Annotated in this window: 82 protein-coding genes, 2 tRNA genes and 3 pseudogenes (1 of these 87 running past the window's edge); 46 read left to right on the top strand and 41 right to left on the bottom strand. The window is 69.9% G+C overall.

The features are described 5' to 3' along the window. The 14 genes from ACZ3IC_RS17005 to ACZ3IC_RS16940 all read right to left on the bottom strand — a co-directional run. Window positions 1-351, bottom strand: a 351-nt coding sequence (locus ACZ3IC_RS17005) for a hypothetical protein (protein WP_467416958.1), incomplete at its 3' end; no start/stop codon positions are given. A gap of 232 nt (window positions 352-583) precedes the next feature. Further along, a complete protein-coding gene (locus ACZ3IC_RS17000; protein ID WP_467416957.1) occupies window positions 584-1,366 on the bottom strand; it encodes a TIGR03936 family radical SAM-associated protein in 783 nt (260 codons plus the stop codon). A 122-nt stretch (window positions 1,367-1,488) separates the two neighbouring features. Then, complete coding sequence (locus ACZ3IC_RS16995) at window positions 1,489-2,688, bottom strand: hypothetical protein (RefSeq protein ID WP_467417197.1); 1,200 nt, start codon at window positions 2,686-2,688, stop codon at window positions 1,489-1,491. 265 nt (window positions 2,689-2,953) lie between these two features. Then, a complete protein-coding gene (locus ACZ3IC_RS16990; protein WP_467416955.1) occupies window positions 2,954-4,885 on the bottom strand; it encodes a TIGR03960 family B12-binding radical SAM protein in 1,932 nt (643 codons plus the stop codon). A 50-nt stretch (window positions 4,886-4,935) separates the two neighbouring features. After that, window positions 4,936-6,468: a CYTH and CHAD domain-containing protein gene (locus ACZ3IC_RS16985; RefSeq protein ID WP_467416952.1), complete on the bottom strand. Its 1,533-nt coding sequence runs from the start codon at window positions 6,466-6,468 to the stop codon at window positions 4,936-4,938. Between the two features lie 51 nt (window positions 6,469-6,519). Further along, window positions 6,520-7,710 carry a rod shape-determining protein RodA gene (gene rodA, locus ACZ3IC_RS16980; protein ID WP_467416951.1) on the bottom strand — a complete coding sequence of 397 codons (1,191 nt, stop codon included), beginning with the start codon at window positions 7,708-7,710 and terminating at the stop codon, window positions 6,520-6,522. Further along, window positions 7,710-9,875, bottom strand: coding sequence for a penicillin-binding protein 2 (mrdA, locus tag ACZ3IC_RS16975; protein ID WP_467416949.1), 2,166 nt, complete (start codon window positions 9,873-9,875; stop codon window positions 7,710-7,712). Before mrdA ends, rodA begins: the two co-directional genes overlap by 1 nt. A 61-nt stretch (window positions 9,876-9,936) precedes the next feature. Next, window positions 9,937-10,599 carry a rod shape-determining protein MreD gene (gene mreD, locus ACZ3IC_RS16970; RefSeq protein WP_467416946.1) on the bottom strand — a complete coding sequence of 221 codons (663 nt, stop codon included), beginning with the start codon at window positions 10,597-10,599 and terminating at the stop codon, window positions 9,937-9,939. A 17-nt stretch (window positions 10,600-10,616) separates the two neighbouring features. Next, the gene (mreC, locus tag ACZ3IC_RS16965; protein WP_467416945.1) at window positions 10,617-11,681 is read right to left on the bottom strand and encodes a rod shape-determining protein MreC; all 1,065 of its coding nucleotides are present in this window, start codon (window positions 11,679-11,681) and stop codon (window positions 10,617-10,619) included. A gap of 124 nt (window positions 11,682-11,805) precedes the next feature. Further along, a complete protein-coding gene (locus tag ACZ3IC_RS16960) occupies window positions 11,806-12,825 on the bottom strand; it encodes a rod shape-determining protein (protein WP_467416943.1) in 1,020 nt (339 codons plus the stop codon). Window positions 12,826-13,115: 290 nt separating this feature from the next. Continuing rightward, complete coding sequence (gene ndk / locus ACZ3IC_RS16955; protein ID WP_467416941.1) at window positions 13,116-13,529, bottom strand: nucleoside-diphosphate kinase; 414 nt, start codon at window positions 13,527-13,529, stop codon at window positions 13,116-13,118. Window positions 13,530-13,625: 96 nt separating this feature from the next. Then, window positions 13,626-13,985 (bottom strand): DUF4233 domain-containing protein, encoded by a 360-nt coding sequence (locus tag ACZ3IC_RS16950; protein ID WP_467416940.1) that lies wholly within the window; start codon window positions 13,983-13,985, stop codon window positions 13,626-13,628. A gap of 5 nt (window positions 13,986-13,990) precedes the next feature. Next, window positions 13,991-15,514 (bottom strand): bifunctional tetrahydrofolate synthase/dihydrofolate synthase, encoded by a 1,524-nt coding sequence (gene folC, locus ACZ3IC_RS16945; RefSeq protein WP_467416938.1) that lies wholly within the window; start codon window positions 15,512-15,514, stop codon window positions 13,991-13,993. Between the two features lie 136 nt (window positions 15,515-15,650). Next, the gene (locus tag ACZ3IC_RS16940) at window positions 15,651-18,272 is read right to left on the bottom strand and encodes a valine--tRNA ligase (RefSeq protein WP_467416935.1); all 2,622 of its coding nucleotides are present in this window, start codon (window positions 18,270-18,272) and stop codon (window positions 15,651-15,653) included. A 140-nt stretch (window positions 18,273-18,412) separates the two neighbouring features. Here ACZ3IC_RS16940 and ACZ3IC_RS16935 point away from each other — a divergent pair, with 140 nt between their 5' ends. Further along, window positions 18,413-19,381, top strand: coding sequence for a hypothetical protein (locus tag ACZ3IC_RS16935; RefSeq protein ID WP_467416933.1), 969 nt, complete (start codon window positions 18,413-18,415; stop codon window positions 19,379-19,381). A 77-nt stretch (window positions 19,382-19,458) separates the two neighbouring features. On the opposite strand, the gene clpX is transcribed toward ACZ3IC_RS16935, so the two are convergent. The 5 genes and pseudogenes from clpX to ACZ3IC_RS16910 all read right to left on the bottom strand — a co-directional run bounded on the left by clpX (window position 19,459) and on the right by ACZ3IC_RS16910 (window position 24,205). Then, window positions 19,459-20,757 carry an ATP-dependent Clp protease ATP-binding subunit ClpX gene (gene clpX / locus ACZ3IC_RS16930; RefSeq protein WP_114244485.1) on the bottom strand — a complete coding sequence of 433 codons (1,299 nt, stop codon included), beginning with the start codon at window positions 20,755-20,757 and terminating at the stop codon, window positions 19,459-19,461. A 157-nt stretch (window positions 20,758-20,914) separates the two neighbouring features. After that, window positions 20,915-21,595, bottom strand: a complete 681-nt coding sequence (locus ACZ3IC_RS16925; RefSeq protein ID WP_467416930.1) for an ATP-dependent Clp protease proteolytic subunit — start codon at window positions 21,593-21,595, stop codon at window positions 20,915-20,917. Between the two features lie 52 nt (window positions 21,596-21,647). After that, a pseudogene (locus tag ACZ3IC_RS16920) lies at window positions 21,648-22,238 on the bottom strand (ATP-dependent Clp protease proteolytic subunit); the annotation flags it as partial. A 264-nt stretch (window positions 22,239-22,502) separates the two neighbouring features. Further along, complete coding sequence (tig, locus tag ACZ3IC_RS16915) at window positions 22,503-23,921, bottom strand: trigger factor (protein ID WP_467416928.1); 1,419 nt, start codon at window positions 23,919-23,921, stop codon at window positions 22,503-22,505. Window positions 23,922-24,128: 207 nt separating this feature from the next. Continuing rightward, window positions 24,129-24,205 (bottom strand) — tRNA-Pro (locus ACZ3IC_RS16910). A 166-nt stretch (window positions 24,206-24,371) separates the two neighbouring features. On the opposite strand from ACZ3IC_RS16910, the gene ACZ3IC_RS16905 reads away from it, so the two are divergent. Beyond that, window positions 24,372-24,445 (top strand) — tRNA-Gly (locus tag ACZ3IC_RS16905). 194 nt (window positions 24,446-24,639) lie between these two features. Here the strand turns inward: ACZ3IC_RS16905 and ACZ3IC_RS16900 are convergent. Beyond that, complete coding sequence (locus ACZ3IC_RS16900; protein ID WP_467416925.1) at window positions 24,640-24,834, bottom strand: hypothetical protein; 195 nt, start codon at window positions 24,832-24,834, stop codon at window positions 24,640-24,642. A gap of 488 nt (window positions 24,835-25,322) precedes the next feature. Between ACZ3IC_RS16900 and ACZ3IC_RS16895 the strand changes: the two genes are divergently transcribed. Next, window positions 25,323-26,477: an acyltransferase family protein gene (locus ACZ3IC_RS16895; RefSeq protein ID WP_467416923.1), complete on the top strand. Its 1,155-nt coding sequence runs from the start codon at window positions 25,323-25,325 to the stop codon at window positions 26,475-26,477. A gap of 19 nt (window positions 26,478-26,496) precedes the next feature. Here ACZ3IC_RS16895 and ACZ3IC_RS16890 read toward each other — a convergent pair. Both ACZ3IC_RS16890 and ACZ3IC_RS16885 read right to left on the bottom strand, forming a co-directional pair. Next, a pseudogene (locus ACZ3IC_RS16890) lies at window positions 26,497-27,003 on the bottom strand (HD domain-containing protein). A gap of 227 nt (window positions 27,004-27,230) precedes the next feature. Then, entirely contained in the window at window positions 27,231-28,376 is a 1,146-nt protein-coding gene (locus tag ACZ3IC_RS16885) for a SpoIIE family protein phosphatase (RefSeq protein WP_467416921.1), read from the bottom strand. Window positions 28,377-28,480: 104 nt separating this feature from the next. On the opposite strand from ACZ3IC_RS16885, the gene ACZ3IC_RS16880 reads away from it, so the two are divergent. Then, window positions 28,481-29,713, top strand: coding sequence for a GNAT family N-acetyltransferase (locus ACZ3IC_RS16880; protein ID WP_467416919.1), 1,233 nt, complete (start codon window positions 28,481-28,483; stop codon window positions 29,711-29,713). 346 nt (window positions 29,714-30,059) lie between these two features. On the opposite strand, the gene ACZ3IC_RS16875 is transcribed toward ACZ3IC_RS16880, so the two are convergent. Together ACZ3IC_RS16875 and ACZ3IC_RS16870 are read right to left on the bottom strand one after the other, a co-directional pair. After that, window positions 30,060-30,869, bottom strand: a complete 810-nt coding sequence (locus ACZ3IC_RS16875) for an Fpg/Nei family DNA glycosylase (RefSeq protein WP_467416918.1) — start codon at window positions 30,867-30,869, stop codon at window positions 30,060-30,062. Between the two features lie 107 nt (window positions 30,870-30,976). Next, complete coding sequence (locus ACZ3IC_RS16870) at window positions 30,977-31,465, bottom strand: ribose-5-phosphate isomerase (protein WP_467416916.1); 489 nt, start codon at window positions 31,463-31,465, stop codon at window positions 30,977-30,979. Between the two features lie 283 nt (window positions 31,466-31,748). Between ACZ3IC_RS16870 and ACZ3IC_RS16865 the strand changes: the two genes are divergently transcribed. Further along, window positions 31,749-33,221, top strand: coding sequence for an amino acid permease (locus ACZ3IC_RS16865; RefSeq protein WP_467416914.1), 1,473 nt, complete (start codon window positions 31,749-31,751; stop codon window positions 33,219-33,221). A gap of 15 nt (window positions 33,222-33,236) precedes the next feature. On the opposite strand, the gene ACZ3IC_RS16860 is transcribed toward ACZ3IC_RS16865, so the two are convergent. Continuing rightward, complete coding sequence (locus ACZ3IC_RS16860; protein ID WP_467416912.1) at window positions 33,237-33,611, bottom strand: hypothetical protein; 375 nt, start codon at window positions 33,609-33,611, stop codon at window positions 33,237-33,239. Between the two features lie 56 nt (window positions 33,612-33,667). On the opposite strand from ACZ3IC_RS16860, the gene ACZ3IC_RS16855 reads away from it, so the two are divergent. After that, window positions 33,668-33,841 (top strand): hypothetical protein, encoded by a 174-nt coding sequence (locus ACZ3IC_RS16855; RefSeq protein WP_467416910.1) that lies wholly within the window; start codon window positions 33,668-33,670, stop codon window positions 33,839-33,841. On the opposite strand, the gene ACZ3IC_RS16850 is transcribed toward ACZ3IC_RS16855, so the two are convergent. Then, window positions 33,822-34,418: a biotin transporter BioY gene (locus tag ACZ3IC_RS16850; RefSeq protein WP_467416909.1), complete on the bottom strand. Its 597-nt coding sequence runs from the start codon at window positions 34,416-34,418 to the stop codon at window positions 33,822-33,824. The two genes, ACZ3IC_RS16855 and ACZ3IC_RS16850, sit on opposite strands and share 20 nt — an antisense overlap. Window positions 34,419-34,943: 525 nt before the next feature. On the opposite strand from ACZ3IC_RS16850, the gene ACZ3IC_RS16845 reads away from it, so the two are divergent. After that, window positions 34,944-36,362 carry an amino acid permease gene (locus ACZ3IC_RS16845; protein ID WP_467416907.1) on the top strand — a complete coding sequence of 473 codons (1,419 nt, stop codon included), beginning with the start codon at window positions 34,944-34,946 and terminating at the stop codon, window positions 36,360-36,362. Here ACZ3IC_RS16845 and ACZ3IC_RS16840 read toward each other — a convergent pair. Both ACZ3IC_RS16840 and ACZ3IC_RS16835 read right to left on the bottom strand, forming a co-directional pair. Then, entirely contained in the window at window positions 36,352-36,987 is a 636-nt protein-coding gene (locus tag ACZ3IC_RS16840) for a histidine phosphatase family protein (protein WP_467416904.1), read from the bottom strand. The two genes, ACZ3IC_RS16845 and ACZ3IC_RS16840, sit on opposite strands and share 11 nt — an antisense overlap. Before the next feature lie 133 nt (window positions 36,988-37,120). Further along, window positions 37,121-38,542 carry an FGGY-family carbohydrate kinase gene (locus ACZ3IC_RS16835; RefSeq protein ID WP_467416902.1) on the bottom strand — a complete coding sequence of 474 codons (1,422 nt, stop codon included), beginning with the start codon at window positions 38,540-38,542 and terminating at the stop codon, window positions 37,121-37,123. Between the two features lie 166 nt (window positions 38,543-38,708). On the opposite strand from ACZ3IC_RS16835, the gene ACZ3IC_RS16830 reads away from it, so the two are divergent. The 9 genes from ACZ3IC_RS16830 to ACZ3IC_RS16790 all read left to right on the top strand — a co-directional run bounded on the left by ACZ3IC_RS16830 (window position 38,709) and on the right by ACZ3IC_RS16790 (window position 48,251). Beyond that, the gene (locus tag ACZ3IC_RS16830; protein WP_467416900.1) at window positions 38,709-40,136 is read left to right on the top strand and encodes an ABC transporter substrate-binding protein; all 1,428 of its coding nucleotides are present in this window, start codon (window positions 38,709-38,711) and stop codon (window positions 40,134-40,136) included. A 3-nt stretch (window positions 40,137-40,139) separates the two neighbouring features. Further along, entirely contained in the window at window positions 40,140-41,111 is a 972-nt protein-coding gene (locus tag ACZ3IC_RS16825; RefSeq protein ID WP_467416898.1) for a carbohydrate ABC transporter permease, read from the top strand. 41 nt (window positions 41,112-41,152) lie between these two features. Continuing rightward, on the top strand, window positions 41,153-41,983 hold the full coding sequence (locus tag ACZ3IC_RS16820) for a carbohydrate ABC transporter permease (protein ID WP_467416895.1): 831 nt from the start codon (window positions 41,153-41,155) through the stop codon (window positions 41,981-41,983). Further along, window positions 41,980-43,143, top strand: a complete 1,164-nt coding sequence (locus ACZ3IC_RS16815) for an ABC transporter ATP-binding protein (protein WP_467416893.1) — start codon at window positions 41,980-41,982, stop codon at window positions 43,141-43,143. Before ACZ3IC_RS16820 ends, ACZ3IC_RS16815 begins: the two co-directional genes overlap by 4 nt. Then, window positions 43,140-43,958 (top strand): DeoR/GlpR family DNA-binding transcription regulator, encoded by an 819-nt coding sequence (locus ACZ3IC_RS16810; protein ID WP_467416891.1) that lies wholly within the window; start codon window positions 43,140-43,142, stop codon window positions 43,956-43,958. Before ACZ3IC_RS16815 ends, ACZ3IC_RS16810 begins: the two co-directional genes overlap by 4 nt. Further along, window positions 43,955-45,031 (top strand): ABC transporter ATP-binding protein, encoded by a 1,077-nt coding sequence (locus ACZ3IC_RS16805; protein ID WP_467416889.1) that lies wholly within the window; start codon window positions 43,955-43,957, stop codon window positions 45,029-45,031. Before ACZ3IC_RS16810 ends, ACZ3IC_RS16805 begins: the two co-directional genes overlap by 4 nt. Continuing rightward, window positions 45,028-46,074 carry an NAD(P)-dependent oxidoreductase gene (locus tag ACZ3IC_RS16800; protein ID WP_467416887.1) on the top strand — a complete coding sequence of 349 codons (1,047 nt, stop codon included), beginning with the start codon at window positions 45,028-45,030 and terminating at the stop codon, window positions 46,072-46,074. The genes ACZ3IC_RS16805 and ACZ3IC_RS16800 overlap by 4 nt, the downstream gene beginning before the upstream one ends. A 14-nt stretch (window positions 46,075-46,088) precedes the next feature. Beyond that, a complete protein-coding gene (locus ACZ3IC_RS16795; RefSeq protein ID WP_467416886.1) occupies window positions 46,089-47,492 on the top strand; it encodes an FGGY family carbohydrate kinase in 1,404 nt (467 codons plus the stop codon). A 117-nt stretch (window positions 47,493-47,609) separates the two neighbouring features. Next, entirely contained in the window at window positions 47,610-48,251 is a 642-nt protein-coding gene (locus ACZ3IC_RS16790) for a superoxide dismutase (protein WP_467417196.1), read from the top strand. A 130-nt stretch (window positions 48,252-48,381) separates the two neighbouring features. Here ACZ3IC_RS16790 and ACZ3IC_RS16785 read toward each other — a convergent pair whose 3' ends face one another. Together ACZ3IC_RS16785 and fabV are read right to left on the bottom strand one after the other, a co-directional pair. Beyond that, entirely contained in the window at window positions 48,382-49,242 is an 861-nt protein-coding gene (locus ACZ3IC_RS16785) for an alpha/beta fold hydrolase (RefSeq protein ID WP_467416884.1), read from the bottom strand. Window positions 49,243-49,324: 82 nt separating this feature from the next. Next, window positions 49,325-50,536 (bottom strand): enoyl-[acyl-carrier-protein] reductase FabV, encoded by a 1,212-nt coding sequence (gene fabV / locus ACZ3IC_RS16780; RefSeq protein WP_467416882.1) that lies wholly within the window; start codon window positions 50,534-50,536, stop codon window positions 49,325-49,327. 349 nt (window positions 50,537-50,885) lie between these two features. On the opposite strand from fabV, the gene ACZ3IC_RS16775 reads away from it, so the two are divergent. The 4 genes from ACZ3IC_RS16775 to ACZ3IC_RS16760 all read left to right on the top strand — a co-directional run bounded on the left by ACZ3IC_RS16775 (window position 50,886) and on the right by ACZ3IC_RS16760 (window position 53,335). Then, window positions 50,886-51,032 carry a hypothetical protein gene (locus ACZ3IC_RS16775; RefSeq protein ID WP_467416880.1) on the top strand — a complete coding sequence of 49 codons (147 nt, stop codon included), beginning with the start codon at window positions 50,886-50,888 and terminating at the stop codon, window positions 51,030-51,032. Between the two features lie 58 nt (window positions 51,033-51,090). Then, window positions 51,091-51,741, top strand: a complete 651-nt coding sequence (locus ACZ3IC_RS16770; protein WP_467416878.1) for a CatB-related O-acetyltransferase — start codon at window positions 51,091-51,093, stop codon at window positions 51,739-51,741. Then, window positions 51,738-52,577, top strand: coding sequence for an MOSC domain-containing protein (locus ACZ3IC_RS16765; protein WP_467416877.1), 840 nt, complete (start codon window positions 51,738-51,740; stop codon window positions 52,575-52,577). Before ACZ3IC_RS16770 ends, ACZ3IC_RS16765 begins: the two co-directional genes overlap by 4 nt. Before the next feature lie 104 nt (window positions 52,578-52,681). Further along, window positions 52,682-53,335, top strand: coding sequence for a TOPRIM nucleotidyl transferase/hydrolase domain-containing protein (locus ACZ3IC_RS16760; protein WP_467417194.1), 654 nt, complete (start codon window positions 52,682-52,684; stop codon window positions 53,333-53,335). A gap of 51 nt (window positions 53,336-53,386) precedes the next feature. Here ACZ3IC_RS16760 and ACZ3IC_RS16755 read toward each other — a convergent pair whose 3' ends face one another. Both ACZ3IC_RS16755 and ACZ3IC_RS16750 read right to left on the bottom strand, forming a co-directional pair. Continuing rightward, complete coding sequence (locus ACZ3IC_RS16755; RefSeq protein ID WP_467416875.1) at window positions 53,387-53,857, bottom strand: GNAT family N-acetyltransferase; 471 nt, start codon at window positions 53,855-53,857, stop codon at window positions 53,387-53,389. Window positions 53,858-53,985: 128 nt separating this feature from the next. Beyond that, window positions 53,986-54,477, bottom strand: coding sequence for a GNAT family N-acetyltransferase (locus ACZ3IC_RS16750; RefSeq protein WP_467416872.1), 492 nt, complete (start codon window positions 54,475-54,477; stop codon window positions 53,986-53,988). Between the two features lie 72 nt (window positions 54,478-54,549). On the opposite strand from ACZ3IC_RS16750, the gene ACZ3IC_RS16745 reads away from it, so the two are divergent. Further along, window positions 54,550-55,083, top strand: a complete 534-nt coding sequence (locus tag ACZ3IC_RS16745; RefSeq protein WP_467416870.1) for a DUF4240 domain-containing protein — start codon at window positions 54,550-54,552, stop codon at window positions 55,081-55,083. Between the two features lie 56 nt (window positions 55,084-55,139). Here the strand turns inward: ACZ3IC_RS16745 and ACZ3IC_RS16740 are convergent, their stop codons facing one another. Then, window positions 55,140-55,790 carry a mycothiol-dependent nitroreductase Rv2466c family protein gene (locus tag ACZ3IC_RS16740; RefSeq protein WP_467416868.1) on the bottom strand — a complete coding sequence of 217 codons (651 nt, stop codon included), beginning with the start codon at window positions 55,788-55,790 and terminating at the stop codon, window positions 55,140-55,142. A gap of 132 nt (window positions 55,791-55,922) precedes the next feature. Between ACZ3IC_RS16740 and pepN (ACZ3IC_RS16735) the strand changes: the two genes are divergently transcribed. The 4 genes from pepN (ACZ3IC_RS16735) to ACZ3IC_RS16720 all read left to right on the top strand — a co-directional run bounded on the left by pepN (ACZ3IC_RS16735) (window position 55,923) and on the right by ACZ3IC_RS16720 (window position 64,638). Further along, window positions 55,923-58,547, top strand: a complete 2,625-nt coding sequence (gene pepN, locus ACZ3IC_RS16735) for an aminopeptidase N (RefSeq protein WP_467416865.1) — start codon at window positions 55,923-55,925, stop codon at window positions 58,545-58,547. 294 nt (window positions 58,548-58,841) lie between these two features. Next, window positions 58,842-59,912, top strand: coding sequence for a hypothetical protein (locus tag ACZ3IC_RS16730; protein WP_467416864.1), 1,071 nt, complete (start codon window positions 58,842-58,844; stop codon window positions 59,910-59,912). Between the two features lie 180 nt (window positions 59,913-60,092). Beyond that, window positions 60,093-63,404 (top strand): S8 family serine peptidase, encoded by a 3,312-nt coding sequence (locus tag ACZ3IC_RS16725; protein WP_467416863.1) that lies wholly within the window; start codon window positions 60,093-60,095, stop codon window positions 63,402-63,404. Between the two features lie 205 nt (window positions 63,405-63,609). Then, a complete protein-coding gene (locus ACZ3IC_RS16720; RefSeq protein WP_467416860.1) occupies window positions 63,610-64,638 on the top strand; it encodes an aspartate-semialdehyde dehydrogenase in 1,029 nt (342 codons plus the stop codon). Between the two features lie 60 nt (window positions 64,639-64,698). Here ACZ3IC_RS16720 and ACZ3IC_RS16715 read toward each other — a convergent pair whose 3' ends face one another. After that, window positions 64,699-64,905, bottom strand: a complete 207-nt coding sequence (locus ACZ3IC_RS16715; protein ID WP_467416859.1) for a type II toxin-antitoxin system PemK/MazF family toxin — start codon at window positions 64,903-64,905, stop codon at window positions 64,699-64,701. 42 nt (window positions 64,906-64,947) lie between these two features. On the opposite strand from ACZ3IC_RS16715, the gene pepN (ACZ3IC_RS16710) reads away from it, so the two are divergent. Next, a complete protein-coding gene (gene pepN, locus ACZ3IC_RS16710) occupies window positions 64,948-67,524 on the top strand; it encodes an aminopeptidase N (RefSeq protein ID WP_467416858.1) in 2,577 nt (858 codons plus the stop codon). 97 nt (window positions 67,525-67,621) lie between these two features. Here pepN (ACZ3IC_RS16710) and ACZ3IC_RS16705 read toward each other — a convergent pair. The 4 genes and pseudogenes from ACZ3IC_RS16705 to ACZ3IC_RS16690 all read right to left on the bottom strand — a co-directional run. Next, a pseudogene (locus ACZ3IC_RS16705) lies at window positions 67,622-67,896 on the bottom strand (LysR family transcriptional regulator); the annotation flags it as partial. 111 nt (window positions 67,897-68,007) lie between these two features. Then, window positions 68,008-68,238, bottom strand: coding sequence for a hypothetical protein (locus ACZ3IC_RS16700; RefSeq protein WP_467416855.1), 231 nt, complete (start codon window positions 68,236-68,238; stop codon window positions 68,008-68,010). Between the two features lie 56 nt (window positions 68,239-68,294). After that, on the bottom strand, window positions 68,295-70,637 hold the full coding sequence (gene malQ / locus ACZ3IC_RS16695; RefSeq protein ID WP_467416853.1) for a 4-alpha-glucanotransferase: 2,343 nt from the start codon (window positions 70,635-70,637) through the stop codon (window positions 68,295-68,297). Then, window positions 70,638-70,940 (bottom strand): hypothetical protein, encoded by a 303-nt coding sequence (locus tag ACZ3IC_RS16690; protein WP_467416851.1) that lies wholly within the window; start codon window positions 70,938-70,940, stop codon window positions 70,638-70,640. Window positions 70,941-71,250: 310 nt separating this feature from the next. Here ACZ3IC_RS16690 and ACZ3IC_RS16685 point away from each other — a divergent pair, with 310 nt between their 5' ends. The 4 genes from ACZ3IC_RS16685 to ACZ3IC_RS16670 all read left to right on the top strand — a co-directional run bounded on the left by ACZ3IC_RS16685 (window position 71,251) and on the right by ACZ3IC_RS16670 (window position 77,088). Further along, a complete protein-coding gene (locus tag ACZ3IC_RS16685) occupies window positions 71,251-74,283 on the top strand; it encodes a beta-N-acetylglucosaminidase domain-containing protein (RefSeq protein ID WP_467416849.1) in 3,033 nt (1,010 codons plus the stop codon). 150 nt (window positions 74,284-74,433) lie between these two features. After that, window positions 74,434-74,994 carry a PadR family transcriptional regulator gene (locus ACZ3IC_RS16680; protein WP_467416846.1) on the top strand — a complete coding sequence of 187 codons (561 nt, stop codon included), beginning with the start codon at window positions 74,434-74,436 and terminating at the stop codon, window positions 74,992-74,994. Beyond that, window positions 74,991-75,755: an ABC transporter ATP-binding protein gene (locus ACZ3IC_RS16675; RefSeq protein WP_467416845.1), complete on the top strand. Its 765-nt coding sequence runs from the start codon at window positions 74,991-74,993 to the stop codon at window positions 75,753-75,755. The genes ACZ3IC_RS16680 and ACZ3IC_RS16675 overlap by 4 nt, the downstream gene beginning before the upstream one ends. Continuing rightward, window positions 75,745-77,088 carry an ABC transporter permease gene (locus ACZ3IC_RS16670; RefSeq protein WP_467416844.1) on the top strand — a complete coding sequence of 448 codons (1,344 nt, stop codon included), beginning with the start codon at window positions 75,745-75,747 and terminating at the stop codon, window positions 77,086-77,088. Before ACZ3IC_RS16675 ends, ACZ3IC_RS16670 begins: the two co-directional genes overlap by 11 nt. Window positions 77,089-77,143: 55 nt before the next feature. Here ACZ3IC_RS16670 and ACZ3IC_RS16665 read toward each other — a convergent pair whose 3' ends face one another. Further along, window positions 77,144-77,680, bottom strand: coding sequence for an HNH endonuclease (locus ACZ3IC_RS16665; protein WP_467416842.1), 537 nt, complete (start codon window positions 77,678-77,680; stop codon window positions 77,144-77,146). Between the two features lie 330 nt (window positions 77,681-78,010). Between ACZ3IC_RS16665 and ACZ3IC_RS16660 the strand changes: the two genes are divergently transcribed. The 10 genes from ACZ3IC_RS16660 to ACZ3IC_RS16615 all read left to right on the top strand — a co-directional run bounded on the left by ACZ3IC_RS16660 (window position 78,011) and on the right by ACZ3IC_RS16615 (window position 90,323). Then, complete coding sequence (locus tag ACZ3IC_RS16660) at window positions 78,011-79,078, top strand: mechanosensitive ion channel family protein (RefSeq protein ID WP_467416839.1); 1,068 nt, start codon at window positions 78,011-78,013, stop codon at window positions 79,076-79,078. A 259-nt stretch (window positions 79,079-79,337) separates the two neighbouring features. Beyond that, window positions 79,338-80,561, top strand: a complete 1,224-nt coding sequence (locus tag ACZ3IC_RS16655; protein ID WP_467416836.1) for an ROK family transcriptional regulator — start codon at window positions 79,338-79,340, stop codon at window positions 80,559-80,561. A gap of 71 nt (window positions 80,562-80,632) precedes the next feature. Continuing rightward, a complete protein-coding gene (locus ACZ3IC_RS16650; protein ID WP_467416834.1) occupies window positions 80,633-81,970 on the top strand; it encodes an ABC transporter substrate-binding protein in 1,338 nt (445 codons plus the stop codon). 73 nt (window positions 81,971-82,043) lie between these two features. Further along, window positions 82,044-82,925: a carbohydrate ABC transporter permease gene (locus ACZ3IC_RS16645; RefSeq protein WP_467417193.1), complete on the top strand. Its 882-nt coding sequence runs from the start codon at window positions 82,044-82,046 to the stop codon at window positions 82,923-82,925. A 1-nt stretch (window position 82,926) separates the two neighbouring features. Next, window positions 82,927-83,829 (top strand): carbohydrate ABC transporter permease, encoded by a 903-nt coding sequence (locus ACZ3IC_RS16640; RefSeq protein ID WP_467416831.1) that lies wholly within the window; start codon window positions 82,927-82,929, stop codon window positions 83,827-83,829. 2 nt (window positions 83,830-83,831) lie between these two features. Continuing rightward, on the top strand, window positions 83,832-85,121 hold the full coding sequence (locus ACZ3IC_RS16635; RefSeq protein WP_467416829.1) for a 6-phospho-beta-glucosidase: 1,290 nt from the start codon (window positions 83,832-83,834) through the stop codon (window positions 85,119-85,121). Further along, a complete protein-coding gene (locus tag ACZ3IC_RS16630; protein ID WP_467416826.1) occupies window positions 85,112-86,086 on the top strand; it encodes an N-acetylglucosamine kinase in 975 nt (324 codons plus the stop codon). The genes ACZ3IC_RS16635 and ACZ3IC_RS16630 overlap by 10 nt, the downstream gene beginning before the upstream one ends. Window positions 86,087-86,399: 313 nt before the next feature. Then, window positions 86,400-87,791, top strand: a complete 1,392-nt coding sequence (locus tag ACZ3IC_RS16625; protein ID WP_467416823.1) for a hypothetical protein — start codon at window positions 86,400-86,402, stop codon at window positions 87,789-87,791. Window positions 87,792-87,802: 11 nt separating this feature from the next. Then, window positions 87,803-88,894 carry a glutamate ABC transporter substrate-binding protein gene (locus tag ACZ3IC_RS16620; RefSeq protein WP_467416822.1) on the top strand — a complete coding sequence of 364 codons (1,092 nt, stop codon included), beginning with the start codon at window positions 87,803-87,805 and terminating at the stop codon, window positions 88,892-88,894. Window positions 88,895-88,997: 103 nt separating this feature from the next. Then, on the top strand, window positions 88,998-90,323 hold the full coding sequence (locus ACZ3IC_RS16615; protein ID WP_467416819.1) for a hypothetical protein: 1,326 nt from the start codon (window positions 88,998-89,000) through the stop codon (window positions 90,321-90,323). Window positions 90,324-90,422: 99 nt separating this feature from the next. Here ACZ3IC_RS16615 and ACZ3IC_RS16610 read toward each other — a convergent pair whose 3' ends face one another. After that, entirely contained in the window at window positions 90,423-90,734 is a 312-nt protein-coding gene (locus ACZ3IC_RS16610; RefSeq protein WP_467416818.1) for a hypothetical protein, read from the bottom strand. On the opposite strand from ACZ3IC_RS16610, the gene ACZ3IC_RS16605 reads away from it, so the two are divergent. From ACZ3IC_RS16605 to ACZ3IC_RS16590, 4 genes are all read left to right on the top strand, one after another. After that, on the top strand, window positions 90,712-93,225 hold the full coding sequence (locus ACZ3IC_RS16605) for a serine/threonine-protein kinase (protein WP_467417191.1): 2,514 nt from the start codon (window positions 90,712-90,714) through the stop codon (window positions 93,223-93,225). The two genes, ACZ3IC_RS16610 and ACZ3IC_RS16605, sit on opposite strands and share 23 nt — an antisense overlap. A gap of 2 nt (window positions 93,226-93,227) precedes the next feature. Then, window positions 93,228-94,589: a protein phosphatase 2C domain-containing protein gene (locus ACZ3IC_RS16600; RefSeq protein ID WP_467416816.1), complete on the top strand. Its 1,362-nt coding sequence runs from the start codon at window positions 93,228-93,230 to the stop codon at window positions 94,587-94,589. Between the two features lie 153 nt (window positions 94,590-94,742). Beyond that, window positions 94,743-96,101 (top strand): vWA domain-containing protein, encoded by a 1,359-nt coding sequence (locus ACZ3IC_RS16595; protein ID WP_467416814.1) that lies wholly within the window; start codon window positions 94,743-94,745, stop codon window positions 96,099-96,101. 98 nt (window positions 96,102-96,199) lie between these two features. Beyond that, entirely contained in the window at window positions 96,200-97,414 is a 1,215-nt protein-coding gene (locus ACZ3IC_RS16590) for an FHA domain-containing protein (RefSeq protein WP_467416813.1), read from the top strand. Between the two features lie 5 nt (window positions 97,415-97,419). Here the strand turns inward: ACZ3IC_RS16590 and ACZ3IC_RS16585 are convergent, their stop codons facing one another. Further along, on the bottom strand, window positions 97,420-98,403 hold the full coding sequence (locus ACZ3IC_RS16585; RefSeq protein ID WP_467416810.1) for a methyltransferase domain-containing protein: 984 nt from the start codon (window positions 98,401-98,403) through the stop codon (window positions 97,420-97,422). 164 nt (window positions 98,404-98,567) lie between these two features. Here ACZ3IC_RS16585 and ACZ3IC_RS16580 point away from each other — a divergent pair, with 164 nt between their 5' ends. Next, complete coding sequence (locus ACZ3IC_RS16580) at window positions 98,568-98,972, top strand: globin (RefSeq protein WP_467416808.1); 405 nt, start codon at window positions 98,568-98,570, stop codon at window positions 98,970-98,972. A gap of 182 nt (window positions 98,973-99,154) precedes the next feature. Beyond that, on the top strand, window positions 99,155-101,953 hold the 5' portion of the coding sequence (locus ACZ3IC_RS16575) for an FtsX-like permease family protein (RefSeq protein WP_467416806.1). It continues 534 nt past the right edge of the window; 2,799 of the gene's 3,333 nt are visible here — the first part of the coding sequence; its start codon is at window positions 99,155-99,157; its stop codon lies off the right edge, out of view.

The raw sequence follows: 101,953 nt of genomic DNA, 5'->3' as shown, positions 1-101,953 counted from the left end.
CTCGACGGCCTCGACAGTCGCAGCGGTCGCAGCAGGCTCCACGATCTCTACAGCCTCGACGGCCTGCGGCGCACCCGCCGGAGCAGTCGCCTTGCGCACGGCACGGCGACGGGTACGCGCGGGCGGCGCGGCTTCTGCCGCCGGAACGCTCTCGGCGTCGGCGGTGATGCTGTCGGACACTGCGGCGTCAACGGCCGGTATGGCCGGAGCGTCGGCACCCTGTGCGTCCGCCACCGGCGGACCGGCCGGGCGGGACGCGGCGCGGCGCCTGCGGCGCGGCGGCAGCTTGTCTCCGGGTGCGTTGTTCTCTTCGGCGTTCCCGGTCGTGCCGGGTTCGTTGGGCTGGGGCATGCGGGCAGTTCTCCCGTCAGGCTCCCGGGCGCCGCGTCTGGTTCCGGTCCGGTACGGTCCGCGTGATGTACGCGAGACCGCCGTCCGGGGCGCGGGCGCCGCACGGGAGCTCAATGTCTGGCTCGCCGGTTCCGTAGGCGTTCTGCGTACGGCCTGGCGAAAGTCTTATGGGTCATCGCGCGGTCCGACCCAGGTGGCTCCCGAGTCAGAGGACTGCGCTGCAACGACCGCCTTACGCGGAACCTGCACCTTCCGGCGCCGTCGCGACGGCGGTCCCGGTGGCCGTGGGTGGAGCGGCCGGGGCTGCCTCGCGGTCGGGCGCGAGCGGGTCGGTCACCGTGCCGGACTCCTCGTCGAAGAGCCCCTGCGCCAGCCTGGTCACCGCTGCGGGGACCGGCGGCGCCAGGTCGGCCACAACGTGGAGACCGGACAGGACGTCGTCAGGTCGCACGGCAGGTGTCACGTGCCGAACAACCAGCCGCAGTATCGCACAGGGCTTGTCCTCGGGCCTATCAGGCTGTGGATCAAGGGCCCGCAGATCGACGACGGCGGCGCGGGCGTCGAAGATCCGCATGCCGTTCTTCGCCCGGCGCTGGACCTCGACGGTCTCCGCCCCGTTGAAAGCGGCCACGGCCTTGACGGCCTCCTCGGTGGAGACACCGTCGAGACGCAGCTCCCAGATGGAGGCGGTCAGCCGGTCGGCGAGACCCGAGGTGCGGGCCTCCACGGCGTCGGTGATGTCGAGACCGTCCGGGAGCGAGGCGTTGAGCAGCTCACGCAAGACGGCCGGATCCCGGGCCTCGGTGAGGGCGATCTCCAGGAACTCGGCCTCGCTGCCCGTGCCGGTGGGGGCGGCATTGGCATACGACACCTTCGGGTGCGGGGTGAAGCCCGCCGAGTAGGCCATGGGCACCTGGGAGCGGCGCAGTGCCCGCTCGAAGGCACGCTGGAAGTCACGGTGACTGGTGAACCGGAGGCGGCCGCGCTTGGTGTAGCGCAGTCGGATGCGCTGCACTGCCGGTGCGGGCGGCGGACCTTCGGGCTGTCGCTTGCCCAGTGGTTCTTCTCCTCGGTGCGGGGCGGACGCGGTGACACGCCGCCCTCGAAATGCGGGTGGCCCGGGGTGTCCGGTCCGGCTCACCCCCGCTCGGCGTTTTTCTCTCCGAGCGAGGAGATCTCTGGTTCGGGCGCCGCGCTGGGCACAGTCATTGCTTGTTGTGCAGCACCCAGCCTACGCGCAAGGGGGCTCCCCGGTTCCCGGGGCTCGGGCGCCCTCGGCCCACCGACCAGTGCCCGCCATGCGTCACGGCGTGCCTGGGCGACGGTCTCGCGCGCCGCGCGCAGCGCCGCCCGGGCCGCGCGCCCCGTCTCGACGGCGGCCCGCTTGGCGGGGACCCAGACCGCGTCCCGTACGAAATGTCCCACCGGCGTGCACACCGTGCGGCAGACCCAGGTCACCGGCGCCCCGACCAGATGCCACGCCAGCCAGGCGATGGCCCGGCCCACGGCACGCGAGATGTATCCCGCGACGCGCCAGGCGACACCGAAGGCGGCGGCGATCTCCCGCCCGACCGGGGCGAGGACCCGCCGGTACAGCCAGCCGAGCGGTGTGACGAGCAGTGTCAGGACCAGCCACACCATTGCCGCCCACAGACCGCGTCCGACGGCCGCGATCCCGCGCACCAGCAGTTCGAGCAGCCAGGTGATGCCGTGGCCGAGCGGGGTGAGCAGTTCCCGATACGCCCAGGCCAGCGGCCGTACGATCAGATGCTCCGCCAGCCAGGCGGCGGCGATCGCGAGGGGCACCAGGACGTACCGCCACAGGCCGACCACCGGCCGGACGAACAGGGCGGTGAGCACCCGGCCGACCGCGGCGGCGATCCCCCGCCCGGCAGGGGCGAGCAGCTCGCGGTACACCCGGCGCAGCCCGTGTCCGATCGGGGTGAGCACCGCCTCGTACAGCCACACCACCGGCACCACGAGCCCGTACCGCACCGCCGGCACCAGCGCATACCGCCAGAGCGCGGCCCACGGCCAGACGAAGACCGCCGCTGCCAGCCACAGCAGCGCATGTCCCAGCGTGGTGAGCACCGCTCTGTACAGCCAGACCGCGGGGATCACCACGAGTGTCGCGAACAGCCAGGACAGGGCCCGGCCCAGAGGGCGCAGCAGGATGCGGTCGGCGGCACGGGCGCCCGCCACCAGGGCGTCCCAGACCATGCGTACGGGCAGGACGATCACCAGCACCACGATCCGTACCGGAATCCTGATCAGGGTGGTCAGACAACCCCCGCCCGCTTCGTACTGCGCGGGGGCCCAGTGCTTGCCGTAGTCCATGCCGTACATGACGCGAAGGCCCGGTCCGGAGGTTCTTCCGTTCCAGTGGCCGTCACAACACCCCGGCTCAGGGGGTGCGATGGGTTTCAAGATCCGGAGATCCGGACGGCTCAGGGGCCGCCCACGCAAAACGCCCGGCCGGGAAACCCCGGCCGGGCGCCTGCATGAACTGCTCGCGGCCTGATCAACACGACCACGTGTCGCGACGACCCCTGGTGCCCCTCCAGGACCGGGCCTTCGTCACCGAGCCGTCACCCGGACGGGGTCAGGCCTGCTGCACGACCGACAGCGGCAGGAGCTTCTTGCCGGTCGGGCCGATCTGGATACTGGTGTCCATCTGCGGGCAGACGCCGCAGTCGAAGCACGGGGTCCAGCGGCAGTCCTCGACCTCGGTCTCGTCGAGCGAGTCCTGCCAGTCCTCCCAGAGCCAGTCCTTGTCGAGACCGGAGTCCAGGTGGTCCCAGGGCAGGACCTCCTCGTAGCTCCGCTCACGGGTGGTGTACCAGTCGACGTCCACGCCGTACTCGGGCAGCGTCTTCTCGGCGGCGGTCATCCAGCGGTCGTAGCTGAAGTGCTCGCGCCAGCCGTCGAAGCGGCCGCCGGACTCGTAGACCGCGCGGATGACGGAGCCGATACGGCGGTCGCCGCGCGAGAGCAGGCCCTCGACGATGCCGGGCTTGCCGTCGTGGTAGCGGAAGCCGATGGAGCGGCCGTACTTCTTGTCGCCGCGGATCTTGTCGCGGAGCTTGGCCAGCCGGGCGTCGGTCTCCTCGGCGCTGAGCTGCGGGGCCCACTGGAACGGCGTGTGCGGCTTGGGCACGAAGCCGCCGATGGAGACGGTGCAGCGGATGTCGTTCTGGCCGGAGACCTCGCGGCCCTTGGCGATGACATTGACCGCCATGTCACCGATCTGGAGGACGTCCTCATCGGTCTCGGTGGGCAGACCGCACATGAAGTACAGCTTCACCTGGCGCCAGCCGTTGCCGTACGCGGTGGCGACGGTACGGATGAGGTCCTCTTCCGAGACCATCTTGTTGATGACCTTGCGCATACGCTCGGAGCCGCCCTCGGGGGCGAAGGTGAGTCCGGAGCGACGGCCGTTACGGGTCAGCTCGTTGGCCAGGTCCACGTTGAACGCGTCGACGCGGGTGGAGGGCAGCGAGAGGCCGATCTTGTCCTCGGTGTACCGGTCGGCGAGGCCCTTGGCGATCTCGCCGATCTCGGTGTGGTCCGCGGAGGAGAGCGAGAGCAGTCCGACCTCCTCGAAGCCGGTCGCCTTGAGGCCCTTCTCGACCATTTCGCCGATGCCGGTGATGCTTCGCTCCCGCACGGGGCGCGTGATCATGCCGGCCTGGCAGAAACGGCAGCCGCGGGTGCAGCCGCGGAAGATCTCGACGGACATCCGCTCGTGAACGGTCTCGGCGAGGGGCACGAGGGGCTGCTTCGGGTACGGCCACTCGTCGAGGTCCATCACGGTGTGCTTGGACACCCGCCACGGCACGCCCGACCTGTTGGGCACGACACGGCCGATGCGCCCGTCCGGGAGGTACTCGACGTCGTAGAAGCCCGGGACGTAGACGCCGCCGGTCCTCGCGAGGCGGAAGAGCACCTCTTCGCGGCCGCCGGGGCGGCCCTCGGCCTTCCAGGCGCGGATGATCTCGGTGATCTCCAGGACGGCCTGCTCGCCGTCGCCGATGACCGCGCAGTCGATGAACTCCGCGATCGGCTCGGGGTTGAACGCGGCGTGGCCGCCGGCCAGCACGATCGGGTCGTCGACGGTGCGGTCCTTGGCGTCCAGCGGGATGCCCGCGAGATCCAGGGCGGTCAGCATGTTGGTGTAGCCGAGCTCGGTGGAGAAGCTCAGCCCGAAGACGTCGAACGCCTTGACCGGGCGGTGGCTGTCCACGGTGAACTGCGGGACCTTGTGCTCGCGCATCAGTTCTTCGAGGTCCGGCCACACGCTGTAGGTGCGCTCGGCGAGGACGCCCTGGCGCTCGTTGAGCACCTCGTACAGGATCATGACGCCCTGGTTGGGGAGCCCGACCTCGTACGCGTCCGGGTACATCAGCGCCCAGCGGACGTCGCATTCGTCCCACGGCTTGACGGTGGAGTTCAGTTCACCGCCGACGTACTGGATGGGCTTCTGCACATGCGGGAGCAGAGCTTCGAGCTGTGGGAAGACCGAATCGACAGACATCGCGAACTTTCGAGAGCCGGCAAGGGTGACCATAAAGCCTAACCCGATACTCAGCCTCCCAGCGCCGCCCGCAGCTTCGGGCGCGACGCCCGCTCCCACACCTCGGACAGTTCTTGCTCCCGGGCGGCGGCCGCCGCCTCCTCCCGCCCGTACAGCAGTCCCCAGGTGAACGCCGACTCTCCCGCCAGGTGCGCCTGGACGGCCAGGGTGCGCAGGGCGTCGCGGGCCACCACGCTGTCCTGGTGGTCGCCGAGGAGGGTCTGCACGGCCTTCATCCGTTTGGCGAACCGCTTGGCCGGCTTCCCGAGCGCGGGCCGGGCCGCCTCCGCCGCGTAACGGGCGCGCTTGGCGGCCTTGCGGGCATCGTGCAGGGCGACGTCCCGGTCGTGGCCGGGCGGGAGCTCCCGTGCGTGGCCGACGCGGGTCGCCAGGCGCGCGTACTCCTTCAGTACGGCGCGGGGCAGTGCCTGCTCGGGGGCGCGGGACGCGGCGGGCAGCAGCGGCGGGCCGGCGAGCAGGGCGTCGAGGCTCTCCAGGAGTGCGAGATACCGCTTCCCGTCGAGTACGGAGACCGTGCGACGCCGGGAGCCGCCCCTGTGGGCGACCGACCGGATCCGGAGCCGGCCTCGGACCGGTCCGAGGATCAGGGTGCGCGGCAGACCGGCGATGCCGGCACGCAGTCGGGCGTCGAGAACCTCCTGATCGCGGTCGATACCGAGCTCCGCGGCGAGCCACTTCAGCTCGACGCCCACCGGGTCGGTGACGCTCCGGTCGAGGATCTTCCGGTACGTCCGCAGCGCGCTGCGCAGCCTGCGGGTGGCGACCCGCATCTGGTGCACGGAGTCGGGGAGGTCACGGCGTACGGCGGGGTCGAGGGCGATGATCGCCTCGGTCTGGTGGCGGATGTACGCGAGGACGTGGTCACCCGCGGTGGGCTGCCCGGCCTTCCCGCCGACGCCCTTGTCCTGCTTCCCCTTCCGCTCCGGCGCGGTCTCGGCGAGCGCCCTGGCCAGCTTGGACGGTGATGCGGACGGGTGGACACCGGCCTTGCGCAGCCTGCGTTCCACGGCGTCGAGGAAGGCCGGGTCGCCGTCGTCGGCCAGTTCGACCTCGATCTCGGTCCAGGCGGCCGTGGCGCTGCCGCCGGTCAGGCGTTCGGCCCGCACGTGGTCGATGCTGACCTCGGCGAGCAGTGCGCCCTCGGCGTCGAGCAGGTGGTGGACGTCACGGGCATTGAGCAGCCGGACGACGGGGACAAGTGCGCTGTCGCGGACCCGGGAGCGGAGCAGAACAGCGAGGGAGCGCGGCAGGGTGTCGGAGAGCGGTTCCTGGAGCTCGTCCCGGATACCGGAGGCAACCGGGAATTTGAGGTGCCAGCCGGCGTCGCCACCGCCGGTGCGGCGGCGCAGGGCGAGGGAGTCGGCCGCGAGCCGGAGGTCCTCGGTGTCGTAGTAGACGGCGTCCAGTTCCCTGACACCCCGGTGGGCGACAGCCGAGACCCCGGCCACCCGGCTCAGGTCGGGAAGCCGGGTTTCCGCAGTGGCTTCGTACTTCCGCTCGATCTCACGCTTCGAGTCCGCCATGATCCGAATCTAGACGTGTTGCGCGCGGATGGGCAGTGCTCCCGCACCCGATCAGGCACTTATCGGCCGCTGCACCCTGATCGACTGGAGCAGTCCGACGGCTACCCAGACGGCGAACATCGAGGACCCTCCGTACGACACGAACGGCAGCGGAAGCCCGGCGACCGGCATGATGCCGAGCGTCATCCCGATGTTCTCGAAGGCCTGGAAGGCGAACCAGGCGATGATTCCGGCGGCGACGATCGTGCCGTACAGCTCGGTCGTCTCGCGGGCGATCCGACAGGCGCGCCACAGGACGATGCCGAGCAGGACGAGAATCAGTCCGGCGCCGAGGAAGCCGAGCTCCTCGCCCGCGACGGTGAAGACGAAGTCGGTCTGCTGCTCGGGGACGAACTGGCCGGTGGTCTGGGTGCCCTGGAAGAGGCCCGTTCCGGTGAGGCCGCCGGAGCCGATCGCAATACGGGCCTGGTTGGTGTTGTAGCCGACGCCCGCCGGGTCGAGCGCCGGGTTGGCGAAGGCGGCGAAGCGGGCGATCTGGTAGTCGTCGAGCAGGCCGAGCTGCCAGATGGAGACGGCGCCGGCCGTGCCCGCGCCGAGGAGGCCGAAGATCCAGCGGTTCGACGCGCCGGAAGCCAGCAGCACGCCGAGCACGATGACGACCATGACCATCACGGAACCGAGGTCCGGCATCCCCATGACGACGACCATCGGGACGGCCGCCAGGCCGAGGGCCTTGGCGACGGTCCGGTGGTCGGGGTGGGGCTGGTCGCCCGCGTCGACGCGGGCGGCGAGCAGCATCGCCATGATCAGGATGATGGTGATTTTGGTGAATTCGGACGGCTGGAGCGAGAAGCCGCCGCCGATGATGATCCAGGCGTGGGCGCCGTTGACGGTGGCGCCGAGCGGGGTGAGGACCGCCAGCACGAGGATCACCGAGAGGCCGTAGAGGATCGGGACGGCGCCGCGCAGGGTGCGGTGGCCGAGCCAGATCGTGCCGACCATCAGGGCGAAGCCGATGCCGGTGTTGAGGGCGTGCCGGAAGAAGAAGTAGTACGGATCGCCGTGGGTGAGCGAGTCACGGCCCCTGGTCGCGGACCAGACCAGCAGCGAGCCGATGAAGGAGAGCGCGATCGCGGACCCGAGCAGCGGCCAGTCGAGTCTGCGTACGACGGAGTCGCGGGCGGTGAGTTTGCCCCAGGCGGAGCGTTCGGGGGCGTACCGCGAGACGGAGAAGCCGGCCATCAGTCGCGCCTCCCGAGCACTGCCGCGAGGGTCTGATCCTCCGGGGTCTTCTGCGAGTCGGGGTCGTACGGCTTGATCTCCGGGGCGTCGATCGAGCCGTCCTGCTGGATCTTCGGCAGGGACTTCTGCGGGGTGGGCAGCAGCGCCTTCTTCAGGTCCTGCTTTCCGGAGTCGTCGAGACCGTAGAGGGCGTCGTAGATGTTGCGCACGGCGGGCCCGGACGCGCCGGAGCCCGTACCGCCCTGGGAGATCGTCATGACGATCGAGTAGTCCTTGGTGTACGTGGCGAACCAGGAGGTCGTCTGCTTGCCGTAGACCTCGGCCGTACCCGTCTTGGCGTGCATCGGGATCTTGTCCTGCGGCCAGCCGCCGAATCGCCAGGCGGCCGAGCCACGGGTCGCGACGCCCGCGAGGGCTTCGTCCATCTCGTTGCGGGTCTTGCGCGTGAAGGGCAGCTTGCCGTGCGACTTGGGCTTGATCTCCTCGACGCTCTGGCCGTCGCCGCTGACGATCGCTTTGCCGACGGTGGGGTCGTAGAGCGTGCCGCCGTTGGAGATCGCGGCGTAGATGGTGGCCATCTGGATCGGGGTGACGAGGGTGTCGCCCTGTCCGATCGAGTAGTTGACGGAGTCACCGGCGCGCATCTTGTTGCCTTCGAGGCAGTTCTCGTACGCGATCTGCTCGACGTACGAGCCGTCCTTCTTGCCCTGCTTGCACCAGGCGTCCTTGTTCGCCTTGTAGAAGTCCTGCTTCCACTTGCGGTCGGGGACGCGGCCGGTGACCTCGTTGGGGAGGTCGATGCCGGTCTCCTTGCCGAGGCCGAACTGGTGGGCGGTCTTGTAGAACCAGTCCTTGGGGTGCTTCTTCGGGTTGATGCCGCCGTCCTTCAGCCACTCCTTGTGCGCGATGCCGTAGTAGACGGTGTCGCAGGAGACTTCGAGGGCCCGGCCGATGGTGATGGAGCCGTAGCTCTGGGACTCGAAGTTCTTGAAGACCTGGCCGCCGACGTTGTACGAGCTGGGGCAGGGGTAGTTGCCGTCGAAGGGATAGCCGGCGTTGACCGCGGCGGTCGAGGAGACGACCTTGAAGATCGAGCCGGGGGCGGCCTGGCCCTGGATCGCCCGGTTCAGCAGCGGGAAGTTGGAATTCTTGCCGGTGAGCTCGGCGTACTCCTTGGCGGAGATGCCGCCGACCCAGGAGTTGGGGTCGTAGTTCGGCAGGGAGGCCATCGCGACGACGCGGCCGGTCTTGGCCTCCATGACGACGACGGCGCCGGAGTCGGCCTTGTAGTTCTCGCCGGTGTTCTTGTCGAACGACTGACGGGCCGTCTTCATGGCCTCGTTGAGCTCGTACTCGGCGACGGCCTGGACCCGGGCGTCGATGGAGGTGACGACGCTGGAGCCGGGCTCCTCCTTGTCGTTCTTCGCCTCTCCGATGACCCGGCCGAGGTTGTCGACCTCGTAGCGGGTGACACCGGCCTTGCCGCGCAGTTCCTTGTCGTAGGTGCGCTCCAGGCCGGAGCGGCCGACCTGGTCGGAGCGGAGGTACGGCGATTCGGTGTCCTGGGCCTTGGTGATCTCTTCGTCGGTGACGGGCGAGAGATAGCCGAGGACCTGGGCGGTGTTGGCCTTGCCGGGCGCGGGGTAGCGGCGTACGGCGGTGGGCTCGGCGGTGATACCCGGGAAGTCCTCGGCGCGTTCGCGGATCTGGAGGGCCTGCTGGGTCGTGGCCTCGTCGGTGACCGGGATCGGCTGGTACGGCGAACCGTTCCAGCAGGGCTGCGGCGTCTTCGCGTCGCAGAGCCGGACCTTGTCGAGGACCTCCTTGGGCTTCATGTCGAGGACATCGGCGAGCCGGGTCAGGACGCTCTTTCCGTCGTCCTCCATCTTCATCAGCTCGGTGCGGTTGGCGGAGACGACCAGGCGGGTCTCGTTGTCGGCGAGGGGCACGCCGCGCGCGTCGAGGATGGAGCCTCGGACTGCGGGCTGGATGACCTGCTGGACGTGGTTGCTCATCGCCTCGTCGCTGTACTCCTGGCCGTTGCGGATCTGGAGGTACCAGAGGCGCCCGCCGAGGGTGAGCAGCAGGGAGAAGACGAGGACCTGGATGACGACCAGACGGATCTGGACCCGTTGGGTCCGGCCGGTCTCGGGGATATTGCTCACGGGGCGCCCCCGGTGGTGGTCGGGCCGGAGGTGCGAGGGGTGTGCCCCCTGTGGTGCCGCCTCACAGTCGCTTGACTCCCTTGGTCCGTCCGGCGCGTGACGCCCGGTTTCGGGCGGCCTTGATGCGCAGTCCGCCGCGCTGGCTGCCGATCCGCAGTCCGGTGCCGGAGGTCAGCCAGCCCGCGGCGACGTCGCCGTTGCCGGAGGAGTCGGCGAGCGGGTCGTTCACCGTGCGTCGGGCGATCGCCATGACCAGGGGGACGACGAACGGCGCGAGGAGCAGGTCGTAGACGGCGGCGGTGAACAGCAGGCTGCCGAGGCCCACATGAAGGGCCGCCGTGTCCCCGACGAGTGCGCCGACGAGCGCGTACAGCAGGGTCGAGCCGATCGCCGCGGCGACGACCGCGACCATCGGGACGAGGGCCGATTTGAGCTGCCCGATCTCCGGCTTGGCCAGTCCGGCGAGGTAGCCGATGACGCAGAGGACCAGTGCGTAGCGTCCGGCGGCGTGGTCGGCGGGCGGTGCCAGGTCGGCGAGGAGTCCCGCGCCGAAGCCGATGAGAGCGCCGCTGACATGCCCGTACACGAAGGCGAGACCGAGGACGACGAGGAGCATCAGGTCGGGCACGGCGCCGGGGAGCTGGAGGCGGGAGAGCACGGTGACCTGGACGACAAGAGCGACCACGACCAGGACGATGGAGAGCAGAGTCTGGTTCAAGCGCATGGGAATCAGCTCTGCCTCTACTCGTCTACCGCGGTGTCGACGCTCGATGTGGCGTTCGGACTGCCACTGGGGTCCGGGCTTCCGCTGGGGCCCGGACTCTCGCTCGGGTCCGGACTCTCGTTGATGTTCCCGACGACATTGCCTTCGGTGTCGACGATGTCGCCGTTGGGCGAGATCGTGACAGTCACGGTCGGGGTGGGCTTGGGCTTTGCGGGTTTGGCCGGCTGCTTCGGCAGGACCATGTCGCGGGGGTCCTCGCGCGGGGCCTGGACGACGATGCCGACGATGTCGAGCCTGGAGAATCCGACGTACGGGCGGACGTAGACGGTACGGGTCAGGCCGCCGCCCGACGGGTCGACGCGGACAACCTCACCGACCGGTACGCCGGGCACGAACGGCTTGTCCTTGCTGGAGCCGAAGGTGACCAGACGATCGCCCTTCTTCACCTTGGCCTTGCCGTTGAGGAACTGGACGGACAGCGGCTGGGAGCCCTGCCCGGTGGCGAAGCCCAGTTCGTCGGTCTTCTCCATACGGGTGCCGACGGTGAAATCGGGGTCGTTGGCGAGGAGCACCGTGGCGGTGTCCGGTCCGACGGTGCTGACCCGGCCGACGAGTCCGTCACCATTGATGACGGTCATGTCACGCTTGATGCCGTCATTGGAGCCCGCGTCGATGGTGACCGTCCAGGAGAAGCCCTGGGCCGCTCCTATGGCAATGACCTCGGCGGCCTTGATGCCGTACTGTCCGGCGGCCGACTTCTTCAGCATCCGGTCCAGCTCGCGGACCCGGCTGTTGTTCCGGTCGTCGCTGCCGAGCTTCATCTTGAGCGCGGCGTTCTGCTGCTCCAGCTCGGCGATCCGGTTGTGCCGTGTACCGGAGTCGCGTACCGCCCCTATGGCGTTGCCCACCGGGTCGACAGCTGCCGCGACGCCGTTCTCGACCGGCCCGAAGACCGTGGCGGCGGCCCGCCGGGCGCCGTCCACCGGTGACTCCTCGCCGCCGCGGATGTCCACCGTGATCAATGCGAATGCGATGGCGATCAGCAGTACCAGGAGCAGCCGGCTCTCTCGTGTGTCCCTCACGTGCGGCGGCCGTGCCTTCCTCGTCGGAATGTTCGTGCCTGTATATCAACGATCGGCCGTACGGAGTGGCAGTCGTCCGCACAGCAGACCGATGTGTTGTCTATCTGCGGGCCGGGCGTGCTGTCTACCTGCGGGGCTGGGCGTCCAACACCTGCTGGAGTGCCTCGAACTCCTCGACGCACTTGCCGGATCCGAGCGCCACCGAGTCCAGCGGGTCCTCCGCGATGTGGATCGGCATTCCGGTCTCGCGGCGCAGCCGCTCGTCCAGTCCGCGCAGCAGCGCACCGCCGCCGGTGAGGACGATGCCGCGGTCCATGACGTCACCGGAGAGCTCCGGCGGGCACTTGTCGAGCGTGGTCTTCACGGCGTCGACGATGGAGTTGACCGGCTCCTCGATGGCCTTGCGGACCTCGGCGGCCGAGACGACCACGGTCTTGGGCAGCCCGGAGACCAGGTCGCGGCCGCGGATCTCGGTGTGCTCGTCCTTGTCCATGTCGTACGCCGAACCGATCGTGATCTTGATCTGTTCGGCGCTGCGCTCACCGAGGAGGAGCGAGTACTCCTTCTTGATGTGCTGGATGATCGCGTTGTCCAGCTCGTCACCGGCGACCCGGATCGACTGGGCGGTGACGATTCCGCCGAGCGAGATGACCGCGACCTCGGTGGTGCCGCCACCGATGTCGACGACCATGTTGCCGGTGGCCTCGTGGACCGGCAGACCGGAACCGATGGCCGCCGCCATGGGCTCCTCGATGATGTGCACCTGGCGCGCGCCGGCCTGCGTCGAGGCCTCGATGACGGCGCGTCGCTCGACCCCGGTGATGCCGGAGGGCACGCAGACGACAACCCGCGGGCGGGCCAGGTAGCGGCGCTTGTGGATCTTCAGGATGAAGTAACGGAGCATCCGCTCGGTGATTTCGAAGTCGGCGATCACGCCGTCCTTCAGGGGCCGTACGGCAACGATGTTGCCGGGTGTACGCCCGATCATCTTCTTGGCCTCGGAACCGACCGCCAGGATGCCGCCGGTGTTGGTGTTGATGGCCACGACGGACGGCTCGTTCAGAACGATGCCGCGCCCCCTGACGTACACCAGCGTGTTGGCAGTCCCGAGGTCGATAGCCATGTCACGGCCGATGAACGACATTGAGTTCCCCTTGTTCCCCATGAGGATGCGTCGGGCCTTCCAATAAAGCGATGATGGCTTGTTCTGGTCGGCGAGGTGAGCGCTGCGGGCGTGGAAGATTCCATCGTAGTGCCGTATGCACGAACACCGCGCGAGGGTCCTTCGCCTTTGTGGGCGGAACGGGTGGTCGTTCCACTCATGGTGACGTTACGTCGGAGTGATGCGTTCCCGCGATCCGGAACCCTATGCCGAAGGGCGACCGAATTAATTCGGTCGCCCCCGGTCATGAGCGCTGTTCGGCTGATCCGGGGTCAGAAAAGTCCCGGAAAGAAAAGCTTCAGTTCTCGCTCTGCGGACTCCTCGGAGTCCGAGGCGTGAATGAGGTTCTCCCGGGTGATCGTGCCGAAGTCACCGCGGATGGAGCCGGGCGCGGCGGCGATCGGGTCGGTGGGGCCTGCGAGTGTACGGATGCCCTCGATGACCCGCTCGCCCTCGGCGACCAGCGCCACGACCGGACCGGACAGCATGAACTCGACGAGCGGCTCGTAGAACGGGCGGCCGACGTGCTCGGCGTAGTGCTGCTCCAGCGTGGCGCGGTCGAGGGTCCGCAGCTCCAGCGCGGTGATCCGCCAGTCGGCCTTGCGCTCGATCCGCCCGACGATCTCGCCGACCAGTCCGCGCCGGACCGCGTCGGGCTTGAGGAGAACGAGGGTGCGCTGGGTCATGGTGTGCGGCTCCTTGCAGGCATGGGGGTGCGGTGAAGCGAGGCTACAGGGGTACGGGGAAGAACCTGCGGCCGGGTTTGGCCACGGGGCGCGGGATCAGCCACCGGCCGAGGCCTCGGCCGACTCCTGCGCGGCCGCCCAACGGGCCTTCGCCTCATCGATCTTTCGGCCGTAGTGCACCGAGGCCCACCACAGGGCACCGAAGATCACGCCGAGGACGAACATCGTAGGGACGACGAAGCCGCTCAGCACCAGGGCGATCTGCAGCGCCCAGCCGAGCTGTATCCCGCCGGGGCGGGTGATCAACCCGCAGAGCAGCACGGACAGCAGCATGCCGATGCCGCAGACCGTCCAGACCATGGTGGTCGTCAGGTCGTCGGACTTCATCGCGACAAGGCCGGCGAAACCGATCACGAAGAACTCGCCGATCAGCGTCGATGCACAGAGCGTACGCACTTCGGTCAGTACCTTCCCAGGAGCAGTCGGGCCTCGCCGACCGTGATCACGGAACCGGTCACCAGGACGCCGGCGCCCGCATACTCGTCCTCCTCCTCGGCGAGGGTGATCGCCGCCTCCAGCGCGTCGTCGAGACGCGGTTCGACCTGGACGCGGTCGTTGCCGAAGACCTCGACCGCTACGGCGGCCAGTTCGTCGGCGTCCATCGCGCGGCCGCTGGAGTTCTGGGTGATGACGACCTCGGCGAAGATCGGCTCGAAGGCTTCGAGGAGCCCCTTGACGTCCTTGTCGCCGCTGGAGCCGACCACACCGATCAGCCGGGAGAAGCCGAAAGCCTCGGAGAGCCCGTCGGCGGTGGCGCGGGCGCCCGCCGGGTTGTGAGCCGCGTCCAGGACGACGGTCGGGCTGCTGCGGACCACTTCGAGGCGGCCCGGCGAGATCACCGAGGCGAAGGCCTGGCGGACCGTGTCGATGTCGAGTGAGCCGGGCCGCTCGGCGCCGATCCCGAAGAACGCCTCCACGGCACAGAGCGCCACCGCCGCGTTGTGCGCCTGGTGGGCGCCGTACAAGGGGAGGAAGATCTCCTCGTACTCCCCGCCCAGGCCGCGCAGCGTCAGCAGCTGGCCGCCGACGGCGATCTCGCGGGAGACGACACCGAACTCCATGCCTTCGCGGGCGACCGTGGCGTCGACCTCGACAGCCTTCTTCAGCATGACCTGCGCGGCGTCGACCGGCTGTTGCGCCAGGATGACCGTGGCGCCCTGCTTGATGATCCCGGCCTTCTCACCGGCGATCTCGGCGGGCGTGGCGCCGAGCCGGTCGGTGTGGTCCAGCGAGATGGGGGTGACGACGGCGACCGAGGAGTCGATGACGTTCGTCGCGTCCCAGCTGCCGCCCATGCCGACCTCGACGACGGCGACATCGACCGGCGCGTCGGCGAAGGCCGCGTACGCCATGCCCGTCAGCACCTCGAAGAAGGAGAGCCGGTACGGCTGCTGGGCGTCGACCATCTCCACGTACGGCTTGATGTCCTGGTACGCCTCGATGAACCGCTCGGGGTCCATCGGGGAGCCGTCCAGGCTGATCCGCTCGGTGATCGACTGGACGTGCGGCGAGGTGTAGCGGCCGGTACGCAGATCGAAGGCACCGAGCAGCGCCTCGATCATGCGGGCCGTGCTCGTCTTGCCATTGGTCCCGGTGATGTGGATCGAGGGGTACGCACGCTGCGGCTCGCCGAGCACATCCATCAGCGCGGCGATGCGCGTGACGGAGGGCTCCAGCTTGGTCTCGCCCCAGCGTCCGGCGAGCTCCTGCTCCACCGCGCGCAGCGCCTTGTCCACCTCGGGGTCGGCGGGGCGGACGGGGACGTCCTGGCCCTGCGGCGGTCCCGAGCGGGTGCGCAGCGTACGGCTCCCGGCCTCGATCACCGCCAGGTCGGGGTCGCGCTGGGTCGCTTCGTCGACGATCTCCGCGAAGGTCTCGTCGGGATCGGAGGCGTCGTGCCGGTCGGAAGGGCGGGGCTCACTCACGAGGCCCAGTCTACGGATGGGCACGGACATCGTGCGCAGCGCCCGTTGTGGCAGGACTCCTGAGCGGGCGCGGGGAACGGCGAAGCCCCCGTACTCCCGGCAGCGGGAGGACGGGGGCTTCGCCCTCAGCGGGTGATCAGCCCTGCGGCAGGTTCGCCAGTTGGTTGGTGATCCGCTCGATGTCCGCTTCGGCCTTGGCGAGCCGGCCGCGGATCTTGTCGACCACGTTGTCCGGGGCCTTGCCGAGGAACGCCTCGTTGGAGAGCTTGCCGTTGGCCTGTGCCTTCTCCTTCTCGGCGGCGCCCAGGTCCTTCGTCAGGCGCTTGCGCTCGGCCTCGACGTCGATCGTGCCGGACAGGTCGAGGGCGACCGTGGCCCCCGCGACCGGCAGCGACGCGGTGGCGTGGAAGCCGTCACCGGCGGGCTGCAGGCGCAGCACCTGGCGGATGGCCGCCTCGTGCGGGGCGAGCACGGTGCCGGTGAGGCTGAGCTCGGCCGGGACCTTCTGGCCGGGCTGGAGGCCCTGGTCGGAGCGGAACCGGCGGACCTCGGTGACGACCTGCTGGACGAGTGCGATCTCCTGCTCCGCGGCGTCGTCGCGGAAGCCGCTGTCGGCCGGCCAGTCGGCGATGACGACGGACTCCTTGCCGGTGAGCGTGGTCCAGAGCGTCTCGGTGACGAACGGGACGACCGGGTGCAGCAGCCGCAGCATCACGTCGAGGACCTCGCCGAGGACCCGGCCGGAGACCTTGGCCTGCTCGCCGCCCGCGAAGAACGTGGTCTTGGACAGCTCGACGTACCAGTCGAAGACCTCGTCCCACGCGAAGTGGTAGAGCGCCTCGCTGAGCTTGGCGAACTGGAAGTCGTCGTAGAACGCGTCGACTTCGGCGACGGTCTTGTTGAGCCGCGACAGGATCCACCGGTCGGTCACCGACAGCTGCTCGGCGGGCGGCAGCTCACCCTCGACCGTGGCGCCGTTCATCAGCGCGAAGCGGGTGGCGTTCCAGATCTTGTTGGCGAAGTTGCGGGAGCCCTGGACCCAGTCCTCACCGATCGGGACGTCGACGCCCGGGTTGGCACCGCGCGCCAGGGTGAAGCGCAGGGCGTCGGAGCCGTACTTGTCCATCCAGTCCAGCGGGTTGACGACATTGCCGAAGGACTTCGACATCTTCTTGCCGTACTCGTCGCGGACCATGCCGTGCAGGACGACGGTCTCGAACGGCGGCGTGCCGTCGTTCACGTACAGACCGAACATCATCATCCGGGCGACCCAGAAGAAGAGGATGTCGTAGCCGGTGACGAGGACGGAGTTCGGGTAGAACTTCGCGAGGCTGTCGGTCCGCTCCGGCCAGCCGAGCGTGGAGAACGGCCACAGGCCGGAGGAGAACCAGGTGTCCAGGACATCGCTGTCCTGCGTCCAGCCCTCGCCCGTAGGGACCTCGTCGTCCGGTCCGACGCAGACGACCTCGCCGTTCGGGCCGTACCAGACGGGGATGCGGTGGCCCCACCAGAGCTGGCGCGAGATCGTCCAGTCGTGGAGGTTGTCGACCCAGTCGAAGTACCGCTTCTCCATCTCCTGCGGGTGGATCTTGACGCTGCCGTCGCGGACGGCGTCACCGGCCGCCTTGGCGAGCGGGGCGACCTTGACCCACCACTGGAGGGACAATCGCGGCTCGATGGTGGTCTTGCAGCGCGAGCAGTGGCCGACGGAGTGGAGGTACGGACGCTTCTCGGTGACGATCCGGCCCTCGGCGCGCAACGCGCCGACGATGGCGGACCTGGCCTCCAGGCGGTCGAGACCCTCGAAGGGGCCGGGGACCGTGATGACGGCGCGCTCGTCCATGACCGTGAGGAACGGCAGGTCGTGGCGCTTGCCGATCTCGAAGTCGTTCGGGTCGTGGGCGGGAGTGACCTTGACGGCGCCGGTGCCGAACTCCGGGTCGACGTGGTGGTCGGCGACGACGGGGATCGTGCGGTCGGTCAGCGGCAGCTTGATCTGCTTGCCGACCAGGTGCTTGTAGCGCTCGTCGTCGGGGTGGACGGCGACCGCGGTGTCACCGAGCATCGTCTCGGCGCGGGTCGTGGCGACGACGATGGTGTCGTCGCCCTCCCCGTACGTCATGGCCACGAGCTCGCCGTCGTCGTCCTGGTACTCGACCTCGATGTCCGAGATCGCGGTCAGACAACGCGGGCACCAGTTGATGATGCGTTCGGCGCGGTAGATCAGCCCGTCGTCGTACATCTTCTTGAAGACGGTCTGGACGGCGGTGGACAGGCCCTCGTCCATGGTGAAGCGCTCACGGGACCAGGCGACGCCCTCGCCGAGTCGGCGCATCTGGCCGGAGATCTGGCCGCCGGACTCGTTCTTCCACTTCCAGACACGCTCGACGAAGGCCTCGCGGCCCAGGTCGTGGCGGGACTTGCCCTCCTTGCCGAGCTCACGCTCGACGACGTTCTGGGTGGCGATGCCTGCGTGGTCCATGCCGGGCTGGTACAGCGCCTCGAAACCCTGCATGCGCTTGCGGCGCACGAGGGCGTCGATCAGCGTGTGCTCGAAGGCATGTCCCAGGTGCAGGCTGCCCGTGACGTTCGGCGGCGGGATGACGATGGAGTACGGCGGCTTCTCGCTGTGCTCGTCGGCTTCGAAGTAACCACGTTCTACCCAGCGCTCATACAGCTTCCCCTCTACCTCGGCCGGTGCGTACTGGGTCGGCAGTTCGGGGTTGCTGGCTGGCGTCTGCTGAGTGTTCTCGGTCACGGGGGACAGTTTAGGGCCGTCACAGTCGTGCACTGAAACGAGATTGTCCAGTAACGGTGTGACTCCGGATGCTCCATGCAGGTGGACCTTCCGTCAGGATGTTCGGAACGCATAAGCATTCCGAACAGGGGACACCGTAGATGAGCTACAACCAGCCGGGCCCGTACGGCCAGCAGCCGCCGCAGGGCCAGCCCGGACCGTACGGCCAGCAGCCGCCCCAGGGCCAGCCCGGACCGTACGGCCAGCAGCCGCCCCAGGGCCAGCCCGGACCGTACGGCCAGCCGCCCCAGGGCCAGCCCGGTTACGGGTACCCGCAGCAAACCCCTCAGCAGCAGCCCCAGCCGGGCTACGACGGCTTCCCGCAGGCCCAGCAGCCGGGCCCCTACGGACAGCAGCCGCCCATGCCCCAGTACGGCGGCCAGCCCCCGTTCCCCCCGGCTCAGCCGAAGAAGAAGACCGGCCTGATCATCGGCGGCGCGGTCGTGGCGCTGGCGGTCATCGCGGGTGGGGTGTTCCTCCTCACGGACGTCGGCGGCAGCTCGGTCGCTGACGACGGCAAGACGTACAAGCTGACGACGCCGGAGACGGTGATCGACGGCACGTACAAGAAGAGCCCGGACAAGAACAACAACTCCTTGACGTCGGACGACGTCGAGGAGTTCGAGAAGTGGGGAGTGAAGAACGCCAAGCAGGCCTCGGCCGGCTACACCTCCGGTGAGGCAGCCTCCCAGAAGATCCTGTCGTTCGGCGGCGCCTACGGCACGATCGACGACCCCGAGGCCGTCGTCGATGCCATGTTCGGCAAGATGAAGGAACAGTCCGCCAAGGGCGACAAGAAGGACGGTGAGCTGGTCGGCAGCCCGAAGTCGTTCAGCCCGGCCGGTTTCGAGAACGGCGTCCTCAAGTGCCAGGAATCCAAGTCCCCGGCCAGCGCCACCACCGGCAAGGCCACCACCATGCCCTTCTGTATCTGGGGCGACCACAGCACTGTTGCCGTGGTCATCGATATCGACATGGCCGACCTCATGACCGGTAAGAGCAAGTCGATGGACGACGTTGCCAACAATGCGGCCAAGCTTCGCAACGACGTCCGCGTCGAGGTCAAGTAGCGCACACGGAACGGCAAAGGGGCGCCCGGCCAGTCCAACTGGCCGGGCGCCCCTTCCGTATGTGTATCCGCCAACCGCTACGCGGACTTCTCGTGCCGCCCGTCGTCGCCCTTGCCGATGGTGCGCGGCTCGCGCGGGACCAGGGTCGGGTTCACGTTGTTGCGGACGACGTCCGCCGTGATGACGACGCGGGCGACGTCCTTGCGGGACGGCACCTCGTACATCACGGACTGGAGGACCTCTTCCATGATGGCCCGCAGGCCACGCGCGCCGGTGCCGCGCAGGATCGCCTGGTCGGCGATGGCCTCCAGGGCCGGGCGGTCGAAGTCCAGCTCGACACCGTCGAGTTCGAAGAGTCGTTGATACTGCTTCACCAGCGCGTTGCGCGGCTCGACGAGGATCTGGAGCAGCGCCTCGCGGTCCAGGTTGTGGACCGAGGTGAGGACGGGCAGGCGGCCGATGAACTCCGGGATCATCCCGAACTTCACCAGGTCCTCCGGCATGACCTCCTGGAACTGGTCGCTCGCCTCGATCTCCCGCTTGGAGCGGATCGTCGCGCCGAAGCCGATGCCCTTGGCCCCCGCCCGCGACTCGATGATCCTCTCCAGACCGGAGAAGGCACCGCCCACGATGAACAGCACATTCGTCGTGTCGATCTGGATGAACTCCTGGTGCGGGTGCTTCCGGCCGCCCTGCGGCGGCACGGAGGCGGTGGTGCCCTCCAGAATCTTCAACAGGGCCTGCTGGACGCCCTCGCCGGAGACATCACGGGTGATCGACGGGTTCTCGCTCTTGCGGGCGACCTTGTCGATCTCGTCGATGTAGATGATCCCGGTCTCGGCCTTCTTGACGTCGTAGTCCGCGGCCTGGATCAGCTTCAGCAGGATGTTCTCGACGTCCTCGCCGACATAGCCGGCCTCCGTCAGCGCCGTCGCATCGGCGATGGCGAACGGGACGTTGAGCATACGGGCCAGGGTCTGCGCGAGAAGCGTCTTGCCGGAGCCTGTGGGGCCCAGCAGCAGGATGTTGGACTTGGCCAGCTCGATGGCGTCGTCACGGCCCTGCGCGCCGCCGTTCTCGCCCGCCTGGACCCGCTTGTAGTGGTTGTACACAGCGACCGAGAGGGCCTTCTTCGCGGGCTCCTGCCCGACGACGTACCCCTCGAGGAACTCGTAGATCTCGCGCGGCTTGGGGAGTTCCTCCCACCGCACCTCGGAGGTCTCCGCGAGTTCCTCCTCGATGATCTCGTTGCAGAGATCGATGCACTCGTCGCAGATGTACACACCGGGTCCCGCGATGAGCTTCTTCACCTGCTTCTGGCTCTTTCCGCAGAACGAGCACTTGAGCAGGTCGCCGCCATCACCGATGCGTGCCACGAGGTGCTTCCCCTTCGCCTGGGAGCAGCCTGGTTCAGCGGCTCCTGGTGCCTCTATCCGACGGTACCTTGCCTTGCCCCCCGTTCGGGCCCCCCTTGGCACTGTTCACACGGCCGAGACCGCGTGAACCCGCCGTGCCAAGGGGTGAAGGCCGACGTCAGACTGCCGTGGTCGCCTGCTTGCGGGTCGACACGATCTGGTCGACGAGACCGTAGGCGAGGGCGTCCTCGGCGGTCAGGATCTTGTCGCGCTCGATGTCGTCGCGGATCTTGTCGATCGGCGTGGTGGAGTGCTTGGCCAGCATCTCCTCCAACTGGGTCCGCATCCGCAGGATCTCGTTGGCCGCGATCTCCAGGTCCGAGAGCTGCTCACGGCCGGTCTGCGAGGACGGCTGGTGGATCAGTACACGGGCGTTGGGGAGCGCCATCCGCTTGCCGGGCGTACCCGCGGCGAGCAGCACGGCCGCGGCGGAGGCCGCCTGGCCCATGCAGACCGTCTGGATGTCCGGCTTCACGAACTGCATCGTGTCGTAGATCGCGGTGAGCGCGGTGAACGAGCCGCCGGGGCTGTTGATGTAGATCGAGATGTCGCGGTCCGGGTCCATCGACTCCAGGCACAGCAGCTGCGCCATGACGTCGTTGGCGGAGGCGTCGTCGATCTGCACGCCGAGGAAGATCACGCGCTCCTCGAAGAGCTTCGCGTACGGGTCGTACTCACGCACGCCCTGCGAGGTGCGTTCCACGAAGCGCGGCACGATGTAGCGGTTGTCCACCTGCGGGCCGGTGTAGAGGCCGCTCGCGGAGGCGCCGGGGAAGTTGTTCATGTGGGTGTTCACCATCCTGGTGGCGTTCTGTGGCTGGGTGTCTCGGCGTACGAGAGGTGCGCGGGGCACCGCCGCCCGGAACGCCCGATGCGATCGTGATGATCTCGTCGATGAGGCCGTACTCCTTGGCCTCCTCCGCGGTGTACCAGCGGTCGCGGTCGCCGTCGCGGATGATCGTCTCGACCGTCTGGCCGGAGTGGCGGGCGGTGATCTCCGCCATCCGCTGCTTGGTGCGCAGCAGGTACTGGGCCTGGATCTTGATGTCCGAGGCCGTACCGCCGATGCCGGCCGAACCCTGGTGCATGAGGATGTCGGTGTTCGGGAGCGCGAAGCGCTTGCCCGCGGTGCCGCCGGTGAGCAGGAACTGGCCCATCGAGGCCGCCATGCCCATACCGATGGTGACCACGTCGTTCGGGATGTACTGCATGGTGTCGTAGACCGCCATGCCGGCCGTCACCGAACCGCCGGGGCTGTTGATGTAGAGGTAGATGTCCTTGTCCGGCTCGGCGGCAAGGAGAAGCAGCTGCGCCGTGATCTTGTTGGCGATCTCATCGTCGACCTGCTGACCGAGGAAGATGATGCGCTCGCCGAGCAGTCGACTGTAGACCTGGTCACCGAGGCCTCCACCGGGGGACGGCTCTCCGGCGGCGTAGGGCATCAGATTCGTCACGTATCCACCTGCTCGTCTCTGACGGCTCCGGCCGTCTCAGCGTCTTCGTACCGGGTGGGCGGGGACTCCCCTGCCCTTCCTATTCATGGACCCTAACGCGCAGGTAGGACAACGCCATCCCGCTTCCGCAACTGTTCGCTGGGAGCGCAAGCTCCGCAGTCCGCACAAGGGTTGTGGGGCACCGTACGCCATACGACGACGGGCTCCGGACGCTGAGCGTCCGGAGCCCGTCGTACGGGTTCAGCGCGAGGCTCAGGCCTCGTTCGTCTCCTTGGCGACCTCGGCGGCCTCGGAGGCGGCGTCGGTAACGGCCTCGGCGGAGCCGTTGGCGACCTCGACCGTCTCGATGGCCTCCTCCTCGTCGTCCTCCAGCTCGACGGCCTCACCGTTGGTGTCGACGACCTTGGCGGCCTCGACGACCACGGCCAGCGCCTTGCCGCGGGCGACCTCGCCGACGAGCATCGGCACCTGGCCGCCCTCGACGACGGCCTGGGCGAACTGGTCGGGGCTCATGCCGGAGGAAGCGGCGCGCCGCATGAGGTGCTCGGTGAGCTCCTCCTGGTTGACGTTCAGCTTCTCCTTGTTGACCAGCTCGTCCAGGATGAACTGGGTCTTGATGCCCTTGATCGCCTGCTCGGAGGTCTCGGCCTCGAACTCCTCGACCGTCTTGCCCTGGATCTCCAGGTACTTGTCGAGGGTCAGACCCATCTGACCGAGCTGGTGGTGCTCCAGGTTGTGCTTGCGGGTCTGGACCTCGTCCGCGAGCAGCTTCTCCGGGATCGGGACCTCGGCCAGCTTCAGCAGCTCGTCGAGGACGCGCTCCTGGGCCTGGGTGGCCTGGTCGAACTGCTTGGTGTTCTCGAGGCGCTTGCGGCTGTCCGCCTTCAGCTCGTCGAGAGTGTCGAACTCGCTCGCCATCTGGGCGAACTCGTCGTCCAGCTCGGGGAGCTCACGGGCGGCGACCGCGGTGACCTTGACGGTGACCTCGGCCTCCTTGCCCTCGGCCGAGCCGCCCTTCAGCTCGGAGGTGAAGGTGGCCTCGCCACCCGCCTCCAGGCCGGTGACGGCCGCGTCGATGCCGTCGAGGAGCTCGCCGGAACCGATGGTGTACGAGACACCCTCGGCCACGCCGTCCTCCAGGACCTCGCCGTCGACCTTGGCCTCCAGGTCGATCGTCACGACGTCGCCCTCGGCGGCGGCGCGCTCGACCGGGTTGGTGGAGGCGAAGCGCTCGCGGAGCTGCTCCACGGCCTTCTCGACGTCCTCGTCGCTGACCTCGAAGGCGTCGACGGTGACCTCGATGCCGGAGTAGTCCGGAATCTCGATCTCGGGGCGTACATCAACCTCGGCGGTGAAGGCCAGCAGTTCACCGTCCTTCAGCTCGGTGATGTCGACCTCGGGCTGACCGAGGACGTTGAGCTCACCCTCGTTGACGGCCTCGGTGTAGAACTTCGGGAGGGCGTCGTTGACGGCCTCCTCCAGCACCGCACCGCGGCCGAACCGCTGGTCGATGACCCGGGCGGGGATCTTGCCCTTGCGGAAGCCCTTCACCGTGACCTGCTGGTTGATCTTCTTGTACGCCGCGTCGAGGCTGTCCTTGAGCTCCTCGAAGGGCACCTCGACAGTGAGCCGAACCCGGGTCGGGTTCAGGGTCTCCACGGCGCTCTTCACGGTTCGGTCTCCTTGTGGCTGACTTCTTGGGGTTCTGCTCCGCCGCACGGGAGGCGGCTTCGCGGACCGAGCCCGGTACATCAGACACACGGGCACGCATTTTGCATAGTAACGGCAAGGAGACGGACTCCCACAATGCGATCGTGCCGGTGGTCCGCGATCTCCCGGATGGTCCGTGATCTCGCGGATGGTCCTTGATCTTGCCGGTGGTCGGGGTGGCCGGATTCGAACCGACGACCTTCCGCTCCCAAAGCGGACGCGCTACCAAGCTGCGCCACACCCCGTCGGTGCGACACGTAGGGTACATGCAGAAACGCGGTGCATCCGTCACTTTGCGCGGGCGGCACCGAACGCGACACCCGGTGACCGCAATCGGGTGTGCGGGCAGTGCCCGCGACCCGCTACGATGATCCCCGTGCCGTTGGCCTCCGGGCCTGCGGTGCGATGCTTGCGGGCGTAGCTCAATGGTAGAGCCCTAGTCTTCCAAACTAGCTACGCGGGTTCGATTCCCGTCGCCCGCTCCATGCTTGGGCCCGGTTCGACGAATTCCTCGTCGAACCGGGCCTTTCGCGTCTTGTCCGCCTTCTGTCCTCGCCCTGACAGGCTCCGTCGGGGCCGGTCTCGCACCGGAGCGCCGACGCCGGTGCGAACCCGGGCCAGATCGGCTCAGCCGGATCAGCCGGATCAGTCAGAAGGTGATCTGTCAGAAGGTGATCTGTCAGAAGGTGATCTGGTTGATGGTCTCGGCTATCGAGTTCATGAACCTGCTGATCGACGGCGCCATGCCGGTCGATGCCAGGAAGAAGCCGAAGAGCACCGCGACGATCGCGGGTCCGGCCTTGATGGAGCCATTTCGGATCAGGACCACCAGGATGATCGCCAACAGAAGCACCACAGACAGTGAAATGGCCACGACTGATCACACCCTTGGTCGGTCCGCCTTGCCGGCCCGGAGGCGTGCGGCCGAGCACTCCTCCGTTCCATCCATCGTGCCATCAACTCCCCGGTGGTCGCTGCCGGGTGACGAATCGAAGTGACTGGATCGCGCCATCCTTGCGCCCCTAGTGCGCCCGGGGCGCACGACCGCATGAGGGGTGACACGGGGCTCCACCAAGGCTCCACACGGGCTCCGCATGCCCGCGAGTCAACCGCAAATCACACAATCACAATGACGTGCGGATGGGGCGATTTCCATATCCACACACCTCATTCACGTGCAACCCCAAGGCCGACTGCGGCGAAATTCACCTTCCTCGACACCCTGCCGATACGCCCCGTTTAAATTGGATAAATCTGGGCATAGCAGGCGGTTTTCTGTGGTTTCACTTTTGATTGGACGCGAACACGCGATATCCGTACGCGGTTTTACGAATTGCAATCGAGGCGTCTAAGGTGCCTTAGATGTTCCACGCTCCGAACGTATTTCAGAGGGCCCCGCTCCCATCAGCGACCCGGGAGTCGGAGCCCAGACGCCCAGGGACGATGGCGGCCACCGCGGCGCCTCTCGCACCGGTGACGAACAAGCCTCCGGCGGCTTCGCCGGCGAAGAAGCGTGACGCCTACTTCGACAACGCCAAATATCTGGCCATCGTGCTCGTCGCGGTGGCGCACTCGTGGGAACCGGTAATGGACGACAGCCGGACCACCCGGGCGCTGTACATGGTGGCGTACACCTTTCACATGCCGGCGTTCATCATCATCTCCGGCTATTTCTCCCGCTCGTTCGACATGTCCGCCACCAAGGTAAAACGCCTGGTCACCGGCGTCGCCGTGCCCTATGTGCTGTTCGAGACGGCGTACTCGCTGTTCAAGCGGTACGCGGACGACTCGCCCGATCAGCCGATCAGCCTGATCGATCCCTGGTACCTCACCTGGTTCCTGGTTGCGCTCTTCATCTGGCGGATCACCACACCGCTGTGGCAGGCGCTGCGCCATCCGCTTCCCGTGGCGCTCACCATTGCCGTCCTCGCCTCTTTCTCCTCGACGATCGGCAATGATCTGGATCTTCAGCGAGTTCTGCAGTTCCTGCCGTTCTTCGTGCTGGGGCTCCAGCTGAAGCCCGAGCATTTCCGACTGGTCCGCCGGCGTGAGGTACGGATGCTCGCGCTTCCCCTGTTCGCCGGGGCCCTGCTGTTCGCGTACTGGGCGGCGCCGCGGATGCAGTTGGGCTGGTTCTACCGCAGCAACAGCGCGCAGGAGATGGGCGCCCCTTGGTGGTCCGGCGCTGTGATGACGCTGGCGATGTTCGGCTGCGCGCTGCTGCTGACCATCGGGTTTCTGGCCTGGGTGCCGGGCCGCCACATGTGGTTCACCGTGCTCGGCAGCGGGACGATCTGCGGCTATCTGCTGCACGGGTTCCTGATCAAGGGCGCCGGATATGCAGGGTTGTTCGACGCCTACGATTGGCTCACGGAGCCCGGCGGCCTGGTCCTCGTCTCATTGGTCGCGGCCGGAGCGGTGACGCTGATGTGTACGCCACCGGTACGGCGAATGCTGCGCCCGGTGACCGAACCGGAGATGAAGTGGGCGTTCCGACGGGACGCGGCCGGACTCTGATCCCAGTGGACGAGCGGGGTCAGTCCTTCGCCGTGTTGGCTTGAATCGATTGCTCGACGGGCGATTCACCTGGGGTGAGCCCAAGCAGCCCCCGTACCTGCGCATACTTCTCGGCCAGTCGGGTACGGGTCGCCGGTTCCAGCACGGCGAGGCGGGCCGGGTCGGCGTTGTGTGCCAGGTCGGATTCCTTGATCAGCAGGGCGCCCGGGGTATCGAGGATGCGCCGGGTGTACGAGCCGAGGTCCTCGCCGTCACGTTTGGTGACGGCGAGGACCATGTCCTTGACCTGCTACGGCAGGGCGGCATCGGCCAGCCATGCCGCAGAGAGTGCGTCGTCCTCGACGGCGTCGTGCAGCCAGGCCGCGGCGATCTGTTCGTCGCTGCCGCCCCTGACACGTACGCCCTCGGCGACGGCGGCGAGGTGCTCTGCGTACGGGCGTCCCGCCTTGTCCCGCTGGTCGGCGTGGGCCTCGCGGGCGATCGCCTCGACTTCGGCCAGGGTCAGATGTGCGCGTGGCGTGGTCATGGTCCCGACTCTACGGACGGCCGACCCGCATCCTGCCGGGCTGGCGGGGCCGGGACAGCGACAGCGGCGCCGGACAGGTGCCGGTCCCGGCCTGAGACGACGGCCGTCAGGTCCGGGTACGAAGGCGGGGTGCGGGAGCCCTCGTACCCGGACATGTCGATGCCCACGTTCCGGTGAAGGGTCAACCCCCGTTGACGTGCGACCGGTTCAAACCGTTTGCGCACGGTTCAGGATGTGCGCGACAACAGCAGCAGCGCCCGGTCGTCGTTGACGTCCTTGGCGCAGGCCTCGATCAGATGCCAGGCCGCGCCCTCGAAACCGGTGTTGACATAACGGTCGGCCTCACCGGTCAGCCGGTCGATGCCCTCCGCGATATCGCGGTCGGACGCCTCCACCAGGCCGTCCGTGAACAGCATCAGTACGTCGCCGGGGGCCAACGAGCCCTTCACGGCGTCGAACTGCGCCCCGTCGTACACCCCGAGCAGCGGGCCCTCCGCGGCCTTCTCCTCCCACAGGCCGCTGCCCGAGTGGAGTTGCAGGGCCGGCGGATGTCCCGCCGAGAAGAGTTCGTAGTCGCCCGAATCGAGGTCCAGGACCAGATGGATCGAAGTGGCGAAACCCTCGTCCCAGTCCTGGCGCAGCAGATAGCCGTTGGCCGCAGGAAGGAAGCCGTGCGGGGGCAGCGAGCCGAGCAGGCCGCCGAAGGCACCGGACAGCAGCAGGGCGCGGGAGCCCGCGTCCATGCCCTTGCCCGAGACATCGGTGAGTACGGCCTCCAGCGTCCGTCCGCCGTTGGTACGGGCGGCGACGACGAAGTCACCGGAGAAGGACTGTCCGCCCGCCGGGCGCAGCGCCATCTCGTGGTGCCAGCCCTGCGGAAGCCGGGGCAGTGCGCTCTGCACCCTGATGCGTTCGCGCAGGTCGAAGAGCATGGTGCCGCCGCGTCGCCACGGCACACCGACCCTGGCCCGGAACTGGGCGAGGACCAGCCCGAAGAAGCCGCAGGCCGCGACGACCAGAACGATGCCGGGTGTCACCCGGGCCGGGCCGTCCTCGTACGGGCCCAGTCCGAGCGACTCCACGATCAGGGCCGTGGCGGCGGTCGCGTACAGACCCAGCAGGCTCGCGGGCCGCAGCAGCAGACCGCCCGCGACGATCGGCAGGACGAGCGCGGCCGGTGAGCACCACATCGGGTTGAGCAGGGTGGCGCAGGTGATGGCCGGAATGGTCAGCAGCAGACCGGCCAACGCGATCCAGTCCGATCCGTCGCCGCGGAAGTAGTCGACGCCGGACTTGCGCAGCGCGATGCGTGCCCGGTGCACCGATTTCCGCAATCGGGCCGGGTACGAGTCTGCTCCTGCGCGACGGGCCATTGCGGGGACTTTATCTACCCGACCGCCTCCGGTGCAGGGGGACCCCATGACAATGCGTTCGAAATCGGGTCGACCGACCGCCGCGCCCCTGGTAGGGATGGCCCATGACTACTGAGCTTCGCGTGTTGCGACCGTCCGAATGGAACGAATGGTTCCAGAGTCTGGAACTCGCATTCGGCGGTGTCGCAGAGCCCCCCGAGCAGCGCGAGCTGTACGAGCAGCTCACCGAGCACGAGCGGTCGATCGGCATCTGGGACGGCACCGATGTCGTCGCCACGGCCGGGGCGTTCAGCTTCCGGGTCGCCGTGCCGGGCGGGGCGCTGGTGCCCGCCGCCGGGGTCACGATGGTGAGTGTCGCGTCCACCCACCGCAGGCGCGGGCTGCTGACCTCGATGATGCGTCGGCAGCTCGACGACGTCCGGGCGTTGGGTGAGCCGATCGCCGTGCTGACGGCGTCGGAACCGGCGATCTACGGCCGGTTCGGATACGGCACGGCCTCGCGGCAGATGTCCCTGACGATCGACACGGACCGGGTGCGGCTGACGGTGCCCGGGGGCACGGACGAAGTGCGCCTGCGCCACGCGAAGCCGGACGAGGCGATGGCGGCGTGCGAGGGCGTGTACGAGCAGTTGGTGGCCGGCCGTCCCGGCACGCCGGCCCATGGGCCCGGCTGGGAGCGGAAGCCGATGGTCGACCCGGTGAGTTCCCGGCAGGGCGGTTCCGCGCAGCAGTGCGTGCTGGCGGAGCGGGACGGGGAGATCGTCGGCTATATGACGTATCACATCAAGCCGGACTGGGAACCGGCCGGGCCGAAGGGCGTGGTCTCGGTGAACGATCTCGCCGCGCTGGACCCGGCGGCGTACGCGGCATTGTGGCGGTTCGTCTTCGAGATCGACCTGACGTCGACGGTCGAGGCGCGGAACCGGCCGGTCGACGATGCGGTGCTGCACCTGGTGTCGGATGTGCGGCGGTGCAACGTCCGGATCCGTGATTCGCTCCATGTGCGACTGGTGGAGCTGGGGGCGGCGCTGGAGGCGCGGGCGTATCAGGCACCGGTGGATGTGGTGTTCGAGGTCGAGGACGCGTTCTGCCCCTGGAATGCGGGGCGTTGGCGCCTCACGGGTGACGTGAAGGGGGTGGCGTCGTGCCGTCGGACCGATGATGCGGCCGATCTCGCTCTTTCGGTGCGGGAGTTGGGCTCGGCCTATCTGGGCGGCGAGTCGCTGAGCTCGTTGGCCCTGGCCGGGCGGGTACGGGAGTTGCGGGCAGGCGCGCTGGCGGAGGCGTCGCCGGCGTTCTCGTCGGACGCGGCGCCGTGGTTGCCTCGGGGGTTCTAGGACGCCGCGGTCGTCCGGCCGCTGCTCTGGCTCTGTCCTCGAACGCCGGACGGGCTTGATCTGCCGGGCGTGGCGGTAGATCAAGCCCGTCCGGCGATTGCGGACAACGCGTCCGAAGGCCGAGCAGCCGACCGCTGGCGCCGTGACCGGCGGTGTTTGCACGGAAGGAGCGTCGTCCAGTGCGTGCGATCGCAAGGCGGCCGGAAGTCCTTGGACGGGGTCTCCCCTGCTCGAACGAAGTCGAGAGCTCGGGGAAGGAGCTACCAGGTCTTGTGGCCAACGCCGCGAGCATGCGTGCTGGACGACGCGACGGGGCAAGACGGGGCAGAGCTTGCCGGGAGGGGTCCTAGCCGCGCTGGCAGCCCGGGCACCAGAAGAGGTTGCGGGCGGCGAGGTCGGCGGTGCGGATCTCGCCGCCACAGATATGGCAGGCCTGCCGAGCCCTGCGGTACACGTACACCTCGCCGCCGTGGTCGTCGACCCGCGGCGGACGCCCCATCGCCTCCGGCATGTGCTCGGGGCGGACCGTGTCGATCCGGTTGTTCCGTACGCCCTCGCGCATCAGCACCATCAGGTCGGCCCAGATCGCGTCCCACTCCGCACGCCTGAGATCCTTGCCCAGGCGGTACGGGTCGATCCCGTGCCGGAACAGCACCTCCGCGCGGTACACATTGCCGACCCCCGCGATGACCCTCTGGTCCATCAGCAGGGCCGCGACGGTGATACGGCTGCCGGAGATCCGCCGCCACGCCCGCTCGCCGTCCTCGTCGGTCCGCAGCGGGTCCGGGCCGAGGCGGTCATGTATCGCGCGCTTTTCGGGGTCGGTGATCAGCGCGCACGTGGTGGGGCCGCGCAGATCCGCGTGGTGGTCGTCGTTCACCAGGCGCAGCCGGACCGTGTCGGTGGGCGGCGGGGCCGGGGTCGCGCCGAAGCCGAGTTTGCCGAAGAGGCCCAGATGGATGTGGACCCAGCCGGCGTCCTCGAAGCCGAGGAAGAGGTGCTTGCCATGGGCGTCGACGCCGGCGAACGTCCGGCCGTCGAGCAGCGCGGCGCTGTCGGAGAACTTGCCCTGCGGGCTGCTCACCCGCACCGGCCGCCCGGCGAACCTGTCCCGGTGGTCCGCCGCGAGGCGGTGGATCGTGTGTCCCTCGGGCACGACGGCGACTCTCCTCGGTGGCGTGGGGACGTGAAGGCGTGGGGACGTGGGGACGTGAGGAAACGACTGTGCCGCCGGGGCACCCGGCGGCACAGGGGGGAAGCCGGTCAGCCCTGCTGCGGGTGGTGGGCCGGGATCGGGGGGAGCTCTCCGGTCGTCTCGTACGCCGTCAGCATGTCGATGCGGCGGGTGTGACGTTCCTCACCCGAGTACGGGGTGGCGAGGAAGATCTCGACGAACTTGGTGGACTCCTCCACCGAGTGCATCCGGCCACCGATGGCAACCACATTGGCGTTGTTGTGCTCGCGGCCCAGCGCGGCGGTCTGCTCGCTCCAGGCGAGTGCGGCACGCACGCCCTTGACCTTGTTGGCGGCGATCTGCTCGCCGTTGCCGGAGCCGCCGATCACGATGCCGAGGCTGTCCGGGTCCGCGGCCGTCTTCTCGGCGGCACGCAGGCAGAACGGCGGGTAGTCGTCCTGGGCGTCGTAGATGTGGGGGCCGCAGTCGACGGCCTCGTGGCCCTGGGCCGTGAGCCACTCGACGAGGTGGTTCTTGAGTTCATAGCCGGCATGGTCCGAGCCGAGGTACACGCGCATGTATCGAGTGTGGCACGAGCGTCGCCGGGTAGCCGCCATCGGGTCGGGGACCCTCCGGCCGGGTCCGCCCGGACCGGCTGGACGGGCTGCGGAATCCGTGCACGGGCCTCTTGATGCGGGCGCCGTGTGTGCAACGCCACTCGGGTAACGATCCGGTCAACAAATTCGGAATAGGGGGTTCCGCTTTCGCGGTCGAGTGAGCTTCAATGCATCACTCGTTCCTGCACGCCGGTGCGGCGAACAGGCACACAGCGAGCGATCCGAAAACGTGAGGATTCGATCCATGACATCGCAGACGACTCTGGCCGGACCGGGCCAACAGCCCGGCAGGCCTGACCGGTCGAACGAGCCGGAAACACCGGCCTCCTCCGACGGTCTCCAGGCGGGTCTCAAGAATCGTCACCTGTCGATGATCGCCATCGGCGGTGTGATCGGCGCGGGACTCTTCGTGGGCTCCGGCGCCGGTATCGCCGCCGCGGGACCGGCCATCCTGATTTCGTACGCCCTGGTCGGCCTGATGGTCGTCTTCGTGATGCGGATGCTGGGCGAGATGGCCGCGGCCCGCCCCAGCTCGGGCTCCTTCTCCACCTACGCCGACCAGGCGCTGGGCCGCTGGGCCGGTTTCTCGATCGGGTGGCTGTACTGGTTCTTCTGGGTCGTGGTGCTCGCCGTCGAGGCCACGGCGGGCGCCGAGATCCTGGAGGGCTGGATGCCGGGCGTCCCGCAGTGGGCGTGGGCGCTGATCATCATGGTCGTACTGACCGCGACGAACCTGGTCTCCGTCGGCTCGTACGGTGAGTTCGAGTTCTGGTTCGCCGGGATCAAGGTCGTGGCGATCGGTGCGTTCCTGGTCGTCGGAGGGCTCGCCATCTTCGGGTTGCTGCCCGGCTCGGACAACCCCGCCCCGGGGCTCTCCCACCTCACCGACACCGGCGGGTTCTTCCCCAATGGGCCCGGCGCCGTCCTCACCGGTGTGCTGATGGTCGTCTTCTCCTTCATGGGCAGCGAGATCGTCACGCTGGCGGCCGCCGAGTCCGAGAACCCGCAGCGCGCCGTCCAGAAGGCCACCAACAGCGTGATCTGGCGGATCGGCGTCTTCTACCTGGGCTCGATCTTCATCGTGCTCGCCCTGGTGCCGTGGAACGACCCCTCGATCGTGGAGGACGGCAGCTATGTGGCCGCGCTCAACTCCATCGGCATCCCGTATGCCGGGGAGGTGATGAACGTCATCGTCCTCACCGCCGTGCTGTCCTGCCTCAACTCGGCCCTCTACACCGCCTCGCGGATGGCCTTCTCCCTCGGCAAGCGTGGGGACGCGCCGAAGGCGTTCGCCCGGGTGAACAAGCGGGGTGTGCCGCTGGCGGCCATCCTGTCGTCCGTCGTCTTCGGTTTCGTCGCCGTGTTCTTCAACTACCAGTGGCCCGACACCGTCTTCCAGTTCCTGCTGAACTCCTCCGGTGCGGTCGCCCTGTTCGTCTGGCTGGTCATCTGCTTCACGCAGCTGCGGATGCGCGGCATGATCCTGCGCGAGTCGCCGGAGAAGCTGGTCGTACGGATGTGGCTCTTCCCGTATCTGACCTGGGCGACCATCGCGATGATCTCGTTCATCATGGTCTACATGCTGACCGACGACAGCGGACGCGAGCAGGTGCTGCTCTCGCTGCTCGTCGCGGCCCTGGTGGTGGCGATCTCGCTGGTCCGTGAGGCCTTCGACCGCAAGAAGCGCACCACTGTGGAAAAGCCCGTCAATACCTGACGGCCGAAGTCGGGTCTACCGGGAAGGCTCTCCCTCGCAACGCCACCGCGCGAGCGAGCGGAGAGCCTTCTCATGTCTTGCGCCCCGGCCGATGCCCCGGCCGGTTTCCAGACCGATGTCCCTGCCGGTTTCCAGACCGGTTTTACGGTCCGTCCCGACCTCGTCGTCGAGGCCGCCCACTCCGATGACGTACGGACCGCCGTGGCCGGCGCCGCCGGGCGCGGCCGCCCGGCCCGCGGGCGCGTCCACGCCACCGGTCACAGGCTGCCCGGAGCCGTAGCGGGCGGGATGCTGATCAGCACCCGCCGGATGGACTCCGTCGAGGTCGACCCGCCGTCGACGACGCTGCGCCGTACCACGAAGGCGGATTCCCGTTGCGGCTGCTGTCACCGCTCGACGGTCCGGATGTCGCGTCGGTACGGGCCCTGTACGCGTAGGTGGCCGAAGTGCTCGCGCCGCGCGCCCCGGGCCGTTCGCCGAACTTCTCCTTCGGCGGCGGGGACCGCGCCCGCGCCTTCCACGACGCGCGGACACAGAAGAGGCCCGCCGGTCTGGTGTCGCGTCGCGACCCGGCGAGCCTCTTCGGAGGGAGCTACGGCATCAGCCTCGACGGCCGATGAGCTTCCAGGCCGCGGGCAGCGCACCCATCGCCAGCGCCGCCTTCAGCGCGTCGCCCAGCAGGAACGGCACCAGGCCGGCCGCGATCGCGGCGCTCGCCGACATGCCGGTGGACAGCGCCAGGTACGGGACGCCGACCGCGTAGATGATCGCGGAACCCAGCACCATCGTGCCCGCGGTGCGCAGCACGGAGCGGTCGCCGCCGCGGCGGGCGAGACCGCCGACCACGGTGGCGGCAAGCAGCATGCCGAGGACATAGCCGAACGAGGCGCCGCCCGCGCCGGAGCTGCCGTCGGCGAACCACGGCATGCCCGCCATGCCGACGAGCGCGTACACGGCGAGGGAGAGGAAGCCTCGGCGGGCGCCGAGCGCGGTGCCGACGAGGAGCGCAGCGAAGGTCTGGCCGGTGACCGGGACCGGGGAGCCGGGGATCGGGACGGCGATCTGGGCGGCGATACCGGTGAGCGCGGCGCCACCGAGAACCAGGGCCGTGTCGACGGCATAACGGTGCCTGGCGGCGGGCAGCAGGTCGGCGAGGACCACTCCGGTACGGGCAGGGGCGGCGGCAGCAGTACTCATCGGGACTCCGCGAGGTGAGGGCAGGTGGGGACAGACTGAGGCCGACGTTAGCCCACGGGTTAACGCTCGATCACCATCAGTGGCCCACAAAGCGGCGGTCGAGGCATTGGTGGGGTTCGCACAAAGGGGCTTACGTAATCGCGCCATGGCGTGATGCTCGTCACTGAGGCGGGGATGGATCGCCTCATATTTTGCCGGGAGGGGGTCTCGGGACAGACTGTAGGTTCCCGCCAAAATGGCCCACGGGCCGATCCGGGACGATCCAGGGGCCGGCCAGGGATCAGGCGGGGAAATCTCTCCGGGACCGCCGCCCGGGGCCGCCCCAACTGCCACACCGTGTCCAGGTGTGCACCTTGTGTGAGCACTGTGCCCGTATGGCGGACAACGGTTCCCTGCGCACAGGGTGCGACCTCAGACTGTGCGCACCTCCCCCACGCCTCACCTCCCCACGTCTCACCTGCCCCACCGCTCATCTCCCCACGCCTCACCTCCCCCCACGCCTCACCTACCGAACAGAGCTCGTCCATGTCTCGGAATTCCGCGTCTCCCCCCACCGGCTCCCCGGTCGCCGTCTCCGACACCAAGGCCGATTCGGTGCTCACCCACGGACTCAAGCAGCGCCATCTTTCGATGATCGCCCTCGGCGGTGTCATCGGTGCCGGACTCTTCGTCGGCTCGGGTGCGGGTATCGCCGCCGCCGGGCCGTCGATCATCATCGCGTACGCCGTCTCCGGGCTGCTGGTCATGCTCGTGATGCGGATGCTCGGCGAGATGTCGGCCGCGAACCCGGCCTCCGGTTCCTTCTCCGTCCATGCGGAGCGGGCGATAGGGCCGTGGGCGGGGTTCACCGTGGGCTGGGCGTTCTGGGTGCTGCTCTGTGTCGCTGTCGGTCTGGAGGGCATCGGTGCCGCGCAGATCGTCACCGGCTGGCTGCCCGGCACGCCGGAGTGGGTCTGGGTCGCGCTGTTCATGGTGATCTTCGTGGGCACGAACCTCGCCTCGGTGAAGAAGTTCGGCGAGTTCGAGTTCTGGTTCGCCGCTCTCAAGGTCGTGGCGATCTCACTCTTTCTGGTCCTGGGTGTGCTGGCGATCCTCGGTGTGCTGCCCGGTACGGACTCTCCCGGCACCGCCAACCTCAACGGCGAGGGCGGCTTCATGCCGAACGGCTCCGAGGGCCTGGTGATCGGGCTGCTCGCCTCCGTCTTCGCGTACGGCGGTCTCGAGACCGTCACCATCGCCGCGGCCGAGTCCGAGAACCCGGTGCAGGGTGTCGCGAAGGCCGTGCGGACGGCGATGTGGCGGATCGCGCTCTTCTACGTCGGTTCGATGGCCGTCATCGTCACCCTGGTCCCGTGGGACGACCCGGAGATCGTGGAGGTCGGCCCGTTCTACGCGGCCTTGGACCATCTCGGCATCAGCGGCGCCGCGGAGATCATGAACGTGGTCGTCCTGGTCGCCCTGCTCTCCGCGATGAACGCCAACATCTACGGCTCCTCGCGCATGGCCTGTTCGCTGGTCGCCCGTGGCCAGGGCCCCAAGCGGCTCGGCCGGATCTCCTCGGGTGTCCCGCGCACGGCCGTCCTGGTCTCGTCCGGGTTCGGCTTCCTGTGCGTGCTGCTCAGCTACTGGCGTCCCGACGACGTCTTCACGTGGCTGCTCAACATGACCGGCGCGGTGATCCTCATCGTCTGGATCTTCATCGCCGTCTCCCAGCTGATCCTGCGCGACCGGCTGGAGCGCGAGGCCCCGGAGAAGCTCGTCGTACGGATGTGGCTCTTCCCGGTCCTGACGGTGGTGGCGCTCCTGGCGATGGCCGGCATCTTCTACCTGATGCTGTGCCAGCCCGACACGCGTGACCAGCTGATGGCGTCCGGCGCCCTGACCGTCGTACTGGCGGCCATCGGTGTCGTACGGCAGCGGCGGTCCGTGACCGTCAAGGGCTGACGTCCGGTGCGCAGGGCACATTGAGGGAGAGCAGCGCACCGCCCTCCTCCCCGATCCGCACCTCGCTCACCGCCGCGTTCCGCAGCTGCGGGAAGACCCGTCGGTAGGAGCCCAGCGGAATCGACAGCAGCTCGCACAGCACGAGCCGCAGCAGGGTGTTGTGCGCGACGACGAGCACCCGCTGCCCCGGGTGCCCGTTCGCGATCCGGCGCAGTGCCGCCGTCCCCCGGGCCGCCGCCGACCGGGGGTCCTCCGCCCCGGGGAAGGGGTGGGCCACCGGGTTGGCTCGGTACTCCCGGGCCCGCTCCGGGTACTCGGCCGCGAACTCCGCCAGGGTGCGCCCCTCCACCTCGCCGAAGTCGCATTCGCGCAAGTCGTGTTCGCGCCGGGGGACGAGACCCAGCGCCCGGCACGCAGGCTCCGCCGTCTCGATGGCGCGGGTGACCGTCGACGTCCAGATCGCGTCGACCGGGTGCCGGACGGCCCACTCGCCCAGCTGCACGGCCTGGCGGCGCCCCTCGTCGGTGAGGGCGATGTCGCTGACCCCGGCATAGCGGTTCTCCGCGTGCCAGACGGTCTGACTGTGGCGGGCAAGCAGCAGGGCGGCCCTCGGGCGGGCGGTCATGGTTTCTCCGTTCGGGTACGGGCAGTCGTGACATCTCGGTCCAGGCACAGGCACAGACGCGTCACCCCAACTCGGTCCAGGCACAGGCACAGACGCGTCACCCCAACTCGGTCCAGGCACAGGCACAGACGCCTCACCGCAACTCGGCCCGGATCCGGGCGTGGGCGGCGACCGGGCCGGGGAGCCAGCCGCGTTGCTCCAGTTCGTCCACCAGCGTCAGGTACGGCTCGGTGTACCGCGCGGTACGCGCCGCGTCGGGGCGCAGTACGTGCCGCAGTCGCACCATCCGGCTCACCGCCTCGTGCAGGGTGGCCGTGGCCCGCGCCCCGTACGCGGCGAGGACCGCCATGCCGAGTGCGGGTTCGCTGTACTCCGGGATGTACACGGGCCGGCCCAGGATGTCGGCGCGCAGCCTGCTCCAGTAACCGCTGCGGACCGCTCCCCCGGTGAAGGTGAGCCTGCCGTGCAGCGGGGCGCCGAGCAGGTCGAGGTAGTCGAGGCAGAGCCGCTCCACCAGGCCCACGCCGGTCAGCAGGGCCGCCCAGTGCTCGGCGTCCGAGGCGGGCTCGCCCAGCAGGAACCCGGCGGCCTCCGGGGCGACGAAGGGGAAGCGCTCGCCCGTCGCCGCCAGAGGGTACGCCACCACGCGCGCCGGTTCGTGCGCGCGAGCCAGGGCGTCCAGCCGGGCCGGGTCCGCACCGCGGAAGGCGGCGGTCAGCGCCCCGCCGCCGACGCCCGAGGCTCCGCCCGGCAGCCAGCTCCCGTCCGGCGCACGGTGGTTGTAGACCACTCCGGCCCGGTCCTCCACCGGCGACGAGGTGACTCCTTTCAGTACCAGTGTCGTGCCCAGCACCGAATTCCAGGAGCCGACAGTGAGCGATCCGGAGGCGATCTGCGCCGCGCATCCGTCCGTCATCCCGGCCACCAGGAGCGTGCCCTCCGGTATCCCGGTCTCGCCGGCAGCCGCCCGCCCCACCCCGCCGATCCGCTGCCCGGGTCGCACCACGTCCGGGAACAGCCCGTCGGGCAGGCCCAGCTTTCCGAATCTCCGCCGCGGCCAGGCTTCCCGCTCCAGGTCGTAGCCGGTTTTCAGGGCATGGCTGGAGTCGGTGGGCAGCGGTGTTCCGGCGAGCCGCGCCAGGACCAGATCGGCCTGATGCATGACCCGTACGGCGTCGCCCGCCCCTTGCCCGTACTCCCGCAGCAGCCACATCACCTTGGGCAGCGCCCAGCTCGGCGGGGTCCGGGCCCTGGCCGCCTCCGCCACCGCCCGCCCGTCGTCGTACATCACCCCCGGCGTCAGCGGCCGGCCGGCCCGGTCGCCGAGCAGAACGGTGCCGGAAGTGGCGCAGACGGCGAGCGCACGCGGTGCGGGGCAGTCGCGCAGTGCCTGACGGCTGGCCGCGCACAGGGCCGCCCACCAGTCGAGGGGCCGCTGTTCATGCCGTACGCCGTCGCGTCTGCCCGCGAGCGGGGCCGAGCCGCTGCCGAGGATCTCACCGCGGTCTCCAGCCACCACCGCACGGACGCTCTGCGTGCCGAGATCGATGCCCATCCACATATCGGCCCCCTCTGTGAACTTCTCACTCTGCACCGAGAATTTCCGTTGCGCGAGGGATTGACGGCCAACTTCCCTTGTTCCAAGCTCTGTTAACCATTCGATTCAACGTGTGAACGTGCCCCACCCCACATCATCTCCGGCCGGACCGTGGAGGTCACGGATGGACATGCACGCGCACGACCGGCGACGGTTCCTCGCCATGGGCGCGGCAGCGGCCGTGTCCGCCGCCCCGCTGCTCACCGCCTGCGGCGCGGGCTTCGGCGACGGCAACGACAAGGGCGGCGGCTCCGCGGCCGACGACGTCACCGGCTCCTTCGACTGGAAGCGGGCCGAGGGCAGGACGGTCAAGGCGCTGCTCAACAAGCATCCGTACACCGAAGCCCTGATCGCCGATCTGAAGGCGTTCACCGAGAAGACCGGCATCAAGGTCGAGTACGACGTCTTCCCCGAGGACAACTACTTCGACAAGCTCACCGTCGACCTCTCCAGCGGTCGCGCCTCCTACGACGTGTTCATGCTCGGCGCATACATGGTGTGGCAGTACGGCCCGCCGGGCTGGCTGGAGGATCTCGGCCCGTGGATGCGCAACTCCTCGGCGACCGGGGCCGAATGGGATCAGGCGGACTTCTTCCCCAACCTCCTCCAGGCGGACCAGTGGTCGCTGAAGGCCGGCGCCCCGCTCGGGCAGGGCGGGCAGTACGCGCTGCCGTGGGGCTGGGAGACCAATGTCGTCGCGTACAACACCGAGGTGTTCAAGAAGCTCGGCCTGAAACCGGCCGAGACCTTCGACGAACTGCGGGAGGTGGCCGGGGCCATCACCCGCAGGGCGCCGGGCGCGGGCTTCGACGGGATGTACGGGGTCGCGGTGCGCGGCTCGCGCAGCTGGGCAACGATCCATCCGGGCTTCATGACGATGTACGCCCGCAACGGGCTGAAGGACTTCACCGTCGACGGCGGCAGGGTGAAGCCCGCGATGAACTCCCCGGAGGCGGTCGCGTTCACCCGGGACTGGGCGGAGATGGTCAAGAAGGGCGGGCCGCCGTCCTGGACCTCGTACTCCTGGTACCAGTGCTCCAGCGACCTCGGCGCGCAGAAGGCGGGAATGCTTTTCGACGCGGACACCGCCGCCTACTTCCAGGCGGTGAAGGGGGCCTCCCCCGCATCCGGGAAGATCGCCTTCCACCCCGGCCCCAAGGGCTCCGACGGCTCCCTCGCCACGAACATGTGGATCTGGTCGCTCGGAATGAACGCCAGGAGCCGCAACAAGTCCGCGGCCTGGCTGTTCCTCCAGTGGGCGACCGGCAAGGAGCATCTGCGCAAGGGCGCGATCGAGTACAACCACATCGATCCGGTACGGAAGTCGGTCAGCCAGGACCCCGCGTACAAGGACAAGATGCGGGCCATCCCCGGCTTCATCGAGACGTTCGAGACGGTCGTCGGCCAGACGGAGATCCAGTTCACCCCGCAGGAGCAGTTCTTCGACGCGACGACCAGCTGGGCCGCCGCGCTCCAGGAGATCTACGGCGGGAAGAACGCCTCGTCCGTACTGAACGGCCTGGCCGGCGATCTGGCGTCGAAGGTCGGCTGACCGATGTCAGGACGCGCGTCGCCCGTGCGGGAGGCCGACCACGGGGCGGCCTCCGGCGCGGGGGCCGGGAAGCGGGCGGCGCGGGCGGTACCGGCGTGGCGCCGCTCGCTGCGACCGTATCTGCTGATCGTGCCCGCGCTGCTGCTGACCGGCGGCATCCTCTACCCGTTCGGACTCGGCCTCTACTACACGGTGTTCGACTTCGCGGCGAGCAAACCGCAGCCGGACCTGGTGGGCATCGAGAACTACCGGCGGATCTTCACCCAGTCCTCGTTCTGGGACTCGGCGCGGGTGACCGTGCTCTACGCGGTCGGCGCGGCGGCCGTCGAGACTGTGCTCGGGGTGGCCGTGGCCCTGCTGCTGCACCGGGCGAGTTTCGTGGGGCGGGTGCTGGAAAAGATCCTGATCCTGCCGCTGATGATCGCGCCGGTGATCGCCGCGATCATGTGGAAGCTGATGCTCCAGCCATCGGTCGGCGTCATCAACCACCTCCTGGAGCCGTTCGGCCTGGGCGGTGTGCAGTGGACGGACACCCCGACGGGCGCCCTGCTGTCGTCGATCGTCGTGGACGTGTGGGTCTACACGCCGTTCGTCGCGATCCTCGCGCTGGCCGGTCTGCGCTCGCTGCCCGCATCGCCGTTCGAGGCAGCGGCGGTCGACGGGGCTGGCTGGTGGTTCACCTTCCGGCGGCTGACGCTGCCGATGCTCTGGCCATACGTCCTGGTCGCCGTGATCTTCCGGTTCATGGACTCGCTGAAGGTCTTCGACATCATCTACGCGCTGACCGAGGGCGGCCCCGGCGACTCGACGATGGTGCTCCAGATCCGGGCCTATCTGGAGGCGATCCGCTTCCAGCGCTACTCGTTCGGGATCAGCTACATGATCGTGCTCTGGGCCGTGGTGTACCTGGTCACGATGGTGCTGGTGCGCTATCTGGGCCGGATCCAGAACCGGGCGGCGGAGGTGCCGGGGTGACCGGGGATGCAGGGGTGACCGGGGATGCAGGGGTGACCGGGATGAAGCGCAGGGTGTTCGCCATCGCCGCCGATCTGGCGCTGATTCTCTATTTCGTCTTCGCGCTGTTCCCGGTCGTCTGGATGGTGATCCTGTCGCTGAAGCCGACGAACGAGTTGTTCAGTACGTACTTCTCGTTCACCCCGACCTTCGACTCGTACCGCACCGTCCTCGGCGCCGGGGACGACCAGGGCGTGCCGTTCGTGCGGTTCTTCATGAACAGCCTGGTCGTGTCGCTGGGCGCGGTCGTGCTGTCGCTGGTGATCGGGCTGCCCGCCGCGTACGCCGCCGCGCGGTGGCGGTTCCGCGGTTCGGAGAACCTGATGTTCACCCTGCTCTCGTTCCGCTTCGCACCCGAACTCACCGTCATCATCCCGCTGTTCGTGCTCTACCAGCAGCTCGGACTCTTCGATACATATGTCGGCATGGTGTGGGTGCTGCAACTGGTGACCCTCCCGCTGATCGTCTGGATCATGCGGTCGTACTTCTCCGACCTCTCCCCCGAGCTGGAGCAGGCGGCGCTGCTGGACGGCTACACCCGCAAGCAGGCGTTCTTCAAGGTCGCGCTGCCGCTGGTGAAGCCGGGGATCGCGGCCGTCTCGCTGCTGGCGTTCATCTTCGCGTGGAACAACTTCGTCTTCCCGCTGATCCTCACCTCGTCGGACGCGCAGACGGTGACGGTCGGCGCGCTGTCCTTCCTCGGCGGCGACCGGCCCAAGTACAACCTGACGGCCGCCGCGGCCCTGGTCTCTGTCGTCCCGCCGCTGCTGCTCGCGCTCACCATCCAGCGGTATCTGGTGCGCGGACTGTCTTTCGGGGCGGTGAAGTCGTGACCGGCCGGGCAGCCATCGCGCTGCGCTCGGTACACAAGAGGTACGGGAAGAACACCGCGCTCGACGGCCTGGACCTGGAGGTGGCCGAGGGCGAGTTCTTCTGCCTGCTCGGCCCGTCCGGCGCCGGGAAGACGACCGCGCTCAAGACGATCGCCGGTCTGGAGGAGCCGCAGTCGGGAAGGGTGGAGCTGGGCGGGGCGGACATGGCCGGTGTGGAGCCGTACGACCGGGGCGTGGCCATGTGCTTCGAGTCGTACGCCCTCTATCCGCACCGTACCGCGTACGACAATCTTGCTTCCCCGCTCCGCTCGCCGCGCCACCGCCTCCCCGCGCACGAGGCGCGCGAGCGGATCGGGGAGATCGCCGACCTCCTTGGTATCGGCGCCCTGTTGGACCGCCAGGTGGGCCGGCTCTCCAACGGTCAGCGGCAGCGGGTGGCACTCGGTCGGGTGCTGGTGCGGCCGGCCCGGGCGTTCCTGCTCGACGAGCCGCTGTCGCACCTCGACGCGAAGCTGCGCCAGGCGATGCGCGCGGAACTGAAGGCGATCGGCTCGGTCCGGCGCACGACCACGCTGTACGTCACCCATGACTCGGTGGAGGCGCTGGCGCTCGGGGACCGGATCGGGGTGATCAGGGACGGCCGCATGGTGCAGACCGGCACCCGCGAGGAACTGTGGCACCGCCCCTACGACACCTTCGTCGCCCGGTCCTTCGGCAGACCGCTGATCAATCTGCTGCCGGGGACGGTGACGGCCGAGGGTCGCTTCCGGTCGCCGGACGGGGCGTACGAGCTGCCGCTGACGGTGCCCGCACCGCCGGGAACGGCGGTACAACTCGGCTTACGGCCAAGGGACATCGAGCTCCAGGGCCTCGGCGAGCAGCCGACCGGCACCGGCAAGGCCCCCGGCATGAAGCCGAACGGCGCGCCCGAGGCCCCCCGCATGGAGCTGACCGGCACCGTTCACGTCACCGAGCTGCTGGGCCGGGTCACCGAAGTCACCGTCCGGATCGGCGGACAGCAGCTGTCCCTCGTCGTCCCGCGCTCCGACGCGGCGGGCCTGACCCCCGACCATCCGGTCCGTCTCTCCGTACGGCCTGAGAGTCTGCTGCTGTTCGAGGCCGACCGGCCGGCATGTCCAGGACGAAGGATCAGCACGTGAGCAACGTTCCGCAGCGGGGCCCCGCCCCGCGTCAGGCATCCATAGCCGAGTACGTCCTCGCGCAGGGCGAGGTGAGCGCCGCCGAGCTGGCGGAGCGTTTCGACGTCAGCCTGATGACCATCCACCGGGATCTGGACGAGCTGGAACGGCAGGGCATCGTCCGCAAGTTCCGTGGTGGCGTCACCGCCCAACCGTCCGGTGTCTTCGAGTCGAATGTCTCCTACCGGCTCAAGACGATGCGCGCCGAGAAGGCCGCCGTCGCCGAACACGCCCTGAGGCTCATCGAGCCCGGCATGGCGGTGATGCTCGACGATTCGACGTCCACGCTGGAGATCGCGCGCAGGCTGCGCTCCATCACTCCGCTGACCGTCGTCACCAACTTCCTCGAAGCGATCAACCTGCTCTCGCAGGAGCGGGGCATCCATCTGATGGGACTCGGCGGCGACTTCGACCCGCTGCACTCCTCCTTCCTCGGCGTCTCGTGCGTGGAGGCGGTGCAGTCGCTCCAGGTCGACATCTGCTTCACCTCCACCTCCGCCGTGTCCGGCGGTTACGCCTACCACCAGGAGCAGCACATCATCTCCGTCAAGCGGGCGATGCTCGACTCGGCGAGCCGCAATGTGCTGCTGCTCGACCACTCCAAGCTGGGCCGGGTCGCCCTGCACCGGCTCGCCCCGCTCTCCCGCTTCGATCTGCTGCTGGTCGACGACGGGGCGTCCGACCGGGCATTGCGCGAACTCGACGAGCACAAGGTGCCCTACGAGGTCTGCGGCACCGGCCGCGAATCCGGAGCGGGAGGCGGCGATGGCGGATGACTGAACTGACCCTGCGCACACTGCGCAAGACCTATACCGGACGCGGCCGGGCCGCCGTCGAAGCCGTTCGCTCCATCGACATCGAGCTGCGCTCCGGCGAACTGCTGGGACTGCTCGGCCCGTCCGGCTGCGGCAAGTCCACAACCCTGAGGATGATCGCCGGACTGGAGTCGGTCACCGGCGGCGACATCCTCATCGGCGGCTCGTCGGTGGTGCCGCTCCCGGCCCAACAGCGCAATATCGGGGTGGCGTTCGAGAACTACGCGCTGTATCCGCCGCTGACCGTCGCGGAGAATCTCGGCTTCGGGCTCGCCGCCCGACGCCGGTACGGGCGGGCCGAGATCCGCCGCCGGGTCGCCGACATGGCCGAACGCATCGGGATCACGGACCTCCTGGGCGCCCGCCCCGCCGGACTCTCCAGCGGCCAGAAACAGCGCGTCGCCCTGGCCCGCGCCCTGATCCGCACCCCCGACGTGCTGCTCCTCGACGAACCGCTGTCCCATCTGGACGCATCCCAACGCGACACCACCCGGCGTGAGTTGAAACGCATCCAGCGGGACAGCGGCCACACCACCATCCTCGTCACACACGACCAGGAGGAGGCGCTGTCGCTCGCCGACCGGATCGCGGTGATGCGGGACGGCGAGATCCAGCAGCTCGGCACGCCCGAGGAGATCTACGACGCCCCGGTGAATCTGTTCGTCGCCGACTTCGTCGGGGAGCCGGCGATCAATCTGCTGCCGGGGACGGCCGACGGGGCGGGCGGGGTGCGCCTCTCGGACTCCGTGCGCATCCCCGTACCGCACCGCCCCGCGGCGGGGCGCGCGGTGGTGCTCGGTATCCGCCCGGAGGATCTGCGCCTCGACGACACAGGTGTACGGGCCCGGGTCCGCGCCCATGAACCCCTGCTGGAATCCGGCATCGCCACGCTCTCGCTCGACGGGGTGACGAAGCCGCTGGTCGTCGCGACCGGTCCGGAGATACGGCTCGACCGGGACGACACCGTACGCATCACCGCCGATCCCCGGCACATCCATGTCTTCGACGCCCGGACAGGAGACGCTCTGCGATGACCCGCCCCATGACGGTCCGCCCCACGACGAGGATTCTGGTCGCCGGTGACCATTTCGTCCGCAATTCCCTGATCGTCGAGGCCCTGCACCACGCGCTCGATCCTCTCGGCCGGGAGTCGCAGCTCACCGAACTCGCCCTCCCCTGGCCCCTGGAGCCGTTCGGCAAGGTCGCCGAGGTCGACGAGGCCAGTGACGCGGAGGACGCGCTGATCCGGGCCCTGGACGGGGTCGAGGTGTGCGTGACGCAGATGGGCCCGTTCACGGAGCGGGTTCTGGCCGCCGCACCCGATCTGCGGCTGGTCGTGGTCTGCCGGGGCGGCCCGGTCAATGTGAACGCGGCCGCGGCGCGGGCCCGGGGTGTGCGAGTGTGCTTCGCGCCCGGGCGCAACGCGGCGGCGACCGCCGAGTTCACCGTGGGGCTGATGCTCTGTGCCCTGCGCCGCATTCCCGAGGCCCACCGCTCCCTCACCGCCCACGGCCGCTGGGACGCCTCCCACTACACGTACGAGAACTGTGGCCTGGAACTGGAGGACACCCCCGTCGGCCTGATCGGCTACGGCGCGGTCGGCAGCCGGGTCGCCCGGGTGCTCTCCGCGTTCGGCGCGGAGGTAGAGGTGTACGACCCGTATGTGCGCGGCGATGTCCACGGCATGCGCGCCGCCTCGCTGGAGGCACTTCTGGACCGCTCCCGCATCCTCACGCTGCACGCCAGGCTCACCCCGGAGACCCGGCATCTCATCGGCGCCCGCGAACTGGCCCTGCTGCCGAGCGGCGCGGTCCTCGTGAACGCGGCCCGGGGCGGTCTGCTGGACACGGACGCGCTGTGCGACGCCCTGGACTCGGGGCAGTTACGGGCCGCGGCGCTCGACACGTACGAGCAGGAGCCGCCCCCGCCCACATCGCGGCTCTTCCGCACCGCGAATCTGCTGATGACGCCGCATGTGGCGGGTGCCAGCCGGGCCGTGGCACAGAAGGCGGCCCGGATCGCGGCGGCCGAGGTGGCGCGCTATGTGCGGGGCGAACCACTCGCCCGCGCCCTGTGAGGGGAGCCGGACCCATGACGAGGTACATCGGCATCGATGTCGGCACGTCCATGGTGAAGGCTGCGGCCTTCGACCCTCGGGGCCGCACGCTGGCCGTCGAATCCCGCCCGGTGGGGCTCACGATCCGCGACGGTTTCGTGGAACAGGACATGGACGAGGTGTACGGGGCGGTCTGCGAGGTCCTGGCCGCACTGGGCTCCGACGGGGTCGCGTTCGCCGGTCTCACCGGTCAGGGTGACGGCGTCTGGCTGGTCGACGCGGCGGGCCGCCCGGTCCGTACGGCGATCTCCTGGATGGACGGACGGGCCCATGAACTGGTCGACGCCTGGCTGGCGTCCGGCGTCTTCGAGACCGTCTACCGGCGCACCGGCAGTGCGATGTTCCCGGGCTGTCCGGGCCCGGTGCTGGCCTGGCTCGACCGCCACGACCCGGCGTCGCTCGACGCGGCGACGACCGCCCTGTACTGCAAGGACATGGTGTTCCAGCGGCTGACGGGGGCCCGGGCCACGGATGTCTCCGACGCGTCGATGCCGTTCCTGGACCCGACGACCCGTGCGTACTCCTCCGATGTCGTGGCCGCGCTCGGCCTCACCCACCGGGCCTCGCTCCTCGCCCCGGTCAGCGATCCGGTCGCCACCGCCGAACTCCCTTCGGGGGTACGGATATCCAACGGCCCGTACGATCTGCCGGCGTGCGCCCTCGGCGCGGGCGTCACCCGTCCCGGCGACGGTCTGCTGATCGTCGGCACCTGCCTGGCCGCACTGGTGGCCACCGAACGGCTCGACCTGGACGGCGAACCGGCCGGGCTGCACATCTCCACCGACCGTCCCGGCCACTGGCTGCGCGCCATGCCCGCGATGGTCGGCACCGCGGCCCTCGACTGGATCCTGGCCACCACCGGCGTACGCCATGCCGAGGTCGACACGCTTCTCGCCGCCACGCCGCCCGGCGCGAACGGTGTCCACGTACTCCCCTACTTCGCCCCGTCCGGCGAACGCGCTCCGTTCGTCGAGCCGCGCCTGCGCGCCGAGTTCACCGGAGTGTCCCTGGAGACCACCCCGGCGGATCTGATCCGTGCGGTCTGCGAGGGCATCGGCTTCGCCGCCCGCCACTGTCTGGAGGCCGCGGGCCTCACCGGCACCCTCGCCCTGTGCGGCGGCGGCAGCCGTTCCCCCGCCTGGATGCGGCTGTTCGCCGATGTACTGGGCCGCCCGGTCCGGATCGTGGAGGGCGAGGTCGGTGCGCGGGGCGCGGTGCTGGCGGCGGCGCAGCGGTTCGGCACGGAGCTGGACACAGCCGCCTGGACGGCCCCGACGACGGTGGTCGAACCGGACCCGGCGCGGGCTGCGTTCTATGCGAAGGCATACGAGGACCATCTGACCCGGCTTACCGAGGCCCGTTCGCGTGCCCGCGCGTGACGACACGTTCCCGGTCCTACGTCAAAGGGCTGATCACGTCCGAATCCTTCTGCTGTTAGCCTGCTCTTGCATATAGGTTGCAATAACATGAGTTCAGCAGCTGGAGGGTTCGACCACATGGCCACGTACACGCTTCCGGAACTTCCGTACGACTATGCGGCGCTCGAACCGGTCATCAATCCGCAGATCATCGAGCTCCACCACGACAAGCACCACGCCGCCTACGTGAAGGGCGCGAACGACACCCTGGAGCAACTGGAGGAGGCGCGCGACAAGGAGGCCTGGGGAGCGATCAACGGGCTCCAGAAGAACCTCGCGTTCCACCTGTCCGGCCACATCCTGCACTCGATCTACTGGCACAACATGACCGGCGACGGCGGCGGCGAGCCCCTCGCGGCGGACGGCGTCGGCGACCTCGCGGACGCGATCACCGAGTCGTTCGGCTCGTTCGCCGGATTCAAGTCCCAGCTGACGAAGGCCGCGGCCACCACGCAGGGCTCCGGCTGGGGCGTGCTCGCGTACGAGCCGGTCAGCGGAAAGCTGATCGTCGAGCAGGTCTATGACCACCAGGGCAATGTCGGCCAGGGCTCCGTCCCGATCCTGGTCTTCGACGCCTGGGAACACGCCTTCTATCTCCAGTACAAGAACCAGAAGGTCGACTTCATCGAGGCGATGTGGGCCGTCGTCAACTGGCAGGACGTGGCGAAGCGCTACGCGGCGGCCAAGGAGCGCGCCGACGTGCTGCTGCTCGCCCCCTGACCGGGAGGCACGCTGGAACGTCCTGCCTCGTGATCGTCTTCTCAACCTTCACCGGGCAGGCGGATGAAGGGGGGACCCTCACCTGGACGTGACAGGTGAGGGTCCTTCTGTCATGTTGCGGTGCGAGGGGTCAGGGGGTGGAAGCGTGCTTCAGCAGCGTGCTCAGTACCGGCTCGGCATGCGTCCAGAGCACCGCCCCGCCCGCATCCGGCACCAGATGTCGGACTGCGCCCGGGATGCGCGAGGCCAGCCGGACCCCCTGGTCGGGCGAGTGACCGGTGTCCTTCTCCCCGTACCAGAGGTCGACGGGTACGGCGATGTCCGACAGCCCGATCCCCCAGTGCCCCATGGCCAGGACGGTGTCCCGGGCGTATCCGGCCGCTCCCTGCGCGAAGGCTTCGTCGAGGGCACGCCGGTACGCGGCGGCGAACGCGGGCTGCCGGTACACGGCGAGGTCGCACTCCGGGCTGCCGGACATCACCATGTCCCGCATCCCCTGCGGGGTGAACCCGGCGAAGACCTGCTCGGCGGCGGCCGGATCGGCCACGACCAGGCCGACGAGGCGCCGCAACTCCTCCGGAAGCGCGTCGGCGAAGCACGGCTCGGCGACCTCGTCCGCACCGGAGACCACCGCGAGCGCACCGACCGCTCCGGCGGCGGCGCACGCCAGCGCGAAGGGCGCCCCCTGCGAATTGCCGACCATCAGGGGCCGGCCCAGGCCGCGCAGGCCGGCGAACGCGCGGACGTCGTCGACGAAGTCACCGAAGGTGCGCCCCGGCGCAGGCGAGGAGGCCCCCAGACCGGGGCGGTCGACGGAGATCAGCCGCACCCCGAGCCCGTCCAGCACCTCGGCACCGAACCCGAGATGCCTGCTGGTGGCCGCCCCGGGCGAGAACAACACCGGCACCCCGTCCCCCGGCCCCCACTCGGCCCAGCCCAGCTGCCGCCCTCCCGACAGCTGTTCGGTACCGATTCGAACCGGGTCAGACATGTGCAAACTCATGGGTCCGAATCCTGACGAGATCCGCGGACCGTGTCGAATGGATTTCCGCCGAACCCCTGACCGGACCGTTTCAGGGGGTGGCGGCGTCCGGCCAGGAGATGTCGGTCTCGACCGGCGCGGCATAGTCGATGCCGGACACGGCGAACCCGTACAGGCGCTGCACTTCGGCGTGGAACCAGTCGAGATCGGCGAGTTCGGTGATGTTCTCGGTGGTGGCGGCGTTCCACCGCTCGGTGACGGCTGCCTGGACGGTGGGGGCGAGTTCCCAGGTGTCCAGGCGCACCCGTCCTTCGTCGTCGAGGTCGAGGGGGCGGACACCGGTGAGCTGGTCCCACAGGTCGGTGAGCTGCCCGATCGGCGGAACCATGGCCTGGCCGAGGACGCCGCGGAGCAGCCCGACGTACAGGGCGATGCCGGGGATCGCGGTCGAGGACTGGGTGACGGCAGCCGCATTGACCGAGGTGACCGCGCGCCCCCCGACCAACTTGCCGAGCCGCTCATCGAGGGTGCGGGCGGTCTGTTCGAGGTGGGACTTGGCGGCACCGATGGTGCCCTGCCGGTAGATAGCGGCCGTCAGGGCGGAGCCGATGTAGGAGAGGGCGGCGGTGGTGAATCCATCGGCGAGCAGTCCGCGGTCGGCGAGGTGGTCGATCCACCGTTCCCAGTCCGTTCCACCCATGACTGCGACGGTCTGCTCGATGTCGTCGTCGGCGGCCGGCTGCGTCTCGACCTCCCGCACCTCGCCGGTGCCCCGGTCGTCGAAGACGAGGGTCTTGGTGCTGTGTGCCTCACCGATGGGCTTGAGGACGGACGCGTAGGTGGTCCCGGTGTCGGGGTCGGTGCGGCGCGGGGCGGCCACCGAGTAGATCAGATAGTCCAGACGGCCGCCGAAGCGCTCCTCCAGCACCTGCGCGACCTGGTTCTTCATCTCGTCGGAGAACGCGTCTCCGTTGAGGAACACCATGTCGTGACCGTGCAGGCGGGCGAGTTCGGCGGTCGCGGCTGTGCGGTACCAACCGGCCGTACCGGTGCGCCGTCCGGGGGCCTTCTCGAAGCAGACCCCGATCCCGCGGATCCCGGCACGGGCCAGACCGGCGATCGTCGCGGCCAGCCCGTACCCGGCGGAGGAGCCGATGACCAGTGCCACGGGTGCCCGGTCGGGCACGCGGGAAGGAGCGGGGACGGCCTGCCACATGTCCTCCACCAGGCGCTCGCAGCCGGCCGGGTGGGAGTCGAGGAAGAGGAAGCCGCGGTTCTTGGGGGCGATGACGCGTTCGCTCATGGGCTCGGGCCTTTCGGGTCGTCACGGGCGAAGAGTCGGCGACGCGAAGGCGTGCACCGCACCCCACAAGTCTGCGACCGTACGAACACCGCCGGTCCGCTCGCCAGGCACAACAATGCTCAACCGCTCTTGGAGGCTTTCCACCACTCGGCCGCGCGGCTCCGCCGATGCCCGGCTTGCCCGAGCTTCACACTCCAGACAACTCGCGTGGCCTTCGTCATGCTTCCGCCCACGTCCGAGATCAGCTGCAGGGCGGCCCGTAAACTGTTTCCCCGGGCAACCGAATAGCGACAGAACACGTCTCCAAGATCGAAGTAAGCCACGGGGGCGGACACGAGGGGATCAGAACATGGAAGAGGCTGCGGGTTCTGCGGTCGTGCGAGTCCTGAAGGGCGTGGGCTTGCTCGTGTTCAACGTGGTCGGCACAGTGGGCGACATGCTCGCCATCCACATCCCGTGGAACAAGCGGAACGGGCGCTCCTCCACCGACGGATAGCACCGCCGCCGGAAGACACACACCGCCCTCATACGAGGTGAATGCGATGATGGGCGCTATGAGTTCCGTTCCCGCCGACCCCACAGTGCTCCATCCGATGCCGGGTCAGCCCCGGGTCGTCCAGCTGAAGCCCCTGGTGAAGTCCGAACTGATCGAGGTCGGGGACTACTCGTACTACGACGACCCGGACGACCCGACCGCGTTCGAGACCCGCAATGTGCTGTACCACTACGGCCCGGAGAAGCTCGTCATCGGGAAGTTCTGCGCGCTGGGGACCGGGGTGCGGTTCATCATGAACGGCGCCAACCACCGGATGGACGGCCCCTCCACCTTCCCGTTCCCCACCATGGGCGGCTCCTGGGCGGAGCACTTCGATCTGCTGACCGGACTGCCGGGCCGGGGCGACACGGTCGTCGGCAACGACGTCTGGTTCGGCTACAACTCCATGGTGATGCCGGGGGTACGGATCGGACACGGCGCGATCATCGGCGCCGGCGCGGTCGTCGTCGGTGACGTACCCGACTACGGCATCGTCGGCGGCAATCCGGCCAAGGTGATCCGTACCCGGTACGACGACGAGACCATCGCCCGACTCCTGGCCGTCGCTTGGTGGGACTGGCCCACCGAGCACCTCACCCGACACATCCGCACCGTCATGTCCGGGAGCGTCGACGATCTCGAAGCGGCTGCCCCGGAAAGGACATCGTGACGATCGCTGTTCGAGAACTCACCTACTACCCGGTCAAGGGCTGCGCCGGGATCACGGTCGAGTCCGCGCAGGTCCTCGGGACCGGCCTCGAACACGACCGTACGTTCATGGTGGTGGACGCGGCGGACGGCGCCTTCCGCAGCCAGCGCACGCATCCTTCGATGGCCGCGATCAGGGTCGAAGTCCTGGACGCCGGCGCGACGTTGACCCTGACCACCGCAGGCTTCGAGCCACTCCGCCTCGACGTCGACCGGGACGGCCCACGCCGCGAGGTCAGCATGTTCGACCGCCCCCTCGGCGCGGCCGTCGACCAGGGGGACGAGGTCGCGAAATGGTTCTCCGACGCACTCGGCGCGAAGTCCCGCCTGGTACGGGTGGCCCCCGGCTTCGACCGGGACGGCTGCGGCGACACCCCCGGCAAGGTCAACTTCGCCGACGCACACGCGGTACTGGTCGCCTCGACGGCGTCCCTGGACGACCTCAACGCCCGCATCACCGCCCGGGGCGACGCGAAGCCCGTCCCCATGAACCGCTTCCGCCCCAACATCGTCCTGACCGGCAACGACGAGCCCCACTTCGAGGACCGGGTACGCCGGATGACCATCGGTTCCGTCGAACTCGCCCATTCGGTACGGGCGACGCGGTGCGCCGTACCCATGGTCGACCAGACCACCGGCCACCGCGCGGGCCCGGAACCGATCCGGACCCTGTCGACGTACCGGCGCGAACCGGAGTACGGCAACAAGGTCAGCTTCGGCGCGAAGAACGCGGTGGTGTGCGAGGGCGTCGTGAGCGTCGGGGACGTGGTCGAGGTCGCGGAGTGGCTCGGCGTGTGAAGGCCCCGGGCGTCACCGCTCCCCGCGATGGCTGAATGAGCCGGGAAAACGTGTATGCGTACGGGGTCCCGGCCGTGCAGGATGGCGCCGGAAAGCGAGGTCTCGTGGACGAGTTGAGGCGATTCCGCCAGGCGACAGTCGCATGGGCGGCCGGCGGAGCGGGGTCGGACGCGGCAGCCGCGGAGGCCCGGGAACTGGCCGACGGTGTGCGGACGGTCGTGCTCGTCGAGGGAAGCAGCGACCAGATCGCCCTCGAAGCGCTGGCCACGCGCCACGGCCACGACCTCGGCACGGAGGGCGTGGCGGTGGTACCGCTCGGCGGCGCGACGAGCATCGGGCGCTTCCTGGACGTGTGCGGCCCGCCGGGGCTCGGCCTCCCGCTGGCGGGTCTCTGCGACATCGGCGAGGAGCGGCACTTCCGACGCCATCTGGAACGGGTCGGGCTCGGCTCCAGTCTCACCCGCGCCGGACTGGAGACCCTCGGGTTCCAGGTGTGCGTGGCCGACCTGGAGGACGAGCTGATCCGCGCTCTCGGGGCCGAGGGCGTGCAGCAGGTGATCGAGGCCCAGGGCGAGATGCGCCCCTTCCACACCTTCCAGGGCCAGCCGGCACAGCGGGAACGCCCCGTGGAGCACCAGCTGCGACGGTTCATGGGCACGCACAGCGGCCGCAAGGCGCTCTACGCGCAGGCGCTGGTCGCGCACCTGGACCTCAAGCGCGTTCCCCGGCCGCTGGAGCGCCTCCTCGCGCACGTTTAGCGCAGCCCGCCCCCGTCCGGCCATGCGGACCGCAACGTCCGGCGGATCTACCTAGCCCAACGCCAACTCCCCGACCTTCTGATCCCCGCTCATCTCTCCCGTCGGCCGGAACCCGAGCCCCAGGTAAAACCCCTCGGGGCCGTCCTCGCCCGGGTGCCAGGTGGTGGTCAGGCGGGTGCCGCCGCGGCGGCGGATTTCAGCGGCCACGGACTTGACCGCGAAGCGGCCATAGCCGCGGCCCTGTTCGCCGGCCGCGATGTTGAGCCGCCACAGGCCCGAGCGGATATCGGTGCCCCTGCCGTCGCCCGCGAAGTCGATGTCGAAGAAGGCCATGAGGAAGCCGACGGGCCGGTCACCGTCGAAGATGATGCGGGGCCAGGCTATGCCTGGGTACACGTACGCCTCAGCGAGGGACTTCACAACCGGCGCGACCAGGTGCTCCTGATCGGGGCGGACCTTCAGGCCGATCGCGACGTCGACGTTGGCGGCAGTGACCTTTGCCAGGCGGAGCGTAGTGGTCATGCAGAAACCGTAAGCCAGCAGATCAAGGGATTTTCCCGGCGCTGCGCATCTCCTGCAGACGGCGACCCCGCCAACCTCCCCTCGACTCCACGCCGTGATCCACGAAGCACGACTTTGACGACAAGGTGTCAGCGCGGCGTGAGCATGTACTCCAGCAGCGGCAGTTCGCGGCCGGGGATCGATCCGGACAGGGTCGCCCCGATCCGTACCGCGCCCATCGCGAGGTAGAAGGGCTCCGCGTTCGGGTCGGCGTCGATGGTCAGGCGTACGAAGCCGAGGCGGTGGGCCTCCGCCACGGTGTGCTCGAACAGGAGCCGGCCGATGCCCCGGCCCAGGACGCCCGGGGCGACGAACATCATGCCGAGGGCGCCCACGGGCGGGGTGCCGTCCAGGGTGGTGAAGCCCAGGACGCGGCCGTGCTCCTCGGCGACCGTCGTGCGGCGGCGGTCGATGTCGGCCGGGTACATGGTCAGTTCGTCGCGGCAGGAGGCGAGGAAGGCATCGTCGTAGCCCCAGTGGGCCTTCGATGCCAGGACCAGTTCGGTCAGCGCCCCGGCCTCGGACCTGCGTGCCGGTCGTACGTCCATGTCCGCCCTCATGACCTTCCTCTCGGCTCCCATGACCTTCCCTTCGGCTCCCACGGCAGCTCGCCGCACCCGAGACTGTCAGACCTCTCCGGCATGCTGCACCGTATGGACACCAAGGACTTCTGGAATCTGATCGACGACGCCCGCGCACAGGTCACCGACCCGGCGGATGCGGAGACCGTCGTCGAGCGGGCTTCCGCGCTGCTCGCCGCCCGGCCCCGCGACGAGATCCTCGCCGCGCAGCAGCTGCTCTGGGACCTGATGGCCGCCTCGTACAGGGCTCCGCTCTGGGCTGCGGCGTACACGATCAACGGCGGCTGTTCCGACGACGGTTTCGAGTACTTCCGGGGCTGGCTGATAGCGCAGGGGCGTGAGGTGTTCGAGCGGGTCGTTGCCGATCCGGACACGCTGGCGGAGCTGCCGGAGATCAGGGCTGCGGCGCCCGAGGGAGAAGAGGTGGAGTGCGAGCGGATGCTCGGGATCGCCTGGGACGCGTATCAGGCGGCGACGGGTGAGAAGCTGCCCGGCGACTCTTTCTCGATCGACTACCCCGACTTGGACCCGGAGTGGGACTTCGACTTCGACGACGCGGACCGGGTGGCGCTGCGGCTGCCGAAGCTGGGCACGCTGTACGCGTGAGAGGGGACGGTGCGAGGGCCGGGCGGCGGCCGGGCCCTCGCACCGTACCGCGTGGATCAGTCGAAGATCGGGTCCTGCGTCCTGGTCCGCTTGATCTCGTAGAAGCCGGGGATCGACGCCACCAGCAGCGTGCCGTCCCACAGCTTCGCCGCCTCCTCGCCCTTCGGGGCTGGGGTGACGACCGGGCCGAAGAAGGCGATCTGCTCGCCGTCCGAGCCCGGGAGGGCGATGACCGGGGTGCCGACGTCCTGGCCGACCTTGTCGATGCCCTCCTTGTGGGAGGCGCGCAGCTCGGCGTCGTACGCGTCCGAGTCCGCGAAGTCCGCAAGCTCGGCCGGCAGGCCGACGTCCTGGAGCGCCCCCACGACCGCCTCGCGGGTGGGGCCTTCGCCCAGGTTGTGGAAGCGGGTGCCGAGCGCTGTGTAGAGCGGGCCGACGATCTCGTCGCCGTGCTTCTGCTGGGCGGCGATGACCACGCGGACGGGGCCCCACGCCTGGTTCTCCAGCATGTCGCGGTACTCGTCCGGCAGCTCGTCGAGCTTGTCCTCGTTGAGAACGGCGAGGCTCATCACGTGCCAGCGGACCTCGACGTCACGGACCTTCTCCACCTCCAGCATCCAGCGGGAGGTCATCCAGGCCCAGGGGCAGAGCGGGTCGAACCAGAAATCGACAGGGGTCTTGCCGGTCGCCGCGCTGTTGTCGGGCATCGTTTCTCCTCGTAATGGCGATCGCATCTGTGCGCAGAACGTCCCCGGAGGCTCCCGCCATTCCCGAATGCCGGGCCGAACAACGACATGGGAGGATCAAACTATTCGAACGTGACACAAAGGAGTGTGCTCGTGCCTGGTGAGAACCTGTCCCGCGACGAGGCCCGCGTACGGGCCGAACTGCTGTCCGTCGACGGCTACGAGGTCGGTCTCGATCTGCGTTCCGCCGTCGGTGGACCCGACGGGGACGGCGACGGGGCCGCCTCGGGCCCGCGGACCTTCCGCTCGGTGACCACGATCCGATTCCGCACCGCGCGGGCGGGGGCGTCGACCTTCGCGGATCTGGTGGCGCCGAGCGTGAACGCGGTGACGCTGAACGGGCAGCCGCTCGACCCCGCCGTCGTCTTCGACGGGACGCGGGTGGCGCTGGAGGACCTGCCGGAGGGCGACAACGTCCTGGTGGTCGACGCGCAGTGCGCGTACAGCCGGACCGGCGAGGGAATGCACCGGTTCGTCGACCCGGAGGACGGCGAGGTCTACCTCTACACCCAGTACGAGCCGGCCGACGCGCGGCGGGTCTTCGCGAACTTCGAGCAGCCCGACCTGAAGGCCACCTTCCGCTTCGAGGTGACGGCGCCCGAGGGCTGGACGGTCCGGAGCAACGGGGCCGAGGAGTCACGGGACGGCGGAGTGTGGCGGTTCGCCGAGACGAAGCCGATCTCCACCTACATCACGGCGGTCGTCGCCGGTCCGTATCACTACGTCACCGACTCCTACAGCCGTACGTTCGACGACGGCACGACGCTGGAGATCCCGCTCGGGGCGATGTGCCGCAAGGGGCTCGCCCGGCACTTCGACGCGGACGACGTCTTCCTCATCACCAAGCAGGGCCTGGACTTCTTCCACGACAACTTCGACTACCCGTACCCGTTCGGGAAGTACGACCAGGCGTTCGTGCCCGAGTACAACCTCGGCGCGATGGAGAATCCGGGCTGCGTCACGTTCCGCGAGGAGTACATCTTCCGCGGCAAGGTGACGCAGGCGTCGTACGAGAGCCGGGCCAACGTCATCCTGCACGAGATGGCGCACATGTGGTTCGGCGACCTCGTCACCATGCAGTGGTGGGACGACCTGTGGCTGAAGGAGTCGTTCGCCGACTTCATGGGGGCGTTCTCCCAGGTGGAGGCGACCCGTTTCAAGAACGGCTGGATCACGTTCGCCAACAACCGCAAGTCCTGGGCGTACCGCGCCGACCAGCTGCCGTCCACGCACCCGATCACGGCCGACATCCGTGACCTGGAGGACGCGAAGCTCAACTTCGACGGCATCACGTACGCCAAGGGCGCCTCGGTGCTGAAGCAGCTGGTGGCGTACGTGGGGCGGGACGCGTTCCTGGAGGGCGCCCGGCGCTACTTCAAGAAGCACGCCTACGGCAACACGCAGCTGGGCGATCTGCTGTCCGTCCTGGCCGAGACGTCCGGGCGTGACATGACCGCCTGGTCCAAGTCGTGGCTGCAGACCGCGGGCGTCAACTCGCTGACCCCGGAGGCGACGTACGAATCGGCGGGCCGGATCACGGAGCTGGCGGTCCTCCAGGAGGCGGCCGCCTCCCACCCGGAGCTTCGGCCGCACCGGGTCGCGGTCGGTTTGTACCGGCGGGCCGCCGACGGCGACCTGGTACGGTACGCCCGCGCCGAGGTTGATGTGGCGGGGCCGCGCACGGTGGTAGGGGAGCTGACGGGGGCCGAGCGGCCCGAGCTGATCCTGGTCAACGACGACGACCTCACGTACTGCAAGGTCCGCTTCGACGAGGTGTCCCTGGCCACGCTGCGGGCGCACCTCGGTGACATGACCGATCCTCTGGCGCGGGCGCTGTGCTGGTCCGCGCTGTGGAACCTGACCCGGGACGGGCTGATGCCGGCCCGTGACTTCGTCTCCCTCGTACTGGCCTTCTCCGGCCGGGAGTCCGACATCGGTGTGCTGCAGATGCTGCACACCTGGACGCGGACCGCGCTCACGCATTACGTGGCGCCCGGGTGGCGCGAGGAGGGCGGTCGGGAACTGGCCGAGGGTGCGCTGCGGGAGCTGCGGATCGCCGAGCCGGGCAGTGAGCACCAGCTGGCCTGGGCGCGGTTCTTCGCGTCGGTCGCCGACTCGGACGCGGACTTCCAGCTGCTGTCCGGGTTGCTCGACGGTTCGGCCCGGATCGACGGGCTGGATGTCGACCAGGAGCTGCGGTGGGCCTTCCTGTCCCCGCTGGCCGCGCACGGAGTGGCCGACGAGTCGGTGATCGACGCCGAACTGGCCCGCGACGACACGGCGTCCGGGAAGCGGCACCAGGTGCGGTGCCTGGCCTCGCGGCCCTCGGCTGCGGTCAAGGCACAGGCCTGGGCGGACGTCGTGGAGTCGGACGCGCTGTCCAACGCGTTGGTGGAGGCGACGATCACCGGCTTCGAGCAGTCGTCGCAGCGGGAGTTGCTGGCTCCGTACACGGGCAAGTACTTCGACGCGATCGAGCGGGTGTGGGCCGAGCGGTCGATCCAGATCGGGATGGCCGTGGTCAGGGGTCTGTTCCCGGCCCTGCAGGACGACCCGTCGACGCTGGCGGCCACGGATGCGTGGCTGACCGCGCATGAGGACGCGGCACCGGCGCTGCGGAGGCTGGTGCTGGAGGCGCGGGACGATCTGGCCCGGGCGTTGCGGGCGCAGGGGTGCGACGCGGCTGCCGCAGCAGGCGCAGCAGGCGCAGGAGTCTGATGCGAGGGCCGGGCTCTGACGCGGCTGCCGCAGCAGGCGACGCAGGAGTCTGACGCGGGGGCCGGGGTCTGACGGATGCACCTGGGGCCCGGCACCCCGGCTTTGTCCCCCGTCCCGGACGGACTCGACTTTCGGGCCCGCCCGGGACGGGGGCCTCGTGGGGGCGGGCGATCCTCATGGGGACGGTCCTTTTCGGTCGTTGAACGTGCGTACTTCAGGACGGCGTTGTCCTGAATTGTCGACGGGCGTGTAACACGGGTTAGCGCCACGACCGCGTGCGGGAAACCCCGGAACATGACCCAGAACACCCCGCTCTCCCCCTGTCACCTCCGTATCACCGGCGCTGTCCACCAACGTGTGCTGTCCGCAGCGCAGTTGAGGGCGCACGGCGTGTCCGCCGCTGAGGCCGCCGCACAGTGCAGGACCGGTGGGCCGTGGCAGCAGCCGCTGCCCGGTGTGTATGTCCTGCACCCGGGGCCGCCCACCGGCGAGGAACGGCTGCGCTCCGCCCTGCTGTACGCGGGCCGGCCACCGGCCTCCGGCCGCAGGGGCGTACCCGAGCAGCCGGGGCCGGACATGGAGCCCGGGTTCGGCGAGGCCATGGTCACCGGGCTTGCCGCGCTCGCCCTGCACGGGTTCGCGGCCGCGCCGCCGCCCGAGTCGTCGGCCAGGATCGATGTGCTGGTGCCGCGCACCCGGCGACTGCGCTCGGTCCGGTACGTACATCTGGTGCGGGCCGCCGAGCCGCCCCGCCCCGAGGAGGTGCACGGCCTGCCCGTGGCCCCGGTGGCGCGGGCGCTCGCGGACGCGGTCGTCGGGCTCGGGGACACACCGGCCGTACGCCGCCTGTTCACCGAGGCGGTCCGCGGCGGGCATTGCGAGCCGGCTGCCGTCGTAAGCGAGTTGAGCCGGGCCGGACTGCTGAGCCACCCCCATGTGGTCAGCGCCGTCGACTCGTTGCTCGCCGAGGGGCGGGCGCTGGCGGAGGACCGGCTGTACGACATGGTGCGGTCGTACGGACTGCCGGAGCCGCTGTGGAACGTGGACCTGCGGCTGCCCGGCGGCCCGCATCTCGGCGGGGTGGACGCCTACTGGCCCGAGGAGGCGGTCGCCGTGGTGCTCGACACCAGGGCGCCGCTCCACAGCAGGCTCGACGGCGACCGGCGCCAGGAGGAGCACGACGCGCAGTGGTTCGCGTACGCCGCCAAGCGGGAGCAACTGGAGCGGCTCGGCATCACCGTCGTCCACCTCTCGCCGAAGAAGCTCCGGGACGCACGGGAGCAGCAGGCGGTTGTGGTGCGTACCGCGCTGATGGCGGCGGCCGATCGCGAACCGGCCGCGTATGTGATGATCCTGCCCCACTGAAGACGGGCCGAAGAGGCCACTTATTCGCCATTTCGTCCCTGATGGCGCATCAGCACCACTGGCGGAAGTCCGCCATGTCCGAATCTCGCTCATCTCAACTCTCCACAAACCCCTGTCATTTACGAAAGGGTGAGCGGTCATCCGGTACCGAATTCCGGACTCTCTCTTTCACTTTCAGGGATGCTGATGACCTCCGAGTCCCCCAGTTCCATACCCGGGGCGAGACGCGCCGCCCGGATCGCGGCTGCCGCCGGCCTGGTGGCCGCGCTGGCCGCCACCGGCACCGCCCCGGTCTTCGCCGCCGACGCCCCTGCCCCTGCTCCCGTCAAGTCCGCGGCCAAGGGTGCCGCGGCCGACAAGCTCGGCACGGCCGACGCCGACGTTCTGGCCAAGGCCAAGGCCAAGGGCGAGAAGAACGTCACGATGATGGTCGCCACCGCTCCCGGTGCGACCGAGCAGGTCACCAAGCAGCTGGACGCCGTCAAGGGCTCCGTGCTGGGACGCACGTACGACAAGCTCGGCTACGTACGGGCCACCGTGCCCACCGCGACCGCCGACGCGGCCATCAAGGCGGCGTCCAAGCTGTCGTCCGTCCAGGGCATCGATCTCAAGCAGGAGATCAAGCTGGACGACCCGACGCCCGCGGCCGACCGTGCCACCGGCGCCGGGGTGAAGGCCAAGTCCACCGGCTCGTACCCGGCGCCCGGCAAGAAGACCCCGGCGAAGAACCCGTACAACCCGTCCTTCGAGACGGGCGCGGTCGACTTCGTCCAGCAGCACCCGAAGGCCGACGGCCGCGGGGTGACCATCGGCGTCCTCGACTCGGGTGTCGACCTCGGCCACCCGGCGCTGCAGAAGACCACCACCGGTGCCCGCAAGATCGTCGACTGGGTGACCGCGACCGACCCGGTCAGCGACGATGACGGCACCTGGCTGCCGATGACGGACGCCGTGTCCGGCCCGACGTTCACGTACGAGGGCCGCACCTACAACGCGCCCGCGGGTGACTACCGGATCAGGCTGTTCGCCGAGTCCGCCACCAAGGGCGGCGACATGGCGGGCGACCTGAACCGCGACGGTGACACCACCGATGTCTGGGCCGTGCTCTACGACCCGGTCACCGGCACCACCCGGGTCGACCTGAACAGCAACGCGGACTTCTCCGACGACGCCGTTCTCAAACCGTACAAGGAGAAGCACCAGGTCTCCTACTTCGGCAAGGACGACCCGCGGACCGATGTCGCCGAGCGCATCCCGTTCGTCGTCGAGACCCGCAAGAACGTCGTCTACAACGCCGCCGGTGACGCCTCCGACTTCGTCAACATCGGAGTCATCGAGAGCGAGCACGGCACCCACGTCGCGGGCATCACCGCCGCGAACGGCCTGTTCGGCGGCAAGATGAACGGTGCCGCGCCGGGCGCGAAGATCGTCTCCTCGCGCGCCTGCACCTGGTCGGGCGGCTGCACCAACATCGCGCTCACCGAGGGCATGGTGGACCTCGTCGTGAACCGCGGTGTCGATGTCGTCAACATGTCGATCGGTGGCCTGCCGCCGCTCAACGACGGCAACAACGCCCGCGCCGCGCTCTACAAGCGGCTCGTCGACATGTACGGCGTCCAGCTGGTCATCTCGGCCGGCAACGACGGTCCGGGCGTCAACACCATCGGTGACCCCGGCCTCGCCGACCACGTGATCTCCGTCGGCGCGTCGATCTCCAAGGAGACCTGGGCCGCCAACTACGGCTCCAACGTCACCAAGAAGTACGACATGCTGCCCTTCTCCTCGCGCGGTCCGCGTGAGGACGGCGGCTTCGCGCCGATCCTGACCGCCCCGGGTGCGGCCATCAACACCACCCAGACCTGGCTGCCCGGCGGCCCGGTCAAGGAGTCGGGCTACTCGCTCCCCGCGGGCTACTCCATGCTCCAGGGCACCTCGATGGCCTCGCCGCAGGCCGCGGGCGCGACCGCGCTGCTGCTGTCCGCCGCGAAGCAGAAGCACATCGAGCTGCCCCCGGCCGACCTGCGCACCGCACTGACCAGCACCGCCACCCACATCAAGGACGTGCCCGCGCACGCCCAGGGCTCCGGTCTGATCGACATCGTCGGCGCCTGGAAGCAGATCGAGAAGCAGGGCGCCCCGGCGCACGAGTACTCGGTGAAGGCCCCGGTCGACACCGCGATCGACTTCGCTCTGAAGACCCCCGGCTTCGGTACCGGTCTGTACGACCGCGAGGGCGGCCTGAAGGCCGGCCAGAAGAAGTCGTACGACGTCACGATCACCCGCACCACGGGTCCGGACAAGGCCGTCAAGCACCGGCTGTCGTGGAAGAACAACGACGGTACGTTCAAGCTGGCCGGCAGCAGCACCGTCTCGCTGGAGCTGGGCAAGCCGGTGACCGTCAAGGTCGAGGCGAAGCCGGGCAGCGCGGGCGTGCACAGCGCGATCCTCAAGGTGGACGACAGCAGGACCGTCGGTGTGGACCAGCAGATCCTCACCACGGTGGTCGTCTCCGCGCCGCTCGTGAAGCCCGCCTACGCGTTCAAGGCGTCCGGCTCGGTGCAGCGCAACGGCACCACGTCGTACTTCGTGACCGTGCCGGTGGGCGCCAAGACCCTTGAGGTCGCGATGAGCGCGCTGCGCTCGGGCAGCCAGACCCGCTTCATCTCCATCCACCCGTACGGGGTGCAGGCGGAGGACAGCTCCACGATCTTCTGCTACCCGAACTACGAGAACCCGGCCAACACCTGCCGACCCGATGTGCGCTCCTACAAGGACCCGCAGGCGGGCGTCTGGGAGATCGAGGTCGAGGCACGGCGTACATCGCCGCTGCTGGACAACCCGTACAAGCTGGACGTCTCGCTGCTCGGTGCGACCTTCGACCCGGCGGTGCAGACCATCGCCGAGGCGAAGGTCGGCACGCCGGCCGCGGTGAACTGGACCGTCACCAACAACGCCGGTGACCTGGAGGGCACGCTCAAGGGCGGCTCGCTGGGCTCTGCCAAGGTCGCCACGCCGTCGATCAGCACGGGCGACGAGCAGGAGTACACGGTCACCATCGGTGAGGGCGTCGAGAAGCTGGACGTCGCCATCGGCGGCACGGCGGACGCCAATGCCGACATCGACCTGTACGTCTACCAGGGCAACACCGCGGTCGGGGCGTCCACCACGGCGGGGTCCGAGGAGTCGGTCAGCCTGGTGAAGCCCGCCGCCGGTACGTACACCGTCGTGATCGACGGCTACAGCGTCCCGGCCGGGACGACCACGTACGACTACCGCGATGTGTACTACGCACCGTCGCTCGGCACGATCAAGGTCGACGAGTCGAAGACCGTGAACCTGGCCAACGGCGCCACGGCCCAGATCGGTGCCGAGGTCTCGGTCGCCGGGGCGGCCCCCGAGGGCCGGCAGTTCTTCGGCGAGGTCCATCTGGTGAACAGCCGCGGGACCGCGGCGGGCACCGGCAGCGTCGTGATCGAGAAGGTCACGCCGTAGCGGTTCACGCCATAGCGGTGACCGCGGTCGCCGTGTGATCCGTACGACAGTGGGGCGGGCGCTCGGACGAGCTCCCGCCCCACTGCTCTGCGCCCTGCCGGGCGGGCACTGTCCGCAGCCCGGACAATGGATTGGACAAGGAAGCCGTTCACCTACGCATCATGGAGCGGCAACCATGCCAGTTCGTACGTTCGAAGGAGTCCCTGTGAAGGTCGGAATCGTCGGCGCCACCGGTCAGGTCGGCACAGTCATGCGCAGGATCCTGGCCGAGCGGAAGTTCCCGGCCGACGAACTGCGACTGTTCGCCTCCGCGCGCTCCGCGGGCTCCACGATCGAGTGGCAGGGCCGGGAGATCACCGTCGAGGAAGCCTCGACGGCCGATTACTCCGGGCTGGACATCGTGCTGTTCTCGGCCGGTGGCGCGACGTCGAAGGCGCTCGCCGAGAAGGTCGCCTCGCAGGGCGCCGTCGTGATCGACAACTCCTCCGCCTGGCGCAAGGACCCCGAGGTCCCGCTGGTCGTCTCCGAGGTCAACGCGCATGCGATCGCGAACCGGCCCAAGGGCATCATCGCCAACCCGAACTGCACCACGATGGCCGCCATGCCCGTGCTGCGCCCGCTGCACGACGAGGCCGGCCTCCGGACGCTGACCGTCGCCACCTACCAGGCGGTGTCCGGCTCCGGCCTGGCCGGTGTCGCCGAGCTGCACGGCCAGGCGTCCAAGGTCGTCGCCGACGCCGACAAGCTCACCCACGACGGCGAGGCCGTCGACTTCCCCGAGCCGAGTGTCTACAAGCGTCCGATCGCCTTCAACGTGCTGCCGCTGGCCGGCTCGATCGTCGACGACGGCTCCTTCGAGACCGACGAGGAGCAGAAGCTCCGCAACGAGTCCCGCAAGATCCTGGAGATCCCGGAGCTGAAGGTGTCCGGCACCTGCGTCCGGGTGCCGGTCTTCTCCGGCCACTCGCTCCAGATCAACGCACGTTTCGCCCGTCCGATCAGCGTCGAGCGCGCGTACGAGCTGCTGAAGGACGCCCCGGGCGTCGAGATCTCCGAGATCCCCACCCCGCTCCAGGCGGCCGGCAAGGACGCCTCGTTCGTCGGCCGCATCCGGGTCGACGAGACCGTGGACAACGGTCTCGCACTCTTCGTCTCCAACGACAACCTGCGCAAGGGCGCCGCGCTGAACGCGGTACAGATCGCGGAGCTGGTGGCGGCTGAGCTGAACGGCTGACGCCTGTACGTACAAAAAAGGGCGGCCACCGCAGTGCGGTGGCCGCCCTTTTTGTATCCGTCAGAGGGCGAGATGCCGTCGCAGGGCTGCGTCGATCTCGGCCATGCGCCGGCGCGGGACGGTGCCGACGTGCCGCAGGAACCGCTCCTCGGTCAAGGCGCGCACCTGCTCGCACTGCACCTTGGAGTCCTTCGGCAGGCCGCACTCCGCTGCCGGAAGCAGCACCTGGTAGTACACCTCTAGCCACTCCACATCGGTATGCGGCATGGAAGGATGACCAGAAACATCACACATCAAGGAGATGACCGCGTGCCTGGCACCAATCTGACCCGCGAAGAGGCACAGGAGCGGGCGCGCCTGCTGACCGTGGACGCGTACGAGATCGATCTCGACCTCTCCGGAGCGCAGGAGGGCGGCACCTACCGGTCCGTGACCACCGTGCGCTTCGACTCCGCCGAAGCCGGTGCGGAGACCTTCATCGACCTGGTCGCCCCGGCCGTGCACGAGGTCGAGCTGAACGGCAGGGCGCTGGATGTCGCGGCCGTGTTCCGCGACTCGCGCATCAGGCTCCCGCACCTGGTCGCGGGCTCCAACGAGCTGAAGGTCGTCGCCGACTGCTCGTACACCAACACGGGCGAGGGCCTGCACCGCTTCGTCGACCCGGTCGACCAGCAGGCGTACCTCTACACCCAGTTCGAGGTGCCGGACGCACGCCGTGTCTTCGCGAGCTTCGAACAGCCCGACCTGAAGGCGACGTTCCGGTTCACCGTGAAGGCGCCGCAGGGCTGGACGGTCATCTCGAACTCGCCGACGCCCGAGCCGCAGGACAACATCTGGTCCTTCGAGCCGACGCCGCGCATCTCGACGTACATCACGGCCCTGATCGCCGGCCCGTACCACTCGGTGCACAGCAGCTACGAGAAGGACGGCCAGTCCGTACCGCTCGGCATCTACTGCCGCCCGTCGCTGGCCGAGTTCCTCGACGCGGACGCGATCTTCGACGTGACGCGGCAGGGCTTCGACTGGTTCCAGGAGAAGTTCGACTACGCCTACCCGTTCGCCAAGTACGACCAGCTGTTCGTCCCGGAGTTCAACGCGGGCGCGATGGAGAACGCGGGCGCGGTCACCATCCGTGACCAGTACGTGTTCCGCTCGAAGGTGACGGACGCGGCGTACGAGACGCGGGCCGAGACGATCCTGCACGAGCTGGCCCACATGTGGTTCGGCGACCTCGTCACCATGGAGTGGTGGAACGACCTGTGGCTGAACGAGTCGTTCGCCACGTACACCTCGATCGCCTGCCAGGCGTACGCGGAGGGCTCGAAGTGGCCGCACTCCTGGACCACGTTCGCCAACTCCATGAAGACGTGGGCGTACCGCCAGGACCAGCTGCCGTCCACGCACCCGATCATGGCGGACATCCGTGACCTGGACGACGTGCTGGTCAACTTCGACGGGATCACGTACGCCAAGGGCGCCTCGGTCCTGAAGCAGCTGGTGGCGTACGTCGGCATGGACGAGTTCTTCAAGGGCGTCCAGGCCTACTTCAAGGCACACGCGTTCGGCAACACCCGGCTGTCCGACCTGCTGGGCGCGCTGGAGGAGACCTCCGGCCGCGACCTGAAGACCTGGTCGAAGGCGTGGTTGGAGACGGCGGGCATCAACATCCTGCGCCCGGAGATCGTCACGGACGGGAACGGCCACGTCACGTCCTTCACGGTCCTCCAGGAGGCCCCGGCCCTCCCCGCCGGTGCGAAGGGCGAGCCGACGCTGCGACCGCACCGCATCGCGATCGGCTGCTACGACCTCGACGACTCCGGCAAGCTGGTCCGTACGAACCGGATCGAGCTGGACGTCGACGGCGCGCGCACGACCGTGCCGTTCCCGGCGGGCACCGCCCGCCCGGCCGTGATCCTGCTCAACGACGACGACCTCTCGTACGCGAAGGTCCGCCTGGACGAGGAGTCGCTGCGCGTCGTCACCGAGCGCCTCGGTGACTTCACCGAGTCCCTCCCCCGTGCCCTGTGCTGGGCCTCCGCCTGGGACATGACCCGCGACGGCGAGCTGGCGACCCGGGACTACCTCTCCCTGGTGCTCTCCGGCATCGGCAAGGAGTCGGACATCGGCGTCGTCCAGTCGCTGCACCGTCAGGTGAAGCTGGCGCTGGACCTGTACGCGGCGCCGGAGTGGCGCGAGGCCGGGCTGGCGCAGTGGACCGAGGCGACGCTCGCGCACCTGCGCGCGGCGGAGCCGGGCAGCGACCACCAGCTGGCCTGGGCCCGTGCCTTCGCGGCGACGGCCCGCACCCCGCAGCAGACCGACCTGTTGCAGTCGCTGCTCGACGGCAAGGAGACGGTCGAGGGCCTGGCCGTCGACACGGAGCTGCGCTGGGCGTTCGTCGAGCGGCTCGCCGCGACCGGCCTCTTCGAAGAGGACGAGATCGCCGCCGAGTACGAGCGCGACAAGACGGCGGCGGGCGAGCGCCATGCCGCGACGGCCCGCGCGGCACGCCCCACCGAGGAGGCGAAGGCGGAGGCGTGGGCCTCGGTCATCGAGTCCGACAAGCTGCCGAACGCCGTTCAGGAGGCCGTCATCGCCGGCTTCGTCCAGACCGACCAGCGCGAACTGCTCGCCCCGTACACGGAGAAGTTCTTCGCGACGGTCAAGGGCGTCTGGGAGTCGCGCAGCCACGAGATGGCGCAGCAGATCGCCGTCGGCCTCTACCCGGCCGTCCAGGTCTCGCAGGCCACGCTGGACGCCACGGACGCCTGGCTGTCCTCGGCGGAGCCGAACGCGGCCCTGCGCCGTCTTATGTCGGAGTCCCGCTCGGGCGTGGAGCGCGCGCTGAAGGCCCAGGCCGCGGACGCGGCGGCGGCCACGGCGTAACGGCTGCCCACGAGCAAGGGGGTGCCCCGGACCGTCCGCACGGTCCGGGGCACCTCTGTTTCCCGCTTTCCGCTGTTTCCCCGGCACCTGGCCGGCCGCCGCGCAGATAGTCGGTCGGTTCGGCATCGGCTCGCTCCGGTCGGGCGAAGACGGCCTCGGCACGGCGCGGCACGAGGTGAGCCGCGCCGGTGAGGCAGACCCCTCGCGGCCCTGGACCTCCAGAAGCGGGACGCCGAGCTGCCGGGACAGACTGGACAGCTGCTGCGAGACCGCGGACGGGGTCATCAGCGGGGCCTGCGCGGTCGCGGTGACTGTGCCCCGGTCCCGCAGGGTGCGGAGGATGCGGAGCTCCTTGACGCCCCACTCGATCACGCCGCAACCTACCCGGGACTCTGGACGGGGGCACCGGGCTCCCGCGTCCGGACATGCGTGTGCGCCGCACGGTACGGGGTACCTGCCTAGCACTCGGGAAGAGCGTGAGTGCTAGGCCTGCTTCTTGGACTTGTCGAAGATCATGACCAGGCCCGTGATGACCACGAACAGAGCGATGGGGGCCACGACGTACAGACCGACGGTCTCCATCACGCTCAGGCCCTGACCGGGGTCGTCACCGTCGTCGCGGGTGAGCGCGAGCGCGGGGGACGACATGAGCAGCATCATCAGCGTCGTTCCGGCCGTGACGGCGCCGGTGCGCATAGCGTTCTTCTTGTCCACGGTGCAAACGTAGCGAACGCCCGGGACGGGCGCGCGCCCGGGGGTGCCGTACGGGGTCACGGGTCGGTTTCCGGGTCGGTTTCCGGGCGGGGGTACGGGTGGACTCCTGGGCGGGGGTACGAGTGGTGGGCTTCCGCACGGTCTTTGCGGCGCCCGAGGACCTCCATCAACCGGTGCAGTCGGGGGGCGGCGGCCAACTCCTCCAGGGTGACCGGGTGGCCTTCCGCATCGGCGACGGGCAGTCGCCAGTTGGGGTACTGGTCCCAGGTACCGGGGAGGTTCTGCGGGCGGCGGTCGCCGAGCGTGTCGGGGAGCCAGACCCCGACCATGCGGGCGGGGGTGCGCAGCAGGAAGCGGTGTACGGCGCGGACGACGCCCTCCTCGTCACGCTCGCCCTCGGGCAGCAGGCCCAGCCGGGCGAGGTACGCCAGCCACTCGGCGGTGTCGGACGCGCCCGCGGTCAGTTCCTCCGCAAGGCTGCGGGTGAGCAGGCCCAGGCGGTGGCGCAGCGTCACATGGTCGCCGGTCAGCCGGGCGGCGGTGGACGGCAGATCGTGCGTGGTGACGGTGGCCAGGCAGCCCTCGCGCCACTCCTCGGGGGCCAGTGGGCGGCCGGTGCCCGCCCAGTCCCGTTCGAACCAGAGCACGGAAGTGCCGAGCACGCCGCGCCGGGCCAGCGCCTCGCGCACCCCCGGTTCGACGGTGCCGAGGTCCTCCCCCATGACGACCGCACCGGCCCGGTGCGCCTCCAGGACGAGAACGGCGAGCATCGCCTCGGCGTCGTGACCGACGTAGGTGCCCTCGGTGGGCGGGCTCCCCTCGGGCACCCACCAGAGCCGGAACAGGCCCATGACGTGGTCGATGCGCAGGGCGCCCGCGTGGGCGAGGAGTCCGCGCAGCAGTCCGCGGTACGGGGCGTAGCCGGACGCGGCGAGGACGTCGGGGCGCCAGGGCGGCAGGCCCCAGTCCTGGCCACGGGCGTTGAACGCGTCCGGGGGCGCTCCGACGGACATGCCCTGTGCGAAGGCGTCCTGCTGGGCCCAGGCGTCGGCACCGCCGGGGTGCACGCCGACGGCAAGGTCGTGCACGATACCGACAGCCATTCCCGCGTCCAGGGCGGCGCGCTGGGCGGCTGCGAGCTGGCTGTCGGTCAGCCAGGCGAGCCTGCAGTGGAAGTCGACCCGGTCCAGCAGTTCGCAGCGGGCGCGGGCGGTCTCCCTGGAGCGGGGGTCGCGGAGTGCGGCCGGCCAGGTGTGCCAGTCGGAGCCGTGCACCTCGGCGAGGGCGCACCACAGGGCGTGGTCCTCCAGGGCCTGTCCCTGTTCGGCCAGGAAATCGCAGTAGGCGGCGCGGCGGCCCGGGGTGAGGGGTACGTCCCGTACGAGTTCGAGGGCCTGGCGCTTGAGTTCCCAGACGGCGTCCCGGTCGATCAGAGCGCCCTTGTTCAGGACGGTGTCGCTGAGCGTCGCCGCGTCCTGCCGCAGATCGTCGAGGGCGCCCCGGTCCGGCACGTGCCCGTACTCGGGGACGGACTCGATGTGCAGATGGACGGGGTCGGGGAAGCGCCGCGACGACGGGCGATACGGGGACGGGTCGGTGGGGTTGCCGAGCACAGCGGCGTGCAGCGGGTTGACCTGGACGAATCCGGCACCGAGGGTCCGCCCGGACCAGGAGGCGAGGTCGGCGAGGTCCCCGAGGTCACCCATGCCCCAGGAGCGGGCGGAGAGCAGGGAGTAGAGCTGGACGAGGAAGCCGTGGCTGCGTGCGGGCGGCTGGGGCACCCGGGGCGGGGCGACGACGAGTGTGCAGCTCTCATTCCGGCCGCCCGGTGCGCGTACGGCCAACCGGTGTACCCCGAGCGGTGGTTCGGCCCACCAGGAAGGGGCCTGGGGCGCGCCCACCGCCGTGCCTGCCCCTGGGCCCACCCCGACGTCCGCACCCGCACCCGCACCCGCTTCCCTGCCCGCGCCCGCCCCGGCGTCCGCACCCGCCCCGGCTTCCCTGCCCGCGTCGGCTCGGGCGTCCGTGCCCGCGTCTGGGGCGTCCCGTACCGAAACGGCCGGATCCGGTCGGTCGGCCGGAATACGCATCCGCGGGGGCGGGGGCGAACCGGCGTCCTCCAGCCCGATGTCCAGCGTGGTGCCGGGCGGCAGGGCGGTCAGGGCGGGGGGCAACGGCTCTCCGGTCCACACCACCAGCGTCGGCGGGAGCAGCCGGGATTGGGCCGAGGACTCGGCGGCGGCGAGCGACTCCCGTACCGCTTGGGGCGTATCGGCGTCCACACCGAGCGCCGCGAGCACGGCGATGACCGTGTCGTCGGGAACGGACACCGTGACATCGGCGGACGGGGAGTAGGAGGTGGCGACGCCGTGCAGTGCGGCGAGCCGGGACAAGCCCATTCAGACTCCTGGGGACTCCATGCCCCACGCGCGGCCGATGGTGGCCGACTCGCTGGTCAGCGGGGCGTTGCCGGCGAGCGGGGGTTCGCTGGTCAGCGGGGCGTTGACGACGAGCGGGGGTTCGCTGGTCAGTGGCGTGGCGTCGGCGAGCGGCGGCTCGCTGGTGAGGGGTATCGCATCGGCGAGCGGCGGTTCGCTCGTCAGCGGGCCGGGGACGAGAGGCTGGAACGCGCCGGGCAGCGGGGCTGCACCAGGTGCCTGTTGGGAGATTACGGAGAGCAGCAGCTGCGCGTCAGCGGGCATGGTGGCCTCCTGGCCATGGAGGATCAGGACACAGCAGGCCTACCCAGCGGGCTCGACCGCAGACGTAGGCGTTGTCACAACGAGTTCAACGTGCCCTGGGTCACATTCCGTTCCCCGGCGGCCAGTTCTCCGTAAATTGTCCGCTGTTTTCGGCCATTCGGCGCCATCTTTGGCGCTATCCATCGATGACCGGCCACCCTCACCCCACCCGCCTCATCGGGCATTTGCGGCACAACAACCACCCGCATTGACACCCTCGCGCGCGGGTGGTGGGCTCGGAGCCCACCAGTGGCAGCGAGGGAGAAGAGCGATGCGGCTCAGGCGCAGAAAGCATGCAACGGCCGTCGCGGTCGCCGTGCTCGGCGGGCTGCTCTCCGCGGGGGCCCCGGCCGCCGTCGCGGCCCCTACGCCGCCCGGCTCTTCCACCGTCACCACCCCCGACCGCACGGACGACGGCACGCTGCCCGCCGTGTGGCCGCGACCCCAGTCCATCAAGACGTCCGGGCCGTCCGTCCCGCTCTCCGCCGAGGTCACCCTCGCGACCGGTGCGCACGCGGATCCGTACGCCGTCGACGCGCTCGAACAGCTCCTGCGGGACGCGGGCGTGCGGACCGTCCACAGGACGTTGCCGGGCCGAGGCCCCGTGATCCGGCTCGGCGGCGACGGCGCCCAGGACGCCCTGCGCACGCTGCACGCCCCCGACCGCGGCGATCTGCCGTCCGGTGGCTACCGGATCGCGGTCGGCCGGGTCGCGGGCCGGGACACCGTCGCCGTGGACGGCGTGGGCGGGGACGGCCTATTCCACGGTGTGCAGACACTGCGTCAGCTGATCCGGGACGGCAGCGTCGCCGGGGTCACCGTCAGGGACTGGCCGGGCACCGCCGTACGCGGGATGACCGAGGGCTTCTACGGGCAGCCGTGGACCCGTGCGGAGCGGCTGGCACAGATCGGCTTCATGGGGCGTACGAAGCAGAACAGGTATCTGTACGCGGCGGGCGACGACCCGTACCGGCAGGCCCGTTGGCGCGACCCGTACCCCGCCGACCGGCGCGCCGACATCCGGGCGCTGGCCGAGCGGGCCCGTGCCGAGCATGTGACGCTCGGCTGGGCCGTCGCCCCCGGCCAGGCCATGTGCATGTCGTCGGACAATGATGTGAAGGCGCTGACGAAGAAGCTCGACGCGATGTGGGCACTGGGGGTGCGGGTCTTCCAGCTCCAGTTCCAGGACGTCAGCTACAGCGAGTGGCACTGCGACAGCGACGCCGACACCTTCGGCAGCGGCCCCGAGGCGGCGGCCAGGGCGCAGGCGCGGGTGGCGAACGAGGTGGCGCAGCATCTTACGGACCGGTATCCGGGTGCGGAGCCGCTGTCGGTGATGCCGACGGAGTTCTACCAGGACGGGTCGACCGACTACCGCAGGGCGCTCGCCAAGGAGCTGGACGACCGGGTCCAGATCGCCTGGACCGGTGTCGGGGTCGTACCGAGGACCATCACCGGCGGGGAACTGGCCGGTGCGCGGGCCACGTTCCGGCATCCGCTGGTCACGATGGACAACTACCCGGTCAACGACTACGCGCAGGACCGCATCTTCCTCGGTCCGTACACCGGCCGGGACCCGGCGGTGGCCATGGGTTCCGCGGCGCTGCTCGCCAATGCGATGGAGCAGCCGTCCGCGTCCCGCATCCCGCTGTTCACCGCCGCCGACTTCGCCTGGAACCCGAAGGGTTACCGGCCGCAGGAGTCCTGGCAGGCGGCGATCGACGATCTGGCGGGCGGCGACGCCCGCACCGGGGACGCGCTGCGCGCACTGGCGGGGAACAGCGCGACGTCCGTGCTGGGCGGTGCCGAGTCGGCGTATCTGCAGCCGCTGCTGGCCGCGTTCTGGAAGTCCCGTACGACGACCGACGCCACCGCGCAGGCGGATGCGGCGCGCAGGCTGCGGGAGGCGTTCACCGTGATGCGGGAGACCCCACAGCGGCTGAAGGGCCTGGCCGGCGGGCGCCTCGACGGCGAAGTGCGGCCATGGACGGAACAGCTGTCCCGGTACGGCCGGGCGGGCGAGCTGGCCGTCGATCTGCTCCAGGCCCAGTCGCGCGGTGACGGTGCTGCCGCGTGGCGGGCTTCGCTGGCGCTGGAGCCGTTGCGCAAGGACGCGAAGGCGAGCGGTGCGACGGTCGGCAAGGGCGTCCTCGGCCCGTTCCTGGACCGGGTGCGCCGGGAGGCGGACGCCTGGACGGGCGCGGACCGCGACGCCGGTACGGTGACCGAGGCTCCGGGCAGCTATACGGTCCGGCTGGACCGGTCCCGCCCGGTGGAGACCGTGACGGCGATGACCGTACCCGGCAGCGGCACGGTGGACGGTGCGACGCTGGAGGCCCATGTGCCCGGCGAGGGCTGGCGCGGCCTCGGCCCGATGTCGGCGAGCGGCTGGACCCAGAAGCCGGCCAGGGGGCTGCGGATGGACGCGATCCGGATCAGCTGGCCCACGGGCGGTCCGTCGACGCCGCCGGTCATCACGGGCACGATGCCGCCGATCGTCCCGGGCAGCCGGATGGGAAGCAACTTCGTACTCGGTGCCTCCGGGAGTGCGCAGGGCCGGGCTCCGCAGGTGCGTGCGCTCGTGCCGTGGTTCGGCGACGAGCCCGCCGCCCGGCTCGATCTCGTACGCGGCGAGACGGACGCCGAGATCGGCGGCGGGCCGCAGCGGGTCGAGGCGCGGCTGGCCGCCCGGCGCCCCGCCGAGGTGCGGGGCGCGCTCACCGCGCAGGCCCCCGAGGGCATCGAGGTGAGCGTCCCGAAGCAGACAAGGGTGCCGCGCGGTTCCCGTACCGATGTCCCCGTCGAGATCACCGTCCCGGCGGGCACCCCGGCCGGCGAGTACGAGGTGCCGATCGGCTTCGGTGAAGAGCGCAGCACACTGACCGTCCGGGCGTACCCGCGCACCGCGGGCGCCGACCTGGTGCGTACCGCCGCCGTCTCCTCGTCCGGCGACGAGACCCCGGACTTCCCGGCGGCGGCCGCCTCCGACGGCGATCCGGAGACCCGCTGGTCCTCGCCGGTCGAGGACGGCGCCTGGTGGCAGGCGGAACTGCCGCAGTCGGCCCGGGTCGGCCGGGTGGTGCTGCACTGGCAGGACGCGTACGCCTCCCGCTACCGCATCCAGGTCTCCGCGGACGGCCGCAGCTGGCGCACGGCGGCGACCGTACGGGACGGGCAGGGCGGGCGTGATTCGGTCCGGATGGACGCGAAGGACACCCGCTTCATCAGGATTCAGGGCGATGCCCGGGGTACCGAGTTCGGCTACTCGCTCTGGTCGGTGGAGGCGTACGCCGTCGCGCAGTAGCCGCGCACCGGCCGTCCCGCGGGCCGGGCGGCGGCCCCTCGCCGCCCCCGCCGCTGACACATCACCCTTTGCTTCAAGGAGAGTTGAACCGCGCCGATTAACTGTCGTCAACTATTCACTCAGTACATGTACTGCGTATAGAGTCGCCGGATGAGCATCCGCCATGTCCTTCTGGGACTGCTCGCCGGGGGGTCCAGCCACGGCTACGACCTCAAGCGGCGGTACGACGAACGCTTCCCGCAGGCTCGCCCGTTGGCCTACGGCCAGGTCTACACGACCCTGCAACGACTGGTTCGCGACGGACTGGCTGCCGTGGAAGGCACCGATTCCGACGGAGGACCCGAGCGCACCCTCTACCGCTCCACGGACGAGGGAGCGCGCGAACTGGCCAGGTGGGCGGCCGAGATCGCCCCGCCGGCCCCCTTCGTGACGAACGAGATCTTCGCCAAGGTCGTGGTCGCGATCCTCGTCGCCACAGCAGCCGGCGACACCGACCGCACCGCCGACGCGGCCGACTATCTCCAGGCCCAGCGCACCGCCCACATGGCGCGGCTGCGCGAACTGACCACGCTCAAAACCACACCGGGCACCGGCCTCGGCACAGTGCTCTCCGCCGACTACGCCATCGCCCACCTGGATGCCGACGTGCGGTGGATGACCACCACCGCGGGACGGCTCACTTCTCTGACCGCGGAGGTCAACGCATCATGAGTACGCGAACCGAGCAGCAACCCGGCGCAACGACGCCCCTGCTCACGGCCACCGGGCTGCGGAAGACGTACGGGAAGACGGAGGCGCTGCGCGGTGCGTCGGTCGATCTCCACGCGGGGGAGATACTCGCCGTCACTGGTGCCAGTGGCAGCGGGAAGTCCACACTGCTGCACTGCCTGGCGGGGATCGTCCGACCTGACGAGGGTTCGGTGTCGTACGGACAGGAGCGGCTCGACCTGCTGTCCGAGGCGCGCCTCGGCGAGCTGCGGCGCACCGACTTCGGGGTGGTGTTCCAGTTCGGGCAGCTGATCCCCGAGCTCACCGCCGTCGACAACGTGGCACTGCCGCTGTTGCTGGCCGGAACCTCCCGCGCGGCTGCGCTGACCCGGGCGGGTGAGTGGCTGGAGCGCTTCGGGGTGCGCGGTCAGGCCGAACTGAGGCCCGGCGAGCTGAGCGGCGGTCACGGTCAGCGCGTCGCACTGGCACGGGCGTTGGTGACCGGGCCGAAGGTCGTCTTCGCGGACGAGCCGACCGGCGCGCTCGACTCGCTCGCCGGGGAACAGGTGATGACCGCTCTGGTGCACGCCGCTCGCGCGGCCGGCACCGCGGTGCTGCTGATCACCCATGACGCTCAGATCGCGGCGTACGCGGACCGCGAGGTGTGGCTGCGGGACGGGGCGCTCCACGCCGACGCCGACGCCGACGCCGTGCAGCTGACCGCCCGGGGAACCACCGGGGAGGCCGCCCGCCGTGAAGGCTGACCTCCGCATCGCATGGATCCTGACGCGCGGCTCGGACCGCCGCGAGTGGTGGCGGATCTCCCTGACCGCGCTGGGCGCCCTGCTCGCCACGGGGTTCGCCCTTGCGGCGGTCACCGTCGCCGCCGTCTCCGGGCAGGTGTCGATCCCGTTCGCGCACGGCCTGTTGAATCAGCCGGGCCAGCGCAGGGGCGTGGTGGTCACGCTGCTGCTCCTGCTCGTCCCGGTGCTCGGCTTCCTGGGCCAGTGCGCCCGTATCGGCGCCGTCCACCGCGACCGGCGGATGGCCGGACTGCGGCTCGCCGGGGCGTCCCCCGCGCAGGTACGGCGCATCTGCGCGCTGGAATCCGCGTTCACGTGTCTGGCGGGATCGGCCGGTAGCGCCGTCGTCTTCGCCGCGTGCCTCTCCGGGTACGACCACATGCCGCCGCCCGGGGCGTGGTTGGCCTTCGTGGCTGTCGTTCTCGCCGTTCCGGTGCTGGCCGCGCTGGTGAGCGTGGTCGCGTTGCGCAGGGTGATCGCCTCCCCGCTCGGCCAGGTACGCCGGGTGCGGCCGGACCGGGACCGCGGGAGGCCGGTTGCACTGCTGGTGGCCGTGGCACTGATCGCCATACCGGTCTGCCTCGCCGGGCTGCGGGGCAGCCGTCCCGGCGCGGCGTCCGTCCCGCTGCTGGTGTTCGCCGTGGTGATCCTCACCGGGGCCGGCGCGGTGTGGCTGGCTGGGGCGACGGCCGCATTCATGGGCCGGCGGCTGACCGCCCGCGCCAAGAGCCCGGCGGTACTGATCGCCGCAGGCCGGCTCGGGGACGACCCCTGGGTGGCTGCGCGCACCCATGCCGCGCTCCTGCTGGTGACCACGATCGGGGTGGGCTTCGTGGGAGTGCGGGACGTGCTGCTGGACGTGCTGCACGAGCAGGCCGGCTCCTTGGGCGAGAGCCTCGCCTTCTACACCACGGGGATCAATCTCGCCGGAGCCGCCGTCCTGGTGGCCCTGGCCATCGGCCTCTTCGCGGTCGCGGTGGGCACCGCGGAGTCCGTCGCCAGCCGCCGTCGGGGGCTCGCCGCGCAGGTCGCGACCGGCGTACCCCGTGCCGTGCTGGCCCGGGCCCTGCTGCTGGAGACCGCACTGCCGCTGGCCCCGTCGGTGCTGCTCGCGGGCATCGGGGGCATGGCGCTGCACCTCGGATACGCCGCTCTCGTGGCCCCCGGATACGTTCCGTCGGCGCTTCCGCTGCTCGTGCCCGTGGCGGTGTACGCCGCCTGTCTGCTGGCCGCGGCGGTGTCGCTGCCGCTGCTGCGGCGTGCGGTGCACCCCGCGGAGCTTCGGTTCGCATAACGAGCGACGGCGCTGCACAAAACCGCGCCCCCCGGACGTGCGAAAGCCCGGATCGTCAGGCCGAAATGCCGTCGATCCGGGCCATCGCGTCGTCCGCGCCGAACGGTTGCAAGTACGGCAACCAGCGCGGGTCGCGGTGTCCCGTCCCGATGATGCGCCAGGCGAGGCCCGTCGGCGGGGCGGGCTGCTGGTGCAGCCGCCAGCCGAGCTCCGGCAGGTGTCGGTCCGCCTTGACGTGGTTGCAGCGGCGGCAGGCCGCCACCACGTTGTCCCAGGCGTGCTGTCCACCGCGGCTGCGCGGAATGACATGGTCGACGCTGGTTGCGGCGGCACCGCAGTACATGCAGCGGCCCCCGTCCCGGGCGAACAGCGCCTTGCGGGTCAGCGGTACGGGCCCCCGGTAGGGAACCCGTACGAACCGCTTCAGGCGGACGACACTGGGGGCCGGGACGGCCCGGGTGGCACTGCGCATGAAGGCGCCGGACTCCTCAAGACAGATGGCCTTGTTTTCGAGCACGAGGACGAGCGCGCGGCGGAGCGGTACGACGCCGAGCGGCTCGTACGACGCGTTGAGAACCAGGACATGCGGCACGGTGGATGCCTCCTTGTACGCCGGCGGCGCGTGGCTCGCGCCGGGACGATCCGATCTCAGTTTCTCCTCACGCCTGGTCGAAGCGCCACCACGTGCAGGTAACGGGCCGGGAGGATTTTTCTCCGCTCCCCGCCTCTCACACCGTCGCCGCACGCCGGAACAGGCCCTTCGGGACGCCTGCCGCGGTGGCCGCTGCCCGATGTGCGATCGGCCACACGCCACCTGTGCGTCCCTCGTGAGACGCGTCTCTCCCCTCCATCACGGCGGGGGAACACTCCCGATACCCCGTTAGTGTGGTTGGTCTGCCATCGCCCACCTGGAGGTTCCACCGTGTCCCTGTCCGCCCTGTTGGCCGCAGCTCCGTCGCCCGGGACCGGTGGCTCGCTGGACGAGGCCGCCGAGCAGGCCGGCAACGCCGCGGGCTGGGTGGAGGAGAACTGGTCCATCTGGCTGAGCATCGGTCTGCGCATCGTGCTCATCGCGGCGATCGCGATCGTGTTGCGCGTCGCGGTCCGCCGTGCTATCACCAAGCTCATCGACCGGATGAACCGCAGTGCCCAGGCCGTCGAGGGCACCGCGCTCGGCGGGCTGCTGGTCAATACGGAACGCCGCCGTCAGCGTTCCGAGGCGATCGGTTCCGTACTCCGCTCGGTCGCGTCGTTCCTGATCCTCGGCACGGCCGCCCTGATGATCCTGGGCGCGTTGCAGATCGATGTGGCCCCGCTGCTGGCCTCCGCCGGTGTGGCCGGTGTGGCACTCGGTTTCGGTGCGCGCAACCTGGTCACCGACTTCCTCTCCGGTGTCTTCATGATCCTGGAGGACCAGTACGGCGTGGGCGACACCATCGACGCGGGCGTCGCCTCCGGCGAGGTCATCGAGGTCGGTCTGCGGGTCACCAAGCTGCGCGGCGACAACGGTGAGATCTGGTACGTCCGCAACGGCGAGGTGAAGCGGATCGGCAATCTCAGCCAGGGCTGGTCGACGGCCGGTGTCGATGTGCCGGTGCGTCCCACGGAGGACCTGGACAAGGTCCGCACGGTGATCACCGAGGCCACAGTGGCGATGGCCAAGGAAGACCCGTGGAGCGAACGGCTGTGGGGTCCCGTGGAGATCCTGGGCCTGGACGAGGTGCTCCTGGACTCGATGACGGTCCGGGTGACCGCGAAGACGATGCCGGGCAAGGCGCTGGGCGTGGAGCGCGAGCTGCGCTGGCGGATCAAGCGGGCCTTCGACGAGGCGGGCATCCGCATGGTCGGCGGCGTCCCGGTCCAGGCGGACGAGCCCGCAGCGGCCGACCCGACGGCCGCCATGGCCGCCCCCTCGGCCTACGCGTCGACGACCTCGCCGCAGTCCCTGGCCACGACACCGATCACGCCGCCGCCGAACACCTCGAAGTGACTCTCCACCGTACGAGTGAGGGGGCGCCCCGCAGAGCCTGCGGTGCGCCCCTCACTCGTGAGCGCGTCGACGTGCCCTCAACTCGGTTCGTCAATAGCCTGATCGGGAAGGCGGCACCGAGGACCCCCGCGTTCCGAAAGCACCCCGGGTAACGCTTTGGCAGCCACCGGGGTGTCGCCCATTGACGGCCCGGTGACGTGCGCATACCTTCCTCTCACCGAATAGGAAACTTTCCTAACAGAGGGCAGGTGCAGTGCTCATGGCCGGAACCACACCGGGTACCCCCCGCGTCCTGCGGGCCATGAACGACCGGGCCGCCCTCGAACTGCTGCTGGAGCACGGGCCGCTCTCCCGGACCAGGATCGGGAAGCTGACGGGGCTCTCCAAGCCCACGGCGTCGCAGCTGCTCGCGCGGCTGGAGGCGGCCGAGCTGGTCGTCGCCACCGGGACCGTGGCGGGGCGGCCGGGGCCCAATGCCCAGCTGTACGCGGTGAACGCACGGGCCGCTCATGTCGCGGGGCTGGATGTGAACGCCCACCGGATCGTCGCCGCCGTTGCCGATGTGACCGGTGAGACGGTCGGGGAGTTCGAGCTGCGCACTCCGGGGCGACGCGCCGACTGTGTGGTGCGGCAGGTGGCGGATGCGCTGGACGGGGCGGTCAAGGACGCCGGGCTCACCCGCTCCGATGTGCACCGTGTAGTCATCGGCACCCCGGGCGCCTTCGACCCCGGTACCGGGCGGTTGCGGTACGCCTCGCACCTGCCCGGCTGGCACTCCCCCACCCTGCTGGACGAGCTGGCCGCGTTTTTACCGATGCCGGTCGAGTACGAGAACGACGTGAACCTCGTCGCGGTGGCCGAACAACGGCTCGGCGCGGCGCGCGGGCACGACGACTTCGTCCTGCTGTGGAACGAGGAGGGGCTCGGCGCCGCCCTCGTCATCAATGGACGGCTGCACCGCGGCTTCACCGGTGGTGCCGGTGAGGTCGGCTTCCTGCCGGTGCCGGGCGCCCCGCTGGTCCGCCAGGTCACCAAGGCGAACTCGGGCGGGTTCCAGGAGTTGGCCGGCGCGCAGGCGCTGTCCCGGCTGGCCCGGGAACTCGGCATCGACGACGCGCCGATCCGCGGCTCGGGCACCCATCACGAGGCCGCGGCCCGTCTGGTCGCCCGGGCCGCCGAAGCCACGGAGGCCGGCGAGGACGGCCCGTACCCCCGGCTCCTCGATCTGTTCGCCACCGGACTCGCGACCGGTCTCGCCTCCATGGTCGCCGTGCTGGACCCGGAACTCGTCGTGCTGTCCGGCGAGTTGTTCGGGGCCGGCGGGGAACCGCTGCGCGTCCGCGTGGAGTCCGAGCTCGTCGAGCTGGCGGCCTCCCGGCCGCGGCTGATCGCCGGTGACGTGACGCACCGTCCCGTACTGCGCGGCGCGCTGGAGAGCGCACTCGCCACCACCCGTGACGAAGTCTTCGACACGTCGCGCTGAACCCTTTTTGCCCTGCCCTTGCTTCGTGCATCGCCCCTCTCCGCACCAATCCTCCATCGGGAGTCACCGCCATGTCCGGAAACCACCGGAAGACGGCCGCCACGCTTGCCGCGGCCGCCGCGATATCGCTGTTCGCCTCTGCCTGTACGGGCCAGAGCAACTCCGGTGCCACTGATGACGCGTCCAAGGAGACGACCATCAACTTCTGGCACGGCTGGAGCGCCCCGAACGAGGTCAAGGCGATTCAGGCCACGGTCGACGCCTTCGAGAAATCGCACCCCAATATCCATGTGAACGTCGTCGGCAATATGACCGACGACAAGATCAACCAGGCGCTGCGGACGGGCGGTTCGAAGACCCCGGACGTCGTCTCGTCGTTCACCACGAACAATGTCGGCAAGTTCTGTTCATCGAGGGCGCTCGTCGATCTGAACCCCTTCCTGAAGAAGGACGGGATCGACGCGCACAAGACCTTCCCCAAGGCGATGAACGAGTACACGCAGTTCGACGGGGTGCGCTGCACCGTGCCGCTGCTCGGTGACGCCTACGGCCTCTATTACAACAAGGACGCGTTCAAGGCCGCCGGTATCACCGGGCCGCCGCGGACCTGGTCGGAATTGGCCGCGGACGCCAAGAAGCTGACGAAGCCCGAGGGCGACTCGTACGAGCAGCTCGGTTTCATGCCGAACTACCACGGATACGAGTCGACGACCGAGCACTACCTCGGTGGCTGGGACCCGAAGTACTTCGATGCGGAGGGCAAGTCGAACATCGCCGAGGACCCGGCGTTCGCCTCCATGCTCACCACCCAGAAGAAGCTGGTCGACGACCTGGGCGGCTACGAGAAACTGGAGAAGTACCGTACGTCGTTCGGTGACGAGTGGGGCGCCGAGCACCCGTTCCACACCGGCCAGGTGGCCATGCAGCTGGACGGCGAGTGGCGGCTCGGGATGGCCGAGGAGACCAAGCCGAAGTTCGAGATCGGGGTGGCGCCGATGCCCGTCGCCGACGACGAGGCCGACACCTACGGCAAGGGCTATCTGACCGGCACCATCGCCGGTATCGCCGCCACCTCGCAGAAGCAGAACGCGGCGTGGGAGCTGGTGAAGTTCATGACGACCGACACCGACGCGGTGGTCGACTTCGCCAATGCCATTCACAACGTGCCGTCCACACTGGATGCGCTGAAGTCGCCGAAGTTGAAGTATGACCCGCGGTTCAAGACGTTCCTGGACATCGCCGCGGACCCGAACAGCACCACCACTCCGCCCTCGGTGAACGGCGGCGCGTATCTGGTGTCCCTGCAGAACCTCGGTTTCGACATCGAGAAGGGCAAGCAGACGGACATCGAGGCGGGCCTGAAGAAGACCGCCGAGGAAATCGACGCGGCGATCGCGCAGGCGAAGTAGAACCGCGATGAGCACGAGCACGTACACACTCCGTTCGAAGCGCCGCCGGTCGGCCCTTCGAACGGCGGCCTTCATGTCGCCGTGGCTGATCGGGTTCTGCGTCTTCTTCGCCTACCCGCTGATCTCCACGCTCTATTTCTCCTTCACCGACTACGACGGTTTCGCGGCCCCGGAGTTCAGCGGGCTGAAGAACTGGTCGTACGTCTTCAATGAGTACCCGCTGTTCTGGCCCGCCCTGCGCAACACGCTCTGGCTGGTCGTGGTCATGGTGAGCTGCCGAGTGGTGTTCGGCCTCGGTGTCGGACTGCTGATCACCAAGATCAAGACGGGTGCCGGAGTTTTCCGGACCCTGTTCTACCTGCCGTACCTGGCCCCGCCGGTCGCGGCGACCCTCGGCTTCGTCTTTCTGCTCAACCCGGGTACGGGGCCGGTCAATTCGGTCCTCGGCGATCTGGGGCTGCCCACGCCGGGCTGGTTCACCGATGCCACCTGGTCCAAGCCGGCGCTGACCGCGCTCGCGGTGTGGGGCGTGGGCGACCTGATGGTGATCTTCATGGCCGCGCTGCTCGACGTACCGAAGGAGCAGTACGAGGCGGCGGAGCTGGACGGGGCGTCCGCGTTCCAGCGGTTCCGCTTCGTCACCCTGCCGAACATCTCGCCGATCGTGATGTTCGCCGTGGTCACCGGGATCATCCAGACGATGCAGTACTACACCCAGCCACTCGTGGCGGGGAAGGTCGCCTCGGGTGTGATGGGCGGCTCCGGGCAGCAGTTCGAACCGGGCTATCCCGACAAGTCGACACTGACGCTTCCGCAGCTCGTCTACAACCTCGGCTTCCAGCGTTTCGACTACGGCTCCGCCTGTGTGGTCGCGCTCGTTCTCTTCGCACTCGCCATGGCGTTCACCGCACTGCTGATGCGGCGCCGCAGCGGGCTGATCCAGGCAGGTGAGTGACGTGGCGCAGGCCCTCGACGCCCTCAAGACGGCCGACGCCGCGGCCGGCCCGGTCACCTCGGCCGAGCGCACGGCACGCCGCAAGGCGCTGCTGAACTGGATCGCCGTGCACTCGCTCGGTGTCGCCGCCGCGCTCTTCTTCGTGCTGCCGTTCGTCTTCCTGCTGCTCACCTCGCTGATGAGCGACCAGCAGGCGCTGACCCGCGATCTGTGGCCGCACCCCTTCGAGTGGAGCAACTACAAGAAGGTGTTCGACACCCCGGGCTTTCTTACCTGGTGGAAGAACACTCTGCTGTACGCGGGACTCGGCACCGTCCTCACGGTCGTGTCGTCGCTGCCCGTGGCGTACGCGCTCGCCAAGTTCCGCTTCCGCGGGCGGCATCTGTCGCTGATGCTCGTCATCTCGATGATGATGCTGCCGCCGCAGGTCGTCGTCATCCCGATGTATCTGTTCTGGGCGAAGCAGTTGGACATGTCCGGCACACTCTGGCCACTGATCATCCCGATGGCCTTCGGTGACGCGTTCTCCATCTTCCTGCTGCGGCAGTTCCTGCTGACCATCCCGAACGAGTACCTCGACGCGGCGAAGGTCGACGGCTGCGGTGAGTTCCGCACGCTGATGAGAGTCGTCGTGCCGATGGCCAGGCCGGGCATCGCCGCCGTCGCCCTCTTCCAGTTCTTCTACGCCTGGAACGACTACTTCGGCCCGCAGATCTACGCCTCCGAGAACCCGGCTGCCTGGACGCTCAGTTACGGCCTGGAATCCTTCAAGGGCGCACACCACACCGACTGGAACCTGACCATGGCCGCGACCGTACTGGTCATGGCCCCTGTGATCCTTGTCTTCTTCTTCGCTCAAAAGGCTTTTGTCGAGGGCGTCACACTGACCGGAGTAAAGGGCTGACCATGAAACTCGCAGTAGTTGGTGGCGGGTCCACCTACACACCTGAACTGATCGACGGTTTCGCCCGGCTGCGGGACACGCTGCCCATCGAGGAGCTCGTGCTCGTCGACCCGGCGGCCGAGCGCCTGGAACTCGTCGGCGGCCTCGCCCGGCGGATCTTCGCCAAGCAGGGCCACCCGGGGAGGATCATCACCACGTCGGACCTCGACGCGGGTGTCGCCGACGCCGACGCGGTCCTGCTCCAGCTGCGCGTCGGCGGCCAGGCCGCCCGCAACCGGGACGAGACCTGGCCGCTGGAGTGCGGCTGCGTCGGCCAGGAGACCACCGGGGCCGGCGGCCTCGCCAAGGCACTGCGCACGGTCCCGGTCGTCCTGGACATCGCCGAGCGGGTCCGCCGTACCAATCCGAACGCCTGGATCATCGACTTCACCAACCCGGTCGGCATCGTCACCCGGGCGCTGCTCCAGGCCGGGCACAAGGCCGTCGGACTGTGCAATGTGGCGATCGGCCTCCAGCGGAAGTTCGCCGGGCTCCTCGATGTCACCCCCGGTGAGGTGCACCTCGACCATGTCGGGCTCAACCACCTGACCTGGGAGTTCGGGGTCCGTCTCGGTGGTCCGGGCGGCGAGAACGTCCTGCCGAAGCTGCTCGCCGAGCACGGCGACGCTATCGCGGACGATCTGCGCATGCCGCGGGCGATCGTCGACCGGCTCGGCGTGGTCCCCTCGTACTATCTGCGGTACTTCTACGCGCACGACGCGGTCGTACGGGAGCTCGGCACCAAGCCGTCCCGGGCGGCCGAGGTCGCCGCGATGGAGAAGGAACTCCTCGCCATGTACGGCGACCCGGCGCTGGACGAGAAGCCCGCGCTGCTCGCCAAGCGCGGCGGCGCGTTCTACTCGGAGGCGGCCGTGGACCTGGCGTCCTCGCTGCTCGGCTCGGGCGGCTCCCCGGTGCAGGTGGTCAACACGTACAACAAGGGGACGCTGCCGTTCCTGCCGGACGACGCGGTGATCGAGGTGCAGGCCGCAGTCGACGGTACGGGTGCCGCCCCGCTCGCCGTACCGGAGCTGGACCCGCTGTACGCCGGTCTGATCGCCAACGTGACGGCGTACGAGGACCTCGCCCTGGAGGCCGCGCTGCGCGGCGGACGGGCCACCGGGCGGGCGGGTGGGAGAGACGCAGTGTTCAAGGCTCTGCTCGCACACCCGTTGATCGGCCAGTTCGAGTACGCCGAGGCGCTCACCGACAAGCTGATCGCGCACAACCGGGAGCACCTGGCGTGGGCATGAACGCTTCGGTCCTCGCGATCGACGCGGGGAACAGCAAGACCGATGTGGCACTGATCGGTGCGGACGGAACAGTGCTGTCGGCGGCCCGCGGCGGTGGCTTCCAGCCGCCGGTCGTGGGGATCGAGGCGGCCGTGGACGTTCTCGGTGCGGCCGTCGACCGGGCGCTGGAGCTGTCCGGCGGACCGGTCGGCCCCGTCGCGCATGTGTCGGCCTGTCTCGCCAACGCCGACCTCCCGGTGGAGGAGGAGCAGTTGGCGGCGGCGCTGCGTGCCCGTGGCTGGGCGCCCACGGTCGAGGTGCGCAACGACACCTTCGCGATTCTGCGTGCGGGGGTGGACGAGCCACGGGGTGTGGCCGTCGTCTGCGGTGCGGGGATCAACTGTGTCGGCATGGTGCCGGACGGGCGGAGCGCGCGCTTCCCCGCCATAGGCCGGATATCCGGTGACTGGGGCGGCGGTTCGGGGCTGGCCGAGGAGGCGATGTGGTTCGCCTCGCGGGCGGAGGACGGCCGCGGTGAGCCGACCGAGCTGGCCCGTGCACTGCCCGGGCACTTCGGGCTCGACTCGATGTACGCGCTGATCGAGGCGCTGCATCTGGGCCGGGTCGAGTTCGAGCGCAGGCACGAACTGACTCCGGTGCTCTTCGCGACCGCGGCGGCCGGGGACCCGGTGGCGGGTGCGCTGGTGGACCGGCTGGCGCAGGAGGTCGTCGCGATGGCATCGGTCGCGCTGACCCGGCTCGGTCTGCTGGACGAGGAGGCGCCGGTGGTGCTGGGCGGCGGCGTGCTGGCGGCCCGTCACCCGCAGTTGGACGACAGGATCGCCGAACTCCTCGCGGTACGTGCCCCGAAGGCGGTGGTCCGGGTCGTGACGGAGCCGCCGGTGCTGGGGGCCGCACTGCTCGGCCTGGATCACGTGGGGGCGACTGCCGGGGTGCACGAGAGGCTGCGTGCGCAGTACAGCTGAGACGGTTCGCTGAACACAAGGGGCGACCCGCGGCGTTTCTGACACAGGTCGCCCCTTGCGTACGGGAACCGTTCAGTTGTCCCGGACGTGTTCCTGCGTGGGGAGATCGGTCCGGTTCGGGGATTGGTCCACCGATCGGCTTGATCGGTGGCTCAGGCCTTGATCGAATGCGTGTGACTGCCATCCGTGGACCGGTGCAGGATCCAGGCGTTCCTGGTGTGGATGTCGGTCCCTGCGGCCATACTTCTGGCCGGGTACCAGTCCCCGATCGGCCGGGGGCCGGGCCACCGTCAGTGACCGAGGGGGAGGTCAAGTGACATACCCGCCGAATGTACGCACGGCGCCGGAACACGCACGGGCGCAGCCGCCCGTGCCCGCGACCGTACCCGCTCCGCCGCAGCGCGGTGTCCGGCCCGCGACGGCCGGACGGCTGCGGGCCGCGGCGACGACCGAGCCGGGCAGGCTCCAGATCATCGGGGCCGTACTGGCGCTGCTCGTCGTCGCGTTCGGAGCCGTGACGGCGTTCGAGATCGCCGACCGGGCGGCCGCCGCCGACGATGTGGTGAGCCGCAGCCAGCCGCTGAGTGCCGACGCGGCCAACATCTACCGTTCGCTGGCCGATGCCGACACCGCTGCGGCGAGCGGCTTCCTGGCCGGGGCGCAGGAGCCGCGCGATGTCCACGACCGGTACGACAAGGACATCAAGGAGGCGTCCCGGCTGCTGGTGAAGGCCGCGGCCACCACGGACGCGGCGACGGCGTCCGGGCACGAGATCACCACGCTCAACGAGGAGCTCCCCCGGTACACGGGGCTGATCGAGCGGGCTCGTGCCAACAACCGGCAGGGCCTGCCGCTGGGCGGTGCCTATCTCCGGTACGCGAACCAGAAGATGACCGACGTGCTGCTGCCGGCCGCCGAACGGCTGTACACGGCGGAGACCGGCCGACTCGACCGGGACAACGAATCGGCCAGGGCCTGGCCGGTCCTCTCGCTCGTGCTCGGTGTCGTGGCACTGGCCGCTCTGCTCTGGGCGCAGCGGCGCAACTACCGCAGGACGAACCGGGTCTTCGACCACGGGCTGCTCGTCGCGACCGCCGCGTCCACCGTGGTGCTGCTGTGGCTGGCCGTGGGGCACACGGTGGCGCGGTCCGAGCTGCTGGACGCCGATGTGCACGGGCAGCAGTCCCTCGATGTTCTCAACCATGCGCGGATCGACTCGCTGAAGGCGCGCGCCAATGAGAACCTCACTCTGGTCGCCCGCGGCGCGGTACTCACCCCGGACGGCAAGAACGACAAGTACGAGACCGACTACAACACGGGCATGAAGGCCCTCGGTGAAGAGCTGGGGAAAGCCAGGAAGCTCGCCGACGACTCCCAGGGGAGCGGGCCGGTGACGAACGCCATCAACGGTGTCTCCGAGTGGCAGAGCCGCCACCGGACCGCCCGCACGACCGACGACAACGGCGACTACCAGGGCGCGCTGAAACAGATCATCGGGCCGAAGAACTCGACGGGTGAGTCCTTCAACCGGGTGGACGAGGCGCTGGAGCAGGCGCTCGCCCATGAGCAGAGCGAGTTCACCCGGGCCGCGAAGAACGGGCGCGGGGCGCTGGGCGGGCTGCCGATCGGGGCCGCCGCGCTCGCCGCGCTGGGTGCCCTCGCCGCGATCGTCGGGGTCAACCGCAGGCTCTCGGAGTACCGGTGAGAGGGGGAGCGATGTCCAGGAAGCGCACGGGCCCTGGGTCCACCCGCGGCAGGCTGCGCGGCTGGGGCGGAGTGACGGGCATGGCCGTGGCCTGCGCGGTGACGGCCTCGCTCACCCTGCTGCCGCTCTCCCACGGCGGCGCCGGCACCTTCGGCAAGGACGCTTCGGGGCCGGGTACGGCGCAGGCGGTGCAGGTCCGGGCCGACGACTGCACGGACCCGGAGGCGAGCCTGCCGCCGTCGAGCGCCGACGGCCCGAGCATCGCGAAGATCAAGGCGCGCGGAAAGCTGATCGCGGGCGTCGACCAGAACAGCTTCCGCTGGGGATACCGCAATCCGGAGACGGACAAGGTCGAAGATCCGGACACGGGCAAGCTCAAAAATCCGGAGGCAGGCAAGCTCGAAGGCTTCGACATCGATCTGGTGCGGGCCATCGCCAAGGACATCCTGGGCGATCCCGACGCGGTGATCTTCAGGGCCATACCCACCAACCAGCGGATCGCCGCCCTGGAGAACGACAAGGTCGATGTCGTCGTGCGGACGATGACGATCAACTGCAGCCGGCTGGACCAGGTCGCGTTCTCCACGGCCTACTTCCAGGCCGGGCAGCAGGTCCTCGCGCCGAAGGACTCGACGATCACCGGGTTCGACAAGTCCCTGGACGGCAAGCGGGTCTGCACCGCCGAGGGGTCCACCGCGTACGAGGCGCTGGAGAAGCAGTCGTTCGGCTCGGTCTTCAAGGACGAGCACGACGGCACCGCGGCGGACGAGGACCGGCTCACCGTCCCCAACCAGCTGGACTGCCTGGTGCGGCTGCAGCTGGGCGAGGTCGACGCCGTGGTCACGGACAACGCGCTGGCGGCCGGCCAGGCCGCCCAGGACCCGGCCGTCGAGCTCAAGGGCGACAAGCCGTTCACCACCGAGTACTACGGCGTGGCGACGAAGCTCGGTGCGAACGATCTGGTGGCCCGGGTCAACCAGGTGCTGGTCGACTACCGCAGGGGTGGTGCGAACAGCCCCTGGATGGTGTCGTACCGGGAGTGGCTGGAGGCCGGTCTGCCGGGCATATCGGCGCCGCCGGCACCCAAGTACCGGAGCAACTAGCGCCGGACCGGCCAGGTGTGCGCGACGGCGCGGACCGGGCCGGCGAGGCAGTGGCACTGATCCTGCCGGGCCCGCCCCGACAGGAAGAGCGGAGAGGTGATCGATGGGCGTCGCGGGCCCCTTCCCCGGCTACGCGGGGAGGCCCCCCGGCCCGGTCATGGACCGGGACGAGGCGGACCGTGCGCTGGCCCGGCTGGGCGCGGAGCACGAGGCGATCGAGACCTCGCTCCTCGCTCTGCAGGACCATGCGGGCCGTCGGCTCCTGGAGGGCGCCGATCTGACCGGTGTCACCAAGGAACGCTGGGCCATCACCGAGCAGTCGATCACGCTGCTGTGGGGGTATTTCGACGCCTACGCGGGGGTGCTGGCGGAGGCCCGCGCGGTGCGGGCCCGTCGGCGCCACCCCAACCGGGACGATCTGGTGGCCCTCACCGAGCTGCTGCGCGGCCAGGGCGTGACCGTGGCGCACGAGGCAGGCCGCCCCGATCCGTCGATCACGGGCCCGGCCAAGCTCTCCGAGCGGTTCACGCTGGAGGAGCTGGTCGCCCGGATGAACGACCTGTACGCCCGGTCACTGGACATGGTCGTCGCCTCCGACTCCGTGTGGTCCGCGCTGCCCGCCCGGATAGATCTCCTCGCCGCCGAGCTGCACCGCACCCGCTCGCTGGCGCACTCCGTCGGCGTTCGGCCGGGTGAGCACCCGGCGGGCGACGACCTGGAGGCGATCACCCATGAACTGACCGCGCTGCGGGTGCAGGTGATCTCCGATCCGCTGGCGTTCTGGCTGTCGGGTCCCGGCAGTTCGGCGCCCGGCGGCGGACGCCCCGACACGACGCGCTACGACCGGGCGGCCCGCGCCCTGGACGACGTACGCCGCGAGATCGAGGCAGTGCTCACGGTCCGGCAGGACGCCGAGCAGCGTCTGGTGCACCTGCGTGATGTCCTCTCCCGCGCGGACCGCACCCTGACCGAGGCCCGGTCGGCGCGCGGCGAGGTGCTGGCGAAGATCGCCGCCTCCGAGGTGCCCGCGGTCAGCGGCCCGGCGACCGCGCTCCAGGAGCGGCTGGCCGCCGCTTCGGAGTACCGCAGGCATGCCCAGTGGCACCGGCTCTCCCCGCTGCTGGAGACGCTGGAGCGGGAGGCCGAGGAGGAGTTGCTGCGGGCCCGCGAGTCGTTGACCGCGGTCACGGCCCCGCTGGCCGTACGGGCGGAGCTGCGCGGCAGGCTCGACGCGTACAAGGCGAAGGTCGCCCGGCACGGTCTGGCCGAGGACCCGCTGCTGATCGAGCGGTACGACGCGGCGCGCCGGATGCTGTGGAGCGCACCGTGCGATCTGCGGGTCGCCGCGCAGGCGGTGCTGCGCTACCAGGAGGCGGCTGCCGAACTGCTGTCCCAGCGCCGGACCTCGGGACCGGAGGACCGGCGATGAGTACAGGTACGTGCAAGGTTGAAGGGCCGCTGCGGCGGCGGGGCGAACAGGGGGACGGACCATGAGTACGCAGTGCCAGCGCCCCGCGTGCGAGGGCAGTTATGAGGATGTGGGCGGCGGTGAGCTGTACTGCGACACCTGCGGTCTGGCTCCGGTCGTCTCGCCGAGTGGCATGGTGAGCTCGCCGCCCACCGGGATCGCGGGCGGCGGCGATGCGAGCAGCAGGGGCGGGCGGGGCAGCGGGGGAATCCGGGGCAGCGACAGCAGTTCGCGGTCGTCGTCCCGGGCCTCCTCGCGGTCCTCGTCCCGCTCGTCGACCTCGCGGCGTTCCGTTTCGGGGCGGCTCTCGCGTTCGCTGTCCGGTGGCGCCACGTCCCGTTCGGTGTCGGTGCGTTCCTCCGGTTCGTCCACGGGCGCGTCCGGCCGTGGACGACTGGGCGCGGGCCTGGTGCAGGTGCCGGACGTGCCGCGTCCCGACCCGCGCACGGCGGTGATGCAGAACCCGGAGGTCCCGGAGCGGAAGCGTTTCTGTTCGCGTTCCGACTGCGGGGCCCCGGTGGGCCGGGCCCGCGGTGAACGGGCGGGCCGTACGGAGGGGTTCTGCACCAAGTGCGGCCACCCGTACTCCTTCGTGCCCAAACTCACCGGTGGCGACATCGTGCACGGCCAGTACGAGGTCGTGGGCTGTCTGGCGCACGGCGGGCTCGGCTGGGTCTATCTCGCGGTCGACCGTGCGGTGTCGGACCGCTGGGTGGTCCTCAAGGGCCTGCTCGACACCGGTGACCAGGACGCCATGGCCGCCGCCATCTCGGAGCGCCGGTTCCTCGCCGAGATCGAGCACTCCAACATTGTCCGGATCTACAACTTCGTCGAGCATCTCGACCAGCGCACCGGCTCGCTCGACGGCTACATCGTGATGGAGTACGTCGGCGGCAAGGCGCTCAAGCAGATCGCGAACGAGCGCCGCACCCCGGCCGGGAAGCGCGATCCGCTGCCGGTCGAGCAGGCGTGCGCGTACGGCATCGAGGCGCTGGAGGCGCTCGGCCATCTGCACAGCCGCAACCTGCTGTACTGCGACTTCAAGGTCGACAACGCGATCCAGACCGAGGACCAGCTGAAGCTGATCGACATGGGCGCGGTCCGCAGAATGGACGACGACGAGTCGGCCATCTACGGCACGGTGGGATATCAGGCGCCGGAGGTCGCGGAGGTCGGCCCGTCGGTCGCCTCCGATCTGTACACGGTCGCGCGGACGCTCGCGGTGCTCACCTTCGACTTCCAGGGCTACACCAACGTCTTCGTGGACTCGCTGCCGGACCCGGACAACATCGAGGTGTTCCGGACCTATGAGTCGTTCTACCGGCTGCTGGTGCGGGCCACCGACCCGGATCCGGCGCGGCGGTTCGCCTCGGCGGCGGAGATGGCGGAGCAGCTGACGGGTGTGCTGCGCGAGGTGGTGTCGTTGCAGACGGGGCGGCCGCGACCGGCGCTATCAACGTTGTTCGGTACGGAAGTACGGGTCACGGACACGCAGTTGTTCGCCGAGCTGACGGGCGATGTGTCGCGACTGGGGGCACGGGCTGCCGCTCCGGTGTCGTCCGGTCGCTTCGAGCGGCGGCGGAACGGGGCGACGCTCGGTGCGACCGCGACCGCGGGCGCGGCCGCCGTGCCGTTCGCGGTGCCGGGGCCGGGCGCGCTGCCCGCGGGTGTTCCGTCCGCGCCCGGCTACGCCGCGGCGAGTGCCGGTCCGCTGACCGCGCCGCCGCCCACCCACGTACAGGCCGGCAATGGGCCGGGCCAGAGCGGCGCGGCCCTTCAGAGCGGCGCGACCTTCTCGTACGCGCAGGCCCAGGCCGCGATTCCTGCCCCCCGGGTCTTCCCGGACGCCGACCCCGCTGCGCTGTCGGGGCCGTACGTCCCGAACCTCCCGAACGGCCCCCGGCCGACCTGGTTCGACGCCCGGTCCACCTCGCTCGCGCTGCCCGTGCCCCGGGTCGATGCGAGCGACCCCAACGCGGGTTTCCTCGCCGGGCTGATGACCACCGCCCCCTCCGAACTGATCGCAGCGCTGAACGCCGTGCCCGTGGCCTCGCTGGAGACCCGGCTGCGTGAGCTGCGCGCCCGCCTGGAGATGAATGAACTCGGCGCGGCCGGGCAGACGCTGAGGGCACTGGAGGGCCAGTACCCGGACGACTGGCGGGTCGTCTGGTACCGCGGCGTCACCTCACTGGTGACCGGTGACAACGAGAACGCGGCGCTCTCCTTCGACGCGGTGTACGACGCGTTCCCCGGTGAGCCGGCGCCCAAGCTGGCGCTGGGGATCTGCGCGGAGGTCCTGGGCCAGCTGGACAACGCCGCCGAGTACTACCGCCTGGTGTGGACGACCGACCCGAGCTTCGTCAGCGCCGCCTTCGGCCTGGCCCGGGTGCAGATCGCCGCCGGGGACCGGGCCGGGGCCGTCAGGGCGCTGGAGTCCGTGCCTGAGGCGTCGATCCACTACACGGCGGCCCGGGTCGCCGCGGTGCGCGCCCGGCTGCGTGGACGTGCCCCGGACGAACCTCTGATCGTCGATCTGATGGCCGCCTCGGCCCAGGTCTCGGAACTGGCCGGTTTCGGTCTGGACGCGGTGCGTCGCGAACAGTTGTCGACAGAGGTGCTGGGAACGGCGCTCGACTGGGTACTCTCCGGTAGTCCCACGGCTCGGTCCTCGGCCCTGCAACCGCACGCGTCTGCGGGGTCGCACGGGCCGAGAACGCTGCTCGGCAGTGAGTTGGACGAGCGCGGCCTGCGTTTCGGGCTGGAGCGTTCGTACCGGATGCTCGCCCGGCTTGCAGAGCCCGGCGACGAGAGGATCGAACTGGTGGAGCGGGCCAACCGTTTCCGCCCCCGGACGTGGGTGTGAAAATGTCGCAGAAGCCCCAGGAGACGGCCTTGTCGAAGTGTCCCGGCTGCGAGGAGCCGCTGGAGCCGGGGGACCTGTTCTGCGGTGCGTGCGGGTACGACCTGTCGGCCGTGCCCACGCCGCCGCAGGACCACCCCACGATCGCCATGGCCGTGCCGGCGGAGAACGGCGCGGCGACGGCCGCCCGCACTCCGGCGGGCGGCCCTGCAGAGTTCCGCTTCGACGGGCCGGGCGGATCGGGCGACTTCGAACTGGCCTCGCCCGGGGCCGCGCCCGAAGCCGCACCGTCGTCCACGCCCGGAGCCGCGCCCGGGACGCCCGCACCGTCGTCCATGCCCAAAGCCGCGCCCGGGTCCACGCCGTCCGCCGAGGCGCCGGCGCCCGACCCCCGTACCCCCGCCGCCAAGCCGTCGTCCGCGCCGCCGGCCGGTACCAAACTGTGTGTGGCCTGCCGAGCCGGTCGTGTCGACACCGACGGCTACTGCGAGAACTGTGGTCACGCCCAGCCGCGCGAGCGCGACCACATGGAGCAGGAGCTCGAATCGGTCGCCGCCGTCAGCGACCGGGGCCTGCGCCATCACCGCAACGAGGACTCGTTCGCGGTGTCGACCACCTCCCTGCCCGACGGTTCGCCGGCCGTCGTCGCGATCGTCTGCGACGGTGTCTCATCGGCCAGCCGCCCCGACGAGGCGTCGGCGGCCGCCGCGAGCGCCGCCAACGAAGCGCTGCTGGAGTCCCTTCCTCGCGGCACCCATCCGCAGCAGGCCATGCACGAGGCGATCGTCGCCGCCTCCGAGTCGGTCAACTCCCTGGCCGAGGAGCCCGGCCGGGCCATGGAGCACGACCCGCACCGCCACCAGAACGCCCCGGCGTGCACCCTGGTCGGCGCGGTCATGGCGGGCGGCCTGCTGGTCGTCGGCTGGGTCGGCGACAGCCGCGTCTACTGGGTGCCGGACGACCGCACCAGCCCGCCCGCCCGGCTGACCGAGGACGACTCCTGGGCCGCGCAAATGGTGGCGGCGGGTCTGATGAACGAGGCCGAGGCGTACGCCGACGCGCGCGCCCATGCCATCACGGGCTGGCTCGGCGCCGACGCGTACGAACTGGAGCCGCACACCGCGTCCTTCAAACCTGACCGGTCGGGTCTCGTGGTGGTGTGCACGGACGGCCTGTGGAACTACGCGGAGTCGGCGGCCGAGATGGCCGCCGCGGTGCCGGCCGATGCACAGCTGCGACCGCTGCACGGCGCGCAGGTGCTGGTGGGTCATGCACTCGACGGTGGGGGCCACGACAACGTAACAGTGGCTCTGCTGCCGTTCGCCGTGCCGCCGCAGGGGGCAGGATCGGCCTGCGGCACCACATGAGCCCCGTTCCGTAACGCTTGATTCCGTTTCCCTCCGCCCCTGCCGCCTTCACCCACACTCACCCGTTTTCCCGCCTCACCCGCGTTCACCGACGTAATTTCTGCCCTCACAGCTGTCTTCATCTGACACCTGGAGCCTCAAGGAGCCGATCAGATGGCCAACTTCTCCAAGTCGAACGTGCCGCGGTTCTCCGTCGAGGTGTACCAGAACGAATATCTGCCGGAGGGCGGTCGCGAGGTCAACGCAATCGTCACGGTCACCTCGACCGGAGGCGGCACCACCGGCGGTATTCCACTGTCCGGTGCGGCCGCGACGCCCACGTACGCAGCGGGGCAGGCGCCGAACGCCGCCGTGGTGATCATGGTCGACTGCTCCGGTTCGATGGACTATCCGCCGACGAAGATGCGCAATGCCCGCGATGCGACGGCCGCGGCCGTCGACACCCTGCGCGACGGCACCTCGTTCGCTGTGGTCGGCGGCACGCACATCGCCAAGGAGATCTACCCGGGCAACGGCCGGCTCGCCGTCGCCGACGCGCGGACCAAGGCCCAGGCGAAGGGGGCCCTGCGGGCGCTCAGCGCCGGTGGCGGTACGGCGATCGGCACCTGGCTGCGACTGGCCGACCGGCTGCTCGGCGCCGCCGATGTGGAGATACGGCACGGCATCCTCCTCACCGACGGCCGCAACGAGCACGAGGCGCCGGAGGACCTGCGGGCCGCGCTCGAATCCTGCGCGGGCCGCTTCACCTGTGACGCCCGGGGCGTCGGCACCGACTGGGAGGTGAAGGAGGTCACAGCCATTGCCTCCGCGCTGCTCGGCACGGCCGACATCGTCGCCGACCCGGCAGGGCTGGCCGCGGACTTCACGCAGATGATGGAGAACGCGATGGGCAAGGAGGTCGCGGATGTCGCGCTGCGGCTCTGGACGCCCGTCGGGGTCGAGATCAAGTTTGTGAAACAGGTCGCACCGACGGTCGTCGATCTGACCGGCCGCCGCACCGAGGCGGGCACTCGCGCCGGGGACTACCCCACGGGTTCCTGGGGCGACGAGTCCCGCGACTACCACGTGTGCGTACAGGTGCCGGAGGCCGGGATCGGGCAGGAGATGCTGGCGTCCCGGGTCTCGTTGATCCTCCCCGACCCGTCGGGCGGGGTCCCGCAGACGCTTTCCCAGGGCCTGGTGCGGGCGGTGTGGACGGAAGACATGGTGGCGTCCACCTCGATCAACCCGCAGGTCGCGCACTACACGGGCCAGGCGGAACTGGCACAGGTCATCCAGCAGGGGCTCGATGCCCGCAAGTCGGGAGACTTCGACGGCGCGACCGCGAAACTGGGCCGTGCGGTGCAGCTGGCATCGGCTTCCGGGAACGAGGACACTGCGAAACTGCTTTCGAAGGTGGTGGACGTCGTCGACGCGGCGACCGGTACTGTGCGACTGAAGGCGAAGGTCGCGGAGGCCGACTCGATGACACTCGAAACACGCTCCACCAAGACCGTTCGCGTCAAGAAATAACCACACGAGCCGCCCGGCCGGAGCGTTTTGCCGGGTGGCGAAGAGCAACACAAAATGACGGCCCCCGGGGCCGGACGAGGAGAGGAGGAAGCGCCGACATGCCGACCTGCCCGAACGGACACCAGTCGGGTTCCGAGGACTGGTGCGAGGTCTGCGGCCATCGCATGGCCGGGGCGGGCGCGCCTGCGGGTGCGGTCCCGCCGCCGCCTCCCCCGCCGCCCGCTCCCGGTTACGGCTTCCCGCAGGGGCCCGGCCCGGATGCGAACCAGCAGGCCGAGCTCTGCCCGCAGTGCCGCACGCCGCGTGAGGCGATGGCGCCGTTCTGCGAGGAGTGCCGCTGGAACTTCCTCACGAACACCGCGACGTCGTACACGCCGCTGGCCCCGTCCCACAGCGTTCCCAGCCCTCCGCCCGGTCTCAGCCTGCCGCCCGGCTTCCAGCGGCAGCAGCCGCCGGGCCCCCAGCAGCAGCGCGATCCGTTCGAGTACCAGGGCTCGCGGCCCTCACAGATGAACCGCCCGGCCGAGCCGCTCTCCCCCGACCAGGAAGACCGCCCCGGGCCCCCGGTGCCGGGGCCGCAGTCGCCGCAGCCGCCGCAGCCGTTCCAGCAGCAGGGGTCACCGCCTCCGCCGTCCTTCCAGCAGCAGACCGCGCCGCCCCCGTTCCAGCAGCAGTCGGCGCCGCCCGCGCCGTTCCAGCAGCAGTCGGCGCCGCCCGCGTTCGAGCAGCCCGGTCCGCCTGCCCCGCAGCCGCCCGCACCGCAGCCGCCTGCCCCACCGCAGCCGCAGGCGCCGCAGTCCGACGACGACGACTGGATGCTGTCGCCGCCGTCCCGTACCCAGGCGCCGCAGCCGCCTGCCCCGCAGCAGCAACCGCCGTTCCCGGGTCGGGATCAGAACCAGCCGCCCGCGAGCTGGACCGCGGTCATCGCCCCGGACCGTGAGTACTTCCTGGCGATGATGCAGCGCAGCGGCCCCGAGGCGACCGGGCTCAACCTGCCCGCGTACTCCCCGGAGCAGCGGCTTCCGCTGACCGGCAACCAGATCACCATCGGTCGCCGCAGGCAGAGCACCGGCGAGTCCCCCGACATCGATCTGTCCGTGCCGCCGGAGGACCCGGGCGTCTCGCACCAGCACGCGGTGCTGGTGCAGCAGCCCGACGGCGGCTGGGCGGTGGTCGACCAGAACTCCACCAACGGCACCACGCTCAATGGCGCCGAGGACCCGATCCAGCCCTATGTCCCCGTCCCGCTCCAGGACGGCGACCAGGTGCATGTCGGGGCGTGGACGACGATCACGGTCCACCGAGGCTGAACCCGCTACCCGTGGGGCAGTGGCCAGGCGTACGGCCCCTCGGGGTCGTCCAGCCAGGCCCACTGCCGCCCGTCCCGGACCGTGATGCCGAACCTCTGCCGCTCGGGGCACCGCTCGCGCTGCCAGAGGGAGAGGGCCTCGCGCGGGTCGAGGGTGGCCCCGGTCAGCGTCAGCAGGAATTGGAAGAGCTCGTTCTCGCTGACGCGCCTGGGCAATGCGCGGGTGTGCGGGCGCCGTACGGGCTGCGGCGGTGCGCCGCGCAGCGGGACGAAGTACGCGGGCGTGTGCAGAAACCGGCCCTCGGCGTACTTCCCGTGCGCCCCTTCCCGTACCCACAGCGAGATCAGTCCGGTGGCGAACGGCGCCAGTATCCGTGCGCCCGGCGTGCACTGGTCCAGCCATGCCTGCGGTACACACGGCAGGGTGCAGGTCACGATGATCCGGTCGTACGGGCCGCGCGGGGGCCAGCCCCGCGCCCCGTCACCGGTGATCACCGCCGGGTGGTATCCGGCCGCCGCCAGGTGCCGGCGGGCCGACTCGGTGATCTCCGGGTCGAGGTCGACAGTGGTCACGGCGTCGTCACCGAGCCGGTGTGCGAGCAGTGCCGCGTTGTAGCCGCTGCCCGCGCCGATCTCCAGGACCCGGTGCCCTTCCCGTACGTCCAGCTCCTCGAGCATCCGGGCCATCAGCGACGGCTGGCTGCACGACGAGATCAGCTCACCGTCCCGGATCCGGGTGGCGAGCGCCCCGTCCGCGTACGCCCCTTGCAGCCACCGGGCCCGCCGGACCGGGTCGGGGTCCTCGCACCACAGGCGATCGAATCCGCCGCCCACGAAGTAGTACGGCACGAACAGATGCCGCGGCACCTCCTCGAACGCGGCCAGCCATTCCGGGTCCGCCAGCGCCCCGCCGGCCACGATCCGGCGCACCATCGCCCACCGCTCCTCGGCGGCAGCCGCGGCGAACTGATCAGGGTGCGCGTCGTCCATACCTCCACCTTCCTGCGCCGGAGACCCCGGGGCCAGAAACCGGGCCGGGGCAGGTCCTGTCGTCGAACGGCCGTCGCCGCCCGAAGGGCGTCGCACGGCAGACGGCAGATCGACGAAGACCTAGGGCCCCGGTCCTCGGCCGGTGCGTCTGCGACGATGGACCGGTGACAGAGATTCCGCGCGACACGCTGCAGGAGCAGACCTTCTACGAGCAGGTCGGCGGTGAGGAGACTTTCCGGCGTCTGGTGCACCGCTTCTACCAGGGGGTCGCCGAGGACCCGCTGCTCCGGCCGATGTACCCGGAGGAGGATCTGGGTCCGGCCGAGGAGCGGTTCAGGCTGTTCCTGATGCAGTACTGGGGTGGGCCCCGTACCTACGGTGAGCGGCGCGGACATCCCCGGCTGCGGATGCGGCACGTCCCGTTCCGGGTGGACCGGGCGGCGCACGATGCGTGGCTGAGCCATATGCGGGTCGCCCTCGACGAGCTGGGGCTGGCGCCGGAGCACGAGCGTCAGTTGTGGGACTACCTCACCTATGCCGCCGCCTCGATGATCAACACCGAGGGCTGAGAACGCTCGCCTTTCCCCTTCCATCGGGTCCATGGGGTGCGGAATGCGCTCCTTCGGCGCCGATAAACGGTCACGATCCCATCAAGTTGTGCACGCAAGCGGTTTCCAACAGCAGGTACGACTGAAAGCATCCCTGCAACGCCGGGGGGCGTGCGTGGTGTTGAGGGTCCAGGGGGGCGCATGTGACGGGGTTCGTCTTTCTTCGAGTGAGGGCCTACCGGCTCCTGCTCGCCGCCGCTGTCCTCGCCGTCCTGCTCACCACCTCCGTACTGGCCGCGCTCACCGCCTTCTCCGGCTCCATCGGCGACGCGGCGCTGCGTCACTCCCTCACCCACCGGTCGGCTGTCGCCGCCTCCCTCGTCATGTCCGCGTCGGTGGCGCCCGCGCAGCGGGACGCGGCCGACGCGACCGCCCGGCGAACCGCCCGGGACACCTTCGACGGCCTTCCCGTGACCGTCCGGACGCTGGAGACGTCGGGGGCGTACGCGCTGCCGCGTGGTCTGCGGGCTCCGGATGTCCGGGGTGCCGAACCGGATCTCACCCACTTCGCCTCGCTGGACCGCAGCCGCATCCGCCTCACCGAGGGCCACATGCCGGCGGCCGGGAGCACAAAGGCGGACGATCCCGTTCAGGTCGCCCTGCCTCGCCCCGCCGCTCTGGCTCTGAAGCTGAGGCCCGGCGCGCGGCTCACCCTCACCGACCGGCTGGACGACAAGCCGCTGCGTGTCCTGGTCACCGGGGTGTACGAGGTGTCCGACCAGGCCGACCCGTACTGGCAGTTGGACGAGCTCGGCGGGCGCGGCGTACGCAAGGTCTCCTTCACGACGTACGGTCCGCTGCTCACCGACCCTGCCGTGACCGGTTCCGGACGGATCAGCTCCGGCGAGATGTCCTGGCTGGCGACCGCCGACTTCCGCACGGTCACCACGGGCCGGATGGACACGCTGCACAGCGCCGCCACGGCTGCTCCGAAGAGGCTGCAGGCCGCGCCGGAGTTCAGGAGCGGGGCCACCGTGCAGACCTCGCTCCCCCAGGTGCTGGAGCAGATCGACCGGGCGCTGCTGGTCTCCCGCTCGACGCTGATGATCGTGGCCGTCCAGCTGGTGCTGCTCGCGGGATACGCGCTGCTGCTGGTGGCCCGGCTGCTGAGCAGCGAGCGTGACGGAGAGACCCGGCTGCTGCGGGCCCGCGGCGGATCGCGCGGCCGCATCACCGCGTTCGCCGCGATCGAGGCGCTGCTGCTGGCACTGCCCGCCGCGCTCCTCGCGCCGCTGCTCACCGGACCGCTGACCCGGCTGCTCGCGGACCGCGGCGCCATGTCCCGGATCGGGCTGCGGCTCGACGGGGGCGCCACCGCCACCGTGTGGCTGGTCGCCGCCGTCGCCGCGCTGACATGTGCGCTGGCCGTCGTGGCGCCCGCGCTGGCGGCCGGTGCCGGGGAGGGGCGTCCCCGCCGTGCCGCCGCGCTGCCCGCGTCGCTCCGGGCGGGCGCCGACATCGGCCTGCTGGTGATCGCGGCGGTGGCGTACTGGCAGCTCGACCGCCAGACCACGGGTTCCGGCAGCGGCGCGCTGAGCGGCGACCGGCAGGGCGGTCTCGGTATCGATCCGCTGCTGGTCGCGGCTCCCGCCCTGTTGCTGCTCGCGGGCACCGTGCTGACACTACGGCTGCTGCCGCCCGCGGCCAGGCTCGCGGAACGCCGTGCGGCCGGCGGCCGGGGGCTGATCACAGCCCTGGCCGGCTGGCAGTTCAGCCGGCGCCCGCTGCGCAACGCCGGGCCGGTGCTGCTGCTGATCCTGTCGGTCGCCATGGGCATGCTGGCGATCGGGCAGCGCGCGTCCTGGGACCGTTCGCAGGGCGACCAGGCGGACTTCAGGGCCGGTGCGTCGCTGCGCATGGTGGGCGGAGTCGAGGGCGATCCGGCGAAGGCAGGCGCGTATGCGCGGATGCCGGGCGTACGGGAGGCGGCGCCCGCGGTCCGTACGACCTCGGAGCTTTCCGGTGAACGCACGGCCGACGTCCTCGTCCTGGACACCGAGCACGCCGACGAGCGGATGCTGATGCGCGGCGACCTCAGCGACCGGCCGCAGGAGCAGCTGTTCGACTCGCTCACCCCACCGAGGACCGCACGAGCCGGGCTGCTCCTGCCGAAGAACAGCGAGCAGGTCCGGTTCGACGTGCGGATCACGGCGGCCGGGGCGCCCGGGGGGCCGTCCCCGTCCGGCACCACGCCGCTCGTCACCGTGCTGCTGGAGGACCGTTACGGCCTTGTGTACCGGGTGCCGGCCGGAACCGTACCCGTCGACGGGAAAGCGCATCCGTTCGCGTTCCCGGTGGCGGCCTCGGGCGACCTGGCCGTGACCGGGTTCGAGCTGGACGGCAACCGGCCGGCCGGCCGGAGCGAGACGCACCGGGTCGGTATCAGCGCCCTGAGGACCGTGACGGCCGATGGCACCGAACAGCCGGTCCCGGTGCCCGACGGGTTCGGCTGGAACGCCACGCTGACCGCCGCCGGTTCCGGTGAGACGCAGCCGGGCCGGCCGGTGCACGCGACCGCCTCCGCGAAGACCCCGCTGGCCTTCGGGTACACGACCGGTTCCGCCGCTGATGAGTACTCGATGGACTGGACCCCGTCCTTCACCGTGCGGGCCGCCGTGGCCCGCGCCAAGGCCCCGGCGCTGAACGCCATCGCCACCGACGCCTATCTCAAGGCCGCAGGGGCGAAGGAGGGACAGAGCGTCGATGTCACGCTGGCCGGCGAGACGATCCGGGTGAAGATCGTGAAGGCGGTGCACCAGCTGCCGACCACGGGCACCGGAGCCGCCTCCCATGCCCCCGGTGCCGGTACCGGAAGCGGCACCGACCGGGCCCGGGACGGCGGAGCCCTGCTGCTCGACTTCAGGGCCGTCGGCCAGGTCTTCTCGCACCGCCCGAACGCGGTGCTCACCCCCACCGAGTGGTGGCTGAGCACCGTCCCCGGA

Source organism: Streptomyces sp. NPDC002958 (genome assembly GCF_055563255.1).
Note: the sequence above shows the minus strand (reverse complement) of the source record. Positions and strands in the feature narration are given on the sequence as shown.

What these genes read in the sequence shown, in the direction of transcription:
- ACZ3IC_RS16995 (WP_467417197.1), bottom strand. Translation starts at nt 2,688, where the DNA reads ATGGACTACGGCAAGCACTGGGCCCCCGCGCAGTACGAAGCGGGCGGG.
- ACZ3IC_RS16990 (WP_467416955.1), bottom strand. Translation starts at nt 4,885, where the DNA reads ATGTCTGTCGATTCGGTCTTCCCACAGCTCGAAGCTCTGCTCCCGCAT.
- ACZ3IC_RS16985 (WP_467416952.1), bottom strand. Translation starts at nt 6,468, where the DNA reads ATGGCGGACTCGAAGCGTGAGATCGAGCGGAAGTACGAAGCCACTGCG.
- rodA (WP_467416951.1), bottom strand. Translation starts at nt 7,710, where the DNA reads ATGGCCGGCTTCTCCGTCTCGCGGTACGCCCCCGAACGCTCCGCCTGG.
- mreD (WP_467416946.1), bottom strand. Translation starts at nt 10,599, where the DNA reads ATGCGCTTGAACCAGACTCTGCTCTCCATCGTCCTGGTCGTGGTCGCT.
- ACZ3IC_RS16960 (WP_467416943.1), bottom strand. Translation starts at nt 12,825, where the DNA reads ATGTCGTTCATCGGCCGTGACATGGCTATCGACCTCGGGACTGCCAAC.
- ndk (WP_467416941.1), bottom strand. Translation starts at nt 13,529, where the DNA reads ATGACCCAGCGCACCCTCGTTCTCCTCAAGCCCGACGCGGTCCGGCGC.
- ACZ3IC_RS16935 (WP_467416933.1), top strand. Translation starts at nt 18,413, where the DNA reads ATGAGCTACAACCAGCCGGGCCCGTACGGCCAGCAGCCGCCGCAGGGC.
- ACZ3IC_RS16925 (WP_467416930.1), bottom strand. Translation starts at nt 21,595, where the DNA reads ATGGTGAACACCCACATGAACAACTTCCCCGGCGCCTCCGCGAGCGGC.
- ACZ3IC_RS16895 (WP_467416923.1), top strand. Translation starts at nt 25,323, where the DNA reads ATGTTCCACGCTCCGAACGTATTTCAGAGGGCCCCGCTCCCATCAGCG.
- ACZ3IC_RS16885 (WP_467416921.1), bottom strand. Translation starts at nt 28,376, where the DNA reads ATGGCCCGTCGCGCAGGAGCAGACTCGTACCCGGCCCGATTGCGGAAA.
- ACZ3IC_RS16880 (WP_467416919.1), top strand. Translation starts at nt 28,481, where the DNA reads ATGACTACTGAGCTTCGCGTGTTGCGACCGTCCGAATGGAACGAATGG.
- ACZ3IC_RS16870 (WP_467416916.1), bottom strand. Translation starts at nt 31,465, where the DNA reads ATGCGCGTGTACCTCGGCTCGGACCATGCCGGCTATGAACTCAAGAAC.
- ACZ3IC_RS16865 (WP_467416914.1), top strand. Translation starts at nt 31,749, where the DNA reads ATGACATCGCAGACGACTCTGGCCGGACCGGGCCAACAGCCCGGCAGG.
- ACZ3IC_RS16850 (WP_467416909.1), bottom strand. Translation starts at nt 34,418, where the DNA reads ATGAGTACTGCTGCCGCCGCCCCTGCCCGTACCGGAGTGGTCCTCGCC.
- ACZ3IC_RS16845 (WP_467416907.1), top strand. Translation starts at nt 34,944, where the DNA reads ATGTCTCGGAATTCCGCGTCTCCCCCCACCGGCTCCCCGGTCGCCGTC.
- ACZ3IC_RS16840 (WP_467416904.1), bottom strand. Translation starts at nt 36,987, where the DNA reads ATGACCGCCCGCCCGAGGGCCGCCCTGCTGCTTGCCCGCCACAGTCAG.
- ACZ3IC_RS16835 (WP_467416902.1), bottom strand. Translation starts at nt 38,542, where the DNA reads ATGGGCATCGATCTCGGCACGCAGAGCGTCCGTGCGGTGGTGGCTGGA.
- ACZ3IC_RS16830 (WP_467416900.1), top strand. Translation starts at nt 38,709, where the DNA reads ATGGACATGCACGCGCACGACCGGCGACGGTTCCTCGCCATGGGCGCG.
- ACZ3IC_RS16825 (WP_467416898.1), top strand. Translation starts at nt 40,140, where the DNA reads ATGTCAGGACGCGCGTCGCCCGTGCGGGAGGCCGACCACGGGGCGGCC.
- ACZ3IC_RS16820 (WP_467416895.1), top strand. Translation starts at nt 41,153, where the DNA reads ATGAAGCGCAGGGTGTTCGCCATCGCCGCCGATCTGGCGCTGATTCTC.
- ACZ3IC_RS16805 (WP_467416889.1), top strand. Translation starts at nt 43,955, where the DNA reads ATGACTGAACTGACCCTGCGCACACTGCGCAAGACCTATACCGGACGC.
- ACZ3IC_RS16800 (WP_467416887.1), top strand. Translation starts at nt 45,028, where the DNA reads ATGACCCGCCCCATGACGGTCCGCCCCACGACGAGGATTCTGGTCGCC.
- ACZ3IC_RS16795 (WP_467416886.1), top strand. Translation starts at nt 46,089, where the DNA reads ATGACGAGGTACATCGGCATCGATGTCGGCACGTCCATGGTGAAGGCT.
- ACZ3IC_RS16790 (WP_467417196.1), top strand. Translation starts at nt 47,610, where the DNA reads ATGGCCACGTACACGCTTCCGGAACTTCCGTACGACTATGCGGCGCTC.
- ACZ3IC_RS16785 (WP_467416884.1), bottom strand. Translation starts at nt 49,242, where the DNA reads ATGTCTGACCCGGTTCGAATCGGTACCGAACAGCTGTCGGGAGGGCGG.
- fabV (WP_467416882.1), bottom strand. Translation starts at nt 50,536, where the DNA reads ATGAGCGAACGCGTCATCGCCCCCAAGAACCGCGGCTTCCTCTTCCTC.
- ACZ3IC_RS16775 (WP_467416880.1), top strand. Translation starts at nt 50,886, where the DNA reads ATGGAAGAGGCTGCGGGTTCTGCGGTCGTGCGAGTCCTGAAGGGCGTG.
- ACZ3IC_RS16770 (WP_467416878.1), top strand. Translation starts at nt 51,091, where the DNA reads ATGAGTTCCGTTCCCGCCGACCCCACAGTGCTCCATCCGATGCCGGGT.
- ACZ3IC_RS16755 (WP_467416875.1), bottom strand. Translation starts at nt 53,857, where the DNA reads ATGACCACTACGCTCCGCCTGGCAAAGGTCACTGCCGCCAACGTCGAC.
- ACZ3IC_RS16750 (WP_467416872.1), bottom strand. Translation starts at nt 54,477, where the DNA reads ATGGGAGCCGAGAGGAAGGTCATGAGGGCGGACATGGACGTACGACCG.
- ACZ3IC_RS16745 (WP_467416870.1), top strand. Translation starts at nt 54,550, where the DNA reads ATGGACACCAAGGACTTCTGGAATCTGATCGACGACGCCCGCGCACAG.
- ACZ3IC_RS16740 (WP_467416868.1), bottom strand. Translation starts at nt 55,790, where the DNA reads ATGCCCGACAACAGCGCGGCGACCGGCAAGACCCCTGTCGATTTCTGG.
- ACZ3IC_RS16730 (WP_467416864.1), top strand. Translation starts at nt 58,842, where the DNA reads ATGACCCAGAACACCCCGCTCTCCCCCTGTCACCTCCGTATCACCGGC.
- ACZ3IC_RS16725 (WP_467416863.1), top strand. Translation starts at nt 60,093, where the DNA reads ATGCTGATGACCTCCGAGTCCCCCAGTTCCATACCCGGGGCGAGACGC.
- ACZ3IC_RS16715 (WP_467416859.1), bottom strand. Translation starts at nt 64,905, where the DNA reads ATGCCGCATACCGATGTGGAGTGGCTAGAGGTGTACTACCAGGTGCTG.
- malQ (WP_467416853.1), bottom strand. Translation starts at nt 70,637, where the DNA reads ATGGGCTTGTCCCGGCTCGCCGCACTGCACGGCGTCGCCACCTCCTAC.
- ACZ3IC_RS16690 (WP_467416851.1), bottom strand. Translation starts at nt 70,940, where the DNA reads ATGCCCGCTGACGCGCAGCTGCTGCTCTCCGTAATCTCCCAACAGGCA.
- ACZ3IC_RS16685 (WP_467416849.1), top strand. Translation starts at nt 71,251, where the DNA reads ATGCGGCTCAGGCGCAGAAAGCATGCAACGGCCGTCGCGGTCGCCGTG.
- ACZ3IC_RS16680 (WP_467416846.1), top strand. Translation starts at nt 74,434, where the DNA reads ATGAGCATCCGCCATGTCCTTCTGGGACTGCTCGCCGGGGGGTCCAGC.
- ACZ3IC_RS16675 (WP_467416845.1), top strand. Translation starts at nt 74,991, where the DNA reads ATGAGTACGCGAACCGAGCAGCAACCCGGCGCAACGACGCCCCTGCTC.
- ACZ3IC_RS16655 (WP_467416836.1), top strand. Translation starts at nt 79,338, where the DNA reads ATGGCCGGAACCACACCGGGTACCCCCCGCGTCCTGCGGGCCATGAAC.
- ACZ3IC_RS16650 (WP_467416834.1), top strand. Translation starts at nt 80,633, where the DNA reads ATGTCCGGAAACCACCGGAAGACGGCCGCCACGCTTGCCGCGGCCGCC.
- ACZ3IC_RS16645 (WP_467417193.1), top strand. Translation starts at nt 82,044, where the DNA reads ATGTCGCCGTGGCTGATCGGGTTCTGCGTCTTCTTCGCCTACCCGCTG.
- ACZ3IC_RS16635 (WP_467416829.1), top strand. Translation starts at nt 83,832, where the DNA reads ATGAAACTCGCAGTAGTTGGTGGCGGGTCCACCTACACACCTGAACTG.
- ACZ3IC_RS16620 (WP_467416822.1), top strand. Translation starts at nt 87,803, where the DNA reads ATGTCCAGGAAGCGCACGGGCCCTGGGTCCACCCGCGGCAGGCTGCGC.
- ACZ3IC_RS16615 (WP_467416819.1), top strand. Translation starts at nt 88,998, where the DNA reads ATGGGCGTCGCGGGCCCCTTCCCCGGCTACGCGGGGAGGCCCCCCGGC.
- ACZ3IC_RS16600 (WP_467416816.1), top strand. Translation starts at nt 93,228, where the DNA reads ATGTCGCAGAAGCCCCAGGAGACGGCCTTGTCGAAGTGTCCCGGCTGC.
- ACZ3IC_RS16595 (WP_467416814.1), top strand. Translation starts at nt 94,743, where the DNA reads ATGGCCAACTTCTCCAAGTCGAACGTGCCGCGGTTCTCCGTCGAGGTG.
- ACZ3IC_RS16590 (WP_467416813.1), top strand. Translation starts at nt 96,200, where the DNA reads ATGCCGACCTGCCCGAACGGACACCAGTCGGGTTCCGAGGACTGGTGC.
- ACZ3IC_RS16585 (WP_467416810.1), bottom strand. Translation starts at nt 98,403, where the DNA reads ATGGACGACGCGCACCCTGATCAGTTCGCCGCGGCTGCCGCCGAGGAG.